Source organism: Streptococcus sanguinis, assembly GCF_019929225.1.
Taxonomy (GTDB): domain Bacteria; phylum Bacillota; class Bacilli; order Lactobacillales; family Streptococcaceae; genus Streptococcus; species Streptococcus sanguinis_J.
Genome location: NZ_JAHZPA010000001.1, coordinates 460050 through 575392, shown reverse-complemented (window position 1 = coordinate 575392; position 115343 = coordinate 460050). Strand labels below are relative to the sequence as shown.

At 41.7% G+C, this 115343-nt stretch carries 117 protein-coding genes, 4 tRNA genes, 1 pseudogene and 1 CRISPR repeat array (2 of these 123 cut by a window edge); of the genes and pseudogenes, 20 read left to right on the top strand and 102 right to left on the bottom strand.

Annotated elements, in window-relative coordinates; all coding sequences use genetic code 11:
* The 3 genes in view from K1I80_RS02925 to K1I80_RS02915 are tightly spaced (each overlapping or abutting the next) and all read right to left on the bottom strand, a layout consistent with a single transcriptional unit that may run on beyond the window.
* On the bottom strand, window positions 1–289 hold the start of the coding sequence (locus tag K1I80_RS02925; RefSeq protein ID WP_004191242.1) for an RluA family pseudouridine synthase. Its footprint begins 599 nt before the window's first position; 289 of the gene's 888 nt are visible here — the first part of the coding sequence; the start codon lies at window positions 287–289; the stop codon falls past the left edge of the window.
* Window positions 286–1104 carry an NAD kinase gene (locus tag K1I80_RS02920; protein WP_284431856.1) on the bottom strand — a complete coding sequence of 273 codons (819 nt, stop codon included), beginning with the start codon at window positions 1102–1104 and terminating at the stop codon, window positions 286–288. Before K1I80_RS02920 ends, K1I80_RS02925 begins: the two co-directional genes overlap by 4 nt.
* Window positions 1088–1759 carry a GTP pyrophosphokinase gene (locus tag K1I80_RS02915; RefSeq protein ID WP_125407102.1) on the bottom strand — a complete coding sequence of 224 codons (672 nt, stop codon included), beginning with the start codon at window positions 1757–1759 and terminating at the stop codon, window positions 1088–1090. Before K1I80_RS02915 ends, K1I80_RS02920 begins: the two co-directional genes overlap by 17 nt.
* A 95-nt stretch (window positions 1760–1854) precedes the next feature.
* Here K1I80_RS02915 and K1I80_RS02910 point away from each other — a divergent pair, with 95 nt between their 5' ends.
* The 7 genes from K1I80_RS02910 (at window position 1855) to K1I80_RS02880 (ending at window position 6810) form a co-directional block, all read left to right on the top strand.
* Window positions 1855–2418 carry a CYTH domain-containing protein gene (locus K1I80_RS02910; protein ID WP_317627761.1) on the top strand — a complete coding sequence of 188 codons (564 nt, stop codon included), beginning with the start codon at window positions 1855–1857 and terminating at the stop codon, window positions 2416–2418.
* Between the two features lie 136 nt (window positions 2419–2554).
* Window positions 2555–3511: a ribose-phosphate diphosphokinase gene (locus tag K1I80_RS02905; protein ID WP_002897526.1), complete on the top strand. Its 957-nt coding sequence runs from the start codon at window positions 2555–2557 to the stop codon at window positions 3509–3511.
* A gap of 10 nt (window positions 3512–3521) precedes the next feature.
* On the top strand, window positions 3522–4634 hold the full coding sequence (locus K1I80_RS02900) for a cysteine desulfurase family protein (RefSeq protein ID WP_317627760.1): 1113 nt from the start codon (window positions 3522–3524) through the stop codon (window positions 4632–4634).
* Window position 4635: 1 nt separating this feature from the next.
* On the top strand, window positions 4636–4983 hold the full coding sequence (locus K1I80_RS02895) for a DUF1831 domain-containing protein (RefSeq protein ID WP_111675786.1): 348 nt from the start codon (window positions 4636–4638) through the stop codon (window positions 4981–4983).
* A 118-nt stretch (window positions 4984–5101) separates the two neighbouring features.
* Window positions 5102–5323 (top strand): DUF4649 family protein, encoded by a 222-nt coding sequence (locus K1I80_RS02890; protein WP_032909716.1) that lies wholly within the window; start codon window positions 5102–5104, stop codon window positions 5321–5323.
* A 122-nt stretch (window positions 5324–5445) separates the two neighbouring features.
* The gene (locus K1I80_RS02885; protein WP_002900304.1) at window positions 5446–6093 is read left to right on the top strand and encodes a redox-sensing transcriptional repressor Rex; all 648 of its coding nucleotides are present in this window, start codon (window positions 5446–5448) and stop codon (window positions 6091–6093) included.
* Between the two features lie 24 nt (window positions 6094–6117).
* Complete coding sequence (locus K1I80_RS02880; RefSeq protein WP_223312951.1) at window positions 6118–6810, top strand: gamma-glutamyl-gamma-aminobutyrate hydrolase family protein; 693 nt, start codon at window positions 6118–6120, stop codon at window positions 6808–6810.
* Between the two features lie 69 nt (window positions 6811–6879).
* On the opposite strand, the gene radC is transcribed toward K1I80_RS02880, so the two are convergent.
* From radC to gyrA, 3 genes are all read right to left on the bottom strand, one after another.
* Window positions 6880–7563 carry a RadC family protein gene (radC, locus tag K1I80_RS02875; RefSeq protein ID WP_002900302.1) on the bottom strand — a complete coding sequence of 228 codons (684 nt, stop codon included), beginning with the start codon at window positions 7561–7563 and terminating at the stop codon, window positions 6880–6882.
* A 122-nt stretch (window positions 7564–7685) separates the two neighbouring features.
* Entirely contained in the window at window positions 7686–8441 is a 756-nt protein-coding gene (locus K1I80_RS02870) for a class A sortase (RefSeq protein ID WP_223312952.1), read from the bottom strand.
* A 14-nt stretch (window positions 8442–8455) separates the two neighbouring features.
* Window positions 8456–10915 (bottom strand): DNA gyrase subunit A, encoded by a 2460-nt coding sequence (gene gyrA / locus K1I80_RS02865; protein WP_223312953.1) that lies wholly within the window; start codon window positions 10913–10915, stop codon window positions 8456–8458.
* Window positions 10916–11109: 194 nt separating this feature from the next.
* Here gyrA and K1I80_RS02860 point away from each other — a divergent pair, with 194 nt between their 5' ends.
* The gene (locus tag K1I80_RS02860; RefSeq protein WP_002895436.1) at window positions 11110–12096 is read left to right on the top strand and encodes an L-lactate dehydrogenase; all 987 of its coding nucleotides are present in this window, start codon (window positions 11110–11112) and stop codon (window positions 12094–12096) included.
* 52 nt (window positions 12097–12148) lie between these two features.
* Here the strand turns inward: K1I80_RS02860 and K1I80_RS02855 are convergent, their stop codons facing one another.
* From K1I80_RS02855 to parE, 14 genes and pseudogenes are all read right to left on the bottom strand, one after another.
* Window positions 12149–12565, bottom strand: coding sequence for an NUDIX hydrolase (locus K1I80_RS02855; protein WP_223312954.1), 417 nt, complete (start codon window positions 12563–12565; stop codon window positions 12149–12151).
* A gap of 57 nt (window positions 12566–12622) precedes the next feature.
* Window positions 12623–12694, bottom strand: a tRNA-Arg gene (locus K1I80_RS02850).
* A gap of 87 nt (window positions 12695–12781) precedes the next feature.
* Window positions 12782–13984: a 30S ribosomal protein S1 gene (rpsA, locus tag K1I80_RS02845; RefSeq protein WP_002897515.1), complete on the bottom strand. Its 1203-nt coding sequence runs from the start codon at window positions 13982–13984 to the stop codon at window positions 12782–12784.
* Window positions 13985–14147: 163 nt separating this feature from the next.
* Window positions 14148–14219 (bottom strand) — tRNA-Gln (locus K1I80_RS02840).
* A 13-nt stretch (window positions 14220–14232) separates the two neighbouring features.
* Window positions 14233–14313 (bottom strand) — tRNA-Tyr (locus K1I80_RS02835).
* 50 nt (window positions 14314–14363) lie between these two features.
* A complete protein-coding gene (locus tag K1I80_RS02830; RefSeq protein WP_002895433.1) occupies window positions 14364–14594 on the bottom strand; it encodes a DUF2969 domain-containing protein in 231 nt (76 codons plus the stop codon).
* A 105-nt stretch (window positions 14595–14699) separates the two neighbouring features.
* Window positions 14700–15725: pseudogene (locus K1I80_RS02825) on the bottom strand (branched-chain amino acid aminotransferase); the annotation flags it as partial.
* Between the two features lie 168 nt (window positions 15726–15893).
* Window positions 15894–18344 (bottom strand): DNA topoisomerase IV subunit A, encoded by a 2451-nt coding sequence (gene parC, locus K1I80_RS02820; protein WP_223312956.1) that lies wholly within the window; start codon window positions 18342–18344, stop codon window positions 15894–15896.
* A 35-nt stretch (window positions 18345–18379) separates the two neighbouring features.
* A complete protein-coding gene (locus K1I80_RS02815; RefSeq protein WP_223312957.1) occupies window positions 18380–19195 on the bottom strand; it encodes an aminoglycoside 6-adenylyltransferase in 816 nt (271 codons plus the stop codon).
* A gap of 16 nt (window positions 19196–19211) precedes the next feature.
* Window positions 19212–19748 carry a GNAT family N-acetyltransferase gene (locus K1I80_RS02810; protein WP_223312958.1) on the bottom strand — a complete coding sequence of 179 codons (537 nt, stop codon included), beginning with the start codon at window positions 19746–19748 and terminating at the stop codon, window positions 19212–19214.
* A 29-nt stretch (window positions 19749–19777) separates the two neighbouring features.
* Window positions 19778–20383: a protein adenylyltransferase Fic gene (gene fic, locus K1I80_RS02805; RefSeq protein ID WP_223312959.1), complete on the bottom strand. Its 606-nt coding sequence runs from the start codon at window positions 20381–20383 to the stop codon at window positions 19778–19780.
* Between the two features lie 26 nt (window positions 20384–20409).
* On the bottom strand, window positions 20410–21156 hold the full coding sequence (locus K1I80_RS02800) for a DUF6261 family protein (RefSeq protein WP_223312960.1): 747 nt from the start codon (window positions 21154–21156) through the stop codon (window positions 20410–20412).
* Window positions 21157–21350: 194 nt separating this feature from the next.
* Window positions 21351–22310: an acyl-CoA synthetase family protein gene (locus K1I80_RS02795; RefSeq protein ID WP_223312961.1), complete on the bottom strand. Its 960-nt coding sequence runs from the start codon at window positions 22308–22310 to the stop codon at window positions 21351–21353.
* Window positions 22311–22327: 17 nt separating this feature from the next.
* A complete protein-coding gene (gene parE / locus K1I80_RS02790; protein ID WP_002900288.1) occupies window positions 22328–24271 on the bottom strand; it encodes a DNA topoisomerase IV subunit B in 1944 nt (647 codons plus the stop codon).
* Window positions 24272–24461: 190 nt separating this feature from the next.
* On the opposite strand from parE, the gene plsY reads away from it, so the two are divergent.
* Window positions 24462–25112 (top strand): glycerol-3-phosphate 1-O-acyltransferase PlsY, encoded by a 651-nt coding sequence (gene plsY, locus K1I80_RS02785; protein ID WP_002906497.1) that lies wholly within the window; start codon window positions 24462–24464, stop codon window positions 25110–25112.
* Between the two features lie 39 nt (window positions 25113–25151).
* On the opposite strand, the gene nt5e is transcribed toward plsY, so the two are convergent.
* The 12 genes from nt5e to K1I80_RS02725 form a co-directional block, all read right to left on the bottom strand.
* The gene (gene nt5e, locus K1I80_RS02780) at window positions 25152–27311 is read right to left on the bottom strand and encodes a cell surface ecto-5'-nucleotidase Nt5e (protein WP_223312962.1); all 2160 of its coding nucleotides are present in this window, start codon (window positions 27309–27311) and stop codon (window positions 25152–25154) included.
* Between the two features lie 163 nt (window positions 27312–27474).
* Entirely contained in the window at window positions 27475–28743 is a 1269-nt protein-coding gene (locus K1I80_RS02775; RefSeq protein WP_223312963.1) for a dihydroorotase, read from the bottom strand.
* Between the two features lie 12 nt (window positions 28744–28755).
* Window positions 28756–29220: an NUDIX hydrolase gene (locus K1I80_RS02770; RefSeq protein ID WP_002895418.1), complete on the bottom strand. Its 465-nt coding sequence runs from the start codon at window positions 29218–29220 to the stop codon at window positions 28756–28758.
* Between the two features lie 8 nt (window positions 29221–29228).
* Complete coding sequence (locus K1I80_RS02765; protein WP_223312964.1) at window positions 29229–29882, bottom strand: uracil-DNA glycosylase; 654 nt, start codon at window positions 29880–29882, stop codon at window positions 29229–29231.
* A 35-nt stretch (window positions 29883–29917) separates the two neighbouring features.
* A complete protein-coding gene (locus tag K1I80_RS02760) occupies window positions 29918–30670 on the bottom strand; it encodes a DUF4336 domain-containing protein (RefSeq protein WP_223312965.1) in 753 nt (250 codons plus the stop codon).
* Window positions 30667–32205, bottom strand: a complete 1539-nt coding sequence (locus K1I80_RS02755; protein WP_223312966.1) for a glycosyltransferase family 39 protein — start codon at window positions 32203–32205, stop codon at window positions 30667–30669. The genes K1I80_RS02760 and K1I80_RS02755 overlap by 4 nt, the downstream gene beginning before the upstream one ends.
* A 111-nt stretch (window positions 32206–32316) precedes the next feature.
* Window positions 32317–32946, bottom strand: a complete 630-nt coding sequence (pyrE, locus tag K1I80_RS02750) for an orotate phosphoribosyltransferase (RefSeq protein ID WP_223312967.1) — start codon at window positions 32944–32946, stop codon at window positions 32317–32319.
* Between the two features lie 77 nt (window positions 32947–33023).
* Window positions 33024–33716, bottom strand: a complete 693-nt coding sequence (pyrF, locus tag K1I80_RS02745; protein ID WP_049540152.1) for an orotidine-5'-phosphate decarboxylase — start codon at window positions 33714–33716, stop codon at window positions 33024–33026.
* Between the two features lie 248 nt (window positions 33717–33964).
* Window positions 33965–34903: a dihydroorotate dehydrogenase gene (locus K1I80_RS02740; RefSeq protein ID WP_223312968.1), complete on the bottom strand. Its 939-nt coding sequence runs from the start codon at window positions 34901–34903 to the stop codon at window positions 33965–33967.
* Window positions 34904–34914: 11 nt separating this feature from the next.
* A complete protein-coding gene (locus tag K1I80_RS02735) occupies window positions 34915–35721 on the bottom strand; it encodes a dihydroorotate dehydrogenase electron transfer subunit (protein WP_223312969.1) in 807 nt (268 codons plus the stop codon).
* A 208-nt stretch (window positions 35722–35929) separates the two neighbouring features.
* Window positions 35930–36907 (bottom strand): hypothetical protein, encoded by a 978-nt coding sequence (locus tag K1I80_RS02730; protein WP_002921077.1) that lies wholly within the window; start codon window positions 36905–36907, stop codon window positions 35930–35932.
* Between the two features lie 25 nt (window positions 36908–36932).
* Window positions 36933–37775 (bottom strand): hypothetical protein, encoded by an 843-nt coding sequence (locus K1I80_RS02725; RefSeq protein WP_002921075.1) that lies wholly within the window; start codon window positions 37773–37775, stop codon window positions 36933–36935.
* A gap of 234 nt (window positions 37776–38009) precedes the next feature.
* Here K1I80_RS02725 and K1I80_RS02720 point away from each other — a divergent pair, with 234 nt between their 5' ends.
* Window positions 38010–38918 (top strand): LysR family transcriptional regulator, encoded by a 909-nt coding sequence (locus K1I80_RS02720; protein ID WP_002895403.1) that lies wholly within the window; start codon window positions 38010–38012, stop codon window positions 38916–38918.
* 43 nt (window positions 38919–38961) lie between these two features.
* Here K1I80_RS02720 and K1I80_RS02715 read toward each other — a convergent pair whose 3' ends face one another.
* The 6 genes from K1I80_RS02715 to rpiA all read right to left on the bottom strand — a co-directional run bounded on the left by K1I80_RS02715 (window position 38962) and on the right by rpiA (window position 44242).
* Complete coding sequence (locus K1I80_RS02715) at window positions 38962–39693, bottom strand: NAD-dependent protein deacylase (protein WP_223312970.1); 732 nt, start codon at window positions 39691–39693, stop codon at window positions 38962–38964.
* 11 nt (window positions 39694–39704) lie between these two features.
* Complete coding sequence (locus K1I80_RS02710; RefSeq protein WP_223312971.1) at window positions 39705–40466, bottom strand: hypothetical protein; 762 nt, start codon at window positions 40464–40466, stop codon at window positions 39705–39707.
* The gene (gene deoD, locus K1I80_RS02705) at window positions 40463–41176 is read right to left on the bottom strand and encodes a purine-nucleoside phosphorylase (protein WP_002895400.1); all 714 of its coding nucleotides are present in this window, start codon (window positions 41174–41176) and stop codon (window positions 40463–40465) included. Before deoD ends, K1I80_RS02710 begins: the two co-directional genes overlap by 4 nt.
* A 335-nt stretch (window positions 41177–41511) precedes the next feature.
* On the bottom strand, window positions 41512–42324 hold the full coding sequence (locus tag K1I80_RS02700; protein WP_223312972.1) for a purine-nucleoside phosphorylase: 813 nt from the start codon (window positions 42322–42324) through the stop codon (window positions 41512–41514).
* Window positions 42325–42339: 15 nt separating this feature from the next.
* Entirely contained in the window at window positions 42340–43551 is a 1212-nt protein-coding gene (locus K1I80_RS02695) for a phosphopentomutase (protein ID WP_223312973.1), read from the bottom strand.
* Between the two features lie 13 nt (window positions 43552–43564).
* A complete protein-coding gene (gene rpiA, locus K1I80_RS02690) occupies window positions 43565–44242 on the bottom strand; it encodes a ribose-5-phosphate isomerase RpiA (RefSeq protein ID WP_223312974.1) in 678 nt (225 codons plus the stop codon).
* Window positions 44243–44418: 176 nt separating this feature from the next.
* Between rpiA and mnmE the strand changes: the two genes are divergently transcribed.
* Window positions 44419–45792 carry a tRNA uridine-5-carboxymethylaminomethyl(34) synthesis GTPase MnmE gene (gene mnmE, locus K1I80_RS02685; RefSeq protein ID WP_223312975.1) on the top strand — a complete coding sequence of 458 codons (1374 nt, stop codon included), beginning with the start codon at window positions 44419–44421 and terminating at the stop codon, window positions 45790–45792.
* A gap of 111 nt (window positions 45793–45903) precedes the next feature.
* A CRISPR array of direct repeats spans window positions 45904–47192; the repeat unit is 36 nt; unit sequence GTTGTACAGTTACTTAAATCTTGAGAGTACAAAAAC.
* Between the two features lie 64 nt (window positions 47193–47256).
* Here mnmE and csn2-St read toward each other — a convergent pair.
* The 11 genes from csn2-St to K1I80_RS02630 all read right to left on the bottom strand — a co-directional run bounded on the left by csn2-St (window position 47257) and on the right by K1I80_RS02630 (window position 57019).
* Window positions 47257–48306 (bottom strand): CRISPR-associated protein Csn2-St, encoded by a 1050-nt coding sequence (gene csn2-St / locus K1I80_RS02680; protein ID WP_223312976.1) that lies wholly within the window; start codon window positions 48304–48306, stop codon window positions 47257–47259.
* Window positions 48303–48626 (bottom strand): CRISPR-associated endonuclease Cas2, encoded by a 324-nt coding sequence (cas2, locus tag K1I80_RS02675; RefSeq protein ID WP_223312977.1) that lies wholly within the window; start codon window positions 48624–48626, stop codon window positions 48303–48305. Before cas2 ends, csn2-St begins: the two co-directional genes overlap by 4 nt.
* Window position 48627: 1 nt before the next feature.
* On the bottom strand, window positions 48628–49539 hold the full coding sequence (gene cas1, locus K1I80_RS02670) for a type II CRISPR-associated endonuclease Cas1 (RefSeq protein WP_223312978.1): 912 nt from the start codon (window positions 49537–49539) through the stop codon (window positions 48628–48630).
* Window positions 49540–49711: 172 nt separating this feature from the next.
* A complete protein-coding gene (gene cas9 / locus K1I80_RS02665; protein ID WP_223312979.1) occupies window positions 49712–53083 on the bottom strand; it encodes a type II CRISPR RNA-guided endonuclease Cas9 in 3372 nt (1123 codons plus the stop codon).
* A gap of 360 nt (window positions 53084–53443) precedes the next feature.
* Window positions 53444–53515 (bottom strand) — tRNA-Arg (locus tag K1I80_RS02660).
* Between the two features lie 40 nt (window positions 53516–53555).
* The gene (gene rplS / locus K1I80_RS02655; protein ID WP_002900259.1) at window positions 53556–53903 is read right to left on the bottom strand and encodes a 50S ribosomal protein L19; all 348 of its coding nucleotides are present in this window, start codon (window positions 53901–53903) and stop codon (window positions 53556–53558) included.
* Window positions 53904–54022: 119 nt separating this feature from the next.
* Window positions 54023–54349 carry a fluoride efflux transporter CrcB gene (gene crcB / locus K1I80_RS02650; RefSeq protein ID WP_223312980.1) on the bottom strand — a complete coding sequence of 109 codons (327 nt, stop codon included), beginning with the start codon at window positions 54347–54349 and terminating at the stop codon, window positions 54023–54025.
* Window positions 54346–54720 carry a fluoride efflux transporter CrcB gene (gene crcB / locus K1I80_RS02645; protein WP_223312981.1) on the bottom strand — a complete coding sequence of 125 codons (375 nt, stop codon included), beginning with the start codon at window positions 54718–54720 and terminating at the stop codon, window positions 54346–54348. The genes crcB (K1I80_RS02650) and crcB (K1I80_RS02645) overlap by 4 nt, the downstream gene beginning before the upstream one ends.
* Entirely contained in the window at window positions 54720–54983 is a 264-nt protein-coding gene (locus tag K1I80_RS02640) for a chorismate mutase (RefSeq protein WP_223312982.1), read from the bottom strand. The genes crcB (K1I80_RS02645) and K1I80_RS02640 overlap by 1 nt, the downstream gene beginning before the upstream one ends.
* A gap of 88 nt (window positions 54984–55071) precedes the next feature.
* On the bottom strand, window positions 55072–56454 hold the full coding sequence (sufB, locus tag K1I80_RS02635) for a Fe-S cluster assembly protein SufB (protein WP_002895377.1): 1383 nt from the start codon (window positions 56452–56454) through the stop codon (window positions 55072–55074).
* Between the two features lie 124 nt (window positions 56455–56578).
* Window positions 56579–57019, bottom strand: coding sequence for a flavodoxin (locus K1I80_RS02630; protein WP_223312983.1), 441 nt, complete (start codon window positions 57017–57019; stop codon window positions 56579–56581).
* Window positions 57020–57124: 105 nt separating this feature from the next.
* Between K1I80_RS02630 and K1I80_RS02625 the strand changes: the two genes are divergently transcribed.
* Together K1I80_RS02625 and K1I80_RS02620 are read left to right on the top strand one after the other, a co-directional pair.
* A complete protein-coding gene (locus K1I80_RS02625; protein ID WP_223312984.1) occupies window positions 57125–58060 on the top strand; it encodes a DHH family phosphoesterase in 936 nt (311 codons plus the stop codon).
* 107 nt (window positions 58061–58167) lie between these two features.
* Window positions 58168–58410: a type B 50S ribosomal protein L31 gene (locus tag K1I80_RS02620; protein ID WP_002895374.1), complete on the top strand. Its 243-nt coding sequence runs from the start codon at window positions 58168–58170 to the stop codon at window positions 58408–58410.
* Between the two features lie 207 nt (window positions 58411–58617).
* Here the strand turns inward: K1I80_RS02620 and K1I80_RS02615 are convergent, their stop codons facing one another.
* From K1I80_RS02615 to uvrC, 21 genes are all read right to left on the bottom strand, one after another.
* Window positions 58618–60555: a CAP domain-containing protein gene (locus K1I80_RS02615; protein WP_223312985.1), complete on the bottom strand. Its 1938-nt coding sequence runs from the start codon at window positions 60553–60555 to the stop codon at window positions 58618–58620.
* Window positions 60556–61256: 701 nt separating this feature from the next.
* Complete coding sequence (locus K1I80_RS02610; RefSeq protein WP_002895366.1) at window positions 61257–61547, bottom strand: cupin domain-containing protein; 291 nt, start codon at window positions 61545–61547, stop codon at window positions 61257–61259.
* A gap of 29 nt (window positions 61548–61576) precedes the next feature.
* Window positions 61577–62371, bottom strand: coding sequence for an LD-carboxypeptidase LdcB/DacB (ldcB, locus tag K1I80_RS02605; RefSeq protein ID WP_398578175.1), 795 nt, complete (start codon window positions 62369–62371; stop codon window positions 61577–61579).
* A gap of 4 nt (window positions 62372–62375) precedes the next feature.
* The gene (locus tag K1I80_RS02600; protein WP_223312987.1) at window positions 62376–64106 is read right to left on the bottom strand and encodes a TcaA second domain-containing protein; all 1731 of its coding nucleotides are present in this window, start codon (window positions 64104–64106) and stop codon (window positions 62376–62378) included.
* A 16-nt stretch (window positions 64107–64122) separates the two neighbouring features.
* Window positions 64123–65172 carry a proline-rich domain-containing protein gene (locus K1I80_RS02595; protein ID WP_223312988.1) on the bottom strand — a complete coding sequence of 350 codons (1050 nt, stop codon included), beginning with the start codon at window positions 65170–65172 and terminating at the stop codon, window positions 64123–64125.
* A 98-nt stretch (window positions 65173–65270) separates the two neighbouring features.
* Window positions 65271–65585: a rhodanese-like domain-containing protein gene (locus K1I80_RS02590; protein WP_223312989.1), complete on the bottom strand. Its 315-nt coding sequence runs from the start codon at window positions 65583–65585 to the stop codon at window positions 65271–65273.
* A complete protein-coding gene (locus tag K1I80_RS02585) occupies window positions 65578–66540 on the bottom strand; it encodes a zinc-binding dehydrogenase (RefSeq protein WP_223312990.1) in 963 nt (320 codons plus the stop codon). Before K1I80_RS02585 ends, K1I80_RS02590 begins: the two co-directional genes overlap by 8 nt.
* A 273-nt stretch (window positions 66541–66813) precedes the next feature.
* Window positions 66814–67302: a prolyl-tRNA synthetase associated domain-containing protein gene (locus K1I80_RS02580; protein WP_223312991.1), complete on the bottom strand. Its 489-nt coding sequence runs from the start codon at window positions 67300–67302 to the stop codon at window positions 66814–66816.
* Between the two features lie 11 nt (window positions 67303–67313).
* Window positions 67314–67898 (bottom strand): uracil-DNA glycosylase family protein, encoded by a 585-nt coding sequence (locus K1I80_RS02575; RefSeq protein ID WP_223312992.1) that lies wholly within the window; start codon window positions 67896–67898, stop codon window positions 67314–67316.
* A 53-nt stretch (window positions 67899–67951) separates the two neighbouring features.
* The gene (pepV, locus tag K1I80_RS02570) at window positions 67952–69358 is read right to left on the bottom strand and encodes a dipeptidase PepV (protein WP_223312993.1); all 1407 of its coding nucleotides are present in this window, start codon (window positions 69356–69358) and stop codon (window positions 67952–67954) included.
* Between the two features lie 69 nt (window positions 69359–69427).
* Window positions 69428–70033: a nitroreductase family protein gene (locus K1I80_RS02565; protein WP_223312994.1), complete on the bottom strand. Its 606-nt coding sequence runs from the start codon at window positions 70031–70033 to the stop codon at window positions 69428–69430.
* A gap of 118 nt (window positions 70034–70151) precedes the next feature.
* A complete protein-coding gene (locus K1I80_RS02560) occupies window positions 70152–70685 on the bottom strand; it encodes a T6SS immunity protein Tdi1 domain-containing protein (protein WP_223312995.1) in 534 nt (177 codons plus the stop codon).
* A 13-nt stretch (window positions 70686–70698) separates the two neighbouring features.
* Window positions 70699–71175: a hypothetical protein gene (locus tag K1I80_RS02555; RefSeq protein ID WP_223312996.1), complete on the bottom strand. Its 477-nt coding sequence runs from the start codon at window positions 71173–71175 to the stop codon at window positions 70699–70701.
* A gap of 289 nt (window positions 71176–71464) precedes the next feature.
* Window positions 71465–71950 carry an Imm6 family immunity protein gene (locus tag K1I80_RS02550; protein ID WP_223312997.1) on the bottom strand — a complete coding sequence of 162 codons (486 nt, stop codon included), beginning with the start codon at window positions 71948–71950 and terminating at the stop codon, window positions 71465–71467.
* A gap of 10 nt (window positions 71951–71960) precedes the next feature.
* Window positions 71961–72443, bottom strand: a complete 483-nt coding sequence (locus K1I80_RS02545) for an Imm6 family immunity protein (protein WP_223312998.1) — start codon at window positions 72441–72443, stop codon at window positions 71961–71963.
* A gap of 13 nt (window positions 72444–72456) precedes the next feature.
* Entirely contained in the window at window positions 72457–74604 is a 2148-nt protein-coding gene (locus K1I80_RS02540) for a hypothetical protein (protein WP_223312999.1), read from the bottom strand.
* Window positions 74601–75080, bottom strand: coding sequence for a hypothetical protein (locus tag K1I80_RS02535; protein ID WP_002895341.1), 480 nt, complete (start codon window positions 75078–75080; stop codon window positions 74601–74603). Before K1I80_RS02535 ends, K1I80_RS02540 begins: the two co-directional genes overlap by 4 nt.
* Complete coding sequence (locus tag K1I80_RS02530) at window positions 75056–75751, bottom strand: hypothetical protein (RefSeq protein WP_002897454.1); 696 nt, start codon at window positions 75749–75751, stop codon at window positions 75056–75058. Before K1I80_RS02530 ends, K1I80_RS02535 begins: the two co-directional genes overlap by 25 nt.
* Window positions 75748–76083, bottom strand: a complete 336-nt coding sequence (locus K1I80_RS02525; RefSeq protein WP_002895338.1) for a hypothetical protein — start codon at window positions 76081–76083, stop codon at window positions 75748–75750. The genes K1I80_RS02530 and K1I80_RS02525 overlap by 4 nt, the downstream gene beginning before the upstream one ends.
* On the bottom strand, window positions 76084–76515 hold the full coding sequence (locus tag K1I80_RS02520) for a hypothetical protein (RefSeq protein ID WP_002895337.1): 432 nt from the start codon (window positions 76513–76515) through the stop codon (window positions 76084–76086). It lies immediately after the preceding gene.
* Between the two features lie 127 nt (window positions 76516–76642).
* Entirely contained in the window at window positions 76643–78478 is a 1836-nt protein-coding gene (uvrC, locus tag K1I80_RS02515) for an excinuclease ABC subunit UvrC (RefSeq protein ID WP_223313000.1), read from the bottom strand.
* 364 nt (window positions 78479–78842) lie between these two features.
* Between uvrC and K1I80_RS02510 the strand changes: the two genes are divergently transcribed.
* From K1I80_RS02510 to K1I80_RS02500, 3 genes are all read left to right on the top strand, one after another.
* The gene (locus K1I80_RS02510) at window positions 78843–80099 is read left to right on the top strand and encodes an extracellular solute-binding protein (RefSeq protein WP_002895331.1); all 1257 of its coding nucleotides are present in this window, start codon (window positions 78843–78845) and stop codon (window positions 80097–80099) included.
* An 81-nt stretch (window positions 80100–80180) separates the two neighbouring features.
* Window positions 80181–81539 carry a carbohydrate ABC transporter permease gene (locus K1I80_RS02505; RefSeq protein ID WP_223313001.1) on the top strand — a complete coding sequence of 453 codons (1359 nt, stop codon included), beginning with the start codon at window positions 80181–80183 and terminating at the stop codon, window positions 81537–81539.
* Window positions 81539–82375: a sugar ABC transporter permease gene (locus K1I80_RS02500; RefSeq protein ID WP_002895328.1), complete on the top strand. Its 837-nt coding sequence runs from the start codon at window positions 81539–81541 to the stop codon at window positions 82373–82375. Before K1I80_RS02505 ends, K1I80_RS02500 begins: the two co-directional genes overlap by 1 nt.
* A 163-nt stretch (window positions 82376–82538) precedes the next feature.
* Here the strand turns inward: K1I80_RS02500 and K1I80_RS02495 are convergent, their stop codons facing one another.
* The 3 genes from K1I80_RS02495 to rimM form a co-directional block, all read right to left on the bottom strand.
* Window positions 82539–85100, bottom strand: a complete 2562-nt coding sequence (locus tag K1I80_RS02495) for a CAP domain-containing protein (RefSeq protein ID WP_223313002.1) — start codon at window positions 85098–85100, stop codon at window positions 82539–82541.
* 190 nt (window positions 85101–85290) lie between these two features.
* On the bottom strand, window positions 85291–86013 hold the full coding sequence (gene trmD / locus K1I80_RS02490; protein ID WP_223313003.1) for a tRNA (guanosine(37)-N1)-methyltransferase TrmD: 723 nt from the start codon (window positions 86011–86013) through the stop codon (window positions 85291–85293).
* Window positions 86003–86521 carry a ribosome maturation factor RimM gene (rimM, locus tag K1I80_RS02485; protein ID WP_223313004.1) on the bottom strand — a complete coding sequence of 173 codons (519 nt, stop codon included), beginning with the start codon at window positions 86519–86521 and terminating at the stop codon, window positions 86003–86005. Before rimM ends, trmD begins: the two co-directional genes overlap by 11 nt.
* 198 nt (window positions 86522–86719) lie before the next feature.
* Here rimM and K1I80_RS02480 point away from each other — a divergent pair, with 198 nt between their 5' ends.
* Together K1I80_RS02480 and K1I80_RS02475 are read left to right on the top strand one after the other, a co-directional pair.
* Entirely contained in the window at window positions 86720–87178 is a 459-nt protein-coding gene (locus K1I80_RS02480; RefSeq protein WP_002906422.1) for a hypothetical protein, read from the top strand.
* A 147-nt stretch (window positions 87179–87325) separates the two neighbouring features.
* The gene (locus K1I80_RS02475; RefSeq protein WP_223313005.1) at window positions 87326–87958 is read left to right on the top strand and encodes a VOC family protein; all 633 of its coding nucleotides are present in this window, start codon (window positions 87326–87328) and stop codon (window positions 87956–87958) included.
* Here K1I80_RS02475 and K1I80_RS02470 read toward each other — a convergent pair.
* The 12 genes from K1I80_RS02470 to lepA form a co-directional block, all read right to left on the bottom strand.
* Window positions 87942–88754, bottom strand: a complete 813-nt coding sequence (locus tag K1I80_RS02470) for an alpha/beta fold hydrolase (RefSeq protein WP_223313006.1) — start codon at window positions 88752–88754, stop codon at window positions 87942–87944. The two genes, K1I80_RS02475 and K1I80_RS02470, sit on opposite strands and share 17 nt — an antisense overlap.
* Before the next feature lie 15 nt (window positions 88755–88769).
* Window positions 88770–89318, bottom strand: coding sequence for a putative immunity protein (locus K1I80_RS02465; RefSeq protein ID WP_223311522.1), 549 nt, complete (start codon window positions 89316–89318; stop codon window positions 88770–88772).
* A gap of 324 nt (window positions 89319–89642) precedes the next feature.
* The gene (kphA, locus tag K1I80_RS02460) at window positions 89643–89882 is read right to left on the bottom strand and encodes an RNA-binding protein KphA (RefSeq protein ID WP_002895313.1); all 240 of its coding nucleotides are present in this window, start codon (window positions 89880–89882) and stop codon (window positions 89643–89645) included.
* Window positions 89883–89901: 19 nt separating this feature from the next.
* Entirely contained in the window at window positions 89902–90174 is a 273-nt protein-coding gene (gene rpsP / locus K1I80_RS02455) for a 30S ribosomal protein S16 (RefSeq protein ID WP_002895310.1), read from the bottom strand.
* A gap of 178 nt (window positions 90175–90352) precedes the next feature.
* Complete coding sequence (locus tag K1I80_RS02450; RefSeq protein WP_317627770.1) at window positions 90353–91042, bottom strand: YjjG family noncanonical pyrimidine nucleotidase; 690 nt, start codon at window positions 91040–91042, stop codon at window positions 90353–90355.
* 190 nt (window positions 91043–91232) lie between these two features.
* Window positions 91233–92159: a DNA repair protein RadC gene (locus K1I80_RS02445; protein WP_223311524.1), complete on the bottom strand. Its 927-nt coding sequence runs from the start codon at window positions 92157–92159 to the stop codon at window positions 91233–91235.
* 53 nt (window positions 92160–92212) lie between these two features.
* Window positions 92213–93046 (bottom strand): AraC family transcriptional regulator, encoded by an 834-nt coding sequence (locus K1I80_RS02440; protein ID WP_223311525.1) that lies wholly within the window; start codon window positions 93044–93046, stop codon window positions 92213–92215.
* A 197-nt stretch (window positions 93047–93243) separates the two neighbouring features.
* A complete protein-coding gene (locus K1I80_RS02435; RefSeq protein WP_002904626.1) occupies window positions 93244–93738 on the bottom strand; it encodes a YkgJ family cysteine cluster protein in 495 nt (164 codons plus the stop codon).
* Between the two features lie 167 nt (window positions 93739–93905).
* A complete protein-coding gene (locus tag K1I80_RS02430; RefSeq protein ID WP_223313007.1) occupies window positions 93906–94550 on the bottom strand; it encodes a hypothetical protein in 645 nt (214 codons plus the stop codon).
* A gap of 104 nt (window positions 94551–94654) precedes the next feature.
* On the bottom strand, window positions 94655–95446 hold the full coding sequence (gene pnuC / locus K1I80_RS02425; RefSeq protein WP_002895303.1) for a nicotinamide riboside transporter PnuC: 792 nt from the start codon (window positions 95444–95446) through the stop codon (window positions 94655–94657).
* A 327-nt stretch (window positions 95447–95773) separates the two neighbouring features.
* A complete protein-coding gene (locus K1I80_RS02420; protein ID WP_223313008.1) occupies window positions 95774–96406 on the bottom strand; it encodes a hypothetical protein in 633 nt (210 codons plus the stop codon).
* A gap of 42 nt (window positions 96407–96448) precedes the next feature.
* Window positions 96449–98272, bottom strand: coding sequence for a translation elongation factor 4 (lepA, locus tag K1I80_RS02415; protein WP_032912442.1), 1824 nt, complete (start codon window positions 98270–98272; stop codon window positions 96449–96451).
* Between the two features lie 122 nt (window positions 98273–98394).
* Here lepA and K1I80_RS02410 point away from each other — a divergent pair, with 122 nt between their 5' ends.
* A complete protein-coding gene (locus K1I80_RS02410) occupies window positions 98395–99210 on the top strand; it encodes a Cof-type HAD-IIB family hydrolase (RefSeq protein WP_223313009.1) in 816 nt (271 codons plus the stop codon).
* Between the two features lie 83 nt (window positions 99211–99293).
* Here the strand turns inward: K1I80_RS02410 and K1I80_RS02405 are convergent, their stop codons facing one another.
* The 7 genes from K1I80_RS02405 to K1I80_RS02375 form a co-directional block, all read right to left on the bottom strand.
* The gene (locus K1I80_RS02405; RefSeq protein ID WP_223313010.1) at window positions 99294–99869 is read right to left on the bottom strand and encodes an NADPH-dependent F420 reductase; all 576 of its coding nucleotides are present in this window, start codon (window positions 99867–99869) and stop codon (window positions 99294–99296) included.
* A 235-nt stretch (window positions 99870–100104) separates the two neighbouring features.
* Entirely contained in the window at window positions 100105–100470 is a 366-nt protein-coding gene (locus K1I80_RS02400; RefSeq protein WP_223313011.1) for a TIGR02328 family protein, read from the bottom strand.
* A 50-nt stretch (window positions 100471–100520) separates the two neighbouring features.
* Window positions 100521–101615, bottom strand: a complete 1095-nt coding sequence (gene hemH, locus K1I80_RS02395) for a ferrochelatase (RefSeq protein WP_223313012.1) — start codon at window positions 101613–101615, stop codon at window positions 100521–100523.
* Window positions 101616–101810: 195 nt separating this feature from the next.
* Complete coding sequence (locus K1I80_RS02390) at window positions 101811–103094, bottom strand: glycosyltransferase (protein WP_223313013.1); 1284 nt, start codon at window positions 103092–103094, stop codon at window positions 101811–101813.
* On the bottom strand, window positions 103063–103710 hold the full coding sequence (locus K1I80_RS02385; RefSeq protein ID WP_223313014.1) for a hypothetical protein: 648 nt from the start codon (window positions 103708–103710) through the stop codon (window positions 103063–103065). Before K1I80_RS02385 ends, K1I80_RS02390 begins: the two co-directional genes overlap by 32 nt.
* Window positions 103703–104845, bottom strand: coding sequence for a glycosyltransferase (locus tag K1I80_RS02380; RefSeq protein ID WP_223313015.1), 1143 nt, complete (start codon window positions 104843–104845; stop codon window positions 103703–103705). Before K1I80_RS02380 ends, K1I80_RS02385 begins: the two co-directional genes overlap by 8 nt.
* Before the next feature lie 2 nt (window positions 104846–104847).
* Window positions 104848–105618 (bottom strand): SDR family NAD(P)-dependent oxidoreductase, encoded by a 771-nt coding sequence (locus tag K1I80_RS02375; protein ID WP_223313016.1) that lies wholly within the window; start codon window positions 105616–105618, stop codon window positions 104848–104850.
* A 138-nt stretch (window positions 105619–105756) separates the two neighbouring features.
* Between K1I80_RS02375 and pepT the strand changes: the two genes are divergently transcribed.
* Window positions 105757–106980, top strand: a complete 1224-nt coding sequence (gene pepT / locus K1I80_RS02370; RefSeq protein WP_223313017.1) for a peptidase T — start codon at window positions 105757–105759, stop codon at window positions 106978–106980.
* A 45-nt stretch (window positions 106981–107025) separates the two neighbouring features.
* Here pepT and K1I80_RS02365 read toward each other — a convergent pair whose 3' ends face one another.
* The 10 genes from K1I80_RS02365 to K1I80_RS02320 all read right to left on the bottom strand — a co-directional run.
* Window positions 107026–107685, bottom strand: a complete 660-nt coding sequence (locus K1I80_RS02365; protein ID WP_223313018.1) for a DUF6572 domain-containing protein — start codon at window positions 107683–107685, stop codon at window positions 107026–107028.
* Window positions 107686–107769: 84 nt separating this feature from the next.
* Window positions 107770–108198, bottom strand: coding sequence for a hypothetical protein (locus tag K1I80_RS02360; protein WP_223313019.1), 429 nt, complete (start codon window positions 108196–108198; stop codon window positions 107770–107772).
* Window positions 108199–108245: 47 nt separating this feature from the next.
* Window positions 108246–108992, bottom strand: coding sequence for a PoNe immunity protein domain-containing protein (locus tag K1I80_RS02355; RefSeq protein WP_223313020.1), 747 nt, complete (start codon window positions 108990–108992; stop codon window positions 108246–108248).
* Window positions 108993–109034: 42 nt separating this feature from the next.
* The gene (locus tag K1I80_RS02350) at window positions 109035–109511 is read right to left on the bottom strand and encodes a hypothetical protein (protein WP_223313021.1); all 477 of its coding nucleotides are present in this window, start codon (window positions 109509–109511) and stop codon (window positions 109035–109037) included.
* A gap of 97 nt (window positions 109512–109608) precedes the next feature.
* On the bottom strand, window positions 109609–110148 hold the full coding sequence (locus K1I80_RS02345) for an ankyrin repeat domain-containing protein (RefSeq protein WP_223313022.1): 540 nt from the start codon (window positions 110146–110148) through the stop codon (window positions 109609–109611).
* On the bottom strand, window positions 110135–110680 hold the full coding sequence (locus tag K1I80_RS02340) for an ankyrin repeat domain-containing protein (protein WP_223313023.1): 546 nt from the start codon (window positions 110678–110680) through the stop codon (window positions 110135–110137). Before K1I80_RS02340 ends, K1I80_RS02345 begins: the two co-directional genes overlap by 14 nt.
* A gap of 8 nt (window positions 110681–110688) precedes the next feature.
* Window positions 110689–110811, bottom strand: coding sequence for a GH-E family nuclease (locus K1I80_RS02335; RefSeq protein WP_111680930.1), 123 nt, complete (start codon window positions 110809–110811; stop codon window positions 110689–110691).
* A gap of 234 nt (window positions 110812–111045) precedes the next feature.
* Window positions 111046–111645 (bottom strand): hypothetical protein, encoded by a 600-nt coding sequence (locus K1I80_RS02330; RefSeq protein WP_223313024.1) that lies wholly within the window; start codon window positions 111643–111645, stop codon window positions 111046–111048.
* 108 nt (window positions 111646–111753) lie between these two features.
* Window positions 111754–112281, bottom strand: a complete 528-nt coding sequence (locus K1I80_RS02325; protein WP_223313025.1) for a hypothetical protein — start codon at window positions 112279–112281, stop codon at window positions 111754–111756.
* A 151-nt stretch (window positions 112282–112432) separates the two neighbouring features.
* A protein-coding gene (locus tag K1I80_RS02320; protein ID WP_223313026.1) for a pneumococcal-type histidine triad protein crosses the window boundary here: on the bottom strand, window positions 112433–115343 show its 3' portion. Its footprint extends 635 nt past the window's final position; the window shows 2911 of its 3546 coding nt (coding positions 636–3546); the start codon falls outside the window, past its right edge; the stop codon is at window positions 112433–112435.

The following is a 115343-nucleotide window of genomic DNA, read 5'->3' as shown; positions in this document are numbered from 1 at the left end:
TGCTAGCCACCCCTGCCGGCTTATCCAAAACCAAGAAATGCTCATCCTCGTAGACGACATACAAGTCCTTATCAACAGCTTTCAGACTCTCAAATCCCTTTTCAGACGGGATGTCAATCGACACTTTATCGCCAATATCCAAGAGATAAATAGCGTTCTGAGGTTGATGGTTGACAAGAATGTTTCCGCCGGAAAATTTTATCTTAGCCAAGAGGCCTTTGGAAATTTCGTGTCGCTTCAAAAAAGTCTTTACCTTGACATGCTCATCAGCAATAAACTCAAACCTCATTCCTGGCACTCTCCAATAAAGGAGTCTCTGACACGATTCCAAAAGCTGGTATGGCTTGGTGAAGCCACAAAATGTATCTTATGATTGTCAATCTGATACTCAATACGGACAATATTTTTGAAAGAGAAAGTCTGATTATCAACCGCAATAGTGTGATAGTCACTGCGGGTCGGCACCAGCTCAATCTTATCCTTTTTGGGAACAATGACCGACGAGCCCAACGTTCGATAAACCCGATTGTTGAGACTGGCAATTTCTGTCACCTGTAAGGCTTCGATTGTCGGATGTAATACCGCTCCACCTAGAGATTTGTTATAGGCTGTACTGCCTGTCGGAGTAGAAACGGAAATCCCATCTCCTCGGAAACGCTCGAAATGAACCCGATTGATAATGACATCAGCTACCATAGTCCGATCCGAACGCTTGATTGTTGCTTCGTTCAAAGCACGAATAGTGCGTGTATCACCATTTTCAAAAGTGATTTTGACATTTAAAATTGGATAAGAAACCTGAGCACCAGTGTCCAGTTTAAGATTTTCGACAAGCTTATCTAGTTCAAAATCACGGTAGTCCGTATAGAAGCCGAGATGCCCTGTATGCACACCGACAAAGCGGACCCGATCCAGCTGTTCTTCATACATATGAAAAGCTGATAGCAGCATGCCGTCACCGCCTACTGAAATCACGATGTCGGGATTCTTAGGAGTTAAAATAAAGCCATTCTGTTTAAGCTTCTGCTTTAAATCTTGATAAACTTGTTCACTCTGTCTTTTCCGATTGCGGATAATCGCTATTTTTTTATCTGTATTCTTCATCTGTATCATCACTATTTCCCACACCGTCATTTAACTTGCGGTGAAGAGGATCAAAGAGAGCCTGCGCCTCCTGGATAGCATCACGGATTTCTCCCATCTCCTCATCCAGCTGATAGGCAAGATTAGCTGTCGTTTCCAAGCGGCATTTGATTTCCTCGGGAAATTCTCCTTTATACTTGTAATTCAAAGAATGCTCAATCGTAGCCCAAAAATTCATCGAAAGGGTGCGAATCTGAATCTCAGCCAGAATAAGCCTATGACCATTAATTGTATCGACCGGATACTCTATAATCACATGATAGCTCCGATAGCCACTGGCTTTTTTGTTTTTAATATAATCCCGCTCCTGCACAATGCGCATATCAGTCCGGTTTCGCAGGACTTCTAAAACTTCATCCACATCATCAACAAACTGGACCATGACCCGTAAGCCAGCGATATCCTGCATCTCCTGCTCGATATTTTCCTCTCGAATGCCTCGCAGAACCATCTTTTCTTTAATGCTCTCAATCGGCTTGACGCGTCCGGTCACAAACTCAATCGGAGAATGGCGTTGCTGCTTGCGGTATTGCTTTCGCACCCCACGCAACTTAATTTTCAGCTCTCCAACAGCTTGAATATAGGGGTCTAAAAACTCTTCCCATTCTATTGTCATACACTTACCTTGTCATATCATTATTTTTTGTATAAAATAAACACAACTGTTATTATAACATAAATCGCTTTCAAAAAAAAGAAAAGGATATGAAAATGAATCACTTAGAAATTGAATTCAAAACCATGCTAACTAAAGAAGAGCACGACCGTCTGCTCCAGTTATTTGCTGATATATCGCCTATTAGCCAGACCAACTACTACATCGATTCAGATCAGCAGAGTATCCGACACGCTCACATGGCTTTTCGAGTACGGACTTTTAACCATCGCGAAGCTGAGCTGACTCTCAAGATTCCTCAAGAAGTCGGATCCTTGGAACTCAATCAGAACTTAACACCAGAAGAAACTGAAAATATTTTGCAGAACAATAAATTTCCTACGGGAGAGATTTTAGAAACGCTGCTTCAGAAAGAAATTCCCATCCAAGACTTGAAGATTCTAGGCTCTCTAGAGACTATCCGCTATGAAAAAGAAGACGAAATCGGTCTGCTTGCTCTGGATGAGAGTCACTACTTGGGCAAAACAGACTTCGAACTCGAAGTTGAAGTTGAAGATTTCGAAAAAGGAAAAGAAAATTTCTTGAACTTCCTAAAACAGCACAGCATCGACTACAAACCTGGTAAGAGCAAGATGGCAAGATTTTCTGAAAACTTGTAAATCAACAACCACAAAATAGCTGAAATAATCTATTTTTTTTGGTAAAATAAAAGGTAGCAATCTAAAGACTATTGAAATATAAATTTCATGGAGCATTAGATTATAGAAATGACACAAAAAGAGGACGGTCCAACTCATGTCAGATAAAAAAAATATGAAGCTTTTTTCCCTCAACTCCAATCATTCCATAGCTGAAAAAATCGCTGAGGCTGCTGGGGTTCCTTTGGGAAAACTTTCCTCCCGCCAATTCTCGGACGGCGAGATTCAGATTAACATTGAAGAAAGCGTTCGTGGCTATGATATTTACATCATTCAGTCTACTAGCTTCCCTGTCAATAATCACTTGATGGAGCTCTTGATTATGGTGGATGCCTGCAAGCGTGCAAGTGCTAATACGATTAATGTTGTCATGCCTTATTTTGGTTATGCCCGTCAGGATCGGACTGCTGCTCCTCGCGAGCCAATCACAGCTAAACTGGTTGCCAACATGCTTGTTGGAGCTGGAGTAGATCGCGTGATTTCTCTGGATCTTCATGCCGTGCAGGTCCAAGGATTCTTTGATATCCCAGTAGATAACCTCTTCACTATCCCACTCTTTGCCAAACACTACTGCAACATGGGCCTTACTGGCGATGATGTCGTTGTCGTCAGCCCTAAAAACTCTGGTGTAAAACGCGCCCGCAATTTGGCTGAATATCTGGATGCCCCTATCGCTATCATTGATTATGGCGAAGATGAGGCGGGTCGCTCTGAGGGATATATCATTGGAGATGTCGAGGGCAAGAAAGCTATTCTGATTGACGACATTTTAAATACCGGTCGGACTTTCTCTGAAGCAGCTAAAATTGTCTGTCGTGAAGGCGCAGTCGAAATCTATGCTGTATCCAGTCATGGTCTCTTCGCGGATAAAGCTGCGGAATTGCTGGATAATTCTCCTATCAGGGAAATTCTTGTGACCGACTCTGTTGATACCAAAGAAAAAACACCTAAGAATCTCCACTACATTACAGCTAGTGAACTGATTGGTGATGCTATTGTCCGCATTCAAGAGAGAAAACCAGTCAGCCCACTCTTTGCCTATCAAAAGAAATAAGGTAACCGGAGTGATTTATTTAGATAATGCCGCTACAACTGCTTTGTCGCCTGCTGCAATCCAAGCAATGACCAAAGCTATGACCGTCTTTGGAAATCCATCCAGTACGCATAGTCATGGCCGAGAAGCTAGTAAACTCCTCAGACAGGCGCGTGAGGATATTGCTCAAGCTCTGCATACTCAAAGCAATAAGATTCTTTTTACTTCAGGTGGCACTGAAAGCAACAATACTGCTATCAAAGGCTATGCCCTTCGTCACCAGAACCGAGGAAAACATATTGTTACCACTGCTATTGAACACCATGCTGTCTTAGAAGTGGTGGAGTACTTAGTAGACAAATTCGGCTTTGAAGCTACTTTTGTTCAGCCGGTGGATGGTCAGATTCGAGCGGCGGATATTAAAAAGGCACTTAGACCTGACACTATTCTTGTATCTGTCATGGCAGTTAATAACGAAACTGGTGCTATCCTTCCCATTAAGGAAATTAGTGAATTACTGCAAGAACATCCTGCTGTTTTTCACGTTGATGCTGTCCAAGCAATTGGTAAACTTCCCATCTACCCTGAAGAGCTAGGGATTGACTTTCTATCTGCTTCAGCGCATAAATTTCATGGTCCCAAAGGCGTTGGCTTCCTTTATGCCAAGAAGATGGATTTTGACAATTTCATGCACGGTGGCGACCAGGAAGAAAAACACCGGGCCGGAACTGAAAATCTAATCTCTATCACAGGTATGGCGGCGGCTCTGTCAGATAGCACGGAATATCTTGAGGAAAAACTAGCGCATGCGCAAGACTTAAAAAACAGCTTACTTGCTGACTTATCAGACATTGACTTTTACTTAAATGAAAGTCAGCCAAGCTTGCCATACGTCATCAATTTGGGATTTCCCAATCAAAAGAATGACCTACTTCTGCTTCGAATGGATTTAAATGGCTTTTCCATTTCAACAGGCTCAGCCTGTACAGCCGGAGCTATACAACCCAGTCATGTCTTGCAGGCTATGTATGGCAAGGATTCCAACCGCTTGTATGAGTCCATTCGGATCAGCACTTCGGACCAAACGACTCTGCAAGAGATTCAATCATTTACAAAGAAATTAAAAGAAATTTTAGGAGGATAAGATGGCCTTTCAAACATCTGTTAGCTTAGCAAACTGTGAATATACCTATTCACTTCACCCAAATGTCAAGAAATTTACCTTGCGCGACAATACTTTCGCGGAAAGCAAGGTCGGAAACTATGAACTCTCTCGTCTGCTGGAAACTGTTCCCAACAGCGGAAATGGTTTTCTGCTGAAAATCATCGTCAATAAAGATTTGAATGGTTTCAAAATCAACATCACTGATAAATCAGGCCTGCGCTTGGTCAATATTTTCAAATCAGAAGACCATCACATTATCCAGCAAAAATTTTATTTCTTGATGGATAGCCTGGTTGAAAGAAATATTTTTGAAAAGACACCACAATAAGCAAGATTCTCGCAATTTTGCTTTTTTGATTTAGACTCTTAAAAAAACGAGCTTGACTTCTACTTAGAACACTTGAAGAATATCAAAATGAACATTTAAACAAATGAAAGGATTAACGATGGTTGAACTGACCTATTTGGACTCATATAAGGTGCAACGAACACTCACCTACGACGACTTTGACGAATTTCTTCTAGCCTTCTCTGGCTGCGTCACGGTTCCTGACTCGCTCAAAGTACTTTCTATCACTTATAACGGACACCAGCTGCCTTTTACAGGGCTAATTGGAGACTTGTACCGCCAGATGTACCAGTTAGACCTAAGTCCTTACCAGGACTAATCCTTCGCAGTTACAACATAACATAAACTTTCACTCTTTTCTTTTTTAATGATCAAACACTCTTAATTAGTTGATTTTTTCACAAACTTTCTATAAAATAGAATTAGAAAGGTTGTGATTTTGTGAAAACTGAAAAAAATACTACAATTCCCCGAGCTACTGCTAAAAGGCTATCGCTCTACTATCGTATTTTTAAACGTTTTAATGCTGAGAAGATTGAAAAAGCCAACTCCAAACAAATTGCAGAAGCCATTGGTATTGACTCTGCTACTGTCAGACGAGATTTTTCTTATTTCGGTGAACTCGGCCGCAGAGGATTTGGTTACGATGTCAAGAAATTAATGAACTTTTTTGCTGACCTCTTAAACGACAATGCTATTACCAATGTCATGATTGTTGGCGTTGGTAATATGGGACGTGCTCTGCTGCACTATCGTTTTCATGAGCGCAATAAAATGAAGGTTGTAATGGCTTTTGACACAGATGACCATCCAGAAGTTGGCAGCACAACCAGCGATGGGATTCCTATCTATGGAATTTCCCAAATCAAAGAAAAAATACAGTCAGGAAATGTGCAAACTGCTATCCTAACTGTACCTAGCGTAAAAGCTCAAGAAGTCGCATCTATCTTAGTTCAGGCTGGTGTAAAGGGCATTCTCTGCTTCTCACCAGTAAACCTATCCCTGCCTAAGGATGTGGTCGTCCAGTATGTTGACCTGACTAGCGAACTGCAGACTCTGCTCTACTTCATGAGAAAAAATGATTATTAATTTGAAAGAGGTATTAAACACTCGATGAGTAAACCTATTATTGGAATAACCGGAAATGAAAGAGAAATTCCAGACGATCACTTCATCCATATGAGCTATACGGCGACAGGATTCGTTGAGGGAGTTAAAGAAGTTGGCGGAATTCCAATGATTTTGCCAATTGGTGATGAAGAAATGGCTAAACAGTATGTTTCCATTGTCGATAAATTAATCATCACAGGCGGTCAGAATGTATGCCCTCAATTCTATGGAGAAGAAAAAACCATTGACAGCGATGATTATCTACTCAAACGGGACATTTTTGAATTAGCTTTAATCAGGGAAGCTCGCCGCCAAAATAAACCAATCTTCACTGTCTGTCGCGGAACCCAACTTTATAATGTAGCCCTAGGCGGTACTCTTCATCAAGATATTGAAGATCATTGGCAAGATAGCTCTGCTGAGTACACAACTCAAAGCATGGTGACCAAGAACGGCTCTATTCTGCACGAAATCTATGGCCCTGCATCTGAAATCAACTCCTTCCACCACCAAAGTATCAAGGATTTAGCGACTGGCCTAGAAGTCATCGCCTATGATCCTCGCGATAAGATTATTGAAGCCATCACTTCTACTGACGGTAGTCCTTTCCTTGGCGTCCAATGGCACCCAGAGTTCCTATTCGGCTCCAGAGAAGGAGACCTAGCTCTGTTTGATTATGTTGTCAATATTCTTTAGAAGCCTCTATTCCTAGATAAACTTCTGTTCTACACGAATAGAAGTTTTTTTATATTCAAGTAAACCAAATTATATCATATCTGTCTCCTCTCGATAGCTATAGTAGTTGGACTTGGACACAATCAAATGATCCAAAAGGACCAAGCCCATCATCTCACATGCTTCTTTCATATGCTGGGTCACTTCATCGTCGTTTCTGCTAGGAACGACTGAGCCTGATGGATGATTGTGTACCAATATGATAGATGTCGCTAGATGCTTGAGAGCGTAGTGGAGAATCTCTCTCGGCTCTGCAATGCTTCTGCTGACTGTCCCCATAAAAATAGTCTGCTGGTGCAAAATTTGATTTTGACTATTAAGATAAATAGCAACCAAGCACTCCTGCCTCATATCTCCCAATTCCTGCTGCATCTTCTGGGCTAATTTTTGACTGCCCATAATCTGCTCTTTCTGCAGAACCTCTGCTCGGTTAATCCTACGCCCCAATTCGATAATGGCCTGCAGCTCCACAGCCTTAATCGGACCGATTCCAGAAATAGTCTGCAATTCCTGCAAAGTTAAATACTTGAGATCGTTCAAACTAGAAATTGATGATAAAATTCTTTGAGAAACTTGAAAAACAGTTTCTTTTTTGTTGCCTGTCCTGAGAAAGATTGATAGGAGCTCCTGGTTACTGAGTTTTTCAGCCCCTTCTCTCATCAAACGCTCCCGTGGCATCATGCTAATATCATCTTGAAATGAAATGCTATACATAGAAACCTCCTTACCTTATTATTCGGAAAAAGAGTCAAAATCAGCAAGAATTGATATAAAAAAACTCCAAAAGTTAGAGTTCTTTCTAACCTTTGGAGTGAAATTTTTTTAGTCTCTTGCCTTTAAATCTGCATTTGATTATAGGACTTACTGAAAGATTCAAGAACATCCTTAGGAGCCTTGTCATACTCGACAGAGCCTTCTAACGTTCCCTTGACAATCGTTCGATTGGTTGCTGCAGCATCCTCACAAGTAACCAAAGTAATCTCTGTAACGCCTTCGGTATCCTCAATCAAATCCGTTCGATCTGGAGTTACCGTTTCAACACTAGTGATTACATAAGTATAGATATGCTCTTTATCAGTGATATAGATCTTCATGCCAGCCTTAGCACGATCCAGTGGGGAAAAGAGCATGTTGCTAGCCCCTGTGATGCCAAAGACATGGTGGCTAGCCAAGGCATAATTCCCCTGCCCCATCTGCTGGGTCTCTTTCATCGTACCAGCACCATAATACAATCCAGCATTATCCAGCCCTTTGAAGATCGGCAAATTCATGGATACTTCTGGAATAGAGATGCCTCCGATAACAGGCAGTTGCTGGGCTTTCCACTGAGCATTGATAACTGCTTCTGTAGAAAGCGACTCTACCTTATTAAAGTCAAAGCTAGTCTCAGCATTTTTATTTTTATTAATAGAGTCTTTGGAAACCTTGCTGACCTGATATTGGTTGGTATGCCAAACCATAATCATGTTTCGGATTTGCGCATTAAAGATCAAGCCAAGGGCCACAAAAATTAATAATGTCGCAACAATATTGATGAAAATATTTCTTTTACTTCTTTGTTTTCTTTTTCGACTTCTTTTTCCTTGTACCATATAGAGGTCCTCTTTTACGATTCGTTTTCTTCCTCTGCTACATCTTCTTTATCGTCTGCTTCGACGCTTGTAAAGGTGACAATCTGTGCATTTTGGTCCAGACGCATGACCTTAACTCCCATGGTTGAGCGGCCTGTCTGAGAAATATTCGCCACACTTGTCCGAATGATGACACCTGTATTAGTGATAATCATCAAATCTTCCTCGCCAGTAACTGTCATCAGACCAGCAAGAGGTCCATTCTTATCAGTGATATTGGCTGTTTTAATCCCTTTACCACCACGGCCCTTGGTTGGATACTCGCTGGCAAGAGTACGCTTACCATAGCCTTTTTCAGTGATGACAAGCACTTCGTCTCCCTCAGCAATCACACCAGCTCCAACGACCTGGTCACCCTCTCGAAGATTGACTCCGCGAACACCAGTTGCTATACGGCTCATGCTCCGGACAGCTGTCTCATTGAAGCGAACAGAATAACCAAACTTAGTACCAATAATAACATCTGCAGCACCGTCCGTCAGAAAGACATTGATTAACTCGTCTTCATCCTTCAAATTCAAAGCCTTGAGACCATTCTGACGAATATTAGCAAATTCTGTTACACTGGTCCGTTTGACCACCCCATGACGAGTAGTAAAGAAGAGGTAGGAATCATCACTGCGGTCTTGCCGGACGTTAATAATGGTCTGAATAGTCTCCCCTTCATCAAGCTTCAAGAGATTGACCACTGGCAAGCCCTTGGCTGTCCGGCCATACTCAGGAATTTCATATCCTTTGAGACGATAAACACGGCCTTTATTTGTAAAGAAGAGCAGTCTATCGTGAGTACTCGTTGAAACCAGCTCTTTGACGAAGTCATCATCTTTGACACCAGTTCCTTGAACACCTCGACCACCACGTTTCTGAGCGGTAAATTCAGCCTGATTCAGACGTTTGATATAGCCTTTATTAGACAGGGTAATCAAAACATCTGCTTCCTCAATCAAATCTTCATCTTCAAGAGAAAGAACTTCTCCCACCATCAGCTCAGTTCGGCGATCATCCGCAAATTTACGTTTGACCTCGTCTAACTCTTCCTTGATAATAGCGATAACGCGCTCTGGCTTAGCCAAGATATCAGCCAAGTCCGCAATCAAAGCAATCAGCTCGTCGTACTCTGACTGAATCTTATCTCGTTCCAAACCAGTCAGACGACGCAGACGCATATCAAGGATAGCCTGACTCTGGCGCTCAGACAGTTCAAACTTAGCCATCAATTCAGCTTGTGCTTCTGCGTCCGTCTCGCTATTACGGATAATGCGAATCACTTCATCAATGTGATCCAGCGCAATCAGCAAACCAGCCAAGATGTGAGCTCGAGCTTCCGCTTTTTCTTTATCAAAAGCCGTCCGTCGAGTCACCACTTCTTTTTGGTGTTCAATGTAGGCTAACAAAATCTCACGCAGAGATAGAATCTTCGGTACACCATTTTGAATAGCCAGCATATTGAAGCTGAAATTGGTCTGCATCTGAGTCAGCTTGAAAAGATTGTTTAGAATGACATGAGCAGAGGCATCACGACGTACCTCAATGACAAAACGGACTCCTTCACGATTGGACTCATCACGAACAGCTGTGATACCGTCAATACGTTTTTCCTGCACCAGACGAACAATATGCTCATGGACCTTAGTCTTATTAACCATGTAAGGGAACTCGGTTACGACAATTCGCTCTCGGCCATTTTTCATCTCTTCGATTTCAGTGCGAGAACGAAGAACAATTGAACCCTTCCCTGTTTCATAAGCCCGGTGAATACCAGACTTACCCATAACCAGTGCACCTGTAGGAAAATCTGGTCCAGGCAGGACTTCCATGATATCGCGAGTTGTTGCCTCTGGATTGTCCATGACAAGCTTAACTGCATCAATAGACTCACCAAGATTATGAGGTGGAATATTTGTCGCCATCCCAACCGCAATCCCTGTCGCACCGTTTACAAGCAAGTTAGGGAAGCGAGCAGGAAGAACTACAGGCTCTCTCTCGCTAGCATCATAGTTGTCAATATAATCAACAGTGTTTTTATTAATATCACGAAGCATCTCCAGAGCAATCTTGCTCATACGTGCTTCTGTATAACGTTGAGCAGCAGCCCCATCTCCGTCCATAGAACCGAAGTTCCCATGGCCATCTACGAGCATATAGCGATAGCTCCACCATTGAGCCATCCGCACCATCGCTTCATAAATAGAAGAGTCACCATGCGGGTGATACTTACCCATGACATCCCCTGTGATACGAGCTGATTTCTTGTGAGGCTTCTCAGGTGTCACGCCCAGCTCATTCATACCATAGAGAATCCGACGGTGAACTGGCTTTAGACCATCACGAACATCTGGAAGTGCCCGAGCCACGATAACGCTCATCGCGTAATCAATGAAACTAGTCTTCATTTCACTAGTCAGATTAACATTTACTAAGTTTCTGTCTTGCATTAAAAAATGCCTTTCTTTCATATTAAACTACCCTTTATTATACCACATTTTCTTTAATTTTTCAGTATTTTGAACCGTTTGTAAAAACGTTTACATCGCTAGATATACAAGTTGACCGTGACAAAATATGTCAAAAGTGGTAGAATGAATGTGTACGGGAAATATTCCCTAAAAAAATAAGGAGATGTTTAGAAATGACTGCTACTAAACAACATAAAAAAGTCATCCTTGTTGGTGACGGTGCTGTAGGTTCATCTTACGCATTTGCTCTTGTAAACCAAGGTATTGCTCAAGAACTTGGTATCATTGAAATTCCTCAATTATTTGAAAAGGCTGTCGGTGATGCTGAAGACCTTAGCCACGCCCTTGCCTTCACTTCACCTAAAAAAATCTATGCAGCTACTTATGCAGACTGTGCGGATGCTGACCTCGTTGTTATCACTGCAGGTGCACCTCAAAAACCAGGTGAAACTCGTCTTGACCTTGTTGGTAAAAACTTGGCTATCAACAAATCTATAGTTACTCAAGTCGTAGAATCAGGCTTCAACGGTATCTTCCTCGTTGCTGCTAACCCAGTTGACGTTTTGACTTACTCAACTTGGAAATTCTCTGGTTTCCCTAAAGAGCGCGTTATTGGTTCAGGTACTTCACTTGACTCAGCTCGCTTCCGTCAAGCTCTTGCTGAAAAGATTGGTATCGATGCTCGTTCTGTCCATGCCTACATCATGGGTGAGCACGGTGACTCTGAATTTGCGGTTTGGTCACATGCTAACGTTGCAGGTGTGAAATTGGAGCAATGGTTGCAAGCTAACCGTGACTTGAACGAACAAGACTTGGTTGATCTTTTCATCTCCGTTCGTGACGCAGCATACTCAATCATTAACAAAAAAGGCGCAACTTACTACGGAATCGCGGTTGCTTTGGCTCGTATCACAAAAGCTATCCTTGACGATGAAAATGCTGTATTGCCATTATCAGTCTTCCAAGAAGGACAATACGGTGTTGAAAATGTCTTCATTGGTCAACCAGCTATCGTTGGTGCTCACGGTATCGTGCGTCCAGTAAACATCCCATTGAACGATGCTGAAACTCAAAAAATGCAAGCTTCTGCTAAAGAATTGCAAGCAATTATTGATGAAGCATGGAAGAATCCAGAATTCCAAGAAGCATCTAAAAACTAATTTTAAAAACATCTCCTGATAAAAGGGGATGTTTTTTTATTGCTTTAAATGTTTAAATGGATTTGTTAGTAAAAATTTCAAGCAAATAAGGCACAACGAGATCACTCTCTATGTCTTCTAAAGAAGAAATCCAAACAAAGTCTGTATGCTCTTCCGAATCCAATATAATATCGCGCTGCTCCATAATCCTACCCGCATAAACTAAGCGTGTAAAAACAGTATCTTTGCTAGCATCAAACTGACTATCCTCGTGAATAATCTTATCAATCTGAAGTTTTTGATTAACCTCCTCCATAGCCTCACGTAGAGCTGCCTCTATAGGCAGTTCATTTTCTTCTACACTCCCACCAGGAATATCCCAATAGGATGGATAGACATTAGGAAGGCCACGCTTTATCTTAGATCGTTTGATAAGCAAATACTTCCCGTCTTCCTCGATTAAGGTATGTGCGATTAATTTTACTGTCATTGCATTTTCCTCCAAGAAAGAGCAAAAAAAGACTCCGAAGAGTCCGCTTTTAAGTCATCCACCCTGAGAGAATCGAACTCCCATCTCAAGAACCGGAATCTTGCGTGATATCCATTACACTAAGGGTGGCAACTAATTCATTATAACTGATTTTCTCTGAAAATACAAGTGAAAATCAGAAAAAGAAGTTGAGATTTCTCAACTTCTTTTATCTAATTACAATTCAATATCGCCAAACAAATCAGCCATTGAGAATCCAGTTTGAGTTTCTGGAAGTTCAAAGTCACGTTTTTCTTGACGTTTTGGACGACGAGGACGTGATTGACGTTTCTCATCTTTTTGTCCTTCTTCTTGAGCTGGACGTTCTTCAAGAGCCTTGATAGAAAGTGATACACGCTCATCAGCAGCATTCACTTCAAGAACCTTAACAGTCACTTCTTGACCAACTTTAAGGGCATCCTTAGGGCTTTCAACACGTTTGTGTGAAATTTGTGAAATGTGAACCAGTCCATCAATTCCTGGCAATACTTCAACGAAAGCACCGAAATCAGTCAAACGTTTTACAGTTCCTTCGATCACATCGCCTGCAGCAAGTTTTTGCTCAACGCCATCCCATGGTCCAGGTGTTGTTGCTTTAAGAGAGAGAGACACACGTCCTTCTTCTTCGTTCAAGTCAAGAACTTTCACTTCGATTTCATCACCAACTGATACAACAGACTTAGGTGATACATTGCGCTCATGTGACAATTCAGTCAAGTGAACCAATCCGTCAACTCCGCCAAGGTCAATGAAAGCACCGAAGCTAGTGATACGAGCAACTTTACCAGTTACAATATCACCAACATTCAACTTACCAAAGACTTCAGCACGTGCTGCTGCAGCTTCAGCTTCTACAACTTCACGACGTGAAAGAATGAAGCGGTTTTCTTTTGGATCTACTTCTTTGATCTTAGCATCAAACTCTTGACCTACAAAACGCTCAGTGTTGCGAACGAAACGAGTATCAAGCATTGAAGCAGGGATAAATCCACGAAGTCCTTCAAACTCAACTGAAAGTCCACCTTTAACAGCACGAGTGCCCTTAACAGTGACAACTTCTTCTTCACGACCAACCAATTTGTCCCAAGCTTTGCGAGCTTCCAAACGTTTTTTAGATACCAGGTAAGTTACTGTGTCTGTATCTTTACCTACTACTTGACGAAGAACAAGCAATTCAAGTGTTTCACCTGGTTTTACAAGGTCGTTGATATCAGCGTCGCGGTCGTTTGTCAACTCACGAAGAGTCAAAACACCTTCAACACCAGTTCCAGCGATTGCAACATTAGCTTGGTTAGCGTCAACAGTCAATACTTCAGCAGTAACGACGTCACCTGGCTCAACTTGGCTAACACTGTTTAGCAAATCTTCAAATTCATTCATCTAAAAAAATCCTCCAACAATCAAGCTTTCGCTTGACATACTACTTATTTATTTTCCTAAGCACCCGCAAATGACATTGATCTATCGTTAACGATTTCCATCCTATAAAGAAATAAAACACCAGAAGACATCTTATTATTTTATCAGATCTATTACCTAAGAACTGGGGTAGCTGGATTCGAACCAACGCATGAGGGAGTCAAAGTCCCTTGCCTTACCGCTTGGCTATACCCCATTAATATAAAGAATGGAGAGAGAGGGATTCGAACCCCCGAACCCGAAGGAGCGGATTTACAGTCCGCCGCGTTTAGCCTCTTCGCTATCTCTCCGACAATCAACGCTATCTATTATAACATTGATACAATGAAAATGCAAGCCCTTATTTGCTTAAATTATAGGTTTCAATTAAAGTTTCAACAGCTCTTTCAAGTTTTTTATAAAAACTTTCAGCATTTCCATTTTTGATGATTGCAAACTGTCCATCTAGTTCAGCAATCTCGCCAATAACCTTCTTGCCAATAGCAAGGCTATAACCGTCAAATTGGTCTGCTCCGACTTTCACTTTGCTGTCTGTGATTTGAATTTCAATCTTTTTATCTTTTTTACTCATAACTTACCTCTTTCAAATTTCTATTGTACACGAAAAAGGCTGACTTCGCAAGCTATCTTAGGGTAGAATTACAGAAAAACTGCCCAATCAAGGACAGTTTTTAGATTATACTTTCACAATCCAACCTTCTGGCGCTTCAACATCACCAAACTGGATACCAGTTAATTCATCATACAACTTGCGAGTGACTGGACCGACTTCTGTCTCGCTATAAAAGACATGAAAATCATCGCCGTGCTGGATACCTCCAATAGGAGAGATAACTGCAGCTGTTCCACAAGCTCCAGCTTCAGTAAATTTACCCAAGTCTGCCAGTGGAACATCACCCTCAATCGGTTTAAGCCCTAGTCTATGCTCCGCCAGATAAAGCAAAGAGTACTTGGTGATGGATGGCAAGATTGAGGGACTGAGCGGCGTTACAAACTCATTATTCTTGGTAATACCAAAGAAATTAGCAGAGCCCACTTCTTCAATCTTGGTATGGGTTGCTGGATCCAGATAAATCACATCTGAGAAATGCTTATCCTTAGCAATCTTTCCTGGTAATAAGCTAGCAGCGTAATTACCACCCACTTTTGCCGCACCAGTTCCGTGCGGTGCCGCGCGATCATAGTCATCTGAGACAATGAAGTTAGTCGGAGTCAGACCGCCTTTGAAGTAATTGCCGACCGGCATTACAAAGATAGTGAAAATATATTCTTCGGCCGGCTTCACTCCGATAATGTCACCGACTCCAATCAAGAGAGGCCGAATATAAAGGGTTCCCCCTGTTCCATAAGGTGGCACATATTCTTCATTAGCTCGGACAACCTGCTTGACTGCTTCCACAAACATTTCTGTAGGAACTTGCGGCATGAGCAAGCGATCAGCTGTCCGTTGCAGACGCTCCGCATTTTTATCCGGACGGAAGAGTTGAATGCTGCCGTCCTTAGTTCGATAAGCCTTCAGACCCTCAAAAGCCTGCTGACCGTAGTGAAGGCAAGGAGACGACTCAGAGATATGGAGCGTAGCGTCCTCCGTTAACGTTCCGTCTTCCCACTGGCCATTGCGATAGTATGCTATGTAGCGATAAGGCAGTTTCATATATGAGAATCCTAGATTTTCCCAGTCAAGATTTACAGTCATGGTCTTTCTCCTCTTCTTCCAAACTTCATTTTTAGATACTCCTTATTTTACACCTTTTTAAGATATTTTCAAGTATTATTTTCAATTTTCAGAAAATTTTGTTATTCAATCTTTTGTGCCACTATCAAACTTTTAGAAATTGAAAAAACCAGCTCCTGCGAACTGGTTTGATGATTATTTGATGTAAGCTGAGAAGACTTCTTCGTCTGAAATGGTATCTGAAATGAAGCTGCCATTGCTAGTTCGCTCAGACAGGCTAAGATCAGCTAGATTGATCTCATAGGCAGTTCCTTTATTAGAAAGCACCTGCAAAATCTGCTCTTCGCTAGCTTCAGCTTCTGTTGTAAAGAGGTCAAAGTCCACTGCTTCGCCATAGACTGGTCCAGCTGCAAAGACACGATGTGGCTTGGTCTTAAGCTCTCTCAAAACTTGAAGACCGCGATTTGCCCGACTGGTAACAGGAATATCTGTGACTGCCATACGCTTGAGGGAACCACGCTGAGTCAGGAGGTAAAGTGAGTCTGTATTGGCGATAAAGGCTGCCGCTAGGACATCGTCCTTCTTGAGGTTGATGGCTTTAACTCCAGCCGCCTTAGCTCCGATGACAGGAACTTCCTCAATATTGAAGCGCAGTGCATAGCCATTCTTGGTCACGAGCATAACATCATCCAGCTTAATCGGTGCCAGAGCAATGACCTGATCTTCTTCGTTTTTCAACTTGGCAAACTTGAGTGACTTAGACTTGTAGGTCCGCCAAGGACTGAACTCCTTACGCTCTACACGCTTGATTTGTCCCAGTTTGGTCGCTGCAAAGTAGGTTCCCTCCTCAAAGCTGTCCAGCAATTCTGTATAGATAACCTCTTCCTTGGTATCAAAATTACTGATGGTCTGACTTAGGTGTTCTCCGATTTCTTTCCAGCGGATGTCTGACAGCTCATGAACAGGCCGGTAAATAACATTTCCAAGACTCGTAAAGAACAGCAAATGCTGGGTCGTCTTGGCCGGGCTAACAAAAATCAGTCTGTCATCGTCACGCTTGCCCATCTCCTCTAGGGTTGAAGCAGAGAAAGAACGCGGACTGGTCCGTTTGATATAACCAGAACGTGTCACGCTGACATAGGTCTCTTCCTCAACAATCAGACTAGCTGTATCAATCTCGATGGCGTTTGCCGTATCCTGCAGCTCGCTGAGACGCGGATTGCCAAACTTCTTCTTCACGTCACGGAGCTCTCGCTTCATGAGATTATACATGGTGCGTTCATCGCCGATAATGGCTGCCAACATTGCAATCTTCTCACGCAGCTCTGCTTCTTCCTCTTCCAGAACCACTACGTCTGTATTGGTCAAACGGTAGAGTTGGAGAGTGACGATAGCCTCAGCCTGCTCCTCTGTGAAATCATAGCTGACTTTCAGATTTTCCTTGGCGTCTGCTTTGTTTTCTGAAGCACGAATCAGGGCAATCACCTCGTCCAAGATGGAAATAACCCGAATCAGTCCTTCCACGATATGAAGTCGTTTTTCAGCTTTGGCCTTGTCAAAACGGCTGCGAGCCAGAATAATCTCCTTGCGGTGAGCAATATAACTAGTCAAGATTGGTACAATCCCCACTAAACGCGGCGTGAAATTGTCAATAGCCACCATGTTGAAGTTATAATTGACTTGCAAATCAGTGTACTTGAAAAGATAGTTGAGAATCAACTCGGTATTGGCGTCTTTCTTGAGCTCGATGGCAATGCGAAGACCGTCCCGGTCGGATTCGTCCCGCACCTCAGCAATACCAGCCACCTTATTGTTGACCCGCACATCGTCAATCTTCTTGACCAAGACCGCTTTATTAATCTCGTAAGGAATCTCGGTGATGACGATTTGCTCTTTTCCGCCCTTCAGCTTTTCAATCTCAGTTCTGGAGCGCACCACGACGCGACCTTTGCCAGTCTCGTAGGCTTTCTTGATCTCATCTCGGCCTTGGACAATAGCTCCTGTCGGAAAATCTGGGCCAGGCAGAAACTCCATGAGTTTGTCCACTTTGGCAGACGGATGGTCAATCATATAGATAACCGCGTCAATGACTTCGGCTAGATTATGAGGTGGAATATCAGTCGCATAACCAGCGGAAATCCCAGTTGCTCCATTGACCAAAAGATTAGGAAAGGCTGCCGGCAGAACGGTCGGCTCCTTCTCGGTATCGTCGAAGTTCCAAGCAAAAGGAACGGTATCTTTCTCGATATCCTGCAAAAGATAGCCAGCCATCTCAGACAGCCGCGCCTCAGTATAACGCATAGCCGCCGGTGGATCACCGTCCATGGAACCGTTGTTTCCGTGCATCTCAACGAGAATCTCACGGTTTTTCCAATCCTGAGACATACGGACCATTGCATCGTAGATGGAGCTGTCACCGTGGGGGTGGAAATTCCCCATGATGTTCCCGACTGACTTGGCAGACTTGCGGTAGCCCTTGTCAAAGGTATTGCCGTCCTTATTCATGGAATAAAGAATACGGCGCTGAACAGGCTTCAAGCCATCGCGAATGTCCGGCAAGGCCCGATCTTGAATGATGTATTTGGAGTAGCGACCAAAACGCTCTCCCATGATGTCCTCAAGGGACATGTTTTGAATATTGGACATAATAATTCTCTTTTTATTTTTCTTTTTAATAATAACTAGAAGCTAAGCCTCTCTTTAGCATACTCAATCATCTTCTCTGCAGTTGCTTTGTCGTAGGGGAAGCCGGTTTTGATAGAGAAGGCTTGTGCTTCTTTGTGGAAAAAGTCCATGGTAGCTAAGAGAGACTTGGTGATTTTTTTCGGGTCAGAAAAATCAAGCAAGGCTGTAAATTCTTTCTCTTTCTCGGTAGGCAAATACTGAAAGAGGTACTTGTAGTTCTTGCCAACATCGACCGTTCCCTTACCTGCTGCCACTTGCCAAGCTAAAAGCTTGAGCAATTCTTGCTGGCAGATTCCATACAGATGATCCGTCGCATAGACAAGGTGATTTCGATGAATGCCCTTGACCACATAAGCTGAGACCCACCAGAATTCATTGCAGGATTTGTCAAAGTCAATCGCACTAGCTGGTGTCGTCCAATAGCGCTTGGGTGTCAGTGCATAGGGAGCAAACAGCCCCTGCGGGTCATCCAGCACCGTGAAATCCGCTTCGCTATCCACCCACTCTTTGATGTGCTCCTTAGAACAAAGGGTCAAATCTATCCGATTGCCATCTTCAAAAAGCATGAGATAGAGGCGGCGATGGTCTAGTAGGACATGCTGCTCGATCATGCGCTTACCAAACATTTCCAACCAAGCAAGGTCAGCTGTCAGACCATCCAAATCCTCCACAATGTAGACCACATCATAGTCTTGGAACTCGTCCTTGGGAGCATTTGGGTTTGTCCGCGAGCCGGACATAGCAACAGCCTCGACCTGTAGCGCTTTTGCGGTTTGCAAAATCACATCAAACATCTCGGTTTCAGTTCTCATGGGAATACCTACCTTTTTAGTTGAAACTCTTGATTCTGTAGAGGACGTGTCTATAAAGCGGACTGTCAGCTGGAACTTTTTCATTATCAAATTCTTTGACAAATTCCATGCCTAGCTTTTGCATGACTTTCTGAGAAGGCTGATTAAGCAAGGATGTAAAAGAGTAAACTTCTGACAAGCCAGCTTGCTGAAAAGCAAAGTCTAGACAGGCTTGGGCAGCCTCCGTCGCATAACCACGATTCCAAGACTCTTTTCGCAGACGCCAGCCGATTTCTACAGCTTCTTTTCCAGCAAAAATCCGTAAATCCGAATGGTGCAGACCTACCAAGCCGATAAACTCCTGACTGGACTTTTCTTCAACAGCCCAAAGACTGTAGCCACAAGCCTTAACTTCATCTTGAATGCCCTGATAAAGACGCAAGGACTCCGCTTGACTATATGGCTTTGGGAAATACTGCATGACATCCGAATCCTGATTCAGAGCAATCAAAGCCGGCAAATCTGATTCCTGCAAGTCCCGTAAGATGAGACGGTCAGTTTCAAGCATTGTCATCTAATCACTCCTCTGCAAACTTTCTTATCTCACAACTCCTCAGCTTTATATAGACTATAGCCTTCATAGTAGTAACTATGGTCAACGCCCTTCATGTAGAGGTTGCGGTTATGAATGTCCTTTGTGAGGGCTTGCTTGAGGACATGCTTGATTTCTGTGTCTCGAATGGGGCTGCGCTCCATAGCTAGGAGGTAATCTTCCTTGTCCACTTGAGACCAGTCCACGACTTGTCCTAGCTCAGCCTTGAGTAGGTGGTCCAGCCAAAGCCTCATGCTTCTGCCATTCCCCTCACGGAAAGGGTGGGCAATATTTAACTCGACATACTTTTCGACAATCTGATTAAAGGTCTGCTGAGGCATGCGGTCGATATTTTCCAAGGAAGCTGCCAGATACATGACAGGCGCAAAGCGAAAATTCCCTTTAGAGAGATTGACTGTCCGAATCTGGCCAGCGAAGTCATAGATTTCTTCAAACAAGAACCTATGAATAAAGGCCAGAGTGGCATAGGTGCCAGCTGCTTTATCGTCCAGAAGCTGCTCTTCAAAAAGCTCTTTAGCTCGGGTCTTACTGATTTTTTCTTCCATCTTGGCTAGTTCAAGCGAATCCGTCAGGCCCAGTTTATTGTCAAGCGTCATTGGCTGTCTCCTTTCGTCAGAAGTTGCTACTTCGCCTCCGCCACTTCTTCTTTCACCTTCTTAGCTGGTTTGCGTTTTTTATAGCGGCTGCGGATGGTATTGAGGTGGTCGCGGAGATTGACCACGTGAGTTCTTTCAGGATAAGCATAAGCAATGATTGCAGTGAAATCCACCAGAAAATCATAGATTTCTTGCAGCTTGAGGCGTACGTTCTTATTCTGGCTCGGTGTCTTGCCCTTGAGCTCAGTCAGTCGCTCCTTGTAGACCTTTTCAAAGGCCTTCTGAGCAGCTGCCAGACTGTCGACATGGGCTTCCAGATGAAGCTTAGCCAGTGCTGTCTGGTAGGCCGGCTTTTTCAGCTCCTGGAGCAGGTGGTTGATGCCCTCGGTCTCCTTCTCCAAGCTAGTTGCAGCTAGACCGGTGTAGTTTTTCAGAAGCTGAGACAGGGTCTCATAAGCTTCCTTGGTCGCTGCATCCTTGACCCGTGCAAAGGCCCGAACCAAAGACTGCAGCGTACCCAAAGCATCATCACGCTCGCGGTCAGCCTGATCCAAACTAGCCACCAGCTTGCTGGACTTGGTCTGATGAAGCCCGCCCTGCAGCTGTTCCAGAAGTTTGTCCATCTCATCCAGCTTGGTCGTGTAAATGCCATCCACCTTATTTTCCTTGATAAAAGCCGCAACCTCGCTCCGACTCTCGGACATGAGCTGGAAAAATTCGTTGTTTTCTAAATTGCGTACAGTTAAACTAGTGATTCCATATTCTTTTTTCATAAAACTCCTCTTTCTTCATGTGTTTTTTAATCTTTTACTACAAAACCGCTCGGAACACATGTAAACGTTCGGCTTTTGCTCTAAAAATGCAAATCACACATGTGTGATTTGTTTTTTGCTCTGAAACAAGCAATTCTTCATGTGTAATTTACTGTTTCAGAGGTGACGAGGATGATTCTTCGTGTGGGGTGAAGTCATTTCTTTTTCAATTCATTTAACTTAGATAAATTTTTTCCCATTTCCATACTGAGAATCACAAACAAGGTTGAAGAATAAATATTATCATACCATTGTTCCAATTCCTCATCATTCATATTTAGATGATATTGCTTATCGTTGTTATGCCTTAATCCTCCTTTGTTATACATCTCAGAGAGCCTATCAAAAGCAATAATTTTTGATTTATCCTTATTTAGCCGCAATACTTCTTTTAATTCAGTATAAATGACTTTTGATTCATCAGATAGTTTTTTAGGTCGTTCAAACTCCTTGAGATACGGCTCCAAATAGCCTGCTAAAGAAAGAAGTATCTCTTTCTTACGCTGTATATTTCCCTTATTTAAAAAATGATTATATTCTAAAACCTTTATCGCATCTTCAATACTAGTTTCAGATATAATCTGAGAAACTTCCGAGGCATAAACATTCTTTTCAACGATAATTTTGTCACCATTTTCTAAAGTAATCAGTTCATGATTTGATTCATCTAAAATTATGTTTATATTTTTTCTAATTTCACTTATTAAATCAATAAATTCTTCATAATTCCGGACTCTTATATCTAAATTCAAGCCCTCAAACACATCCAGCAAACATTCAAAAAATGTATATAGAGTATCAAAATCATTACAGTGATTAATTTCTAATTCGTCCAGTAACTGAGTAAACGAAGTTGTAGTTCTTCTTTTTTCATACCCAAAAAAATCATTGCGAATCATATTCATTAATGTCCATTCATCTGTGAAGAAATCCTCATGAGTCGAACCATCAACGTCAACAAAATCATCAACCACTGGTGTTCCATTGGGGGAAAGTTTCATTTTCGGGAAGCACATTACAACCTTATGTTCTAATAGTTGAACTATTTTTTTATATTCATTATGTGGATCCATTTCATTTTCTTTTAGTAATTCAAAATAATTCTTCCTTGTCATTTCTTATCCTTTATTCCTTAAAACACAGTCGCTTCTTCCAGCGTAAACTTGACGTTATCCTCAATCCACTTGCGGCGTGGTTCGACCTTGTCGCCCATGAGGACATTGACGCGGCGTTCGGCGCGGGCTAGGTCTTCGATGGTGACACGGATGAGGGTGCGGGTGTCGGGATTCATGGTGGTCTCCCAGAGCTGGTCGGCGTTCATTTCACCCAGCCCCTTGTAGCGCTGAAGCATAGCCCCCTTACCAAACTTGCGACGCAGGTCGTCCAGCTCGCCATCGGTCCAGGCATACTCGACGACTTCGCTCTTGCCCTTGCCCTTGGACATCTTGTAGAGAGGCGGCAGGGCGATATAGACGCGGCCAGCCTCGACTAGCGGGCGCATATAGCGATAGAAAAAGGTCAGCAGCAAGGTCTGGATATGGGCACCGTCGGTGTCCGCATCGGTCATAATGATGATCTTGTCATAGTTGGCATCCTCAAGGGTAAAGTCTGACCCAACACCCGCTCCAATCGTGTAGATCATGGTGTTGATTTCTTCGTTCTTGAGAATGTCAGCCATCTTAGCTTTGGCGGTATTGATAACCTTACCGCGCAGGGGCAGGATGGCTTGGAACTTACGGTCACGGCCTTGCTTGGCAGAGCCACCGGCAGAGTCTCCCTCGACCAGATAGAGTTCGTTCTTGGCTGGATTCTTGGACTGAGCCGGAGTCAGCTTACCAGACAGCAAGCCCTTGTCTTTCTTATTCTTCTTGCCATTTCGGCTTTCGTCACGCGCCTTGCGGGCCGCTTCCCTAGCATCTCTGGCCTTGATAGCCTTGCGGATGAGGTTAGATGCCAGCTCACCATTTTCCAAGAGGAAGAAAGTCAGCTTGTCAGAGACGATGGAGTCTACGGCCGGACGAGCCAAAGGGCTGCCCAGCTTGTCCTTGGTCTGACCTTCAAACTGCAGGTGCGCCTCAGGGACCAGGATGGACAGAACAGCAGCCAAACCTTCGCGGTAGTCCGATCCTTCCAGATTCTTGTCCTTTTCCTTGAGCAGGCCGGTCTTTCTGGCATAGTCGTTCATGGCCTTGGTAATAGCGGTCTTGAGTCCCGTCTCGTGAGTCCCGCCGTCCTTGGTGCGGACGTTATTGACAAAGGACAGGATATTATCAGCGTAGCCGTCGTTGTACTGGAGGGCCACCTGAACTTGGAAGCCGCTCTCCTCACCCTCGAAATAGAGGACAGGAGTCAGGGTTTCCTTGTCTTCGTTGAGATAGCTGACAAAGTCTTCAACCCCATTCTCATAGTGGAACTCTACTTCTTCGCCAGTCCGCGCATCGGTCAGTGACAGACGGACATTCTTGAGTAAGAAAGCTGATTCCTTAAGCCGCTCAGCAATAGTATTGTACTTGAAGTCCGTCGTTGAAAAAATCGTATCATCCGGCATGAAGGTCACTTTGGTCCCAGACTTAGACTTAGGTGCAGTGCCGATTTTCTTGAGCGTAGTGACTGGTTTCCCACCATTTTCAAAGCGCTGCTTGTAAACAGTACCATCCCGCGTGATTTCCACTTCCAGCCAGCTAGACAGGGCATTGACAACAGAGGACCCTACACCGTGGAGACCGCCCGAGGTCTTATAGCCGCCTTGGCCGAACTTACCGCCAGCGTGGAGAACGGTGAAGATGACCTCAACCGTAGGAATACCCATAGCGTGCTTGCCGACTGGCATCCCGCGTCCGTGGTCTGCGACAGTCAGACTTCCGTCTTTGTTTATCGTCACATCGATTCGGTCACCGAAGCCTGACAGGGCCTCATCGACAGCATTGTCCACAATCTCCCAGACCAGATGGTGGAGTCCCGCTCCGTCGGTCGATCCGATATACATTCCTGGACGTTTGCGGACCGCGTCCAACCCTTCTAATACCTGAATAGCATCGTCATTATAATTGTTAATATTAATTTCCTTTTTTGCCACAAGAACCTCCTAATGATTCATCTTTTCTATCTTACAAGTTTTTGGCAAATATTGCAAAGATTTTTTTGAAAAAACTGCTGATGAGAGCGGATTTTACACGAAGAACAATCCAATATCCGAGTAGACATTTCCTGCTATAAATTCTATCCTTTTCTATTGTAAGAAAGCGAAATAATGGTATAATAAAATCATGATGAACACGATAATTGGATTAATTCTAGCATACTTACTGGGCTCTATTCCGACCGGGCTTTGGATTGGGCAAATTTTCTTTAAAAAGAACCTGCGGGAATACGGCAGTGGCAATACCGGAACGACCAATACTTTCCGCATTTTGGGAAAGACCGCGGGGACGGCTACTTTTGCGATCGACTTTCTCAAAGGAACTGCAGCGACCCTGCTGCCTTTCTTTTTGCATATTGAGGGAGTTTCGCCTCTTATCTTTGGCCTCTTGGCTGTGATTGGCCATACCTTTCCTATCTTTGCTGGCTTTAAGGGTGGAAAGGCAGTGGCAACCAGTGCAGGGGTTGTTCTGGGCTTCTCACCAGCCTTCTTTGTCTATCTGATTGTCATCTTTGCCAGCATCCTGTATCTGGGAAGTATGATTTCTCTGGCAAGTGTGCTCTCGGCAGTCATCGCTATCCTTTCGGCGCTGCTCTTTCCTCTAGTTGGCTTTATACTGCCTAGCTATGATCTCTTTTTCACTCTGATTATCATTGCGCTGGCTTTGATTATTATCCTCCGACACAAGGACAATATCCAACGTATCAAACAGAAAAAAGAAAACTTAATCCCTTGGGGCTTGAATATCACCCATCAAAATCCTGAGGCTAAGAAATAAAACGGAAGTGAACAACTTCCGTTTTATTATGTCTTCTAACTAGTCTTCTTTGTGACTTTTCTTGATTCCTGCCAATCCAAAGAATCCTAAAACCATACCAACTAGGCTCAAGGCAACTGCTGATTCGCTGCCTGTCTGTGGCAGTTCTTTAGCTGCAGGGTCCTTAGTGAAGGTCTTGGCAACATGGACAGGTACTTGCTTGGTTTGTTTTGGAGTATTAACCAGTGGAGCCGCCTGTTTTGCAGGATCAGCTGCTTTGGCACCAGCTGGGTAGGAAGCCGCATTAGCTGGATCTGTTCCTTGCTTGATTTCTTCAATATCTGTATAGCCATCGCCGTCTGTATCCTTAGCGGATGAAATAGAGATGGCGCGTGAGTTTGGATTGATAACCGCATAGGCTGTCAAATCTGCTTTTGCCAGATAGTCAGCAAAGGCCACATCCATAGATGGTCCTTCTTCGCGAGGGCCACCCAGCATGGTATAGCCGTCACCACCAGCAGCCAAGAAGTCATTGGTTGTCAGATAGTAGGTCTTATTTGGATCAAGAGGCTCATAAACACCCGTTTCTTTGTTCTTAATCTCAATGTGGAGGACACGCTGATTAGCCGGCAGAGTGGTGTCGTAGTAGACTTTAGCCCCAGAGATTTGCAGATAACCACCGCTCGGTTCTAGCAAGGGTTGTCCGTTCTCATCCAGCACAGGCTTGCCATCTTTTTCCTGAAGAATAGAGCCCAGAGATTTGGCAAACATATCTGCGATGTTTTGACCAGTCACCTTGATTTGTGAAATGGTGTTTCCAAAAGGCAATACGGCGATAACATCTCCCTTGGTGATTGGCTTGTCTTTGGCAATAGTTTCGCGCAGGCCGCCTCCGTTAGTAACAGCCAAATCAGTTTTATTGGCAAAGCCAGTTTGACCATAATCGTAGAGAGCATCGGCTACGACATTGCCCAGATTGGTTTCGCGAACGCGGACATTTTCACGGTCGCCATTAAGCTCTACAGGGCTGTTTGCCACGATAACCTTAGCATTATCTGCGTCGTATCTGGCTTTAATCTTGCTGACCATGTCTGCTACAACTGGGTCTGGAGCAACTTTTTTAGCTGTTTCAGCAGGGATCTGCTGAGGATTTCCTAGAAGTTGATTGGCCTTAAAAGTTACTTTTCCGATATTGTGAAGATAACTACCGGTCTGGTTGTAAGTAACATTATCACCATAAGTCGTAGACTCTACTGTGTGGGAGTGGCCGTCAATAACGGTTACGCGCTTGCCTTTGAGCTTAGGATTTTTAGAAAGAGCTTCAGCCAAGGTTGATCCGCGCCACTCAGTCGGTGTGGTCGTGTCAACACCCAAGTGAGCTAGAACAACGTAGTTTTTGTAGTTCTTTCCTTCTGCCGCTGCGCGTGCTTCAATTTCGTCAATGACCCGGTTAACCTCTGTAATTGGATCAGTGAAAGTCACACCTTGGATGTTTTTAGGGTGAGTTTTTGTAGCAGTTTCAGGTGTTGTCACACCGATCACCACAAACTCATCCCCCTCAACCGCTGGATCCTTGTCCACAATGGTAGATGCTTGGAAAACTCGAGCATTGTTGGCATAGGTATTAGAGCTGAGAAGTGGGAATTTAAGAATTTCCTTGTATTTCTTTGCCTCATCCAGACCAAAGTCAAACTCATGGTTACCAACTGCCATAGCATCGTAGCCAATTTCATTGAGGATTTTAGCACGTTCTTCCCCTTTTGAGCTATTGGAAATTGGCAGCCCCTGGAAGGCATCACCCGCATCCACAACTAGCACTTTAGGATTTTTAGCGCGCTCTTCTTTGATGACAGTAGCCAGCTTAGCATCGCCGATAACGCCTTTTTCCTCTACAATGCGGCCGTGCACATCGTTGGTATGGAGAATCGTAGCCTCTGGCAGATTTTCAGACTGGGCTGTTGCTGCAGCGGCTTCTGTCACAGCTGGAGCAGCCGGAGCAGCTGCATTCTGACTATCTGCTGCTGGCTTTTCTTCTGCTGAAGCTGCTGGAGCAGTTGGTTGCGCTGCAGAAGCTGTCTCAGCAGCTGGCTGATTGGTCAACTCAGCCTTTGCTGGCTCTGGACTAGCCTGAGCCTCTTCTGCAGAGACTTGATGGGCCAAAAAAGCAGGTGCCAAAAGCACTGTCGATAGAACAGGTAAGATGAAAAATTTCTTCTTCATATAACGAACACTCCTCTTTAGTATTTTGTTATATTATACATCTTTTTTGCTTAAAAAGGAACTAAATCAATACTATTTCAACAAACATTCGGTTTTTCAGAAAATTACTAGAAAATTTTCTGTGTTAAAAAAGGCTCTGAAATTCATCAGAGTCTGAACTATATTATCGCTCAAAGACAACTTCCCCATCACAGATGGTAAACTTCACTTGGCCTTTAAGCTTTTCACCAACGAAAGGTGAATTTGCTGCTTTGGAGGCAAAATGGTCAGTCACAAGTCTATCTGCTTCTGGGTCAAATATTGTCAAATCAGCAGGACCATCCTGAGCGATGAAGCCAGCATCAAAACCATACAACTGAGCTGGATTGACTGTCATTTTTTCCAAAAGTTCCATCAAGCTCAGATGACCAGCTTCCACTAGGTAGGTCAATCCTAGAGAAAGCGAAGTCTCAAGACCAGTCATACCAGAAGGCGCTTTAGTGATGTCTTCAACATTTTTCTCGTCAGCATGATGTGGAGCATGATCCGTCGCAATGACAGAAATGACACCTGATTTGAGCCCCTCAATAACTGCCAGACGGTCCGATTCTAAGCGCAGAGGCGGATTCATCTTAGCATTGCTGCCCTTGGTCAATAGCAGAGCTTCTGTCTTAGAGAAATGCTGAGGTGCTGCTTCAGCGGTGACTTGAGCCCCTAGCTTCTGAGCGAATTCCACTACCTTTACACTCTCAGCCTTGGACAAATGCTGGATATGCACATGGGCCTTTGCATCATAAGCGATCATAACATCGCGTGCAATCATGCTGTATTCTGCCACACCTGTCGCGCCACAGATATGAAAATGCTCTTTTGCGATATGTTCATTAAAACCAAGTATGCCGTTGAGATTGGGATCTTCCTCGTGCAAGCTGATAAAGGTGTCATTTTTACGTGCTTCTACGAGGGCTTGGCGGACAATGCCAGCGTTGGTCAGCGGAATACCGTCATCAGAAAAACCAACCGCTCCTGCTGTCAAGAGACCTTGAAAATCTGTCAGATGCTGACCATCAAAATTCTCTGTAATCGTCGCGACCGACTTGATATGGATATTTTCACGACTAGCCGAGTCCAGCACTTCCTTCAGCGTTTCAACTGTAGAAATGGTCGGATTGGTATTGGCCATCATAACAACTGTCGTAAAGCCACCTGCTGCTGCTGCCAAGGCCCCTGTATGAATATCTTCCTTATGAGTCTGGCCCGGCTCCCGGAAATGCACATGTATATCCACCAAACCTGGAGCCACAACCAAACCACTGGCATCGATAACTTTTGCATCTTCAGCCTGCAAATCTTGACCGATTTTAACAATCTTCTTCCCCTCAACCAAGAGGTCAGCAATTTGGTCAAAACCAGTCTTAGGATCCATAACTCGTCCGTTTTTGATTAATAGCATCGTCTTATCTCCTTATTCGTAAAAGTCCACCTGCGTATCCAAGAGCTTATCCCCGTCATAAACAAACTTTGCAGAAAAGAACGGCTTGTCTTCTAAAAGCCATTCAACAAAGGTATGATCGCCTTCCCAAGTTGGTTTAGACAAAACCTGATCATAGGGCACCCATTCCAAAGTACCTTCGTTGCAGTCAATCAGTTCCCCCTCAAACTCCGTCACCTTGAAGACGTAGGTGTACCAGTCCAAGTTGGGAGTAAACTCCGGAAAAGTGATAACGCCTTTAAGAACAGGCTTGGCCTTTAGACCTGTTTCCTCTAGAATCTCACGTGCAGCGCATTCCTGCGGGGTTTCTCCTCGCTCTAGCTTGCCACCGACACCAATCCACTTCCCAGCATGGACATCATTGGGCTTTTTGTTGCGGTGCAGCATAAGAAACTCCCGGCCATTATCGATATAACAAATCGTTGCTAACTGAACCATACTACCTCCTATGCTAACCAATCGATAGGTTCCAAGCCCTTTACTACTAAGAAATCATTAGTCCGTGAAAAGGGTTTGCTACCAAAGAAACCACGATAAGCGGACAGCGGACTTGGGTGAGCTGACTCGATTATCAAATGTTGAGGATTGCTTATCAAGGCTTTTTTCTTGCGGGCGTAAGAACCCCAGAGAATAAAGACAACTGGATCAGTCTTCTCATTAACTACCTTGATAATAGCATCTGTAAAAGGCTCCCAGATTAAGCCGGCATGCGCATTGGCCTGACCAGCAGGCACTGTCAGGCCAGCATTGAGCAAGAGAACACCTTGCTGAGCCCAGGAAGTCAAATCATGCGACTCTTTCACTCCGATATCATCTGCCAGTTCTTTGAGAATATTCTGCAAAGAAGGCGGAGCTGGAATATCATCAGGTACCGAAAAACTCAAGCCCTGTGCCTGTCTCGGTCCGTGGTAGGGATCCTGCCCCAAAATAACCACCTTAACATCTGCTAAATCTGTCGTCTGAATCGCATTAAAAACCTTTTCCCGAGGTGGGTAAATGGTCCCTGAAGCATACACTTCATCTAAAAAATGATTGATTTTTGCAAAATAACCTTCCGGCAGCTGCTCCTTAATCAAAGCGTGCCAAGCTGAATGCTGCATATATATCTCCTCTCATTTCCTACGATAAAATTCTCTTATCTAATCCACCTAAGTGCTCTTCTCAGTTCTGCTGTGCCATTTTCCAGAAAACAACGACCATGGGCTAGTATTATTTTCTCCGGTTGCCAAGCCAGCATCTGCTCTAGACATTCTTTGGCTTCTTTTTGATGACCGATAAAAGTCATACGGTAGTCAATAGGTGTCTGGCCGTCCGGAGCTGCAACACGAACCAATTTATAAGCCTTGCTGCGAAGCGAACTCGGAAAACGCTCTGTTTCAAAATTCTCAATCAAATCTGTCAAAATCAAGGTTTGACTGTCCTTATGAAAAAAGACAACTTCCTCAATATAAGCACTTCCCTTGAAAATCAACTGATCTATCTGGTCTGCCCAAGCTTCAGGAGCCTCATCCATCAACTTTTCATCAAAAGAGACTGGAATTTTCTGCTTAGCTGCTCTCTCCTCAACTCCTGGACTAGACCAAGCAATTGCCTCGGGATAACGCTTCTTCCAGTCCGCTATATAAGCATAGTGAATCTTATTAGATGAAACGAGGTGTGCGACTGGTCCCAAAGCGTCCAACTGGTCAAACAAAGCTTGATTTGGCTGAATTGGTGAATGACACCAGAGCTGGCCATTTGCTAACTTGATGACAGTCATGCGGGTAGAAAAGGGCAACTTTGTAACCACTGCATCCATCTCAATCAAATCGCCGTCGGCAATCCAGATATTCTCAGCAATAGGTTTCAAGCTATAAAGCGGTTCATAGATAGGAACAGGTCTTTTCATTCTAAAGACTCCTTCTTTCTAGTCCAAAAACGAAACTTCCCTAGGGCTTGTGGGTACTGAGATAAGCCCACAGCAGACAGAATCAAAATCTGTGGCAAAAACTGAATCAGGTATCTCGTCTTTCCTCCCTCGAAAATCTGCAAAAAGAGCAGGCCGCCAAAAACAGCCAAGGTTAGAAAATTCAGTTCATCACTGGAGCGATATTTCCAAAGGGCAAAGACAAGTCCTGCCGCCATGACAATCCAGACCACCTGCTTGGACAGCGAGAAATAGACAAATTCTGACTTGTCAGTGTTCAGGAAGAAGTCACGGACAAACTGAGTTAAAGGATTATCTTTCGTATCTTGGTAAAAAGGCGATATATAAGGCGTCTTTTCATTTTCAACACTGCGGTAGAGCCAGCCCAAATCACCTTCTGCTACAGTCAGAGACTGCTTGTGGAAGAAATGATGAGCTAAAGTCAAAGGATTATATTCACTTAAACGCCGCTTGATTTCCTTGATAACATATTCCTTAGAAAACATACCGTTGTTGTAATCAGCTTGCTTGTCAGGCTCAATATACTGCAAGAGCCCTTCTTTCATATCTTCCTGATTGTGGCCATTGAAGGTCAGACCTAGATTAATAAAGAGCAAGGGGCCTTTTGCCAATCCCTCTCCCTCCATAATCGGCACTTCCGTCTGATGCTTGGACCAGTAATGCAGCGGGGCATAGCTAATCGCAAAACTGCAAGCAAAAACGACTAGTGTCAGAAAGAACTTCTTCCAGTTCTTTTTGAAAAAGAGGACTCCGAAGACAGCTATCAGTAAAATCATTACTGTTGGCCTAAAGAAGAAAGCTAGACTAGTCATTAGCCCAAGCAAGATACTTCGCCAAACCAGCTGTCGACTGGTTTCCTCTCCCTTCAGCAATCCAAGAACTAGGAAAATCTGCAAACTAATGAAAGGCAGGGGCGGAATATCCGTATACATTGAAAAGAAATAAGGAGAAAAGCCCAGTAAAAGCACATAAAGACTAAAGACAGCATCTGCAGTTTTTTGTGAAAAATACTTTTGGCAGCCCTTATAGAGAATCAAGGCCGTTACGTTAGTATAAACAATATTCAAGGCCTGCATGACCCATAGACCAGATTCCCCAAATACATTAAAGAAAAAACGCTCGTAAAGAAAGAGTGAGACATTGTTAGGGTTGCGGGTCAAATAGCTGGAAATGGAACTTTCTTTCAGAGTTTTGAAAGCCCCTGTAAAGACTACTGCTGCATCCCGCCTAATTAAAAGCTCTGCTGAAAAGAGCATAATCAGCTGAAAAATAAAGGCGGCTAGCATAATAAGAAGTTTATGCTGCATCAGCCAATGATAAGCTTTTTCTAGCAAATTCCGATAGCGATAGGCCAGATAAGCCAAGCCAGCAAAGGCAATTATAGCTATACTATTCAGCTCTGCAACATGCCAGATGGCAATCAGAAACCAGTGAACAGCCGTAACCAGCATAACTTTCTGTAATATCGAAAAGGATAGATGATAAATCTTAGACATAGCTCTATTATACCAAACGCCGAGACTTTAAGCCATTTTTAAAGGCAGTACAAGGACGTTTTACTGAAAAATGACCTGAATAAGAGTCAGATCATTTTATTTCTATTCGGTCTAGGACTGCCAATTTTCTTGGTCATGCTTAAATTTCTCAAGCAAGGCCAAGCCCTCTGGACTGACATAACCCTCTGCTTCAGCCAGAGTGATTAGCTCAGTGTAGTTAGAAAGGGTCACCAATTTGACACCCGCTTCACTGAAGTTCTTTTCTGCCTTTGGCAGCTCATAGGTAAAGATGGCCGCTGCGCCAATCACGTCCGCACCTTCACGTTTAGCGGCAGCGATAGCATCCAAGACCGAACCGCCAGTCGAGATTAAGTCTTCAATGACAACCATCTTCTGTCCAGGCACTACGCGACCTTCGATTTGATTGCCCGCTCCGTGATCTTTTGGTTTGCTGCGGATATAAGCAAATGGCAGGTTCATTTTATCTGCAATAATAGCTCCGTGAGGAATACCTGCTGTCGCAGTTCCAGCAATGACTTCTACATCTGGAAATTCCGACCGAATCTTTTCGACAAAACCATTTTCAATCAAGGTCCGAGTCTCTGGATAAGCCAAGGTCACACGGTTGTCCGTATATATAGGTGACTTGATGCCCGACGCCCATGTAAAAGGCTCTTCTGGCTTCAAATACACTGCTTTGATTTTCAATAAATCACGCGCAATCTCTTTTGCTAAAATCATTTTTTCTCCTTATAAATTTGAAATTTTATGATGCTGTTAATTTTGATAAACGATTTAATTCAAATCTCTTGTTTTGTCTAACTATTCCACTGCTTCTTAATCTCGTGGTAAGCATCCCAAGGATTTTCAGCTTGGATAATTGGACGACCTACTACAATATAGTCACTACCAATTTGATGAGCTTCCTGCGGTGTCATGACCCGTTTTTGGTCGCCGATTTCTGATCCAGCAGGCCGAATACCTGGTGTCACACAGAGGAAATCAGCTGCAGTTGCCGCCTTAATCAGTTCCACTTCTTGAGCTGAACAAACTACGCCATCCAAACCAGCTTCTTTAGCCTTCCGAGCGTAATTAACAACGGACTCCTGAACCGTGGTCTGGATATTTTGGCAATCACGCATATCTTCCTCGCTGGTCGAGGTCAGCTGGGTCACCGCAACCAATTTAGCCTTATCCCCCAAGACCTTCTTGGCTTCGCTCATCATTTCCACACCGCCTGCCGCATGAACCGTCACCATGTCGATACCAAAAGTTCCTAAGACAGACATGGCTGAGCGGACCGTGTTGGGAATGTCGTGCAGTTTCAAATCCAAGAAAATGCTGTGCCCAAGACCTTTCAGGTAATGAACGATTTCTGGACCGATGGCATAGAAGAATTCCATACCGATTTTGACATAGAGTTTTTCATCTTCCGGAAAATGCTCCAAGAAATCTTTGACATCGTCAAAAGATGGAAAATCGAGGGCGATAATAGGCCGTTCTTCACGCATGAGGGGAAAATCTCCTTTTAAATTATTATCTTCAAAAAAGTCCATTAGGCATTTATATCTCAAAACCAACCTTCAGGTTAGGCTCAGAGACATAGAAAAAACCTTGCCCGAGAGCAAGGTTACACGAAAATGTGGCAGTATCTGCCATTCAAACGTATGCACCTTAGTAGCCTCTCTGGACTTCTTTAAAGGTTATATTTAGTTCATTCTATAATTTCACAGCAGGATTGTCAAGTAAAAATGTAACTTTAAAGCAAATTCTCTCGAACTTCTTTTTGTAAGCTTTCAAGACTTTCGATACCGTATTTGTCCATAGCCTTAGGCAAATCTTCAATGATGGTCGGGCAGGCATATGGATTTGTGAAATTGGCAGTTCCCACTCCAATAGCTGAAGCACCTGCTATAAACATCTCCAGAGCAGCTTCCGCCGAATCAACTCCACCCATACCAATAATGGGGACTTTGCTTGCTTGCGCAACTTGACGGATCAGCTTGAGAGCTACTGGAAAGACAGCCGGACCCGACATACCGCCTGTGCCATTAGCGATAATAGGCTTGCGCGACTTCAAGTCAAATCTCATACCCACTAAGGTATTAATCATGGTAAAACCAGCAGCACCAGCGTCTTCAACTGCCTTAGCTACCTGAGTGATGTCTGCCACACTTGGAGTCAGTTTGACATAGACTGGTACAGCGGAAGCATCAACTGCAGCCTTGGTTGCTTCGAAGGCCAACTCTGGAACTTGACCAATCAACAGTCCAGCATTGCCATGGTCAACATTAGGGCAGGAAATATTGAGCTCGATAACCTTGACATTAGGAGCTTGGGAAATTTTACCAGCCACTGTGGCATATTCTTGATTGGAAAAGCCCGCTACATTAGCGATGATTGGAAGGTCGGGATAATGCTTTTGCAGCCAGGGCAGTTTTTCAGCTAGAACAACCTCAACACCAGGATTTTGCAGGCCAATGGCATTGAGCATACCAGCTGGCGTTTCTGCCACACGCGGAGTTGGATTGCCAAAGCGGGGGTCCAAAGTCGTAGCCTTTATCATGATAGAGCCTAGCAAGTCTAGGTCATAGTATTTGGCATATTCCTGACCGAAGCCAAAACAGCCAGATGCTGGAATAATTGGATTTTTCAGGTCCAAGCCTGGCAAGGAAACTCTTAAACGTTGGTCACTCATTCTTTCCCCTCCTAGACAATAATCGTACCTGTCTCAAAGACCGGACCGTCTTCACAAACCCGCTTATTGATCGACTCGTCCTGACCTGCCACATGAACTACGCAGGCATAGCAGGCGCCCATGCCACAAGCCATACGAGACTCCATGGAGAGATAAGCATGCGGATGGTCCTGAAACTTACGATCCACATACTGAAGCATAGCTGGCGCACCACAGGAATAAACAGCCGCATAGTCTTGAGACAACTCATCCACAACGGCTGATACATAGCCCTGGCAGCCATAAGAGCCGTTATCCGTTGTAACAATGACCTCGGCGTATTCTTTCATTTCTTCCTCTAAAATGACAGCGGATTTATCAGCAAATCCCAGAACAGCTGTCACTTGAGCACCCTTGGCATGCAATTCTTTAGCAACCTCAAGCAGAGGAGGGACACCAATCCCACCACCGATAATCAAAGCGTGGTCACCTGCTCTTACAGGGCTCAAGTCAAAACCATTTCCCTGAGGCCCCATAACATCAAGATAAGAACCAACAGGAAGTTGAGAAAAAATAGCCGTGCCGCCGCCTTCTATCCGATAGATGATGCGACAAGTCAGATTGTCTCGGTCAATCTCTGCGATTGAGATAGGCCGGCGCAAAAGCTTGCTGTCATCTGGTACTCGAATATGTAAAAACTGCCCAGCCTGCATCTGAGCGACCATTTGGCCCTTTAGAATCATGGAAAAAATATTAGGCGCAATCTCTACTTGATTCAGCAGCTCCATCTGCTCCAGCATAATCTTTCCAAATCTCTTTTTGCAACTGTCACTAACCATGACAACCTCACTTTCTACAAGAAAAAAACCTCGCCGCAGCAAGGTTTCGCAAAAAACAAGGCAGCCAACTGCCTCTTATACCGTTTTTCCTACCTTGCAGCCTCACTGGACTAGATTAAAGGTTAAATTGTAAACATTATATCGTTAGAGATGAGGAATGTCAAGGCATAAAATATCAGAATTTTCACATCTCCGACTTACCACAGCTTTACCAGTCCTTGTCAAATTCGCTACTTACATCTGCTAGACAAAAGCTTCCATCCTCCTGTCTTCTGAAAATCAAGGCTACTCTATCACTTTTTCGTTCAGTATCTGATTTTCGTATATTAATATACTGTATGCTCAATGATAAGGGGTCAAAATCCGTATCATTCCCATGAATATTACTGTAAGAGGGTAATCCAAAACGTTCAACAACTTCTTGATAAGTCATACCACCTTTACCTCGCTGCCTATCGCCCAATATCAATGTATCGATATCTTCTGGCTTCCAGTTAAAGACAAACTCCTCTTTGGCAGCCACTGGATAGCGACTATCGTCCAAGAACAATGCCGATTTAGTTATCAAATAGTACTCCTTGCCATTGGAATCGGGATCAAAAAAACCTAGTCTTATCTCCTGAGGATGATCAGATAAGCTGTTTTTTTCTATGTCCATCACCCTTGTCTTATAAGTTAGTGTCAATCCATTTTCGGTAAAACTCACATTTGAACCCTTACCGTATTTCGTAATAACTTCTTCCAAAGTCGGATTATTCTTCCACCCCCCAATTTTTGCTATTTTGAGTTCTACAAAATTGTCTAATGTCCATTTAAAAGCAAACTTTTTTTCATCTTCTACCACAAGTTTATTTTTAAGTTCCTTCTGTTTCTTGTCCATTTCTAACTCAGGTTCATCTTGCTGAGTAGTAGAGCTTTCTTTACTAACTGACGAGACTGTCTTATCTTCTTTGTGTTTAGCATTGTCTTTGTTAGGAACCTTTAGTGATAAATAATAGAAGCCAAAGAATAAAGTAAATGATATGGTTAAACAAAGAAGAATAAAGGCCAAGTTAGTCCTTTTTTTCTTCTCTTGTATGGCCATCATGCTGAGTTCTTCTCTTTTTATCTTTTGTTGTCTATAAAGTTCCTTTTTTATATCTCTAAATGAATTGGAATCATGTTTTTTCTTGCTATTCTTTCTCAAGTTTGTCTCCTCTTTCTTATTTAGTTTACTGGCTTTGTTTAGAAACTAAACGCCATGTTCCATCTTCTTGGTTGTAGAATTCTAGAATAACAGTCTGTAATTTATTACGTTCTTTCCAACCCTTTGGATTATTATAAGTAATCCTTAACTTAAGTTGATTGTTTTCTCCTGAAATTATTTGATAAAAAGGCAAACCAACATTTGAAACAATCTCATCATAAGCCGTACCTTTGTCAGTACCTTCTCTAGCACCAATAACAAGACTATCTATATATTCTTGCGTCCATAAAAAATCTCGATCAGGTTTTTTATCAACTTTAATTGCATTACTTGAAAGATTAAAGAACTTTGAGGTGAGCTTATAGACACCATCAAATTCAGCAAATATTAAAGATATATTGCCTATATTACCGTTTTTATCTTTCCAGAAAAGACTAATATAGTTTCGGACTTCATGATTTGGTAATAAGTGGATCCACGAACCAGCTTCGACAGGTTTTCCAAATTCTTTTAAAACATCTTCCAAGACGGCTCCGCCTTTATCTTTGTCCATGGGTAGAGAAACTGCCTTGTCAACCGTCCAAAGAAAGGGACCGCTTTTTTCTGGAGAAACTGTAAGACTTTCAGCGAATTTTTTTACTTCAGTCTTCTTATCCTCTAATTTTTTTGATGGTGAAATAATGTGACTTGACTGGCTCACCGGTTGCTTAGATTTAGCTTTTTCCGGTATAGAGAGCATTAAAAAAACCGCTCCAACGATAGAAAAGCCAATAATGGCTAATAGAACGAATGGTAAGAACTTTGACTTAGAAGTCTCCTTCTCTAACTCAAAAGCAATATCTTCAAAAGAATCCTCTTTTCTCTTCATAACTACTCCTTTTACAGTCTAAAAATCATCATATCACGAATAACTTGAAATTGCAAAATCCGTTTCATTACAATAGACTGAATAAAATATTTCTATGAAAAACTTCAAAAATGTCACTATATCCAATAGAATTTCTTTTACCATCTGTCCATTTTAATAAATTCAATCATAAAACCTTACTACCTTTCATTGATTTACCGGGAAAAAATCCCCAGTTTGTGATAAAATAGTCCTATGAGAATTCAACAGTTACACTATATTATCAAAATCGTCGAGACCGGCAGTATGAACGAAGCTGCCAAACAGCTTTTCATTACTCAGCCTAGTTTGTCCAATGCTGTACGGGATTTGGAAAATGAAATGGGTATCGAGATTTTCATTCGCAATCCCAAAGGAATTACCTTGACCAAAGACGGCATGGAGTTTCTTTCCTATGCCCGGCAGGTTGTTGAGCAGACGCAACTTCTAGAGGAGCGATACAAAAACCCTGTCGCCCACCGCGAGCTTTTCAGCGTGTCTGCTCAGCACTATGCTTTTGTGGTCAATGCCTTTGTCTCCCTGCTTAAAAAAAGCGATATGGAGAAATACGAGCTCTTTCTGCGGGAAACTCGGACTTGGGAAATTATTGACGACGTAAAAAACTTCCGCAGCGAAATCGGCGTCCTCTTTCTCAATAGCTACAATCGCGATGTCCTATCCAAGATGCTGGATGACAATCATCTGATTGCCACTCATCTCTTTACAGCTCAGCCCCATATCTTTGTCAGCAAGTCCAATCCGCTGGCCAAGAAAAAACTGGTCCAATTATCCGACTTAGAAAACTTCCCCTACCTCAGCTATGACCAAGGGACTCACAACTCCTTCTACTTTTCTGAGGAAATTCTCTCTCAGGAACACCATAAAAAATCTATCGTGGTCAGCGACCGTGCGACCCTCTTTAACCTTTTGATCGGTCTGGATGGCTACACGATTGCAACCGGTATCCTCAACAGCAACCTCAACGGAGATAATATCGTGTCAATCCCACTGGACATTGATGATCCGATTGAACTGGTTTACATCCAGCACGAAAAAGCTAGCCTATCCAAAATGGGAGAACGCTTCATTGAGTATCTGATTGAGGAAGTACAGTTTGATAAATAAACTGCAAAAAAACACCTGAAAAAAGCTTTTTCAGGTGTTTTTTCTATTGTTTCAACTCCCCAAACACTTTTCCAATCCTACCCTCAATTACTAGGTCTGCTTGGCTGTCTTGAGGGATGTTGGTCTTGTTGATGACGACCAGATGCTTACCTGAAAAGTACTGGATGAGGCTGGCTGCTGGATAGACGACTAAGGATGTGCCACCAATTATCAGCAGGTCTGCTTGATGGATAGCTTGGGCCGCTTGACGGAAAAGTTCCATATCTAGAGGTTCTTCATAGAGGGTCACATCTGGCTTGACAATACCGCCACAGTCAAGGCAGTGAGGAACGGTACCGTGCAGAGCCAGAAAGTCGTCTAAATCATAGAACCGTTGACAATTCAAACAGTAATTTCTATCCGCACTGCCATGTAGTTTGAGAACCTTTTTCGAACCGGCCATTTCATGCAAGCTATCGATATTTTGAGTCACTACAGCCTTGAGCTTGCCTGCTTTTTCCAAGTCTGCCAAGTAAGCATGAGCAGCATTGGGCTTAGCATCCGGATAGAGCAGGTACTTCTTGTAGAAGTCGAAAAACTCCTGTGGATAGCGCTTAAACATAGTGTGAGAAACCAGTTGCTCCGCTGTAAAATGCCGCCCCAGCTCGACACTATATATCCCATCTGAACTGCGGAAGTCCGGAATATTAGACTCCGTCGAAACACCCGCCCCACCGAAAAAGACAATATTCTGACTTTGGTCTATTAATTCTTGCAGCCTTGCAATCTTATCCATCCTGCTACTCCTTATAAGAAACTTTCTATGACCGCATTCGCTCGGTCGAAGTAAAAAGGTTCCCTCTGGTAGACAATGCCTGTCTCCTGCGCCAAATCAACCAGAAGCTCCATAAAGTGCTGAGATGAGAAACCTGTCGTCCTGTGCAATTCTTCCTCGTCGAAAGGCTTGATAAGATGAGCCAACGGATTTCGAACCGACTTTTCTAACTCTCTTAGCTGCTGTGCTGATTCTTTGACAGATTCGGGCAAATGCAACTGCAAAATCATCTCCGTCAAACTAGAAGAATTGACCGTGCTTTCCGCATGGAAATTTTGCAGGTAAGGATTATCAGAATTTCGCATCTTTTCAAACTTCCAACGGTCGTAACTGGCCCCTCGCGAATTATGAATATAGCAATCAATATCCTGTATTTGCTTACGAATCAGCCGCATAAAAATTCGATAAATAGCTGGACTGACAGCTCGGATAAAGTCAATCAGCTGCTCATTTCTCAGCTTGGCTTCCAGGTCATAAAGGTAATTGGCCAGCTGCTCGTCTGCTTCATTTTCATGGCAAAAAAGCTGAAAATCAGCTAGGGTAGACCCAGTGATTTCCAACTTTAGATTCATCATAGATTGGATGTTGAGTTCTCTTCGCTCCGCTAAAGCGCCAAGAAGACGGACCAAGTCAGACTGGACACCACTTCCTGCTCTCTCAGCTAGTTTATGAGCATAAGCATAGTCATAGCGGGAAATAGCAAAGAGAATGGCTTCTTTGACATCTACTTTCATGCTTCTGCAATCAAGGTTTCCAAACCAACCTTCATCATATCGGTGAAGGTATTTTGACGTTCTTCTGCAGTCGTGTCTTCTTCTGGATTGACTAAGCTGTCAGAAATAGTCATGATAGCAAGAGCATCCACATGGTGTTGAGCAGCCAAATAGTAAAGAGCTGCCGCTTCCATTTCAACTGCCTTAACCCCCCACTTACCAAGCTCGATATTCTTTTCAAAGTAGTTTGAGTAAAAGACATCAGACGACAAGACGTTTCCAACGTGCGTCGTCATACCGAGATCTTTGGCGATATGATAGGCCTTATCTAACAAATCAAAGCTAGCGATTTGCGGAAAATCATACTGTGGCCAGTCATTACGGATAATGTTAGAGTTAGTTGCAGCCGCCTGAGCCAGTACTAATTCACGGACATGCACATCAGCATTCAGCGAGCCAGCAGTTCCGACACGGATTAGCTTTTTCACACCGTAGTCAACAATCAACTCACGCGCATAGATAGAGATTGAGGGCATTCCCATTCCAGTCCCCATAACAGATACACGATGACCCTTGTAAGTACCAGTGTAGCCGAACATATTACGGACTTCATTGAAGCAAACAGCATCCTCAAGGAAATTCTCCGCAATAAACTTAGCCCGAAGTGGATCACCTGGAAGAAGGATTTTATCAGCAATCTCGCCTTGTTTAGCAGCAATATGAATAGACATAGTTAAGATACCAAACCCGTCAAAAGCAAAGGGAAAATAGGAGATGGTCGCAGTGAGCGATGCTCGCAAGACCATCTATCTTTTTCCCACAGCTTTTAGGGTGGGTTCAATTCCTTTCTTTCTTATTTTTAATATTTCATAGAAAGACTAACCCGAGTTCAATTCAAACTCAGACGCCCTTCCTTTCTGTGTTTATTTGAAAGATAGTTTTCCGCTTGTGTTCAAATCTGAACACCTCGCTCTACCTTTCCTTGGTTTAATGATTTTATCGGCTAGATAGAAAGGCTGTTCCGGATTTAATTACCAACCCAGACACTACGCCTTTCAACATTTTTTTACAATTCAGCAAGTGTTTCTTTAAGAAGTCGTTTGAAATCACCCTTGACACGTTCTGTTACTTCAACCACTTCCTCATGATTAAGCTCTTCTTGGAACCCAGCAGCATAGTTTGTAATGCATGAAATCCCAAGGACTTTCAAACCAGAATGTGCTGCTACAATCACTTCAGGAACAGTAGACATGCCGACTGCATCCGCCCCAAGCGTCTTATAAGCACGGATTTCTGCTGGCGTTTCATAAGTTGGTCCAGTTACACCGATATAAACACCCTCATCCAGCTTGATACCAAGCTTATCAGCAACTTTGTGAGCGACGGCACGGTATTCTGGAGTGTAAGATTTTGACATATCAGGGAAACGTGGACCAAATTCATCCAAATTTTCACCAATCAAAGGATTTTGGCCAGTCATATTGATGTGGTCCGTAATGGCCATCAGTGTACCAGGACCATAGCCGATACCACCGGCAGCATTGGTAACAATAACACCTGTAGCACCAAGAGCCTTCATCACACGCACTGGGAAAGTAACGATTTCTAAAGGATTTCCTTCATAGAAGTGGAAACGGCCTTGCAGTGCCAAGACTTTACGTCCTGCCAAGTCTCCATAGACTAATTTACCAGCGTGGCCAACAACAGTTGAGCGGCCCCAGTTGGGAATGTCTGCATAGTCCAGACTGACGGCATTTTCGATCTCAGCAGCCAATTCTCCCAGGCCAGAGCCCAAAATCAGGCCGAACTCCGGCGCCGCCATCCCTTTTTCCTGCAAAAAAGCTGCTGTTTCTTTGATTTTTTCAGATAAACTTGTCATACATTTTCCTTTCGCTTACACCAATTTGTCCAAGAAACTCTGGCCGATCATAGCCTTGTCCACTCCGAAATTGTCGGCAATCGTGGCTGAAATATCCGCAAAGTGGCCGATTGGCAGATGGCCCTGACCTTTGAGTGATTTGCCAAAGACCAAGAGCGGGATATACTCACGCGTATGGTCCGTTCCAGCATAGGTCGGATCATTGCCATGGTCGGCCGTGATCATGAGCAGATCATCCTCGCGCATGCTTTCCACGATTTCCGGCAGGCGGGCATCAAACTCCTGCAGGCAGTCGCGGTAGCCGTGAGGGTCCCGGCGATGGCCGTAGAGAGCATCAAAATCCACCAAATTAGTGAATGAAAAGCCCTGCTGGAAGTCTTGAGACTGAATGGTTTTGATCAGATTGTCAACACCATGGCTGTTAGACTGATTGTGGCCTACATCGTGATTGATACCAGCACCGTTGAAAATGTCATTGATTTTGCCCACTGCATAGGTAGCAATCCCGGCTTCATCGAGCTTATCAAGCACTGTCGGCTCAAAAGGCGAAACCGCATAGTCATGCCGATTAGCTGTACGGGTAAAGCTGCCAGGCTGTCCCACATAAGGCCGGGCAATGATACGCCCCAGAAGAGCAGGCCGGTCCAAGGTAATAGAGCGGGCGTACTCGCAGATAGAGTAGAGCTCATCCAGGGGGATGATGTCCTCATGGGCTGCAATCTGCAAGACAGGGTCAGCCGAGGTGTAGATGATCAGCTCGCCAGTTTCCATCTGACGGGGACCAAAGTCATCAATAACAGATGTCCCAGAGTAAGGTTTATTAGCCTCGCGGATAACCTTGCGGCCGGAAAATTCTTCAATCTTGGTCAGGATTTCTTCGGGGAAGCCATTCCAGAAAGTATCAAAAGGCTCAGTGATATTGAGACCCATAATCTCCCAGTGGCCGGTCATGGTGTCCTTGCCCAGGGAAACTTCCTCCAGCTTGCTATAGTAGCCGCTGGGATTTTCTTCCCTGGCTACCGTTTTGAGCGGGCTTTCTCGCTCGATATTGCCCAGCCCCATCTTGGCCATATTGGGCACATGCAGGCCGACTGTTTTGGAAATGTGGCCCAGCGTATCTGAAGCACCATCTGGTACCCCTGCATTGACAAAGTTATTGGCATCTGGTGCAGCACCGATACCAACTGAGTCCATGACTACCAAGTGAATACGATTAAATTTTGGCATAAAACACCTCTTTCTATTTATTGGCCTCTAAAATTTTAAGACCTGATCTTCCAGCAACAATGACCTTGTCTACCATTTGATTAAACAGTCCATGCTCCACTACGCCCACTACATGATCTAGCTCCTGAGCAAATGCAATAGGATCTTCAATCACGCCAAGGTCTAGGTCGATAATGAAATTCTGCATGTCCGTAACAAAACGCTGACCGTCCTTCTGACGAAAGGCAGGCTTATAGCCCGCACGCTCAAAGCGACGAAAGAGCTGCTCAGCACCATACTGAACAACTTCTACTGGTAGCTTGAAGGCACCTAGCTTCTCGACCATCTTACTTTCATCAACCACCCAGATATAGTGCTTTGTAGGCACCGCTACGACTTTCTCCATGAGAAGCGCGCCGCCACCGCCCTTGATACCGTTAAAGGCTGCATCAACCTCATCAGCACCATCAACAGTGACATCCACCTGATCCACATCGTCGATAGACTTGAGCGGAATGCCCAGCTCTTCGGCCTGTTTGCTAGTGACACTGGAAGTCGTAACAGCTGTAATCTGAAGTCCTTCCTCCTTGACACGCCGACCAATCTCTTCGACAAAATAATAAGCAGTTGAACCCGTCCCGAGACCAACAATCATCCCGCTTTGGACAAATTCAGCAGCCTTGATTCCTGCCAGTTTCTTTAGATTTTCCATAGCACCTCCTCGAATCACACTACTTTTATTATATCATGATTCTCACTAACATGAAAGTGTTTTCTTTACCGGACTTAAATTTCATTCCTTCCGTTTGATAATCGAAAGCCTTGCTCCTCCTTGATTTTTGCGTTACAATTAGATTAATTGATTTTAAACACAAGGAAAAATACAGTATGATTACCAGAGAATTTGATACAATCGCTGCGATTTCTACGCCTCTTGGCGAAGGGGCTATCGGTATCGTCAGACTAAGCGGGACTGACAGCTTTGCTATTGCCCAAAAGATCTTCAAAGGGAAAAATCTAAGCAAAGTAGAAAGTCACACACTCAACTATGGCCATATCGTTGACCCTCAAAATCAGGAAATTTTGGACGAGGTCATGGTTGGTGCTATGCGCTCTCCCAAGACCTTCACGCGCGAGGATATCATTGAGATTAACACCCACGGCGGGATTGCGGTCACGAATGAAATCCTGCAGTTGGCTATCCGCGAGGGCGCTAGAATGGCTGAACCTGGTGAGTTTACCAAGCGGGCCTTTCTCAATGGGCGCGTGGATTTGACTCAGGCTGAGGCTGTCATGGACATCATCCGCGCCAAAACTGATAAAGCTATGAATAACGCTGTCAAGCAGCTAGATGGCTCCCTCTCCAACCTTATCAACAATACTCGTCAGGAAATCCTCAACACACTGGCTCAGGTCGAGGTCAATATTGACTATCCTGAATACGATGACGTGGAAGAGATGACGACCCAGCTTATGCGAGAAAAAACAGCTGAATTCGAGACTCTGCTGAGCAATCTTCTCGATACTGCACGACGAGGTAAGATTTTACGCGAAGGTATTTCCACTGCTATCATCGGCCGGCCTAATGTTGGAAAGTCCAGTCTGCTCAACAATCTCCTGCGCGAGGACAAGGCCATTGTGACTGATATCGAGGGTACGACCCGTGATGTGATCGAGGAGTATGTCAATATCAAGGGTGTGCCGCTCAAGCTCATCGATACCGCAGGGATTCGAGAAACCGATGACCTTGTAGAACAGATTGGAGTTGAACGATCTAAAAAAGCCCTGCAGGAAGCTGACTTGGTTCTTTTAGTCCTCAATGCCAGCGAGCCTCTGACGGATCAGGACAAACAATTGCTCGAAATCAGTCAAGATAGTAATCGTATCGTCCTGCTTAACAAGACTGACCTTGAGGAAAAGATTGAGCTGGATCAGCTGCCAACTGATGTCATGAAGATTTCTGTCCTCCACAATCAAAATATCGATAAAATTGAAGAACGCATCAATCAGCTCTTCTTTGAAAATGCTGGTATCGTTGAACAAGACGCCACCTACCTGTCCAACGCTCGCCATATCTCCTTGATTGAAAAAGCCCTAGAAAGCCTGCAAGCCGTCAACCAAGGCTTGGAAATGGGTATGCCTGTAGATCTTCTCCAAGTCGATATGACCCGCACCTGGGAAATCCTCGGCGAAATCACTGGTGACGCCGCACCAGACGAACTCATCACCCAACTCTTCAGCCAATTTTGCTTGGGGAAATAGAGAACAAAAGGACTGATTTACTCAGCCCTTTTTATGATAAAACATTACAGATTCCCCTCTATCCTAAACTATAATAAAAACAGAACAACGCTATCTGGTCTATAGTAAGCTGTTGTACAGTTACTTAAATCTTGAGAGTACAAAAACTTAACGATAACGATGTTAGACAAAATTTTGTTGTACAGTTACTTAAATCTTGAGAGTACAAAAACCAATTTGTCGCAAACACCCACGCATTACCAGTTGTACAGTTACTTAAATCTTGAGAGTACAAAAACAAAGAGGAAGGCGGTAAGCTTGTACCCTCGGTTGTACAGTTACTTAAATCTTGAGAGTACAAAAACCGTAACCTAAGCAAGATTTCACATGACTGGGTTGTACAGTTACTTAAATCTTGAGAGTACAAAAACGTTTCTTGATGCAGACTAGAAAGGGAGCAGGTTGTACAGTTACTTAAATCTTGAGAGTACAAAAACGAGACTTCCAAAACCGCTTCAAGTGGGGTTGTTGTACAGTTACTTAAATCTTGAGAGTACAAAAACTGTTGCCACCTTTAAACATCGCAGTAGCCAGTTGTACAGTTACTTAAATCTTGAGAGTACAAAAACAACAGTATCGCAATTCTGCTTTGGTTTGCGGTTGTACAGTTACTTAAATCTTGAGAGTACAAAAACTACAAATTTGATACTTTATTATATAATGAAGTTGTACAGTTACTTAAATCTTGAGAGTACAAAAACTACAAATGCACCAAGCTATTATGATTATTTGTTGTACAGTTACTTAAATCTTGAGAGTACAAAAACCGTTTTCTTAGTCTTATAAGAGGCCTTTCTGTTGTACAGTTACTTAAATCTTGAGAGTACAAAAACAGAAGCTGTCATCTCATTGCCTGACAACATGTTGTACAGTTACTTAAATCTTGAGAGTACAAAAACTGGGTCAAATGATTTAATTTTGCGCATATGGTTGTACAGTTACTTAAATCTTGAGAGTACAAAAACTGTCAATCTATGACAGTTTTACTGTAAAATGTTGTACAGTTACTTAAATCTTGAGAGTACAAAAACCGTGGTCAGTCATGTCTTGCAGACCTCCAGGTTGTACAGTTACTTAAATCTTGAGAGTACAAAAACCAAGCTCTCGACTTGATATATCTATAATATGTTGTACAGTTACTTAAATCTTGAGAGTACAAAAACCCTCGGAAGTAATCTATGCTTATATGGCTAGTTGTACAGTTACTTAAATCTTGAGAGTACAAAAACTGACGAAAATGGCGAACCTACTCTTCCAAAGTTGTACAGTTACTTAAATCTTGAGAGTACAAAAACTATGGTATGTTGATGACTGGTGGATATTATGTTGTACAGTTACTTAAATCTTGAGAGTACAAAAACCTCAAATGGAAAAATTGTGATTTTTATACTCATATATTGATTATAATGCCTATTGCGATTCCTGTCAATTATAGGTATTCAAAAACTTAATTAATAGCGGATTAGACATCGTAGAACAAATTCTTGGCTTTTTATCGTATTGGTACAAATGATTTATAATTTTCAAAGTAACTATATCTGGAATAGATAAACTAATATGAGCAATATCCTTACTAAAAAGATATGATGAAACTTTTTGTAACGACTCTAAAAAAACCTTTTCATCCGGTACCTCATTAGCAGGATATTGACCAAAAAATCTTTCATACATAAATGAAAATTCGTAAAAGTGTTCTACTAAATCCGCAACAATATTAACATTCATTATATTTTCTTTATTTATATAAATATATCCCTCGCTTGATAGAAAGTTAATAACGTGAAAATTTTGTAAATCCATAGTCATCTCATTCATCTTTTTACAACAATTTATAAACTCACTATAGTTTAAATAACTATCCATGTTATGAGTGATAAGAATTATCTTACTACTGCTTTGACACGCAACTTCTGATATCATGTCTAAAAAGAAGAAAAATTTTGTTTCATTCTCTAAAAATTCAAAGGAGATGTTTTTATTACCTAGACCGAAATAAGGTAGAAAATTTTTAATAATTAGTTGCTCAGGGTTAAAATACTGGCTTTCAGTGTGATATTGAACTTCTCCAATGTGAAGATTAAGTCTTTGATTCACACTACTTGAAATGAGGTCCAATTTGTCATTAATCGCATCAATTAGTCCCATTATTTCAAAATCATTTAGCTTACTTTTTAAATAATCAAAGGAAACTGTACCTTTCTTATAAGCCATTTGTTCGATTAAATCTTGTATATCTGAAATTGAAATAATCTTATAATCTGTTCTTTTCAAAACACTTTCGTCAGAAATAATTACTGGCTCATTTTGCTCAAAAAGGCTTAGGTCTTCTATACTATATTTTTTTCCATTAAAATACCAGATTAGTATTTGCCAAATATAATATTTCAACTGTTTATTTTCTCCTATTATTTGAGTAAACTTTCCAAAGTTTATTGATAAATCTTCTCGATAAGGATGCGTGAATTTCCATTTCATATAACCACCATTTTTTTATCACTAACTACTTCTTCTTGTTTAGTTTTGCCACCAATGATTAGAACCATTTCAGAAAACTGTTTTTCTGTTACAGCTAGTAGACGAACATTACCACTAGGTAGATTACTTTGTTTTAGTTTTTTGTAAAATTTACTAGCAAAACTACGATTAGGACAAGTTCGATAATATACGGAAAACTGTAGCATTTCAAAACCATTTGCAATCAATTCTTTACGGAAATTACGGTAGCTTCGCTTTTCCTGATTAGTTTCCATAGGAAGATCAAAAAAACAAATCAATCTCATCGCTTCATACCTCATTTTATTTACTCCATTCCAAACTCGAGACAATCGGACAATAAAATTTTGTTGTATCTTTGTCCGCAATACATTTGATAAATCCTTTTACATATTTATCCATAGCTCCAGTTACAGTGCAATTTTCCTTACCATAACGAATCTTTGCATTTAATAAATCCGTTAAAGCTAATCGGAATTCATATTTTAAATAGTCTTCTTCTCTTAAATGTTGATAAACCCATACATCAATAATCTGCCTGAAAGGTTCCATCAGATCATCTACTAGATTAAATTGATTGTATTCATTTTTGTGAAAGATTCCAATCAAGGGATTTAATCCATAACCAGCCACAATCCTTGCCATTTGAGCTCTCATAATCGCATAACCATAATTTAAACCTGCATTAATAACATCAGCTTCCTGCTGGGTTACGCGAACAAATTTTTTACCAAATAATTCATTAAAATAAACTTTAGCTGCATGTCCTTCTCGATTAGTTTTATCACCTAGTTCAATATGATCTTTATAGTCAGCCAACAATTGAATACAAGCTAAATCTTTCTCAAACATGGCTAACACATCCTGCTGATTATTAATCTTGAAATAAGTGATAATTTGCCAGAGCTTGTCTTTTTGCTCCTGCGTCCAAAGCAATTGTTCTTGTAGTCTCTTATAAGCTCTGAAATGCCCATTTTGAGAATGATAGATACCAGTTGGCAGATGCTCATTGTCACAAACTACCAAAGCAATATTGTATTTACTTAGAGCACTCAGTAAACGAAGTGTAACAACTGTGTCTCCACCCTCTGCTACTATGATAGAAATATCGCTCAAAGGAATGGTATATTCTTCTCCCATCTTTTTAATTAAGAGATTATCTAGTTTTAATCTCATTTTTTCACTTTGACATACATGTACAATTCTCCAAGTCATCAATTTCCCCTTTAAAATACGAAAACACCCCGCCAAGAGACAGGGTGTTGATTTCGGCATGAAGCCTTATCTTTGTAGCTTCTGCAAGATTTAAGTAACTGTGTAAGGCGTCCCTTACGATTATTATTATAATATATTGCAGAGCTAATTGCAACTCTTTTTAAAGATTATTTTAAAATTCGAGTTTTGGAGCATCACCCTCTTTTTTGATGAAACGTTTATTCCCTAAAACATCTGTTTGAACTTTGTAAATGGAGATATCCGCTTTATTTAAACCTTTCAAGCATTGTCCTCCTTTGGCAACATTCCCAAATAAAGCCATTAGGGGCTGATTCCCCTCAAATTTAGCTTTATCATAGGGTTTCAATTCAACATAGTGTTTTTGGTTTGGCATAGTTCTAGATAAAAACCTAAACATTTGTTGTTCCTTAGTCTTTGTATCCTTAATTAAAAGCAAATCATTTTTATATAAGGTAAATTTGAATTCTGATTGTTCGCTTACTCCTTCTTTTTCTTTGATTTCGTAATATTTATCTAGAGTTATAGAATAGTTCCCACTTCCCTTTTCAAACTGTAAATCAGCATATTTCAATCCTAATAATTCATATTTTTCAGTCTCTGGATTAAAATAGACATCTGTACGCCATGGAGATAAAGATTGTAATATAACCTGATTCTCACTATTATCTGGTGTAATATCTATATGATTCCCTAATTTGTTATCATAGTATTTCAGACTCTTAATTTCTGGACCTTTTCCTTTTTTACTATATTTTCGAATAGGACCATTTTCCTGTCTATATTTCTCGAAGGGATTACAAGCAACTTCTTTTCCATTTTCATTTTGTTCCCTATCAGGATACGTTTTTAAAATCTCCTCAATGACCTTTTCAAAAGTTAGTGAATCCTTATGGTACATCAGAAATTTACTTTTATCCTTTTTATAAAGCTTTATGAAAGCATCATAACCTGTTTGAGAATATATATCCTTAATCTTACCCAATACATAAGTTTCTTCCGACTTATCTTTACCTAATTTCGCTTTTCTAGTTGCATAAATCGTTGCATCAGAAATCTTACGATTATATTTTGAATCCACTTGATAGGAAAATAAAATACTATCTTCGAATTTTTTACTGCTTAGCGTATCAACAAAATGATCATAAGGGGCTCTAAATACTAATTCTTTGTACTCATCTTCAGTGAATGTAATAATCTCTCCTGTTTCAGAATCCACAAATTGGTTATCCTTGTAAGAAAACAGAGGATTATTCCGCTTTTTCCAAAGTCTTAATTGACTGGAGGCCGCGATAATTAGTGCATCGACTGCATGATGGTGATAAGTTTCACGCGATTTGTCAATCCGCCACTTTCTTCTAAGTTGAGAAGTAAATTGTCCGCGCACCACTGAAATCTTGGTATCAAAATCATTTAATTTATAAAAATCCTGAAGAGCATTTAGAACTACTCGAGAAGAATAGCGAGTATCAACTAGATTGCGCTCAATAAATTTTTGTTTGACTTCAATTTTGTTAATGTCTTCCTCATTCAGCAAGTAATCTTTCTTTTTATTACTGAGTACTTTAGAGGCTTTGACATAAGATTTAAATTCTCTATATGACCAAGAATCATCCATACCATCCAGTGCTTGAAATGGTGTACGCTGTCCTTTCTCTTGATTGGCTGTTGCTAAAACTAGTACCTTATTTGCTAAACTATCATCAAATGAAAGAGAAAGAGGCAAAATATGATCAATCTCATATTTATACTGATTTTCAATCAAATCTGCTATCGGTATATTCTTCCCAGTATAAAGACATTTTTCTCCCTGCTGATGCCAAAGACGAATTTTCGTAGCCAATTCTTTATGCCCGTGAAAAATACTATCTGGTAGTTCCTTTTTTCCATTATATTGATGAGCAGCTTTTTCCATTGCAGCGTTTTTTTCATCTTCATTAGCTTTTTGGCGTTTTACGTAATCTTTCTTAGCTTCTTCTTCATTGTTTTCACGAGCCATTTCAATCACGATATTATCAAAGATACCATATTTCTTTGTAGCAAGATTTATGATTTTAATTGCTTGTCTGACTGACTTAGCAACTACTGGATTGTAAATTTCTTCGGTCAATTCCTTCTCATCAATATACTTAGTTCGTTTAGATTTTGCCTTTGTCTTTTGTTTACCCAATCGTGTAAGGATTGTCATCTGCTCTTCAGATGTTTCATAAAGCTCTGGAATCAACTCTATCATCAATTTGATTGAAAAATTATGCCAACCTTTTCCAAATAAGGAGCTATTAGACTTTCTAAATGAGACTAATTCACCAATCTGATCTTGTTTAAATTCTCCTTTAATAAATGACGCTTTAATCGCTTCTTCGATTCCTTCACGTTCTGTATTGAGTGTAAGAATATGAGCCAGCTCATCTAAAACTTCTCTAGATAGTTGCTTAACGTCAACCGTTTCCAATGTTTGCATTTTTCGATAAATATCAAAAGTATGCATTTCTGGTTTTTCACTTTTATCAATTCGATATCCCTTAATATCGTCCACTGACGCGTCAATCAATTTTGCTATATACTTCAATAAAGTAGCGGCACCTAAAGTTTTAGCCCCTTTTGCATACTCAATAATCTGTCTCTTCTGCTCCTCACTGAGCTTCTTAGTTTCTGTTGGAACAGTCAGATTGTTCAAATCATTGAGTAAATTAAATTCCTGTGCCGTGTAAGAAGCTTTAGCAGCTCTGTATTCCTCTGGATAAAAGGTACATTTCCCAATCAAAATACCAAAAATATTATCCAAAGTTGTTCCATCTGTTCTGAAGCGTCCATAATCCGTACGAGACTTTTCATTCCCTGGTCCATGGTAATACTTACGTTTTCCAGTTAAAATCGTTAAATAAGCCTGAATAAATTCATCAGTGATATCTTGATTATAGTCTTGCTGCTTTGTCAAGATTCGCTCTGCTTCTTTTTTATAAGCCGAGGTCGAAAACACGTTAAGCAGACGGTGTTTTTCTCCATTTTCTTCAATGGTAAAATCACCTCGAACCTGTCCGTATTTCTCAAAACGTTCCAGCTGAATCTGTCCTGGTGTTTTATCTGCGAGCAGCTTTCTATTTTCTTCAACAGCCTTGCCATATTCTGAGGAAGAAGACTCACCGTCTTCATTAGCGTCGTCAAGATAACTAATCCCTCTCCTTTTGACAATATTTTTCAACGCAATGAATAATTCTTCATTAGTTAATTTCTCAATTAGTCCCTTAACTCGTAATTCATAAGGATTTAAATTGATAGATACTTTTGAAAAATCTGTTACAAGCTCAGCATCCCTAAATAAATCAGCTAGACGAACTTTTCGATGTTTCTTTCTGCGTCCTAATCTCCGACCTTGGCGAAATCCTCGTCTCTCAACATTGCTGTCAGCAGTAGCCGCTGGGAAAATTCGTGAACTGGCATGAATAATTTCACCAGATTCTTTGTCTATAATTCCCACACCCACAGAAGCTACACCGATATCTAGCCCTAAAATTTTTCCATTCATAACTCCACCTCATTACACATTATATTAATATCATTGTAAACTTAAAAACTCAAAAATTCAATAGATAATGAGTATTTTTGTCACTTTTTACTAAAAAAACGCTACAGCTTTTGCTGTAGCGCTCATTTTTCATTCTTCAATATCTCCATATCTGCAGCTATGAAGAATGATATTACTCTCGTAACTTGGGAATGGCGACAAACCATCTGTTTTGAGTTTTCAGAAGTCTACACCCACCATTTAGAACAACAAAAAGAAAAAATCATAATCAGATAAGAAAGACTTTTGAAACTTTTGGGGCAGATTAGGGCCGACTATAACAAAAACCCCTGTAAATCAAGGGTTATTGTTAGGATTTTATGTCCCCTGCCGGAATCGAACCAGCAACTACTCCTTAGGAGGGAGTTGTTATATCCATTGAACTAAGGGGACTTAGAGAAAAACTCTGCCCAACGACAGAGTCTTTCTAAGATTAACGGCGAATTTCTTTGATACGCGCTGCCTTACCTTGCAATGCACGAAGGTAATACAATTTAGCACGACGGACTTTACCGTAACGAACGACTTCAATCTTGTCAACACGTGGAGTGTGGATTGGGAAAGTACGTTCAACACCGATACCGTTAGAGATCTTACGAACGGTGTAAGTTTCTGAGATACCAGCACCTTTACGAGCGATAACCACACCTTCAAAGATCTGGATACGTTCGCGACTTCCTTCGACAACTTTCGCGTGAACGCGGACAGTGTCACCAGGACGGAATGCAGGGATGTCAGTACGAAGTTGACCTTCAGTCAAACTTTGGATTAATGGATTCATTTTTTTCTACTCCTATCTTACTAATCTTAAGGTTCAAGACCGCAGCGGATTAGCCGTTTTTTGTGCTTCCATTAGGCACAAACTATATTATATCAAAATTTCTAAAAATGTAAAGATGTTTAAATGAAAATTCCTAAAAGAATCGCTAAAAATCCGAGGATATAGGTCAAAGCCAAATAGAGAACAAATTTCTTTCGCTCCGAAAAGAGCTCTGCCAACTCATCATTCAAGGTGGAAAAGGTCGTCAGTCCACCACAGAAGCCTGTTGCTAAAATGACATAAAGCTGCTTGTCTTCTATATGATTATAAAAATATCCAATGAAAAAAGCACCTAGCAGGTTTGCCAACAAAGTCCCAAGCGGCAGAGATGTTCTGCTATTGACCTTGGAGAAAACATAACGCACAAGAGCACCAGCGCCGCAGCAGATTAACATCGCCCATATCATGCCTTCACCTGCTTTCCAGCCCATAAGGCGATTGCAAGGCCACCACCTACACTTAAAACTAGATAGATAAGAAGCTCCGTATAACGCCCTGAATCTGCTAGTTTGATACTGTCTAGCAGAAGACCAGAAAAAGTCGTCAAACCTCCGCAAAAACCGGTCGAAAGCGCTAGAATTAGACGCTGGGACTTAACTTTACTGCTAAGATAGCCCTTGATAATATAGATTAGCAAAAAAGTTCCCAAATAATTGACCAGTAAGGTACCTAGCGGAAATGAGTCAGCAACAACTAATAAAAGAGCTATCTGATAACGCAGCCATCCGCCTACCATCGCAGATAAAGCCACAGCTATCGAATTCTGTACTTCTTTCATTAGATATTTTTATTCTGAAATTCACGCGAACGTTTTAAAATGTCAGAAAAGGTCGCAACAATAGTTTCTTTGTAGCTCTTGTTTTCTACCTTATCCGCAACTCTGGCGAAAATCGCATCTTCTCTCTTACTATCCAATACAGCCGTACCCGTTAATTTTTTTAAAGCCACGACTTGGTCGACCAGATTCATGCGTTGCTCCAGTAAGGTAACGATTGCATCATCAACTTGATCAATTTCCTGTCTGATTTCTTCTAACGTCATCTCATTCCTCCTTATATTCTATCTATCATATCAAAAAATAGTAAAATTTTCTAGTTTAATTCTAAATAAAAAGGTCCAATGGACCTTTTTAACCAACTGAGCCTTCCATACTCATGTTGATGAGTTGGTTGAGTTCGACGGCGTATTCCATTGGTAGTTCTTTGGTAATGGGTTCCATAAATCCGTTGATAATCATAGCTGTGGCTTCTTCTTCGCTTATTCCTCGGCTCATTAGGTAGTAGAGCTGGTCCTCAGATACTTTGGAAACCTTGGCTTCATGCTCTAGCGCGACATTTGAATTATGGATTTCATTAAAAGGAATGGTGTCAGAACTGGATTCACCATCCATGAGAATGGTATCGCACTCGATATGAGATTTGGAACCAGCACTATTCTTACCAAAGCGGACCTGACCACGATAGTCTGTCTTTCCACCATCCTTGGCCACTGATTTAGAAATTAAGGTACTGGATGTCTTAGGAGCATTATGAAAGACCTTACAACCCGCATCTAAGTGCTGACCATAGTTGGCAAAAGACATAGATAAAACAGAAGTCCGTGCATTGCGGCCATTAAGAATGCTACAAGGATATTTCATATTAACCTTACTGCCTAAGTTCCCATCAATCCACTCTAAGGTGCCACCCTCCTCAACAATCCCCCGCTCGGTTACGAGGTTATAGACATTGTCCGACCAGTTTTGAATGGTTGTATAGCGGAAAAAGGCATCCTTTTTGACAATGATTTCGACATTTGCAGCATGAAGACTATTGCTTGTATAGGTCGGTGCTGTACAGCCCTCGATGTACTGTATAGAACCGCCCTCCTCGATAATCATCAAGGAGCGCTCAAACTGGCCGGCATTTTCACCATTGATTCGAAAATAGGTCTGAACAGGAACTTGGCACTGGACGTTCTTGGGCACATAGATAAAGGTTCCGCCAGACCAAACTGCGCTATTAAGCGCAGAAAATTTATGCTCAGCGTTTGAAATCACAGTACCAAAATACTGCTTGACCAAGTCCGGATATTCCTGAACAGCCGTATCAGTATCGGTGAAGATAATCCCCAGCTTGGCAAACTCTTCCTTCATATTGTGGTAAACCACTTCAGATTCATACTGAGCCACAGCTCCAGATAGGAACTGCTTCTCAGCTTCTGGAATTCCCAAGCGGTCAAAGGTTTTCTTAATCTCTTCTGGGACTTCATCCCAACTGCGAGCCCGATCTCCGCTTAGCTTCTGGTAGTAGATAACATCATCAAAGCGAATCCCTGACAAATCAGGGCCAAAGTCGGGCATGGGCAGTTTATGAAAGAGTTCCAAGGAGCGCAGACGATAGTCCAGCATCCACTGGGGCTCATTCTTGATTTCTGAGATTTCTCGAACAACTTCTTCTGTCAGGCCTTTACCAGTCGAAAAGAGCGGCTTGACATCATCATGAAAGCCAAAGGCATAGTCGCGTTCTTTCATAGGAACTCCTCCTTTATCTGACGGATAGCGCTTACTTACATTATACTCCTAATCATGAGAATTGTCAGAAAATAACATTTTCGCAAAACAAAAACGGCCGCAGCCGTTTTCTCTATTTATCACTTTAAACTTTATTAACCAAGCCTTCCGCAAAAGCTTCTAAACGTGCAATATCATCATCTTCCGCAGATAGATCCACTTTAACGCTTTCTGCACCATTCGTCGCTCCTGTAGCAGCAAAGGCAGCATCAAAGTCATCGACAGCCTTGCAGAATTCGTCATAGAAAGTATCGCCCGAACCGACCACCCCATAGACCTTGCCAGACAAATCCAAACTAGACAAGTCTTCGTAGAAGTCCATCATCTCATCAGGCAACTCACCGTCACCATAGGTGTAGGTTGCTACAATCGCAATATCTGCTTCCAAGAAATCTTCTGCATCGACAGTGGTGCACTCGTCCACTTCAACTTCTACATCCAGGTCTCTTAGCTTATCCGCCACAATATCAGCAATTTCCTCGGTGTTTCCAGTCATGCTGGCAAATACAATTTTCGCTAAGGTCATATCTTCCTCCAAATTCTAATCTGCTCTCATTATATCATATCTTTTTTATTTTAAAAATAAAAACTCTTATGCTACAATGGGTAAAGAAAGTTGACGAGGTTATTTATGACTCTTTATCATGATATTTTAAGTAAGATCAAAGAATACGATACTATTATTATCCACCGCCATATGCGGCCAGATCCTGATGCTCTTGGTAGTCAGGTCGGACTGCAAAAGCTGCTTCAGTACCACTTCCCAGAAAAGACAATAAAAGTAACAGGCTACGATGAGCCCAATCTCATGTGGTTGGCACAAATGGACCAAGTTGCAGACGAAGAATACCAAGAGGCCCTAGTCATCGTCTGTGACACTGCTAATACAGCCCGCATTGATGACCAACGCTACACGACAGGCGACTTCCTCATCAAAATCGATCATCATCCTGATGATGAGGTTTACGGAGATATGTCTCTAGTTGATACAAGCTCTAGCAGTGCCAGTGAGATGATTGCTCTCTTTGCCTTTGAAAATAACTTAGACTTGAGCAAGGAAGCTGCAGAACTCCTCTATGCTGGTATCATTGGCGACACCGGCCGCTTCCTTTATCCTTCTACTAGCGCCCGCACATTCGAAGTAGCTGCCAAGCTGCGTCAATACGATTTCGACCTATCAGCCTTGTCTCGCAAAATGGACTCTATCAGCCGCCAAGTCGCTAAACTGCAGGGCTATGTATATGAGCAGTTGGAAATAGATGAAAATGGAACTGCGCGGGTCATTCTGCCTCAGGAAGTTTTACAAGCCTATCAACTGACCGATGCTGATACAGCAGCCATTGTCGGAGCACCTGGACGAATCGAAGAAGTCGGTCTGTGGGCTATCTTTGTTGAGCAGCCAGATGGTCACTACCGTGTCCGCATGCGCAGCAAGGTTATTCCTATCAACGGTATTGCTAAAAATCATCACGGCGGTGGACACCCCTTAGCCAGTGGAGCCAATGCATTTTCAAAAGAAGAAATAGAGCAAATCTACACCGAGATGAAAGAATTGGCAAAAAAGTAAGAAATTAGTCTAAAAGTCTTGTCAAATCAATCAGAATTTGATAAACTATCAAAGTAACTAATCTATGGCTCGCAAAGAGACCATGGCAGAAAGGAAATTTTTGTAAAATGAGAAAAGATATTCATCCAGAATACCGCCCAGTTGTCTTCATGGACACTTCTACTGGCTACCAGTTCCTTAGTGGTTCAACTAAGCGTTCAAACGAAACAGTTGAATTTGAAGGGGAAACTTACCCATTGATCCGTGTAGAAATTTCATCAGACTCACACCCATTCTACACTGGACGTCAAAAGTTCACTCAAGCAGATGGACGTGTGGATCGTTTCAACAAAAAATACGGTCTCAAATAATCATAAGCACCAATCGGTGCTTTTTTTGTACTCAAAATTTCTTTTCGCCTTTTTAAACTTTAAAATCTGTCCACAACCGCCACTTTTGCTTCCTAGTTAATTCAACAAAAAACTCCAAAAGTCAGACAATTAAAATCTAACTTTTGGAGTGTGGTTTATATGCAACCAAAGATTAAGAGCACAGATGTTTAAGAATACAATTCCTTATTATTTATAGCTGTAGGCCCAGTAGTAAACACCATTTCCGTCTACAACTGTCGCTACTGCCCCTTCAGTTACGTTAGGATCAAGAAGCAATTCTCTCAGACCGCTGTTAGCCCATTTCTTAACGACAACAGATGGATCTTCATCGCGACGTCCAACAAAGCCTGAGCTATCGTATTGACGTGAGATTTCATTTACTTTTGGAAGTGCTTGATTTTGATAAATATCTTCTGACCATGTCAACTCTTTCAAGCCTTGAGCTTTACGCTCTTCATTGATTTTAGCGAAAGCTTCTTTAGCTTTTGAAACATAGTCATAGTTTGTATCGTTTGTTGCTTCAACACGGTAAACAAACTTAACATAACCAAATTCTACATCACTGTATTTCTTGTCCTCAACGCCACTCTTAAGGTTTGCAATCAAGACATAATCCTTAGCATATGGGTTTTCTTTGGTTTTTTCAAAGATTTCTGGATCTTCGATTTCCCATTCAACTTTGGCATCCCATCCTGCATTATCAAGGAACTTAGGATTCATCTTTTCGATAACGTAGTTCTTGAACTCTTCAACGTTCTTGAATGGCAGCGGCTGACCAGCTTTAGCCGTTGTCACTAGGTTAGTTGAGTACAATTTCACGCTAGAGTCTTTATCACTGTACATGTATTCATCATCAGCAGTGTTTTCGTGAAGTTTTGGATCAAGAGCTGGATCGTTTGGATCAGTCATACCTTGAAGTTTCCATTTGTCACCAAACCATTTCCAATATGGAGAATAGCCATTCGCTTCTGAGTCAGATGGTATACGGTAATAATGGGTAGAACCATCAAAGTAATAGTTAGGATCTGACTCAAGAGCCTTGTCACCTGGTTTTCCACTTGGGTAGATAATTTTTGGAGCTCGTCCATTTGGTGCCCAAGTCAAGTGTTCAAGACCTTCTGCTGGTTTTTCAACATATGGCGGAATTTGATCTTCACTTGGTTTATCAGTTGTTACCAAACCAGGAGTCTCTGGTACAGCAGGTCTTGTTGGAGTTTCTGGTTTTGGTTCTGCTGGTTGCTCTGGTTTCGGAGCAAATGGATTGAGGTCGCCTTCTGCACCGTTAATTGGAGGATTTTCTGGCAAATCAACACTTGGTACCTCTGGTTTTGGTTCTGCTGGTGTAGTAGGCTCATCTGGTTTATCAGTAGGAGCTGGCGTTGGTTGTTCTGGTTCCGCTGGAGTCGGAGTTGGAACTTCTGGTTTTGGTTCTTCCGGCTGACTTGGAGTTGTTGGATTAGTAGAGTTATCAGTAGAATCCTTAACAAACACCCACTTGCCATTTTGATAGTAGTAATAGTCGCCATTATCCAGCACATAGTAATGATAACCATTTTCATAACGATAATGTGGATCGTTTTCCAGGTTGTTATTGGATGTGCTGTTATTGTTAGTATTTGTCAGTGGTTTCCACTCACCATCACGATAGATACGGTAAGAACCATCTGTCATACGGTAGTAATGGTTACCATTCCAGTAAATATAGTTCTCATCATTTGCCAGATTGTTGTAGTTATTCCAACCATTATATCCGTAGTTGTTGCTATAGTTATAATTCCAGTTGTTATAGCCTGGATAATAGTTATTATAACCATAGTTATAGTTATTATAGCCATAATTGTAGTTATTGTAACCATAGTTGTAATTGTAGTTATTGTAACCATAGTTATAATTGTTGTAACCATAGTTGTAGTTATTGTAACGGTAGTTGCGGCTGTTACGGTAATTATAGTTGTTATAACCATAGTTATAATTGTTGTAACCACCATTCCAGTAATTATAGCCTGGTTGATAGTAGTTATAGCCATAATCTTGAGCCTGAGCATTATTCGCAAGAGCAATTGCTGGAATAATAGCCGCAGCCGCTACAACAGATCTTGATAAGAGTCTGAAACGATTGTTCATATTAATTAAACCTCCAAAGTGACCAACATCACTTTATTTTTTGTGGGGGGAATTTATTTTTTGTGCACAACTTCATAAAAAAGAATTTCACGAAATACTGCCAGCTGACAGTTGACTGCTCCATCATTATCAAACGCAAAAAAACGAATCACTAGTTAGTGAATCCACCTGATTAAAGGTTGCACATAAATGTTTTTATAACATTTGATTTAGAAATAAAGAAATCAATATGCTTGAAAATACTTTTTTATGCATATCTCACCCTCAAGACGAATTATAGCACAAGAAATTTTTGAATGCAAGCATTTTAGTTAACAAGGTGTAAATTATTTTTATGGGTAATTTTTTATAGTTCGTCTTTTTGTTTATTTTTCTGTTTTTTAGCTTTAAAAATCTATAAAATATTCTTTTTAACGAACCAAAATAATAGAAAAAAGTTTATAATTTGGTTTACACTATGTAAATTATTTTTGTTGTTTATTTATAAAAACTTCTCACCCTCTCATTTCGATTTTTTGTTTAAGTTTATTTTAAGCTTATCTTAAGCCTTTTTTAAGCTTATCTTAAGTTTGTTTTAAGAATCAAAGAATCTGTTTATGCATTTCTTGCTTATGGGTTTTTATTTACAGAAATGAATAAGCGTTAAAAAGTAGTAAAAAATACTAGAAGCATTTATTCCAGCTTCTAGTATTTTGAATTTATTAATATTTTAGTTGTTTGATAACCAAGAGGTGGCTATCTTCCTCCCCGACCAAGCTGTGTGGCTCATTGGGCTCCATCGTCAAAAAGGAGCCTGCCACTAGCCGCACAGTTTGTTCTCCAGCAGAAAAGCTCACATCTCCCGACAAACAAACAACTGTTACTAGTGCATCAGCACTGTGCTCTGGTACTTCTTTTCCTTTAGCAAGATGCAGATGATGGATGATTCTGCCTTCTTCTTGCACAGGTGTTTCTGCAAAATCATTATTGGGATTGGTAACAAAAAATTTCATTTTCTTCCTCCTTCTAATGGATGATGTGACTACTGATCTTCATAGCCTCCACCAGTAATGCCGAAATATTCTTCTAAAGATTTGCCTGATTGAGCAATTTCCTTGGCTTCTTGACCAATATAGCGCAGATGCCAACTTTCAGGCATATAGCCAGTTGAACCTTCCTTACCCTCTAGATAGCGAACGATAAAACCGTATTTATAGGCGTTATCTAGAAGCCACTGACTGGCTCCAGCTTCTTGTACGAGATTGCCATTCTTGTCAATCAAGTCAAAGGCCAAACCAGTCTGGTGCTCGCTGTAGCCTGGTCGAGCCGAATAGCGGTCTGCAGCGGCTTTGCCATCTTGATTGACATAGTTTTGATAGAGCTCAGTCTGAGTGTCATAGCTACGGAAACCACTGTATTGGTCGCTAATGGCATAGCCTTGTGCCTGCATGTCTGCAATCAGTTTGAGCAATTCTGCTTTAGCAGTCGCATTCTCACCTGGGTTATAGGAAGCTGACAAAGGATAGTGTTTGTTGACAACGAGAATTTCATCATATTTCCCTTTGATACTGTAGTAGCTGCCGTTATAAGAAACATTTTGATCAAGAGTTTTGGCCTCGTGATTTTGCTCCTTTTTAGTATCAGTGCTTTCTGAAGATGTTGTCGTATCTTGGTTAGAGTTTTTATCTTTTTCCGCATCTTGTTTCTTAACTGTACTAGTTGAGCTAGCCGCTTGTTTATCAGAGCTATCTCCAGTAGTGTCTTTACCAGACGAACACGCGCCTAGAACAAGAACAGATGCTGCAAGAAGAATTAGTTTACTGTATTTCATTGTCATAATATCAACCTTCTGAAACTTCAAGATTATAGATTACAAAAGAATCCCCACTAGGTTTCAAGTAATAAGTCTTATTTTTACGATTTACACTATTTGGAGTGTTATCGACATAGTGGACTGTATAGTCCTCATATGTTGTCACGATATAGGAACCATTTTCTTCCTTGATTTCGCGGATATCCAAAGCTCCTGGCTCATAATAGTTAATTTTTGCTTTCTTAACACCACCACCAGTGGTCCACTCAACCATTTCTCGATATACTGCACTAGATGTATCGTAGTATTGAGAATAGTTGTTGCTTCTGTTAGAAACAGAGCTGAAAACAGCACTGCGGTAGTCATTAAGGAAAGTAGAGACTTTTGCCTTTTGAGCCTCAACCTTTTTCGCTTCTTCGTTCTTTTCTCTAATTTTAGAAATTACTTCCTTAGGAAGCGATAATTTCACATTCGTGGTATCATCTTCCACAACCACTGTCTCTTTATTGGTAGTAAAGGTAGTATCAGAGATAGTAAACTTGGCATAAATTTCAAGTTCTTGATAAGGAACAAGCTGCAACTCAGAGGTCAAACTGCTACCACTTTCTTTACCATTAACAACGATTTTAATATCTGTTGCTTTTGAAGTTTCAGAAGGCATCGTAATTTTTAGCTGTTTCTTTTCAGACTTGAGTTCCAGTTTGATTTCATTATCTTTAGCCGTAGCTAAATCAAGCTGAACCTTACTCTCTACATCTCCAACATCTGTCTTACCTTTGAGTGTAAAGTCTTGTTTGATAAAGTGATATTCACCCAATTCAGTGTCTGTATTTTTCTTAAGAGTAATAGTTTTCTTCTCACCAGGTTTAATGGTAGCATTATCCAAATTTGTATTGACTTTAACTTTGACTGGATAGGAAACCATCTGATATTCCTGGAAAATACCAAATTTCTTACTCTTTTCAGTAACACCTAAAATCTTATTATTGTTGTCATCAATATAAGCAGATTTGCCATTTGACTCAACAATGTTATCGAGCTCAGTTTCGAGATTAATCTCCTGGCTCTCTAGGTGCTCAACTAAAGCTCTTGCTTCAGCACGTGTCCACTTATCGGTTTGAGTAGAAAGAAGACTTGCAACCTCATCGAAGTCTTTACTAGAGACGGCTTTTGCAAAATGGTCTGTGACCACTTTTACTCCAGTTATAGAGTTTAGATAGAAGAATGCTCCAATCAAAGCGGCAACTAAAACGGTTGGAGCCCCAATCATGATTGCTTGCTTCTTTGATATTCTCTTTTTAGCCTTTTTTACCGGTTTCTGTGGTAATTGTGAGTCGAGTAGTTCAGACCGAATAGGCAAGTTAGAGAATCCTTGACTCTTAGCTTCTGTAAATTCTTCTTTGGTAGGTTTTCGACCAATATTATTTTCAAAAGCTTGCAGCCAATTCTTACGAAGTTCTTCATATTGACTAGATTCAAACGCGCCTTGCTTCTCATCTTGAGAAGAGGGTTGAACCGATTCTTCTGTGACAGAATCTTCAGAAGGTATCTCCTGAATAATATCTTGATTATCAGAAGCTTCATCAGTAGTATTTTCTACTGATGAAGTATCTGTGGTTGCTTCCCCCGCTTCACCTGCAATCTCCTTAATCTTTTTTGGATCAAAGTTAGATTGTTTGCCGGCTTGGAACTCACTTGCAGTTGGTTTTCGACCAATTACTTTTTCAAAGAGATCAACCCATTTTTCTTTTGTTGCCATAAATCTCCTCCAATTATTACATCATTATGATACTAGCTAGTAGAGAAAAAGCGATAAAAGAGAAGATAATTGTAATCACACCATTGATAATAATGGCCAATAGATATTTATAAAAAGGATCCATAGAGTTGTTTGTCTTGGAATAAATCAAAGCAAAGGTCGCTCCAACTCCAATTAACAAAATTCCAATCCATGTGAATAAAAGGGACAATTGAATGACTCCTAGTAGAGCAAATAGAGCTGAAATAGCAATAAACGGAAGAACTATAGCATACAGTCGGCCGTACCAATCAAAAGCCTTATTAAAGGTAAAACTCCCATCCTGATAGACCAAACGCTTCACAACAAAACCACCTAAAATAATAGAGAAAAGGAAGAGAGCCGCTGCTATCAGGGAAACAAAAAAGACTTTGAAATTAAGAGACGGAACAACATCATACAAACTAAGACTGTATACCCTAAACATATTGATGATACTGTAAACGTTGGAATTTGCGACAATAGCAAAAAAGAACACTGTCAAACCTAGAGATAGGTAGCCATTCACCTTACTGCTCTCAACTTCAGATGTCGGTGATTTCCAAGCTGAAACAAGCCAAGCCCAGAAACCCTTCATTGTTTTAGAAAACTCGCTGGGTTGAGGAGGTTGCTGACTGTAATAAGCCTGCGGTCCTTGTTGAGGTATTTGTGAATTGAACTGTCCTTGCTGCGGGTTGTTCTGATAAGCTTGCGGACCAGAAGACTGAGGCTGTCCAGCAAAGGGGTTCGCTTGCTGAAATCCTTGTTGCTGATAAGCTTGTCCCTGATTAGCAAATTGAATTGGATTTGCTTGTTGCTGAGGAACTTCTTGATATTGTTGAGAAGCCTGCTGAGCAAAAGGCTGTTGGAAGTTTTGCGGCTGTTCAAAGCTTGATGAAGCCGGACTAGCTTCACTAGAGGCTTGCTCCGCACTTACCTGTTCAGCTTCAACAAATTCCCCGGCAGCCAATGCTTGGGCAATTTCTTCCTCTGTAGCCGAGCGTCCATTAACGGCCTCAAAATATTCAAGCCAATCTTGTTTTGACATAAAATATCTCCTATCTATAAATTATTATACTACTATAGTATACAAAAAAAGGGCCGGAAATTCAATCTATTCCGGCATTTGCTCTTCTTAATCGCTTGTCATATCGTCAATTTAGCAGGAAAAGCTTCCACTCCTCCTTCGACATTGATTACTTGGTAACCCTTAGCTTCCAAAAATTCGCAGGCACGCGCTGAGCGTCCGCCTTTTTGACAGATGATATGGTAGGGGATTTGTTTATCTAATTGCCCATAATTCTCCGCCAAGCTGCTGAGAGGCAGATTCAGAGCTCCAGAGACATGTCCAGCTGTAAATTCGTCCACCTCGCGAACGTCAATCAACTGTAGTTCTTCTGCCTGTAATTTGTCATATAAATCTTTCGCACTAATTTTTTGCATCATTTTTCTCCTATTCATTCATAATCACGATTTTTCCAAAACCTGCCGTCCCTTCGATAAATGCATGAGCTTTGGGCACTTGCTCTAGGGAAAAGACACGCCTTGGTGTAACATTGACCTGATAGCGGTCAATGTAGTCAAATAATTCATCCATCAAATCTTGGCTCACATGAGCTGAGTGGAAACTTGTCAGAAAACTGTTGTTTTTAATTTCTTCAATTGGGTTGAAGCCTGCCAGTTCCCATTGCCCACCTAAGAGGCCGGTCACACAGATAATCCCACCCTCTGCGATATGGTCAAAAGAATCCTTGACAGTTGCTGGACCGACCAACTCCAGGATTTTATCAAACTTCTCCTCTGTTTCCAGTCGGCCATCCTGGTCTATAATGATATCGTCGTAGGCTTGGTGCTTGAGTAGAAACTGTTTGGAACCGCTATTGACCGAACCCACGATATGTGTGTCTGGAAACTGTGCCTTGACCAGACGAGCAAAGGCCAAACCGACACCGCTAGTGGCAGCCCGAACCAAAATCTTGTCATTATGCTCAATGCGCAGATTTTTCATAGAACCTAGGGCAGTATAATAGGTCTCTGGCACTGCAGCCAGCTCTGTCCAGGTCAGGTTGGTCTCGACTGTATAAATTTGGTCGTTCGGCAGGAGGACATACTCGGCATAAGAGCCGTCAAAAGCTCTCCCCATTTTTCCCATGATGGAAACCACTTTCTGATCGACCTCTAAATCTGCTCGAGTCGTCTTGGCCACTTGGCCAACACACTCAATACCTAAAATCCGAGGAAAGGCGACACTAGGCGATAAACCCTCACGAGTAAAAATCTCCGATCGGTTAATCCCAAACCCTCTGACCTTGACCAAGGTCCAGCCTTCTTGAAGTTGTGGAATCGGTCTTTCTTCCAGCAGAAGTTTTTCTGGACCACCTGCTTCGTAAATGACTATAGCTTTCATCGTTTCCATAGAATCACCTCGCTTTCTACCAAGTTTAGCATTCTAAGCTTAGACTTATCAAAAAGTCAGTCAGATACTTCTGAAAATCAAACTGAACTTTGACAAAATCATTGGCTGACTGTTTGAGAATCTCCTGAGGGAAGCACGTTGCAGGATATGCCCTTCATCCAAAATCAAGATAGAGGTACAAAGACGCTAGCAAACGAGTGATAGCAATTCGCTAGGTTTAATCACCCGAAAGAGCAGCTGGATAGTACTACTCTATCTCAGCAAAACAGTTAGTTAAAGCTCCAGCACTTGGTAAGAGTAGCCTAAATCTTTCAGAAACTTGAACAAATCCTCTGTAGAGATAAAGATAGTCTTTTCATTGGTATTAGGATGGAAAGTCATGCGTTCTTCGTCAATAATCTCTTTATCAAAATAAACTTGAATATCTCTTTCCTCATTGTTAAGCAGACCAAAAGGCGATACCGTTCCTGGTGGCAACTGCATTTTTTCAAAGAGAGAATCCGCTGAAGCCATACGAATACGGTTAGCTGAAACCAGCTCTTTAAACAAATCCATATCCAAACTCTTCTTATCATCCATAATCAGAAGGTAATACTGAGTTTTCTTCTTATTGGTCAAGAACATGGACTTGGTTCGAACACCTTCCATGCCTTCAATATAGCCATCTGCCTGCTCTGTCGTAAATGCAGGTGGGTGCTCCACCACATCAAAGGTGATCCCCAACTCTTGCAACTTGTTAGCTACTTGTTGATAAGCATCCATAGTTTTTTCCTTTATTGATGAATAATCTTTTGTACCAATGCTTGTAAGTCTGGCACCACTTCTGCCTCAAACCAAGGGTTTTTAGCCATCCAGATTTGGTTGCGAGGCGATGGGTGTACCAATGGAAAAAAATCAGGTAGATAGTCTTGATAATGCTGAACTGTCTCGGTCAGCTTGATATTTCCTTTTTGATGCAGATAGTATTTCTGTGCATACTGACCAATCAAAATGGTCAGCTCGATATCTGGCAAAAGCTCTAAAATCGGCTGATGCCATTTGTTCGCAAAGTCCTTACGAGGCGGTAAATCACCAGATTTCCCATGTCCTGGAAAATAAAAATCCATGGGCAAAACTGCAAAGTAGCCAGAATTATAAAAGGTATCTTCGTCAACTCCTAACCACTCCCGCAGACGGTCACCACTCTTATCTTTCCAGTAAAGCCCTGCCTCTTGAGTTTTCAGCCCCGGCGCTTGACCAACAATGTTAATTCGAGCATTCTTTGGTGCCGCAAAAAGCGGTTTGATTCCTTGCTCCGTAAATTCCTTATTTTCTGGGTCGGCCATGATGGCCTTAGTAATATCATCTAATGTATGCATAGCAGCTCCTTGCAAAGAAACTCATTTGGCAAGACCAAACGAGTTCTTCTTTTTTATTTGATCAATTCGTAGATAGCTTCTGCGTAAATGGCCGCAGCACGGAAAAGGTCTTCTACATCTGTAAATTCATTGGCTTGGTGCATAGTGTTGACATAGCCTGGGAACATGGCGCCAAAAGCCACACCGCGCTTCAAAAGACGGCCAAAAGTTCCGCCACCAATAACTTGCTCGTGTCCTTTGAGACCCGTTTGTTTTTCGTAAACACTCAAAAGAGTTGCTACCAACTCATCATCTGCTGGGACATAGTGCGGAGTATGTCCATGTTCAGACAAGCTCACAGACACAACACCAGTAACTTTTTCAAGACCGGCCTGAATTGTTTTCGGATCAGTACCTTGAGGGTAACGGATGTTCAGAGCAATGGTATTGTCAGCCTTGGCACTGTCAAAATGGAAAACACCAGCATTCATGCTGAGAGCACCCATTTTAGCATCTGTATAAGCAATTCCTAACTTCTCACCTGTAAAGTCCTCATGCATAACTTGAGCCGCAACTTCCAGATAAGCCTTGGCGTCACCAGCAAAGTCAAATTGGTTGAGGAAGAGAGCTAAATAAGTTGCTCCGTTGATACCATCCTCTGGTGTAGAACCATGAGCTGATTTCCCAATAACTGTCACTTCAAGAGCGTCTCCATTTTCTTTTAGACTAGCTGAAACCTTGTGGGCAGAAGCAAAGTCTTGTAATTTCTTATCCAATTCCGCTGCATCAACTGCTGCTGTAAAAATAGCTGTCGCTGATTCTGGCACCATATTCTCACGAAGTCCGCCAATGAAGCTTTTGAGTTTAAAGCTGCCATCATTACTGTTACCAAAGTGGAGATATTCTGTGATATTCCCTTTTTCACCGTTAATGATTGGGAATTCCGCATCTGGTGAGAAGCCAAAGTCTGGCTCAGGTAGGCCAACATGCTTGAAATAATAGTCCATGTCTTGCCAACCGGATTCCTCGTCTGTCCCCACCACAAAGCGAACGCGCTTAGATACTGGTAAGCCCAGGTCTTTGATGATTTTTAAACCATAGTAACAGGCCATGGTTGGACCTTTATCATCAGATGAACCACGCGCATAAAGTTTGCCATCAATAATTTCAGGTTTGTAAGGATCTGTATTCCAGCCACTCCCGGCAGGGACTACATCCATGTGGGCAAAAATCCCAAGTTCTTCCTCACCCTCACCAAAAGTAAAGTGACCAGCATAATTGTCCACATTCTTGGTTTCATAACCATCGCGTTCAGCAATTTCTAAAAACTTATGCAGAGCTTGAACAGGACCAAGTCCAAAAGGATGTTCCTTGTCTGCCTTGGAATCATTGCGTTCTGAGTTGATTTCCAAAAGACTGAACAGGTCAGCTAAGAGAGCTTCTCTTCGTTTTTCAACTTCCGCTTTAAAATCAATTGTCATTATTTCACCCCAATTTCCAATTCGATTTAAATCAATGTACATACGAATTAAATCAAAAACATAACTATATCAACGTTTCTCAATGATTTCATCAACCGGCAAACGATAACTAGGGTCTAGTTTTTCATTAGTATAACCAACCGTAATTAAGAGTTCTGGACGAAAACGCTCATCAATTTCCAAAACCTCATTAACCTTAGATTTATCGAAACCTAAGATAATGTTAGATCCGATACCTTGGTCAGTCAGAGCCAGAACAAGATTCTTAGCCACCAGACCAGCATTGAGAGCTAAATAATCACTCTTTTGCTGTTCACTATAGCGAGCAAACTCAGCAGGCAGATTCTGCATGTAAAATTGAAGCTGCTCATCAGAGAAATTCTTAACTCCAGCCACACGCGCAATCTTGCGAGCCCGCTTGGGCAAATCTGTATCCGTAAAGAGAGCAATGGTCACTGGTGCTTCCTTAATCTGGTCCACATTTCCACCGAAAGCTGTCTCTGCTAGAGCTTGATTATGCTCCCGCACCACAACAAACTTCCATGGCTGGCTATTGTGAGCACTAGGTGCCAAAGTCGCAATCTCAATCGCTGTACGAACATCCTTTGGATCCACGGGTTTGTCATTAAAATGCTTGGTTGCATGACGCTTTTTATTGAGTTCTAGAAATTTCATAAGTCGCATCCTTTTCTAAATATACTAGCTTCATTTTATCATATTTTGTAAGAGTTTGCAGAAGTTTTTCACAGAGGAGTTTTTCATTCCTTCGCAAATAAGCTCAATTTTCAAAATATCAACCAATATTACCAGCCAATTGAGCAATCAATAGAATATGTTCATAAATCTTTACCCTATTTAAATGTTTTACATCTTTAAAGCCACCTAAAGCTAATAGAGAAACAAAACCAAAACATTGGGAATAATCAAGAGGACCATATTTCTCTATCGCTTCATGATAAAGCGGTAGATCAAAATGTTTTGTAATATGATTACTATCTATAAATTTCAAAAAATGAGTAAAGTTTTTTATCATGATATTAAAACTGCCATTTTTGTATTTAATAATTCCCACATATTTGTTTTCTTCCCAAGTTATGATGTCGCCAAAACCTGTCACAAAAATTGGAATGGAAATATCCCCTCTGAAATATGTCTCCCTAACCAGTTCAAGATACTCATCTGGATTAATCACCTTTAGGAAACCGTCTAAAAAAGTCCCCAGACCATCTTCTCTCCATATTTGAACTAGTTCTGCTGGAACTTGATTCTTATACTTCTCAATGATTTCTTGGGGCATGACCGCCCCTTTAATAATATTTTTTAACATCTCTTCTAAAAAATTAATCTTCCGCAGCAATCTTCAAAAATGCTTGCTTAAAATCTTCATACATTTCAAAAGCGATTTTCATGACATCCCGAAAATCTACATAATCGGAAATAATGGGATCCATTATCTTATTTTCCGGTGAAGTTAGTAATCTTATAATTGTAAACAAATTAGTTCCTAGCAACACTTTTTGGTTTGAATCTTTTAAGTCCCAAATCAATTCAACCATTCCATATTCCAAAGAAAATTTAAAACCGAATTCATATTGACCATTTTTTTCCTTTTTTAACGAGAAAAAATACTCTTTCTTATTAAATTTCACTTCATAACCGAATGAATTGATTATTTCCATTAAAAAATCACCATCATAATAATCTAAAGCTTTCTCTTTAGGAGTTCTACCCCTACTAAATTTATTGGACAATGCTTCATATCTCTCTACAAAATTTATATTTTGCAAAGCTTGTTCAGCTCTAGTATCTAATTTCATCTATTTATTCCTCAGTAAATTGTAATTCTAGGGTGTACTTTGGACATATTATATCACAACCAGATAATTGTGTAATCAATAGAAATCTAGTATAACAAAAACTTTTGAAAAATGAGAAAACCATCCATTTGAATTGGATGGTTTCGTTTTATGTATATCAATTATATTCATCATGCTTTAAAAAAGCTATCTACCAACTCTAACTTAACAATCATTTGCTCACGACTTGCAAATTCAGCAATTTCTTCTTAACAAATTATTATCATTTCCAAAATATTTAAAAGACACATTACAATTCAATTAGTCCCAATTTCCCCAATTCGTTGAGAGCAGCAATTTTTGAAAACGAGTGATTATTCCCCACAAATTCTTTTATCTCTCCAACATATTTATATAAATTTGAGTTTATTTCTTCTAAATTTTCAATAAATATGTCTAATAAATTTGAATCTATATTTTCCAAGGCGGAAGGTAACTGTGTTTGTTGTTCAAATAAGTACGCCTCCTTAGCAGTTGCACCTATCGCATAGCTGATATTATCCCATAAAGGAATATTAGATTCATCATTATCTAACTGCATGTAGATAAAAATTCCATTAAAATCAGTTCCATCATCTAACAGAATATAAAGATCTTTACCTGACTTATTTTTGTTTTCTAAAAAACTCCAACATTCATCTAAAGCAGTTCGAATTTGAGTTTTATATTGTGTTTTTATTTGAGCAAAAATTGCCTCTGAATAAGTTAGCATAAAGCAAAGTTCAACTACTCTCATATCCTTATCTTTATCCTTCGAAAAGAAATTTAAAATAATGGGCAACAACTTTATCTTTTAAATACTTCTCATCCTGGAGTGAGTTGTTCAATTTTGATAATTCTTTATACGAATTGATTAGGTTTTTATAATTATCAAAATAATCTTCTAGTGTTTCTTCATCCACACTCTCAATGGTCTCAGGAAAATATTTTTCACCAGTAGTTTCATAAGAGTAGTAACTAACTAAAGCAAGGAAATTCGCGATGCAACTCCAAATAGCAGGATTGGTCTCTTTATCTAACTCAAAATAAGTTAAAATATCTTCCTCATCAATGTTTTCCAATCTACTATACAATAAGTCTGGATCAGACTCACTAATTCTATCAATAGATTTACTTGTGAGTTCTAATGTTTTATGTACATATTCCTTATAGTCTAGGTTTTTTATATACCTTTCTAGAGAATCCGTTAATTTTTGCATAAAATGTAAAAGATTAAGACTTAATTCCATTTCTATTTCCTTTCTAATCTACGACATACAGACCATTCTCAACTACAAATTGTAACCGTCCATTTACTTTGACTCCCTCAACTATTTCTGAAGTCACTTCAATTCTAAGCTTTGGAAACATTTCACTCAACTGTTTAATAACCCCAGAAGGTTTTGCAGGATTTCCTAGACCACTTAAACAAGTTGGGCATACACCTTTAGGGTTTGACTGGTGAATTTTAAGTGTCCCAGTTACATCTTCAGCATTTAACTCTGCTTCTTTTATAGCCTCAATAAAATTATTTGCAACATTCTCCTCAGCATGTCTAGTAGCTGAAGAAATCTTACCTGAGCTTCTCACCTCTCTATCTGGAAATGCATCATCTAAATCAGGTAAGCCAGCTTCTTTTCGAACTTTAGGAGATCCTCCCTCAAATACTCTATCCTCAAGTCCAGGTATATCTGTCTTCCCAACTGCAATTGTATCTGTCTCAGGCACATTCCATTTTTTACGTAAATCAGATAGTGCATCAGAACCCCAATTAGAGTTTTCTAAACTGCTAGCATCACTATGTGGTGTGCTAACTTTACTGCTTCCTCCAACACCCTCAAAATCCTGAATCTGTTGTCTGCGCTTGACAGAAAACTGCTGGATCTTTTGAGATAGGTTTTCCATACTTTCAGAGAAGTTAGGGTTGACTCCAATGCCAGGTGCACCTCCTGCCAACTGAAACTCAGGCGCAAGATTTCCTTGCATAGCTGCCAGATTCCTCTGGAAGTTTTGCTTTTGAGCTCCCCACGCTGCATTGAGATTATCAAGCTTTTCAGATACCTTCTCCGCTCCAGAAGCCAAGGCTCGATTTTTCGTATTATTCGCCTTCGTTTTGAAATCATCCCAACTCTGGCTAGCTTGGGCTCGGACATTTCCCGCCTTAGTCTTGACATCTGTCCAAGTATTGCTCAAGCGTTCCTGGATGCTACCTTTATAGGAAGCTGCCTTTCCACTTCCCAGATTAACATCCGCTGCTTTACTAGCTCGATAAGCCTGAAAGCGCTGGCCAAGATGCCCTACCGTTCTACCGATTAACTGACTGGTTGCTAAGTTGGTTAGAGCCATTTGCGGATCTTCGATAAAGTCATGGCCAAACTGGGCAACATCGTAGGCATTAGCTCCAAAACGGGCAACCTTATCCGCATTGAGCACACCTTGGGAGACTGTTCGCTCTGCAATACTGGCTCCCTTCAGGTAGGAACCAAGACCGCCCGATACAAGAGTAGTAACTGCTTCTGCACCAGCCCATATTCTCTGCTCATTCGTTAGGACATCGCCTGTAATGGTTTCTCCGGAGATAGCGCGATAAGCTGCTTCTCCACCTAGAAGTGTTGTCCCTAAAGCCAAAGCTACTGGAGCTAAAGTTCCACCAGATGCGAATGTTCCGACAACCAAGGCTGCTGTCCCAACGACCTTGACGCCTATATCCACCCAACCCAGCCACCATTCATTATCTTTTGACCAAGTAGATTTAAGACGTTTGTATTCACCTAGTTCTGTTGGGAAGAAGGTCTCCACTAGCTCTTTCTCAGACAGGTCTTTGATTTTATCATAGGTCTCCTTGTCTTCCGCTTCCAGCTTTGCAAGGTTTTCTTTGGCAACCTTGAGCTTATCCTGATATTTAGCTGCAGCAGATGAGATAGGGCTCTTATCGCTGTTCAAGATATCGGACAGGCTGTAATAGGCTTTACGTTTGCCTTTAGCTGTCTGTATGCCATAGCCTGTCTGATAAGTTGTCTGATAGGTGTATGTTTCCTCATAAGTTAAATGCTCAGACTTATATTTATTCTTCCCTTCATTGATCTTATTCAGAGCCTCCATTGCATCTTCCAAGCCACTTATGTACTTATTCTCAATGTTTTGGACAATCTCCCGATGCACCCGCTTCATCTCCTCCATTACATCCAAAACAGTGTGCTCGGAATCAACAAAGGTCTTCTCTGGCATGTCCTTGCCTAGGGTCGCACCTCCTTTGGCAATGTAAAGGTGGGACAGATCGTTACTCTTGACAATCTCAGCGGTCTCCGAAATATCCTTGAGCAAGTCCTTGACCTGACTGACATTATCCTCAAACCAACCAATCCGCTTCCCTTGTTCAAAGTCACTTTTATTTGTATAGTACTCTGTCATGAAGCACCTCCCTGAGAAGTCTGACCACTATAAAGTATGGCTTCCTCTGATTTAGGTCCCTTATAGTCTGGCGCTGCTTGATCTTTTTTCAAACCATCACGTGTCAACTCAAAAGCTTTCTGAGGATCCTGCTCTAAGGCTTGACGAGTTTCAGAATCTAGGTTTGGATCTACCAAGGCCGCATTGACAATATCCGCTGCTAAAAGTTTATCAGTATCGATAAAGCCACGGTAGGTTGCCTGTATATGGTGAAAAAGAAGCTCTGTTAGCGCCTGAAAAGTCTGCGCTTTTGCAGTGAAATGATTGAGAGGAAGTTCACCCAGACGAGATTGGAGAGATCCTTCTTTACATACAGCAGGAATTTTATCAATCAGACCTTGCAATTGAGTTGTTAGCTGGCTAGAGCTTGTTGCTAGTTCACGGGATGCTAAGAGTAATTCCTCCTGTTCTGTTAAGGAAATACTAATTTTTGGCATGGCTGTATCCTCACTTTCAACTGGTTGATGATTTCTTTCTTTAACTCGTCAGTACTGATAGAGCGGATTCTCTGCTCAAGAACATCATACTGATAGATAGCCGAAGGCGCATTCAGATAAAGATAATCTCTGGATTTATTTTGTCCTGAGTATGACGTAATTCTCAAAGCAGGCGCTTTACGATAGTAGATAATCAATCTCTCTTCAGAATAGGTTCTCCATTCCGCAGCTGCTGGGTTGGGATCTCGTTCTGGTATCTTCTCACTCAAGAAAAGATGCTCCTTTATAACCGTACCTAAAAATTGGAAGCTATGTATACGATCCAATCTATAGGCGTTTTTATCTACTTTTTCAATGACGATATGATACCAACGATTGGAGTCTACTAACTGAGCACAAAAATACTTATCATCTACTTCGCAGTGAGAATAAGCTTCTTGGTACTTTTGAAGATAGACAGCTTTGGCCATGCAGGCTGTTGTTGGCTCACTATTTTCATCAATAAGCCCCATAGACTGGAGGTCAGAAAACCCCTTTTCCAGTATCTGCTTGAGCTGCACAGGCTTCTCCTCATCGGTAAGTTCTGGAAGAGGAAGTAGAAACAAATCCTCAGAGTAACCATTATAATTCAGCATATGCAGTGCATATAAAGATTCAAGTGTAAATATCATTTGCTTTCAATATCCTTCAGTACTTGTGCATCTTCAATGTGATAAAAGAGAGTCTCTAACCCATCAGTAGCCTCATGAAGCTTTCCAATTGCTTCTGAAAAATCTGATTGATACTGTTCAATGAAATCCTTAAGTCCCAAATACTGCTCCTTAGTCTCACCCGACCAGAGCGAATCCTTTTGTGCCAAGGTGTTAACCTGAGAAGGAATAGTTGTATTGATTAAATCATGGAGCGTCTTAAGCTGAGAGATGATATTCCTTAGTTCTCCATCATCATAACGAATTGTATCATGAGAAAATCTATCTTGAATGCTATTGATATTTGTATCCATTTAAAAGATGCCTCCTCCAAAAAAATCAAGCGGATTCTCATCCAAACCAAGTCTATTGAAGTGCTTCTTGCCTTTATTGTACTCTGTTTTAATACTTTCTAGCTGAGATTCTAAAGAGCTAATCTTGGCTACAACATCATTATAAAGGCTTATAAAGGACGAATTAGAATTCTGCACAAAGTCTACATAATCCTGTAGGACTTGCTTATGCTCTTTTAATTTGCTCGAAGCTGACTCCAAGTAAAAATAACCACTTTCACCATCAATGGTATTAACAATACTCTCAATATAGCTGATATAATCTTCCATATCTGAAGTAGAACGTTTGTAATCTAGCCGATGACTGGAAATACCATCACGTACTCTCCGGTAACGGTCTCGATCCGCTTTGACACTGTAATACTGACTTTTTAATTCTGCATCGCTTGCCATTTTACACCTCGCATTCTTTTGCTGCCTCTAGTTTACCATAATTATTATTCCTTTTACACTTTTAACATTTTTTTATACCAGATATATTGTTTTATTTTCTAATCACTTAATGATTAACAAATCCCATCTACTCCAAACCTATTTGTGGCTCCGCCACCTCTCGCAACTGTGCCTGTTCCTGCTCCTGAGTTTTCGGATTTAACTTCTCCTGCACTGCTTCTGCCACAGCTCGTGGTACGCCGACTTCGACGATTTGGTCGACACTGGCTTCTTTAATCTTGGTTAAAGATTTGAAGTGTTTCATGAGATTTTGCTTGCGTTTTGGTCCCAAGCCTTCAATGCCATCTAGCTGTGATGAGAAGGAATTCTTAGACCGGAGCTGGCGATGGAAGGTAATAGCAAAGCGGTGGACTTCATCTTGAATACGTTGAAGCAGGAAAAATTCCTGCGAATTCCTGGATAATTCTACAACCTGCAGAGGGTCACCAAAAAGCAATTCATGAGTCTGGTGCTTGTCATTTTTTTGCAGTCCAGCGATGGGAATATCCAATCCCAACTGCTCCTGAATAACTTCTTTAGCGACATTGACTTGGCCCTGTCCACCATCAATGACAATCAGATCAGGCGGAGTCAGTCCATCCCGAATCACCCGACTATAGCGCCGCTTTATGACCTCACGCATACTGGCGTAATCATCCGGTCCTATGACAGTCTTGATCTTATATTTGCGATAATCCTTCTTGCTAGGTTTACCATTGACAAAGACTACCATAGCCGATACAGGACTGGTCCCCATGATATTGGAGTTATCAAAAGACTCGATGCGAACAGGCGTTGGAATGTTAAGGAGCTGCCCTAGATTCTCAATAGCACCTTGGGTCTTTTCAATAGATTTTTCCAAGAGATCAAATTTCTGCTGGAGGCTGACTCGGGCGTTCTTGATAGCCAGATTGACCAGCTGCTTCTTCTCGCCTCGCTGGGGCTTAAGCACCTTGGTATCCACCATGGCTCGGACAGCTTCTTCGTCAATATCTGCTGGAATCAAAATTTCATTGGGCTTGAGGTGGGATTTTTCCTGATAAAATTGTCCAATATAGGTCAAGAAATCCTCGTCCGGATCATTGTAATAGGGAAAAAGGTTGACGTCACGTTCGATTAACTTGCCCTGGCGGACAAAGAAGACCTGTACACACATCCAGCCCTTATCCACATAGTAGCCAAAGACATCACGATTTTGCAAATCCTTAGCCATAACCCGCTGCTTAGTTCGCAGCGTACCAATGGACTGAATCAAGTCGCGGTACTCAGCTGCTTTTTCAAACTCCATAGCTTGCGCTGCGCCAGCCATTTTCCCCCGTAAATCCTCAATAATCTGGTCATCCTGCCCCTTGAGAAAGGCCGCTACCTCCTGGGCCAGCTCCTTGAAATACTGGCTGTCGACTTGGCAAATAGTGTGGGCCTTGCACTGCCCCAGATGGTAGTAAAAGCAGACCTTTTCAGGTGGATTGGTACACTTGCGGAAAGGAAAGAGCCGATCTAAAAGCCGTTTGATTTCATTGGCCGCGCCGACGTCCGGATAAGGTCCGAAATAAAGCCCGCCATCCTTTTTGACTTGGCGCGTGATGATGAGACGCGGATAGGTTTCGTTGGTAATCTTGATAAATGGATAGGACTTATCGTCCTTGAGCATGATATTGTACTTGGGCTTGTTTTCCTTGATTAGATTAATCTCCAGAAGCAAAGCCTCAATGTTAGACTCGGTGACAATAAACTCAAAATCCTCAATCTCAGAAACCAGGGCCTCAGTTTTGGTGTCATGACTGCCACGGAAATAAGAACGAACCCGATTACGAAGATTCTTGGCTTTTCCGACATAGATAATGGTACCGTTTTTGTCTTTGTGAATGTAACAGCCGGGACTGGTCGGCAACAGTTCCAGCTTTGATTGGATTAGCTTATTCATAGGTCTATTATAGCAGAAAAGAATAGCATACAACAGAAAGACGTTAGAATGTTAGAAGATCAAAAGTTTTATTCCTTTCTTTGGTAATACTGAACTATAACTTGTCTTTATATCTTCTTGCATGTACCAAAAATCTATCTCAAAAGAAACATGATTTTCTTCACAATAAAGCGTTTTCTAGGTAAAAATCAAGCAAGCGATTGCACAGCCATTTTAATAGGCTTTTATTATATAAACAGAAATAAAATAGAAAAATTTTAGAAAAATTAATATATTTTTAAAAAAATTTCAAAAAAAGACTTGACAAAAATTGCAAACGGTTGCATAATAGAATTGTAAATAAAAATTCCGGGAGGAAATAGGAATGAAAACATGGAAAAAAGTGGTATTAGGCAGTGTCAGCTTGCTGGCTGCAGGAACGCTGTTAGCAGCTTGTAGCTCGAATAGCAGCAAGGAGAGCTCTTCTTCTAAAGCCGATAGCAAGACCTTGAAACTTTGGGTACCAACCGGTGCTAAAGATTCTTACTCTGATACAGTTAGCAAGTTCGAGAAAGAATCAGGCTACAAGGTTGACGTAGTCGAAATGGAAGATCCAAACGCTCAGGAAAATCTGACAAAAGATGCTAGTACTGCTGCCGATGTTTTCTCTCTGCCACATGACCAACTTGGTAAATTAGTTGAAGCTGGAGCTATCCAAGAAGTTCCTTCTAATATGGCAGAAGAAATCAAGAAGAACGATACAGAACAAGCAGCTATTGGTGCTCAGTACAAAGGTAAAACTTATGCTTTCCCATTCGGTATCGAGTCACAAGTAACCTACTATAACAAGTCAAAACTTTCTGCTGACGATGTTAAGTCTTATGAAACCATCACTTCTAAAGCTAAATTCGGCGGAAACTTGAAAGAAGTTAATGCCTACGCTACTGCTCCACTCTTCCTTTCTGTTGGCGACACTCTCTTTGGTAAAGATGGTGAGCAAGTAGACGGAACAAACTGGGGTAACGAGGCCGGTGTGAACGTTCTGAAGTTCATCGCAGCTCAAAAGAATAACAGCGGTTTTGTAAACGTAGATGCTTCTAACCTTCTTGCTAAATTTGAAGATGGTTCAGTTGACGCTTTCCAATCAGGCCCATGGGACTACGCAGCTGCTGAAAAAGCTGTCGGCAAAGATAACCTTGGTATCTCTGTTTACCCAACAGTTAACATTGGTGGACAAGACGTTCAACAAAAAGCCTTCCTCGGTGTAAAACTTTATGCAGTTAACCAAACACCATCAAACGGCGACACTGACCGTATCGCAGCAAGCTACAAACTGGCTCAAGCACTTACTAGCAAAGAAAGCCAAGAAAACCAATTTAAGTTTGAAGGACGTCACATCATCCCTGCTAACAAAGAAGTACAAGAGTCTGAAGATGTGAAGAAAGATGCCTTGGCACAAGCTGTTATTACAATGGGATCTTCTGATACCTACACAACAGTTATGCCTAAACTTAGCCAAATGTCTGTCTTCTGGACTGAAAGTGCTGCAATCCTCAGCGATGCTTACAACGGTAAATTTGGTGAAGATCAATACCTCGCAAAATTACAACAGTTTGATAAAGATTTAGCAGCAGCTAAATAATCCTCAAACGAATAAAAATAAGCATTGAAGTGAGGAGGGCAGCCTCCTCACTTCTTTCTTTGTAAATATAAGGAGAATACTATGACTCAGTCATCCTATGACAATGCATCCATGGTTCAGGTCTTTAAAGAAGGAACCTGGGATGTCAAACTCTCTTTTCTGGTAATGGGACTGAGCAACCTTGTAAACAAACAATTTATCAAGGGGCTGCTCTTCCTCTTCTCAGAAATTGCTTTCCTGATTGCTTTTGCAGTTCAAATCATACCAGCTATTGGCGGCATGATTACATTGGGGACTCAAGAGCAGGGAGAGGCTATCAAAAAAGTTAACGGTTTGGAAATCACCGTTCAAGTAGCTGGTGACAACTCTATGCTGATGCTGATTTTTGGACTTGCTTCTCTTATCTTCTGTGCAGTCTTCACCTACATCTACTGGTGTAACCTGAAAAGTGCTCGTCACTTGATGGCTCTTAAGCAGTCTGGTCAGAAGATTCCTAACTTCGTTGAGGACTTCAAGACGCTTGCTGACGGCCGCTTTCACATGGGCCTAATGAGTATTCCTCTTATCGGAGTACTGCTCTTTACCATCTTGCCTCTGATCTATATGATCTGTTTGGCCTTTACTAACTTTGACCATAAGCATCCAGCTCCTAAGTCACTCTTTGACTGGGTTGGCTTCTCTAGCTTTGGTGATGTTTTCTCAGGTCGCATGGCTAGCACCTTCTTCCCACTTTTAGGCTGGACCTTGATTTGGGCGGTTGCTGCGACAGCCACTACTTTCTTCTTCGGTATTGTTTTAGCTCTCTTGCTCAATACCAAAGGCCTCAAGTACAAGAAAGTTTGGCGGACACTCTTCGTTATCACTATTGCTGTACCGCAATTCGTATCCCTGCTCTTGATGCGTAATTTCCTGAATGACAATGGACCTTTGAACGGACTATTGCAAAGCCTCCATCTCATCCAGAATCCAATTCCATTCCTGAGTGATCCCGTTTGGGCTAAGTTCTCAATCATCCTTGTCAATATGTGGATTGGTATTCCATTTACCATGCTGGTAGCGACCGGGATTATCATGAACCTGCCTAGTGAGCAAATCGAGGCTGCTGAAATTGATGGAGCTAGCAAGCTTCAAATCTTCAAGAGCATTACTTTCCCTCAAATTCTTTTGATTATGGCGCCATCACTTATCCAGCAGTTTATCGGGAACATCAACAACTTCAACGTTATCTACTTCCTGACAGGTGGTGGCCCTACTAACTCTTCCTACTATCAGGCAGGCTCAACTGACCTCTTGGTTACCTGGCTCTATAAACTGACCGTTTCAGCCAAGGACTACAATCTGGCATCTGTTATCGGTATCCTGATCTTTGCAATCTCTGCAGCCTTCAGTCTCTTAGCCTATACTAGATCCGCATCATTCAAGGAAGGAACTGCTAAATAATGAAAAATAGAAAAAAACTCAGTTTATTAGGGATTTATGTCTTACTGGCTGTTTTAGCATTCATCTGGCTTACACCAATTATCTGGATTTTTCTGACCAGCTTCCGTGGTGAAGGATCTAATGCAGTCCCTTACTTCTTCCCTAAGACTTATACTCTTGACAACTATATTAGACTGTTTAATAACAACACTTATCCTTTTGTTCAGTGGTTTATGAATACCCTGATTGTTGCGACAGCGACCTGTATCCTGTCTACTTTGATTACCGTGGGTATGGCTTACTCACTCAGCCGTATCAAATTCAAGCATAAAAACCGTTTCCTCAAGCTGGCTCTGGTACTTAACATGTTCCCAGGCTTCATGTCTATGATTGCGGTTTACTACATCTTGAAAGCACTCAATTTGACACAAACCCTGACTTCATTGATTCTGGTTTATTCGGCTGGGGCAGCTTTAGGCTTCTATATAGCCAAAGGTTTCTTTGATACCATTCCATATTCTTTGGACGAATCCGCTATGATCGACGGAGCGACTCGCTTCCAAATTTTCCGGACTATTACATTACCGCTGTCAAAACCGATTATCGTTTATACAGCGCTAATGGCTTTCATGGGACCATGGGTCGACTTCATCTTTGCCTCTGTCATCCTAGGCGATGTCAAGGAAAAATACACAGTGGCTTTGGGACTTTTCCAAATGCTTAATAAAGATGCCATCAATAAATGGTTCTTACCTTTCACATCTGGAGCGATTATCATCGCTATCCCAATCACTCTTCTCTTCATCTTCATGCAGAAATACTACGTAGAAGGTGTTACAGGCGGAGCGGTCAAATAGACTCTAATATGTATATCAAAAACTTCCGACAATATAAATCGGAAGTTTTTATCTTTCTTAGAAAATGTGGAACTTAACTCCTCATCCCTTTCATATGAGATTGCTTATTAGCTTGGACAAAAAAATGAGTCTGGAAATTATTCCAGTCTCATTTTGTATTTCATTAATTATAATCTTCGTCTCTGCGACGGCGCTTGTTCGTTCCCAAAAAGGCTGCTGCACCAAGTGCCATACCAAAAATTGCAAGACGTTCTGCTTCTGAACCAGTATTTGGCAGAATAGCAGGAACTGTTGGAGCCTTATCAGCAGTTGTAGCCACGCTAGCAAGTTGAGCAGCAGGATTTACAACAAAATCAGTGAATACGTCACTACCTGCCGCTTGAACAGCACCTGTAGTTGCTCCTTTGACTTCACGAGTGTTCGCATGAACTTCTGCAGTCTTAGCATCTGAATCTTTCTTAGATTCATCCTCTGCACCTGGACCAGCAGCTCCGCCTTTTACAGCAGTTAGAGTCTGTTTATCTTCACCTGAGCGATAGTTACTATTCAGAGCATTTCCATACAGGAGAGCTGCTTGATTCAAGATATTCAAGAGAGTTTCATAATTCGCTTGAAGACTGTTGTAGGATTCCTCAAGAACAGCTAAAGTTGCAGTCTCTTGATTTAAGATTGCTTGTTTAGCTTCATAATCAAGCTGCGCTTCTGCCAACTCCCGCTCTGCTTCTGCAAGTAACTGAGGAGCATTCTGAAGGTCAATAACTTTCTTTTTAGCTGCTGCTAATGTCTTTTGAGCAGCCATGAAGTCCTCTTGAGCAGTTGTCAAATTAGCTTTCGCAGCTTCTTGAGCCGACTGAAGTTCTACCAACTTATCTTTAGCTGCTGCTAGAACTGCCTGAGCATTGTTCAAGTTAGTTTGGTAAGGAGCCAAGCTTGCTGCAATCTTAGCTGTCGCTCTGTCGAGAGCTTCCTGCTTAAGAGCAACATTTTGCTTGGTCAAAGCTAGATTATTTTCAGCAGTTGCTACCTTCTGACGAGCTGCTTCAACTGCTGCAATTTGAGCTGCCGCTGTCTTTTGAGCATCAGCTAATTGAGCATTTAGGATATTAATAGCTGATTCCTGACCTACTTTTTGAGCCTTGAGTTCAGCTAATTGATTCTTAAGTGCTGTAACATTTGCGTTAGAACCTGCAGAACGACCGCCACCAGCACGCAACAACTGCTCCATAGCCGCAACAGTCAGCAACGTACCGTTATTAACACGTTGGTTAAAGTTGCTAATATGATGGAAACCAACCTCGGATGTACCATGAGGAGTGCCCCATTGATTTGGATGTTTATCATAAGCTGCTGAGATAGCATTGGCTTTATTGTCCATCATCTGAACATAGTGGCCAATCTGAGCAAATACACCCGCTCCAACTCTCATATAGATAGCATTAGCATCAATCTGAGTTTCATCAGTAGGCAGTCCATATTGCGCCGCAATCTCTTGATACTTTTCTTTTTCTTTGTGCCAGAAATTGACAGCCCCTTGCGGGTCAAAACTAATCGCCACATTCTCATTACCAATCAGCTTACCCATATGCCAGTTATTGCGCTCAAAGTAGATAGTCTGAATCTGGCTAGCCACATTCGCATACGGATCAACCAACAACTCTTGTAAGCCGGCATTACGACGGTAAGCATTAATCGCCTTAACCAACTCTAAAGCTTGCAGGTTATTTTCTAGATTAGCTGGACTGGTTGGGTCAGAATTAACTGAGATACCAAATTCATTTTGTCCGCGTTGATAAACTGCAAGAGCATTATTGGCAGCATCACGAATTTCTTGATTAGCCGCATTGTTACGAACATTTTCTAAAAATTGAGAATAAGTCGTATTGCGAAGGTCAACAGGAGCTGTTGCTGCTGCTTTCTCAGCAGCCGGAATCTGTCTTTCAAGAGAGTTAATAGCTTGATTGGTTTGACCCAAAGATTCCTTTGCCTGATTGATTTTATTCTGGATTTCAGCCTGCACTTGTGGAGCAGAAGACGCTGCTTGCTCTGCCTTTGTCAGTTCAGCCTTTGCATTGTCTAAAGCAGTCTGTGCTTGACTTTGCTGACTCTTAGCAGTTGCTACAGCTTGCTCTTCTGAGTTAAGTGGTGTTTTAGCTTGTTTCAATTCAGTCTCTGCAACATCTACCAGAGATTGACTCGCCTTAACAGTATTTGCTTGATCTTTAACAGCTTGGTCTGCCTTGGTAGCTTTAGCCGCTGCTTCTCGAACAGCAACGTCTTTCGCGCTAACCTCTTGCTCTGCTGTTTTTGCTTCTGTCTCCGCCTTAGCAACATTTTCTTCTGTTGCTTCTGCCTGTATTTCTTTAGCAGTCTCAACAGCGGCTTCAGCCACTTTCACGCTAGTTTTTGCATCTTCAGCTTCTGTTTTCGCAGTATCTACTATCGATCTTTGCTCATCAAGTTTAGCTTTGGCTGCTTCAGCATTTTCTTGGGCAACAGCTACATCTGCTGCTGTCACTGGTTTCTCAGTTACTTCAGTCGCTTTTGGAGCTGTTACAGTTGATTCAACCAACTCATCCGCGTGCACTTGATGGGTCAGTCCACCAGAAATAATAGTTGTAGCCGCGATACCAGTCGCTACAACAGACTTGCCTATTTTCTTTTCCATAATCAATCTCCTTTTTATAATCTCGCATACTATAATTAACCTGGGTATAGCAGCCCACATAGTAATATACTATCACAAAACGCTAGTATTAACTAGTAGCAAACGTATAGTTTTAATAGTTTTTTTATTACATTTTAGTTACAAAAATGTTATATTAGAAAAATAAGCTGGTTTTTCCAACAAAAATGAGCATTTCTTTATCAAATAAAGCAAAAACTCCTAGATCCTTTCTAAGAGTTAACCTTGTTTGTCAGTCCGATTGAGCTTGTCGAATTTCTTCTAACATCGCTTCTTCTTCGGCCGTCATTTCATAGTGTTCCAACAAATCAGGTCGTCTTAGATAGGTCTTTTTCAGACTTTCATAGAGACGCCACTTGCGGATGTTTTCATGATGGCCACTCATGAGGACTTCCGGAACGACCATCCCCCGATATTCATAGGGCCGAGTGTACTGAGGATACTCCAAGAGCCCAGACGAAAAACTGTCATCTGTATGACTGGCTTCCTTGCCGATAACCTCTGGTATCAGGCGAACGGTCGCATCAATCATAGTCATAGCTGCTAATTCTCCTCCAGTAAGGACATAATCACCAAGTGAAATCTCGTCAGTCACTAAAGTCTTGATCCGCTCATCATAGCCTTCGTAATGGCCACAGATGAAAATGAGTTCCTCTTCCTTAGCCAGCTCCTCAGCATAGGCTTGGTCAAATGTCCGACCAGCAGGATCCAGCAAAATCACGCGCGGTTGCTTCTTTTCAATGGCATCATAGGCATCAAAAATAGGTTGAGCCCGTAGCAGCATACCCTGACCTCCGCCGTATGGCTCGTCATCTACATGACGAGATTTTTCTGCATTTTCTCGGAAATTATGATAGTTGATTTCTAAGAGGCCTTTTTCCCGAGCTTTACCGACGATAGAGTGCTCCAAGGGCGCAAACATCTCCGGAAAGAGCGTCAAAATATCAATTTTCATCGTCCAGTCCTTCCGGTATCTCTACATCAACCCGACCTTGCTCAACGTCAATCCCCAGCACCACTGGCGGAATATAAGGCAGCAGCAAGTCGCGCTTGCCTTTACGCTTGACCACCCAGACGTCATTGGCTCCTGGTTGCAGAATTTCCTTAATCCTACCAAGAAGAATATCATTTTCATAGACTTCAAGGCCGATGATTTCATGGTAGTAAAATTCCCCGTCTTCCAAGTCCGTCAAATCTTCTTCTCGGACTTTCAGAGTAAAATCACGAAACTTCTCAATGTCATTGATATGGTACATGCCCTTAAACTTGATAATATCAAAGTTCTTGACCTTACGATGACTAGCAATCTCCACATCCATGACAAACTGATCCTTCTTGTCAAACAGGGCGAGGGTATTACCTTTTTTAAAACGCTCTTCTGCAAAATCCGTCACTGACAAAACCCGCATCTCACCTTGCAAACCTTGGGTATTGACAATTTTTCCAACATTAAAATAATCCATCTCGACTCCAACATATTATACTCTGCCTAGTATTTTATCATGATATAGGGGAATGTACAAGGGAGATAAGAGGGATTTCCCTTGCCTATATTTATTTGATTAAAATTGCTGTTTAACGTATAATTATACATATAGAGCTACAACACTATAAACACTCAAGTGTGTTTACGCAAAACTAGAAAGAAGTTGGTGACGACTATGGGAAAAAAGTTAAGTAAACTCCTGCTCTCTACTGCTATTCTAGCCACAACAGCCGCCAGTCTGACTGCTTTGACACAGGTCAAAAAAGGCCAAGCAATGGAAAATGAAACGAGGGAAACTAGAAATCTCTCAGCCCTTGATGAAAAAATTGCTCAAATTGACAATCGAACCATCAAGGCTTTTCTAGAATACTATGCTAGTCAGAACATGACCTCCGCATCGTCTCTTCCAATGATAGATGATCTCGAGTCCAATACTCGCATCATAGTTATTGATACTGATGATGCGGATAAAAGTTTGCCACCAGCCATCGGAACATCTGTGGACGGATCCGAAGGGCCTGTAGGTGGAACTGTTGATGCTGATGGCAAATACATTGAGTTTGATACCAGTGACCATAGCAAATCCGCAACCGTTCAGGAAATTCGAGATGCTATTGCTGAAATACTAGGGTGATAAATTCCTAAAACAACGCTTACTCATTGGCCGAGTTTCTATCTCGGTCATTTTCTATTCCTAAAAATGTATCATATTACTGTAAATCTTGTTTTTCCTAAAAATCTATGCTAAGGTAAAGGCAGAATGCGAAAGGGAGGGGCTACTATGATGAGAAGCGGCCATCTGATTTACAAGGTAAAAAACTTACAGGAAGCGGTCAAGGAATGGGAAGCAAAGGGTCTTGTCGTCGAATACGGCAGAAGGGAAAAACCAAACAACGCCTTGATATACTTTAGTCAAGGCCCCTATATTGAGCTCCAGGAAAATACAGGTATTCCTGTAATAGCCAAAATCATAGCTAAACTATTTGGCAGACCTAAAAATCTGGAGCGCTTTTTCTACTGGGATGAATGTGAGGAAGGCTGGCAGGGACTGTGTATTGAAAAAGATTCTGGCGACTTGGATGAGGAAGTTAAATTTCTTGCTAAGAGAGGCATCAAGGGCTTGCTTCTCAACAATCTCAAACGGATAGATACTAAAAATCGCGAGCTAAGATATCGCTGCTTCTTTCCACACGGAACAAGCTTTACTTTTCTTATGACTTATTTCAGCATTGACCCCAAACCTCAGAACTTCACCCACCCAAATGGCATCAAGAGAATTAAGAAAATTGTATTTAAGATTTCCTCAGCTCAGGCTAAGATACTAAAAGAGCTGCTTCAAGACCAGACTCTTGAGATTCTTGAAGACGAAAACGAAAATGGCATCGTAGAGGTTATTTTCAATCGACAGGATTAGAGGTGTCAGGCGTTCTCTCAAAAATCTGCTCAGCAAAGTCCTCCACCAAAGCATTAAACTTGGCTGGTTGGCATAGATTCGACGGATCAAACGAATCAGCAATGACAAGATCTTGAGCATGACTAAGATGTTCCTTAGTTGTTTTCATCATTTGGACTAATTTTCCTGAAAAATCCCCCGCCAGCAAAAGTGTAGGAATCTTGCACTTATCCAAGGCGGCACGATAATCAATAGCTTCAATTGCCCTGCGCTGCAAAACAGACTCCTCAAGTCGCATCCGGTCGAATAAATCAACAAAATAGGAGCGAGCTAAAGGCCATCGTTTATAAATTGGCAAGGTTGATAGCTTCATAAACCATGAGTATTTCACCAAAGGAGCCGTAAGTTGAGCCAGAGAGTTCATCATTGGTGACAAATCCGTCGTACAAAAAGTATCGCACAAGATAGCTCCCTTAAAGATTTGCGGATTTTGAGTCATGAGGTGCATGGTTAAGATACCGCCATAGGAAGTACCTCCGATAACGGCTTCGCTGATGCTTTCTTTTTTCAAAATCGCCAGCACATCTGCAGCCTGTATATCTAGAACCTGATCCACCTGACAATTCAGCTGGCTTGATTGCCCATTTCCACGTAGGTCAGGCGCAATAACCTGATAGCGATCCTTAAAAAAATCTATCTGAGGCTGAAACATGCCCGAGTCAGCACTCAGACCATGCAGGAGCACAAGCGTTTCTTTGTGACCTCGCCCTTCTATCCGATAGGATACCCTACCATCAGTTCTTTCGATATGATCCATCCTATTACCTCCATTCTACAGCTCATTTATACTTTTCTGCCATTCTTTGGCTAATTCTATCTGTTGCTTTCTTTCTCTGACAACCGCTTGCATATCATCTGGACTCTGCAGATTTATTACTTTCACTGCATAATCAGCCGAGACAATGGCATGACCTCGCATGTGGGCTGTTGCGACCGCTTGGGCAAAGACACGCGCAGCATACTTACTGACTGGTGATTTGGCTTGCTGCGACAGCTGCTGAGCTAAGAAACCAGCCTTTCTCAGCTCATAGGCAGAAACTTTACCCTCAAGTCGCGCCTCAAACACTTCCTGAACTTGAGTCAAGATTTGCTGTTCTTTAAGATCGTCACCAATATTTATCAAAGCTATAAAGCGAGTAGCATGTTCCATTGCCCATTGGGCAAGCTGCTTCTGAGGAAGCTGGACCAAGATTTGTTCCAGTTCCAATCTTTTCTGACCATAATCAAGAATCTTAATCTTGTAAGGGCTGGGCAGACTCACTTGTCCATTCTCATAACACTCTCGTTCATGGGCGTTCCAAGCATAATCTTCTGACTTCATATTTTCTCCGTTTCCACGCTTCTCGATTTCCTCGTTGAAGAAGCTAAGCTAGATAGTTCTCGCATACGCTCGCACTGCATCAATGCCCCTAAATTCAACTGCGCCTAACGGCTTGTTTCATTAAGGGCCTTGTACCCACGCTTAGCTGGGCATCAATTTCCCTAAATCCGACTGTTTTCATCGCGCTTGCCTCGTTATAGAATCCAAGGTACGTAGTTCTCGCATACGCTCGAACTGCATCTATGCCCCTAAATTCAACTGCGCCTAACGGCTTGTTTCATTAAGGGGCATAGAAAAAAACGAGACACACTGGTCCCGTTCTTCTTATTTCTCATCAATAACGATGCGAACTTTTTTGTATTCAGTTGGGACAGAGTAAACAATCGTCCTTATAGCGGAAATAGTACGACCTTTACGACCGATTACACGTCCAACATCACTCTGATCAAGATCTAGGTGATATTCTAAAAATTCAGGTGTATCCTCAATCTTTATAGTTAAGGCATCTGGCTGTGAAATCAAAGGTTTCACTATCGCAATAATTAGATTTTCAATCGTGTCCATATGTCAACCTACGCTTCTATTATTTAGAGTATTTTGAATCGTGGAATTTCTTCAATACGCCTTCTTTTGAAAGGATGTTGCGTACAGTATCAGAAGGTTGTGCACCATTACCCAACCACTCAAGGATACGGTCTTCCTTCAAAGTTACTTGGTTTTCAGCTACAAGTGGGTTGTAAGTACCAACTGTTTCGATGAAACGTCCATCACGAGGTGAACGTGAATCTGCAACATTGATACGGTAGAAAGGTTTTTTCTTAGAACCCATACGAGTCAAACGGATTTTTACTGCCATTATTAAGGTCTCTTTTCTTTATTTTTTTCTTTTGGTGAAATAGCAGAGCTATTAAGCACATGTTCTATTATAGCAGATTAAAAATAGCTGTCAAGTTTTTTTCTTGACAGAGTTAAAAAATTTTTTTAGATTAGTCTTTCTTGTTTAAAAGAACAATAGTTTTTCATTTACAATCTCCTTATGGAAGCAAGAGTCTGATAATGTCGTCATAAGAATAGGCGGTATAGGTCGGCTGAAAAAGACTTTTATTTTCTAGCTGCTTGGGATTGTACCAGATAGAGTCCAATCCTGCATTATTACCGCCTGCAATGTCAGCAGTCAAAGAATCCCCAATCATCAAGGTCTGGCTCTTGTCAAAGCTCGGTATCTGCTCTGCTATTTTTTCATAAAACAAGGCTTCGGGCTTCTGAGTCCCCATCTGCTCCGAGATGAAAATATGGTTAAAATAGGGCGCAATGTCGGAATGGGCCATACGGCCGGTCTGAATAGCCGTGATGCCATTGGTCGCTCCGTAAATCTCATAATCAGCTGCTGTCAGACTGTCCAAAAGCTCACTAGCACCAGCGTAGGTTTGTCCTTGCTGAGCAATATGCTGCTGATAGAGAAGGGCTAACTCGGCGCCATCCTTCTCAATGCCAAAATGAGCAAAAAGACGAGAAAAGCGAGTATTGACTAGCTCAGGCTTGGTGATTTTCCCCTGCTCTAGTTCCCGCCAAAGCCCCTTGTTCATGGGAATATAATAGTCTTTGTAGGTCTGAATCTCCGTCACGCCCTGCTCCTCCAAAAAATGAGTCAAGGCAATATCTTCAGCCGTATCAAAATCCAGCAAGGTATGGTCAAGGTCGAAAAGTAGAAATTTGTATGACAAGGTTGAAATCCTTTCTGTAACTGTAGTAGCTTCATTATACCACAAGCTACAAAAACCAGCCGCTCAAAAACGAACGGCTGATTTCTAATCTATTTCACTACTGGAATCCAGACTTTCATTTGATAATTTGGTTGCTCTTATTTTGATTCTGCTGCATTTCCAAACAGCATCTTCGTTTTTCTCACTTCTTCTACTCTTCCTTATAGTGAAGGCACAAATCTCTAAACTTATTATCTAGCGCTGCAATATCAAACAATACTTCTGACAGTTTTTGGTAATCTTCCTTGATACAAAATAGATGAGCTTGACCAAACAATTTTGCTAAATTTTCTTTTAGTTCAGATCTGACCGTATCGTGGTCTTTTAAGAAGTTGCTCATGTATAGATTTCTGATAGAAGCTAATTTGAAACTAAAGTATTGATGAAGATGTTTTTGTTCCTCATTCAAGCCATTGTCTGCTACCGACTTAGCATATCTTATTATCACGTTCTCCTCGCCACGTTCGTATTGTTGTTTCATCAGCATAGATGTTTTCTGGTAAATCTCTTTGGAAGTAGGAGATTTGATTTTTTTGAAGTTTCCCCACATGGAGAAAGAACCTCTTTTATAGTCGATATTTTTAGCTTCCCAGGCTTTCGAAAATTCTGAGAAAGTCATTTTCATACAAGCAAAACCTGCTGGATCATGGAAATAGATAAACTCATCATCTAGATCATAAACTGAAACAAAATGGTCCACCCCATACAAATGGATATGATTGGGATTATAAGTCAGATAACCCATGTCCAAAGGGCCAAGAACAACTGGTCCGCTGAGCAAAAACTTACTTAAGATTTCTCTGATAGAGAGAAGATTCGCCGCATTTGAATCCTTTATATAGTATTCATCATAGGTAAAACCCAGAATGTCTAAAGAATGGCTGATAGAACTATCTGGCATCCCATTATCAAAGAAAACTAAGGGGTGTTTTTCATCTTCCTTTACAATACTGGCGCCATTTCCCATCACCATAATGGCTTCCAAAAACTCAGGGCGAACATCATAACCATACGAATGCAGCGCCATCGCAAGTGAATATGTATAACAAAGAGAAACGTCCCCAAAATACATCTGCATAGCATCATCCTCCTCTGTAATCAACGCCTAAAAAATGACTTGCAATCACCATTTTATTTCACTACTGGTATCCAAAGTTCCATTTGATAGTCTGGAGAAGACATGTCTCCCTCGGTGTAAACTTCAAAATCTGGTGCTCCTGAGTGGCGATAGCCAGTTTCTGGGAAAAAGACTTCCAAGACATATTTCCAAGCATGGTGGATACTGGCGGGGATTGCCCCTTTGACTGGTACGATGGCATATTCCGCTTCTGAGATTTCCTTGATTGACAGACCTAGTTCTTCTGCTTTCGCTTTATCCGTCACATCATAAGCGGCCATATAGTTGATGATTTCGCCTTCTTTGACATCCGAGCAGACGCCAAAGGATTGGCCACTGCCCAAACTTTCTAGGCTTTCAAAGCTGTGATTTTCATAGAGCTGATCCCAGGCAGACGGGCACTGGCTATTGTCAATAGCTTCCAATAGGACTCCTGCCACAGTAAATGCAGGTTTCTTTTGAATCTTGATATCCATGTTCTTTCCTCCTGTAATCTTTAAGGATAATTGAAGTCTAGGAAAGACCCGATAAGGTTTTCCATTTCGAACTTCTGAGGGAGTCGCACCATGGAATTTCTTAAAGGCTGCGCTAAAGGCATCGGCAGACTCATAGCCGTATTTCATCGCTATGTCAATAACCTTATCAGAGCTTTCCCGCAAGTCCGTCACAGCTTCTGACAGCCTGCGATTGCGTAAGTATTCTGCTAGAGTCATATCTGCCAGGATGGAAAAAAGCCTGCTGAAGAGAGCATAAGAATAGCCCGAAAGTTGCTGAAATTGCTGTAAATCCACTTCTGCGTCCAACTTACTTTCTAGATATTCCATGGTTCGATTGAATTGATGCATCATATTCTTTTTCACCTCATAAAAGATACTAAGGCCGTTAAAAGCAAAGTGGAAATAGGAAAATTGGCGGAGGGGCTCCTGCTCCGAGGAAATTTTATCTTTTTCACATAGCTTCTAGGCCGTATTCAATTCTAACTATAGTCTAACAGATCTAAGATACTCCCGCCCTAGAATTTTTGTACAAGATTTAGAGGGGGATTCTACAACCTATCCCGTAGCTTCTCCACAAAAAGATAAGCCGCTGGGCAAGTCAGGGTGTTTTTGATTGTTAGATGATTAATCTGATGAATCTTCTTGCGGTCTGTATGAGGGAACTCTCGACAAGCCTTTGGACGGACATCGTAGATCGAGCAGAGATTGTCTCCACCTAAAAAAGGACAAGGCATGGCTTTGAAGACCTTGTCACCGTCTTCGTCTACCTGCAGAAATTCCTCTTCAAAAGCCGGCAGCTTCATCTTGAAATACTTGGCAATACGGACAATGTCTGCTTCCTTAAAGTCTGGTCCCAGAGTCTTACAGCAATTAGCGCAGGCTGTACAGTCAATCTCCTCAAAGACCTCATCATGGATTTGCTGGGCAATCTTATCTAGGTTTTTTGGTGGCTTTTTCTTGAGACTGGCTAAAAATTTTCGATGCTCTTTCTGCTTCTGCAAAGCTAGCTGATGGTACTTTTCAAGGTCGATTTCTTGGGTCATATATTTTTCTTTCTGTATTCAAATTGCTTTTATTATATCATAAAATGAGCCCTCTTAAATCTTATCAAACTCAAAGAATATTAGATATCCCATCTAACAAAAAAATCTGAGAACGAGTCCCAGATTTGCTTTTTATGAACTTAGAGAGCACTCATCAAATGCTGTCGCTAAATGCTTTTTCCACCGTCCTTGCTGACGCTCCAAGTTTCTTCGATATAGGGGATAAATTCATACAGAGTGTCTTCATCGCCTTCAAAGGACATCATATAGACCTTATCGCCTTGTTTGAAGACCCAAACCGTTAGGTTTTGAGTGGATTTTAAAACAACATTAATCTGAAAGGCTTCATTTCCAGCTACGGTACTCTTTGCTCCCCAAAAATCATCGACTTCCTTATTATCCTTCCAGTGATAAGCAATACGTTGGGCAATGGTTTCAGCGTTGAATTCTTCACCTTCTCCGATATTGGCTTTTTCTTTTGTATAAGCGTTCATCGTGACAATATTATAGCCACTTCCATCCGTATACTGGACGCTATCGCCACCATCTACGTCTGTAAACTTAATCCAATTATCAGGAATACTGATATAGCCATAATCATCAGAGCCAACCCGCTGCGTACCAGTAGTCTTTGACGAATCTTTTTCTTTACGACTGCTACTACTTGTATCGCTGTCATCTCTCAGGGAAACTCGACTGGAAGAATCAGATGCTTTCCGACTGCTATAACTCTTAATAAGGCTACAAGAGGACAGGGAGAGGCCGGCTAAGATTATCAGGGAGAGCAGAAAGTACTTCTTTTTCATGGTCATTCCTTCCTAAATCTAATAAATTTTACTAATACTAGTTTACCATATTTTTAGGACGAAAGGAAAGAGAGACATTGTCGCATCCGATTTCTTTTCCGTTTATAGGACTATGCTTTTTTAGCAGCCTTATTCCACTGGTACCATCCGACTAAGCTGTTGATTAAATAGATCAAATATTTCCCTTGAATCTGAAGACTCTCACCCCACCAGAGGTAAATAGAAAAAATATTGGTCGCTGCCCAGAAAATCCACTGTTCACGATAAACAGCCGTCATCAAGATTTGCCCTACACCATTTGTCGCATCTGTGATTGAATCACGATAAGGACGATTAGCCCCCACAGATTGGTAAATCAAGCCAAAGACCAACCACCAAAGCACACTAAGCGATAGATATTTTGTCCATCCTTTGGCATCTAGCTTACGAGCAACAAACTCTTGCTTTTCTTTTTTGAACTGGCCTTGGTAAATCCACACCAATAGCCCAATCGGCTGCATGATGGTAAAGTAAAGAGTCGTCAGGACCTCTCCATAAAAGCCTTTCTGCAAAGCCAAAATCAAGTAAATCACAGAATTAATCAAACCAAAGAGGTAATTGCTAGCCCGTCCTTCAGAAACGAAGATTACACAGATAATCCCAGTCAGACTGCAAATCATCCCCGTCCAATCCACGATGCGATGTTCATATATCAGCTCCAACCAAAGCGGAAAACTCCCTAGAATCAAGAGATAAACCCATTGACCTAGACTGCGATGAGCAAACAAATCGTCCCAGATAAGTTTCAAGGTACCAGAAAAGCCGAGCTTCTTCATACTAGTCACCATTCGTTTATAGCCACCAGACATTTCAGAAAGCGTCAGCTTCATGTTTGCGATTTTCTTTTGGATATAAGTATTCATTCTTTCTCCTTTTGTTTTTTAAGAGCCGTGTCAAATTGACTTACGGATGCAACGCTCTATTATTTTCGAACACGCACAAATTTTACTTATACATTGTTCACACTTTATCATATTCCTATTTCAGAAAATGTCAAGTAAAATCAAAAAAAGATTTTCTAACGTTCGGATTTCAAGAAAAGACCTACAAATTTTTGTAAGTCTTTTTGATTGGATTTGATAGTAGTCGAACGTTTTTTGATTAGTTACAATCTTTTTGTGAAGCATAATTAGCTTCTACACTGAAAAAACAAGAGTCTTAATAAATAGGCCTCTTGTTTTTTTAAACTATTATTCGCTGACTGCTCCCTTGCTATCAAGACTCCAAGTATCTTTCATGTTTGTAATGAAATCATCAAGAGTTTCTTCGTCGCCTTCAAAGGATAGTATATAGACTTTGTCATCTTTTTGGAAAACCAATGTATTAGCAAGTTGTCCTGATTTCAGAATGATGTTTATTTGAAAGGCTTCTATTCCTGAGACAGTACTTTTAGAGCCCCACATCTTCTCAATATTATCTTTTTGACTCCAATTATAGGCTACATGTTGAGCAATTGTTTCTGCATTGAAAGTCTCACCATCTGCTACTTCAGCTTCTGCCTTAGAAACAGCATTCATGGTAACGATATTATAAGCAGAGCCGTCGGTATATTGGATAAGTCCCTCAACCTCTGCATCAAAAAATTTAATCCATTTACTTGGGATATCGATATAACCAAACTCTGGAGAACCAACACGTTTTGTTTCTTGATTGGTTTTGCTCTTGCTTTTTTTAGAAGAAGAATTTGAAGAATTCTTTTTCACTTGTGCACTGGAACTAGTCGAAGAACTAGATTGACCAGGCTTTTGTCCAGAATTGGCACACGATGCAAGAGTAAGTGAAGTTAATACCAGAACTGCTCCAAGCAGATACGATCGTTTCATGATTTTCTCCTTTTGGGATATATTACCTAGAGATATAAAGCTTTATTCCTCATCCATACTCAGGACACTGAGGAAGGCTTCTTGTGGGACTTCGACAGATCCGATAGCTTTCATCCGTTTTTTACCGGCTTTTTGTTTTTCAAGGAGTTTCCGCTTCCGAGAAACATCACCACCGTAACACTTGGCTAAGACATTCTTACGCAAGGCCTTGATGTCTGTCCGAGCCACGATTTTCTGTCCGATAGCGGCTTGAATAGGTACTTCAAACTGCTGACGAGGAATGATTTTCTTGAGCTTGTCCACAATCAGCTTACCACGCTCATAGGCAAATTCCTTGTGAACGATAAAGCTGAGAGCATCAACCTTGTCGCCATTAAGGAGAATATCCATCTTCACCAGCTTGGACGAGCGATACTCGGAGATTTCGTAGTCAAAGCTAGCATAGCCACGAGTAGAGGACTTGAGCTTATCAAAGAAGTCAAAGACGATTTCAGCAAGCGGGATCTGATAGATGACATTGACCCGATTATCATCGATATAGTCCATGGTCACAAAGTCACCACGCTTGCGCTGAGCCAACTCCATCACCGCTCCGACAAATTCCTGGGGCACCATAATCTGCGCCTTGACATAAGGCTCCTCAATGGAATCAATCTTGGTTGGGTCTGGAAACTCGCTCGGATTGGACACATCAAGGGAAGCACCATCCGTCATATTGACCTTATAGATAACGGACGGCGCCGTCATGATCAGATCAATATTAAACTCACGCTCCAAACGCTCCTGAATGACGTCCATGTGCAGCAAGCCCAGGAAACCACAACGGAAACCAAATCCTAGCGCCTGCGATGTTTCTGGCTCAAACTGCAGACTGGCGTCGTTTAACTGGAGCTTTTCAAGCGCCTCACGCAGGTCATTGTATTTATTGGACTCAATCGGATAGAGACCAGCGAAGACCATCGGGTTCATCTGCTTGTAGCCAGCTAGTGGCTCTGCAGCTGGATTATCCGCCAAGGTCACTGTATCCCCGACCCGGGTATCCTGTACCGTCTTGATAGAGGCTGCGATATATCCAACATCCCCTGTCGCTAGGAAATCGCGTCCAATGGCCTTGGGAGTAAAGATGCCAACCTCTGTTACATCAAAGGTCTTGCCATTGCTCATGAGCTGAATGGTATCTCCCGGCTTGACCACACCGTCCATCACCCGCACTTGCAGGATTACCCCACGATAGGCATCATAGACTGAGTCAAAAATCAAGGCTTTGAGTGGTGCTTCAACATTTCCAGTAGGTGCTGGAACTTTTTCCACAATCTGCTCTAAAATTTCCTCAATTCCGATGCCAGCCTTGGCAGAAGCCAACACGGCTTCGCTTGCATCCAACCCAATCACGTCTTCAATCTCTGCCCGCACCCGCTCTGGATCCGCGGCTGGCAGGTCAATTTTATTAATGACTGGCAGGATTTCCAAGTCATTGTCCAGCGCTAGATAAACATTAGCTAAGGTCTGAGCCTCAATCCCCTGAGCCGCATCTACGACCAAAATAGCCCCTTCACAGGCAGCTAACGACCGCGATACCTCATAGGTAAAGTCCACGTGTCCTGGCGTGTCAATCAAGTGGAAGATATAGGTTTCGCCGTCCTTGGCAGTATAATTAAGCTCGATAGCATTGAGCTTAATGGTGATACCGCGCTCCCGCTCCAAGTCCATGCTGTCTAAAAGTTGGGCCTGCATTTCCCGGCTGGAAACCGTCTCCGTCGCCTCCAAAATCCGGTCAGCTAAGGTTGATTTTCCGTGGTCAATGTGGGCAATGATGGAGAAATTGCGGATCTTCTCCTGACGTTTTTTCAAATCTTCTAAATTCATTTTTCTCATCCTTTTAGGGTATTCTATTTATTATAACACAAGACCAGTGATTTTTCCTATAGACTCGGACTTTCTCTATAAATTATGCTATACTAGTCAGAGAATAATTTTGGAGACACTTTATGATTAAAATTCTTGCACTTGATATGGACGGCACCTTGCTCAATAGCAAAAAAGAAATTCCCCAGGCTCACATCGAAGCTCTGCACCGAGCAATTGAGAAAGGTGTCAAATTGGTTCTCTGCACAGGCCGTCCCTTGATTGGCGTCAAGCCTTATTATGACAAGCTGGGCCTTGCACAAGAAAACGAATATGTCATCGTGGACAATGGCTGCGCTACACATCAGACCAGCGACTGGAGTTTGGTGGACTGGCAAGAGCTGAGCGGTCAGGATATTCGCTATCTCTACAGCCTGTCTGAAAATAGCCCTGTCCAGCTGACTCTCTTTGATGAGGAGCATTATTTCGTCGTCGGAGAAAAAGCCAGTTCCTATGTCGTGAATGATGCTAGCCTAGTATTCACCACTCCAACCGAGATTAGTCTGGAAGAGGCTTGCAGCGGTAAACACAGAATGTTTCAAGCTATGTTTTTAGGCAGCCAAGAGCAGGTAGATGCTTTTGAAGCCGACTTTGGCCAAGAAATCTGCCAGCGTTTCAGCGGTGTTCGCTCCCAGCCAGTCATTTACGAGGCCATGCCGTCCGGTGTGACAAAAGCCTTTGCCCTAGAGCGATTGGCTAAACAATTGGACGTCAATCCTCAGGAAATCATGGCAATCGGAGATGCTAACAACGACATCGAAATGCTGGAATATGCTGGCCTCGGTGTTGCCATGGGCAATGCTTCAGACCATGTCAAAAGCCTAGCCGATGCCGTCACAGACAGCTGCGAGGAAAATGGGGTCGCTACAGCTATCGAGAAGTATATTTTGAATTCGTAAAAGTATAAATCCCCAGAAGTGAAACTTCTGAGGATTTTGTTTTCAGTCTAAGAATTAGCCTGCTTTGAGGCTGATTTTTTTCTTTATTTAATAACAGCAAAACCAGCCGTCCAGTTGATTTTCTCACGTACGGCAAGTGTTATTTGCAAGAAACCCATTGCCTCTAATTCACGGGCACGTTTGAGGCCACCCGCATCAATCGTATCTAAGCCACCTTCTTGGATATATCCAGCAAGAATTTTCTTTGCTTCTTGGTCATCCGATGCCAATTGAACAGTTGTTTTTTCTTTACCAGCGACTTGTTTCGAAGCAATTGTCGTCGCAAAATTTGTGTTAAAAGCTTTGACCACTCGAGCTTCAGGAATTAATTTAGCAATTTCTTCTGCTGCTGAACTCCCAGCCGGTGTAAGCAATTCATCCATATTCTCAAAGTTTACAGGGTTAGAAATATCTACTAAGATTTTTCCAGCGAGCGCTGCTTTATTAGCTTCAAGAATGCTTGCAATTGCGGCGTATGGAACAGCCAATACAACAATATCACCCGCACGTTTTGTAAGACCTTCTTTACCTACAAAATCAACTTCATGTCCACCTGAAGTGAACACACTTGCGATTGCTTGTCCCATATTTCCTTGTCCAAAAATTGTAATGTTTGCCATATTATATTCCTCCTTTTAAGTTACAAATTTATATTGTAACATTTTTTGTTACATCTAGAATTATAACACATGGTATTGTAATGTCAATAATTACAACTCAGAAATTTAAAAAAATTTCTAGTTCCTAAAAGTCACTGGTATTTTATCACAAAAAACATATAAAAAAGGAAGAGCACTATATCTTCCTTTTTGTTGTTATATAACCTTAACACTATGCCGTCTTGGCTCTTGGAAATCAGACAATATCTATCCCCTTCTCTTTGAGATTTTCCAGGCATTCTTGCAGATAGGATGCGTCATGCTCCGGATAAATGGGATGTTCGAGCTCCTCAGCTTGCAACTCCTGGTAGGGTGGGCAGGTCTTGCCACGGTAATCCTTGTCCAGCCAAAGGCTGTCTGGCTGATAGCCCCGCTTCTGCATCTCCTCCATAATCAAGAGATGATAAGCATAGAGACAATAAGGACTGTGCTCAAAAACATAGTTGACCGTCGCATGCGGCTTACCCCACCCTCGTCCACGTAAGGCTGCGCACTCTCGGTGCTGGCCTAAAAGCTGCTGGCGCGGAAGTCTTTCAATCAAATCTTGGTGCCAAAGTCTCACATTTTCTCCTTCTAGAATAATCTTATAAAGTCATCAACGAATATGAACAATCAACTCTTGGGCAGTTTTCCAGCTTTCTCCAGCATTTTCTTGACAAAATACGGCATCTTAACATTCTCGCGCCCCTTTTTCTCAATCAGCTTCTTGACGAAATCTGGCATTTTCAGCTCTGCATCCTCTGCAAGAATCTGGCTGCTCTCCTCCGACGGCTGTAATTCATCGAAGGTCTCTTCTTCTGGAAAACATTCTTTGAAGGGTTCATGCTCATGGCGGCGGATAGTTAGAATCAGGGCGTCAATTAAACGGTCGTCTGCATTGGGCATAGGCGGTCTATGATAAGCAACACCCAAATCTTCGCAAAGTTCCTTACACTCCACGTCATTGTCAAAAAGGACCTCTATATGCTCACTGATAAAACTAATCGGCACAAAAATATAATGCTGCGGATGTGTTTCTTGCTGGCGCATGTAGTCCAGCACGTCAGGCTTGATCCAAGGGAGTCCAATGTCACTCTCACTTTGCCAAACATTGAGATAATCCTCTTCTGTCAGACCTAATCTTTCAGCAATCAAGCGGGCATTGTCATAAATCTGATCAATGTAAGGATCTCCGAAATCCAAGGCCAGAATAGGCACACTGTGGGCTGAAAAGAAAATCTTGAAGGTCTCTTCTCCAACCTCTTCTGTAAGAATCTTTCTCAGCTCCTCTGCCCAATAACCAAGAATAGCTTCTTCCTGATACCATTCCTTAATGATATTAAAGCGGATGGAGTCACTCTGGATAAACTTCTCATAACCCATGACAGAATAGTAAGAAAAATGAGGCTCTAGAATCAAACAGATACATTCCTCAATACCATCCTCTTCCATCTGCTTAATCACATCAGGGATAAAAGGACGTGAGAATTTATTGGCAAAATAAACCGCATACTCGCCAGAGAAACGCTGACGAACCTTTTCCACCTCTTCTAGACTGATACGCTGCAGAGGCGTTCCGCCAATGAGGACATAGTTATCATAGAGGGTCTGAATCTCATGGTCTTGCGGCCGGACACCGCGGCGAATATTGGTAAAAAATTCAGCCACTCCCTCAAAGCTAATCTCCTCTGGCGAGCCAAAAGTCATCATTAGAATTGCTTTCTTCATTATCTTTCCTCTTCAGTCACTCAGAGAAAGCCAAGCTGACTTTCCGATGACTTTTTTGTAATCACTTTCATTTTAACATCTTAAAAAAGACTTGAATAGACCAAAAAACCTATTCCTTAAAAAGAATAGGGAAATTTAATAATTCAGATATTTTAATGTTGGAGATATGCTTTAATAGTTTGTTGAATTCTCCAGTTATAAATCAAGCTTGAGCAGGCGCCCCAGCTCCTGATAGAGAATCTCTGTAGGCTGATATTCTTTACTTTTCTGGGCAAGGATTTTCAACTGAGACCAGTCCGTGCGATTCGTCAATTCCTTAAAAATGCGCAGCACTTCTGCATCGGTCTTTCTGCGAGCTACCAGCCCTACTTGGGCTAGCTCAGCACGAACGGCATTGTCAAATTGGTCATAATCCTGCGGCAAAATGAGACTGGGAATCTCCTGCTCAATACAGGCCATCATGATACCTGTCCCTGCATGGTGAATTGCAAAATCTATCTTATCCAGAATATCTGTATAGGGCAGATAGTCAAAGAGCAGCAGGTTTTCCGCCAGTCTGTGCGGAGGATTCTCCAAGCCACTAGCTTCTCCCAAGGTGACGTAAAAGAGGTAATCTGGGTAGAGCTGACTCAGCTTTTTCGCTCTTTCCACCATTCGCTCCTTCTCCCATTTCAAATGCGTACCGCAAGTCACTAAAACCCGCTTCTTATCAGTCTCAAAATAAGACTCATGATCTGTAGGCAGACGATCAAAGGACAGGCATTTGTAGCCAACCCAGCGAAGATGCTTAGGAAAATCATCTCGAAACTCCAGCTCTTTCATGCCCAAAGCCAAGATAGAGTAAGGCGAGTAAATAGCTTCTGTGCCGTCTTCCCTATAGAGTTTAAAATCTTGATAGTCTCCCAAACTCTTCCGAACTAAAGCAAAGGCCATTTTCTTTCCACAGCGAATAACTTGCCTGCCTAAAGCATCTCTGAATTTGTACAAGACACCCTGATGAGGTTTCCAGCCCCCTAAATAGGTCGGAGTTGTCGTCCGGCACTCAATAGCAACCGGACTCGGAATCGTGGTTACCCATGGGATACCAAAGCGATCAGAAATCAGACCTGCTGGTGAAGCAACAAAATCCGCTATGACCAAATCCGGTTTACCGCCCTCTTGCCAAATTCGATTTAATTCGTTTATAACCTCTGGAATTAGTCTAGAATTGGCTCGAAACTGCTGATAGGTAATTAGAGGATTGCTTTGCTGCGGAGTATTGGCGATGTCTTCCATCACTGTCGGTCTTTCTGGAAAGAGGGCCAGACAATCAAAACCAATTTCCTCTACTAGCTCTTTCTTTTGGCAGCCAGTGATGACCCGAATCCGAAAACGCGGATCCGTCAGCAGAGGCTTAACTAAGGTCAAAGTAGGCAGTAGGTGGCCACTAAATGGCACACTAATCACATCAATCTTTATCACTTTTTCTAATCCAGTCATGAACTAATCCTTTCACATCTTCCCAGTATTCATAATCAAAATGGTTGCTATCCACCATCACATCAGCTGGATGGCTATCTAGAAATCTGCTGTAAATATCCTTCTTTCCCTTAATGACCAGCAAGTCAATATCCTTACGATTTAGGAGTCTCCGCGAAACAGGCCCCAGCGCAATCACTCTCAGTCTGATTGGCAGATTTTCCTCACCCAAGCCCTCCAGCCACTGGGTCAGCATATTGAGCCCCGAGCTCTTGCAGATAATGACAGCCTCCTCAGCATCTAGTAAAGGAGACAAATGTCGCTGCAAAGCCTCCTGAAAGCGAGAATTGTAGAGAGTATGCCAATAGTAACGGATATTGGAAATGGAAGCTGTCAACAAAGAAACTTGGGTTTGTCGCTCATGTTCAAATCTCTGATTAAACGGAAAATTACTGGGCACTACTGAAAAATCCGATGGACAAATCTGCTCAAGAAACTCAAGCTGGCCTGCAGTCAGACTAGCGCATTCCAAATGACTGCTGCCACTGAGAAAAAGCAAGACCTTGCTAGATTTCAACATGGTTTGGTCTGGCGACAGAGCATCCAACTTATCCAAGTACTGCTTCATCTTACTCATAGCGGATTTTCCCATCCGTCACTCGAATCTTCCTTCCCCGCCAGTTAATCACCCGCGGACTGAGCAAGACATAGAGGAAAAGCCAAGGCAAGAGTAAATCATTCAGGACTTCGTAAAAGACCTCATCAGGATGCGGCCGACCGGATAGAATGTGACGACGATAAGCCAGCATCCAAACCGCCTTGATCAAGAGTAAAAGCAAAGCCAGCAGCATAAAAGGCCAGCCAAGAAAGAAACTAATGAGCAAGGCAGGAAGGGGCAGGAAACTAGGAAGAACAATTAAAATAATAACCTTCCAGTCCAAGTGCTTCTTCAGATAGATAGAGCTAAAAAGCAGCCAACGCTTCATCTGCAGCAGATATTGCTTGGCATCTTTGATAGTAGTCCGAACATTACAGGTCACCCGCGTCTGGATAATCTCCACTCCCTTGCTGCGCAGAAAATCCGCTACAGCCAAATCATCACACAAATAATCTTTTATAGCACTGAAGAGCTTCTGCTCCCTAGCCAGTTCAAGTGGCAGGATGTAGAACATTCCATTAATCGAGTGATTTGCTTTGACTTCTGCCATGGTAAAATAGGTAATGAAAGAATTTCCATTGACAAAAGCTGCCACTAGCTTGGACCAGAAATTACTTCGCTCCTGATTATAGGGAATACCGGTCAAAATAACATTCTCACCTAGATGAGCTGTCAATTCTCCCATTTTTGAAAAATCAATGACGCTGTCGTCGTCGAGAACAATCAAATAAGGTCGAGTCAGCTCATCTATAATCTGCTCAATCTTATAACTCTTAGGATTAATCCCCTGGGGGACATCCTCCATGAGAAAAATGCGAATGCGCTGGGCATAAGAAGGATTTTGACAAATCTTGTCAGCCACTCGCTGCGCCTCTGGGTCAGACTGATCAATTAGCCAGTAAAACTCAACTGCTTCAGTCTGTTGGAGATTGGCTAATAAATCATTTTCCAAACGAGGATCACCAGATAGGATGGGCTGGACCACCGTATAAAGCTCCTCTTGAAAGTCCGATGAAGAGCTCTGCCCTTTTTTCAAATAAGCCAAAGACAAGAGCCAACGCAAGATAAAGAGAAGCAAATAGGCAGCAGCCAGCAGGGAAAAAATATGTTTCATGATTAAAGCCCCTTTCGTAGATAAGCGCCAATCAAACGGATAATCCATCTTTGTGGAAGTAGCTTCATGAGCCAAGCCAGTAGTCGATATCTCTTGCCCGCTATAGCATAGGAACGGCCTTGCTGGAGCAGTCCGATGATGCGTCGTGCTGCTATCTCCGGGCTCATCTGCAACTGACGACCACCTAAAGCATACTGCAGCTCTGGAGGAAAGATGGCAGTCCGAACCGGTCCCAGTATATAAAGACAAACTGTCATTTGAGAGCCTTTGAGGCGCAGCTCTTCTTGCAAGGCTAGACAGTAGGTCTGCAAAGCGGCCTTACTGGAGCTGTAAGCTGCCAAATAAGGATGGGGACAAAGCGCTGCCAGAGAGGAAAGTTGGACAAGTCTTATCTTGCGATTGCGCTCCGCAACTTGCTTGATCAGTCGAATCGGCGCTTGGTAATTGACCTGCCAGAGGGCCTTTTCATCTGCTTCCGAAAGAGATAGTGCTTGACCAAAACTAGCAAGACCGCAGCAATTAATCAGTAGATCTGCCTCTAGCTGCTGAGCAAAATCGTCCACAGCAGCCGCATCCAGCAAATCCAAAACTCTGCAGGAAAGCTTGGCCTGAACCCCAGACAAGTCCTCTTGCAACTGAGTGAGCTTAGCTTCATCTCTGCCAACCAAGACCAGCTGGTCTGTCCTTTGAGCCAGTTCTCTAGCCAACTGACGACCTATACCTCCCGAAGCCCCCAAAATCACAGCTTTGCTGATTGTTTTTTCCATTTGCATAGATATAGTTTACCAGATTTTGACAAGATATAAAACTAATTGCTAGATTTTGCCTTTGCCCTCAAGAAACGAAAAACATTTCTCACTCTCCCCTGAATATGCTAAAATAGATTTAAATGAAATGAAAAAGGAGCATTTATGAAATATCCTAATCTTTTAGAGCGTTTCCTGACATATGTCAAGGTCAACACGCGCTCAGACGAGACATCTACTACTACACCCAGCACCCAGAGTCAGGTGGACTTTGCCAACAATGTCCTCATCCCTGAGATGAAGAGGGTTGGCTTGGAAAATGTCTACTACCTGCCCAACGGATTTGCGATTGGAACTCTGCCAGCCAACGACCCTAGCTTTACCCGCAAGATTGGCTTTATTTCCCATATGGATACGGCAGACTTCAACGCAGAGAACATCCAGCCACAGGTCATTGAAAATTATGACGGCGGTGTGATTCCGCTAGGGCAATCCGGCTTTAACCTAGATCCTGCGGACTTTTCCAGTCTCCATAAATACAAGGGTCAAACCTTAATTACGACTGACGGAACAACTCTTTTGGGAGCAGATGACAAGTCAGGTATTGCTGAAATCATGACTGCTATTGAATATCTGTCTGCCCATCCAGAAATCAAGCATGGAGAAATTCGAGTTGGCTTTGGACCAGATGAGGAAATCGGCGTCGGTGCTGATAAGTTTGACGCTGAGGACTTCGATGTGGACTTTGCCTACACAGTGGACGGCGGACCACTAGGGGAACTCCAGTACGAAACCTTTAGCGCTGCTGGAGCAGAACTGACCTTCCAAGGCCGCAATGTCCATCCGGGAACTGCTAAAGACCAGATGGTCAATGCTCTCCAGCTGGCTATTGACTTCCACAATCAGCTGCCAGAAGCCGACCGACCAGAGAAGACCGAGGGCTACCAAGGCTTCTACCACCTGATGAACCTGACTGGTACAGTCGAAGAGGCTCAAGCTAGCTACATTATCCGCGACTTTGAGACAGAGGCTTTTGAAAATCGCAAAGCTGCTATGCAGGCTATTTCTGAAAAGATGAACCAAGAGCTAGGCAGCGAGCGCGTCATCTTGACCCTCAAAGACCAGTATTACAACATGAAGCAGGTCATTGAAAAAGACATGACACCTATCCATATCGCCAAGGCAGTCATGGAAAGTCTGGACATCCAGCCTATTATTGAGCCTATCCGTGGAGGAACAGACGGCTCTAAAATTTCCTTTATGGGCATCCCGACACCTAACCTCTTTGCCGGTGGCGAGAACATGCACGGCCGCTTCGAATATGTCAGCCTAGAAACCATGGAACGCGCTGTCGATACCATCATCGGCATTGTTTCCTATCAAGAGTAAAAAACAAAACCACAGAAGTTCGCGAAGAATTTCTGTGGTTTTTTCTCACTCCGGCAATTCTACCTTCAAACTCATATCTGTGGGTTGCAATACTTTCTGAACAGCAGCGAGAAAGGCCAAACCGTTGTCAGATGGAGAATACTGGAATGTGATATGGATGACTTTTTTGTCAAACTTATCACTATATCGCTCCACATACTGCTTGCTTTCAAGGAAGTAGATATAGTTATTGAGTTTTTCCTGCAGAATTTCCAGATGGACTGCCTCTATTTCTTCCTGCCAGTCAACTGGATCCACTAGAAGAAGCTCCAAATGATTATCAACTGTACCAATAGCGTCAAGTTCAGTTGGCTTGAGTTCTGAAGAGATGGCTTGAGTGGCGAGTTGTCTAAATTCTTCAGGAGAAAATATTTTTTTATTATCAGATAAATCATTAAAAATTAAATCGGGATTATTTCGTATAAAGATTTTGTCCGACTCTTCTTGTGTAAATTGCTTTTTAGATTTCCAAAAACCATACTGCGTATAATTCATCAACTCTTTGCCAGTATGTTCTCCCGACATGTAACTATCTGCAGCTTCTTTGGGAATTTCTCTAATCACTTCTGGATAAGTAATATTAAAAGTTGGGTAACGCAAGAAATACTTATCACCATCTTGACAGATTTCCAACATGTCTTTTTGACTTACATAAATTGATTCCACTCTTATCTCCTTTGTCGTTTACCAAATATCTACTAATTGTTTATTCCCTATTTATTGGCTGTTCTTATGATGTAGTCCAGCTTACTATAAAGGCCAGTGCCCTGTTTCAGCATAAATCATAACTTCATATGCTCCTCTAGAGGATTCAAATGCTTTATCCATCAGTTCTTTAGTAATAGGATAGCGAACTTCTGGACCCATAGCCCCGCCAATTTCTTTAAAGAAGCTAATTTCGTAATAGCCGTCTGTCTCATATACAATAAATCCGTTACCTCTATGTACAATCGTATCCGATTGATTATAGTCTTCTAACTCATCTGCTTTAGGCCAGCGATGATGTTCACAATAAAACATTACTTCTAAAGAATCTTTTTCTGATTTTGAAACACATTCTGCTAATTCTTGACTAATGGGAAAGTTAAGCACTTCTTTCCCTCTACTCCACAAAATCTGATAATCATTGTTGTTTTTTAATATCGTACAATTTTTGTATTGTTGAATTTCTGTTGTCATATAAACACCTATTCAAATACCTTTATTATTAGTTAAATTAAAATACTCTAAACTTCAGCCCTTTCCGCAATCAAATCGTAAGGGAAATAGTGAATACCTTCCAACTCCTTGTAATCCAATCCCTTGATTTTGCAGATAGCACCTGATTCAAAAGACCAATAACCTACATGATTTTTGACATTCTGCTTATGCAAATCATACCATCCTGTATCTCTGCTCCCTTGATACCATTTCTTAGTCAAATATTCTTGCAACAGTTTAAGTGTCTGTTCAGAATTCTCTTCTTCAATAATTTTCCTAGTAAAGCCATAGGGTCTTGGAAAATTATAATTAATCCGAATCTTCCAAGCTGGATGACGATATTGAATCAGGTAGTCAATCAAATAATCCTCTGGATCATCCTTTTTTACCAAATCAACTAACTGGTTAAAAATCTCTTCATCAACCTCTAACAAGATACCAATAGAAAGCGCCCATACCATTTGTTCATATCCACATTCCTTATGCCAAACTGGAACTAAACAAGCCACAAATGAGATATATTCCTCTTTAAAATCTGACAAAGAAGCCCCACTAGAATAAGTTGCAAATAAAATATCTCTCTGATAAGACAATATAGTCGCTAAAGTTGAATGATACACTTCTATTGTTGGCTTCTTATAGTTTTCGATTCCATTATCTAAATCAATTTGAAGTTTTATTAATTTCTCTTGAAAATACTGCAATGCCTCTTTATTTGACATTAGGCCATCTTTATAATTCTTTTCTGTACTTAAAGTATCTCGTATTGCCATTTTATATCTCCTTTATTAAGGCCAAACAACCTTTATTTCATTTTACCCCTCTTCTGTCGGAAGATGATCTAGATTTATTGGTTTAGGATTTAAACGTTTCAATACTAATTCATAGAAAAAATTATTATTTAACCTATCAGGTGAACTTAAAGTAAAGCTATTCATAATTAATAAGGGAATAAATTCTGAACCAATTGTATTATAACCCGTCAAATACTCTAACCCATAATTTAAGTTTTTCGGATTTTCAGCACCAACTGTCCAGTAGGCTCCTTTGGCTTGTAAGCGAAAAACCTCACCAAGGTAAACCCAGCTATTAAAGAAATCGTCAATATTTTCAGGATCATTTTTGACATCGTTCTCTCGAACGAATTGAGCCAAATCCTTCAAGCTTTCTATACTCATATCTAGATGATAACCTTGCTTACTAGCTTTTTGCTTTATTGAATCCAAGGTATCATCAATGTAAAACATAAATTCCTCAAAATTTTCCTGAATTTTTTCTTTATTTAATACCATGTGGCCTACCTTTTTTACTTTCGATTTAATTGTGATATAGCGAATAACTTTATCAAAAAGAATATTATTTAAAGTAGTAAAATCGTTTCAATCATTCTTATTTCCCCTGAAAATCTTCCAACAAGGGAAGTAATTCTGCTCTCCAAGGAAAAATTTTTGTCAACTCTAAACAAGAAGGTACACCAGAGCGTTCATCTACATATGCTCCAGCGTTTAAAAGAACTTTGTATAAAGGAAGTAACTCCTCAGATGAAGCTTTTAATGTCGCAATTGCATATGATAGAGGCGTTCCACCGTGAGAATCCTTCAAATTCACATCTGCTCCATTCTTTATAAATAATTCTGCTTCCTGTAAGAGGTATTGGGGATCAGCAGACCAATTTGCTTTTGCAGATCCTAATAGTAAATGAAGGGCGGTGCTCTTAGTTTTTGATTGATGGTTCACATCAATTCCTTGATGAATCAGATGTTCTGCGATTTGCATTCTATTGCCACAATTACTAGATTCCGTAAATAGTAACTCTAGCATGGAAAGATTATCATTTGTAAATTCTTGATGTATTTCTCCATTATAGTATTTCTGAAACGATTTTAAATCTGCATTTCTAATAGACGACTCTAAATCATAAACTCTCATTATTCCTACCTTCTTCATAGTCATTGATAATATCAAGCAGACTACTTCTCCAAGAATATTCTTCCGTATAGTCTAGGCACGATTTACCAGATTTGTTTTTTAACTTATAATCCGAACCAGCCTCTAGTAAAAGCTTATATAGAGGTTCTAACTCTTCCGTTGCTAATTTTAATAATGTTACTGAGTAAGCCATCGGAATAGAACCAAATTTGTCAACTGCATTTACATCAATTCCCGCCTCAATGAGTAATTTCACTACTTCGTATGCATACGCTATTTTAGGCCGCCAATTAGCTTGGAAGAAATAATGAAGAGCATTTCTGTTTTCTTTTTTTGACAAAAAATTTACCTCTACCTTCTCAGACAGCAGATATTTAATAATTTTCAATTTCTCTTCCGGTAAATTATCGTTAAGCATAGCCGTACATAACAAATTAAGTTTTGTATATTTATCAATTTGTGTTATGTCTCCATTGTAACTTTCTATAAACTCATTATATGTCCCATCTTGAACAATATCGAAAATATCCATCTTATCTCCTATTCAAACTTATGACTTCTATTAGCAGAAAGTGTTTCTAATCTAAAATGATTTGGATTACATTGGAAGTCCTTTAATCCCTGCAAAGTAATTTCACGATTTTTGTATCTAACAAATCTCATTTAAATCTCAGTCCTAGTATTGTCAAATCTCATTATACCATACAAGAGATGAAGGCCCAAAGAGCATAAAAAGAAAGCAAGAATTCGCTTTCCTTAAATCACTCTGATAAGCATGCACTCATCTTTCTTTATATCCAAAAGAGAGAACCGATTTCATTAAATTTAATTAGTTCATTAATTTTTTCTTCTATAAATATATTATCTCTTCTCATATTCATTTTATATCCTTATTGATTATTTATTCTGATTTTCTTCCTCACGCTGTTTATGTAAATCCTCGAGAAATTCCTTCTGAACTTGCTTTAACATACTACTATTCGGAATTTTACTATTAGTAGAGCTGTCTGCTTTCGAGGAAGATTTATCTTCTGTATTTTGCAGTTCAGACGATTCTTCTAATATCTCTGTTGAGGATTGGGCTGGCTCCTGATTCTCAATGCTATCATATACTTTAGGATCAATGATAATAAATGGCTTTGTCACAACTGGCCTATAAAGCGAAAAGAAAGAAACAATGAGAACAAGCCCCGTGCCAAGAAATATCGAAACAGATTTTAAAAGATTTTCGCCTAAAATCTTTATGTCTTTTCCCTTAATTTTCTTCCAATCAGGATGCTCAGCTTCGATTGCTTTTTTGCGTTGCCAACAAGGAAATAGAAACCCAAAATTAAGTCCAAACATCGTAATTGTAAAAATAGACATAAAACTATGATATGGAGAATGATTTGCAATCATAACAAGCGATAAAACAGCTCCTAAAATCACAAGCAGTATAATGAAGAGCAAGCGAATCTTCGCTTCTTTCTTTAAAATCAAATATTCTTCTTTGTTCATTTTTCTCTCGTTTCTTTTTTATGATTCAAATTTCACTATTTAAATATTTTTAAATTTTTTAGTAATCAATACCTTGACCCAACTTTCAAATTATAAGTTTATATATGTCTACTCTCCACTTTCGTCTTGTCTGACCGACGAAGCATCTGATTGATTGTCTCCTTGACTGTCTCCAGTGCTGGCTGAACTATCTGATTTTGGAAAATCCAAACTATACTCAGTTTCTGTACTAATTGCCGGAAGATCAATATCTACTATTTCCTGATTTTGAACAGGATGATAATAAGCGAAAAAGGCCCAAACCATATAAACAAGAATGGCTGGATATACAATCAGATGTTTTCCCAAAAAATTCCCAGAAGCTTCAGCACCTCTTGTAGGCATTCCTTTCAATTCTGGATACTGATTCTCGTATTGTTTCTTTTTTGTCCAATACGGCCTTGATATAAAAATACCTGCAAACACAACTAAGCCAATTGAAATATTTTCAAAGATTAGATTCCTAGATCCTGAATGAATTAAAATAAAGGATAGAATAGCTCCTATAACGGCCGTTAGCAAAAATATAACGCGGCTATAAATAGCTTCTTTTTTTGCTCTAAGATATTTTTTGATGAGTAAGTCTTTGTCTGTCATGATAATCCTTTCATCTATCAGTCTCTGTTTATTTTAACACAATATCAATCAAATAAGTATAGGGTTGTGAAAATCAAAAACGAATGATGGTTTTTAACTTGGCTTAGTCTTCATCATTCGTTTTATTGTTGTTTTACATCAAAATGTAAGCTTAGCTAATCTGAACAGTTTTCAGCTGGCCGTCAGCTCCTGTAAAGCTGATGCTTCTGGTTGCTGGATTATAGCTGAAAGTCTCTGGGCCGACACCGTAGAGCTGAGAAAGCTCCTGCAATTTCTGGTTGAATGCTTCCTCTGTCATTCCAAAACTCGCTGCTAAGCTTGATTGACCAGTTGGGTTTGCAGCTGTCGAAGCTTCTGCTGGTTTGTCAGATTGGTTTTGAGCTGCTTCTCTAGTGGCAGATTCGGAAGGTAGATTGCCAGTTTGCGCAGTTTCTGGAGCACTGCTGCTTGCTGGCTGACCAGAAGTAGGCTGTTCAGCCTGTGCTTTCAGGAAGCCTTTTTGCACCGCATGGGCATCTGCTGCTTGACGTTCAGCTTCTGACAAGTCTTTCTTGTAGATATAATGCTCGTGATCCAGATGGGCTACCCGATAGCCTTGCTCATCCGCTCCGACCATATCCTGCAGATTAAAGTGATAGTCATCATCTTCCCTATGCTGAGAATCAGACTCGTTTGCCCCCTCAGGATGGACGAGTGACTGCTGGAAGGCCAGGATTTCCTTAAGCAGCTCTTTCTTGTCAGTAGCTCTCTGTCCAAGCTTATCAAAAAGCTGGTCCAGCTGCTGGTATTGCTGCTCACTTCCTTGATTCTTTTCCAAATACTGATGAATAGACATGAGCAGATTATAAAGCTGTTGATAAACTTCCTGATTTTCCGTATTAGCTGGCTCTTCCTTTTGTCCGGCAATGGTCCGGCTCATCTGATCCAAAAGCTTCTGACTGGCTGCCAGCAGAGCTTGCTTATCTGAGCTGCTGCTCTTTAACTCCTTACCTAATTCCAAGATTCTAGCTGCATAGTCTGCCCGGCTGTTTTGGTCCTTTACTTCTCCAAGCAGTTCCTGAGCTTTTCCAAGGAAGACAAGGGCTTGAGCACTCTTCTCACTCTCATCCGAGGTGCCAAAATCATCATAAATACCCTTCAAAAAGTCATAAATCATGGCCTTATAGGTTGGCTGATCGGGCTCTCCCTGATCCAACTCTGTCTTTTCAGAGGACGGAGAAGGCTGACCGCTAGCAAGGGCCGATGCAATCTCTTTCTTAGTCTGATAGAGGGCGGGGAAAAGCTGCTGGAGATTGGTCGCTTCTATAAAAGCTTGAGACTTATAGAGAGTCAAGGTCAGCCCAGCTGCTTTTCTGCGCAGCTCAGGGCTCAAGCGCCCATCCTCTAATGCTTGGTAGAAATAGCGAATATAATCAACCGCTGTGACGCCTGTCCGATCATGATAATCTTCTAAAGCTGATAGTAATTGTCCTAGCTCTGCCATTTCAGCTTGATTCTGGCCGGCATAAGCATTTTGCAGACGCTGCAGCAAGTCAGCTTTCTTCAGCCCATAGCTATCCGTATCAAGCCGGTTCATTCTCTCCAAAAGCCCTTGATAGGTCTTGTCTAGCTCGGTCTCTTGGATTGGCTTGACCGTCTGATCCACATGGATAAACTGCTTATCAAAGTTATCCAGACTGTTCAGATAACCAGCTGTTGAGTTGCTTGGCAGCTTCTTCATGGTTTCCACGAACTGCCCCAAAGCAAGCTCAATCCGCCGCTGCATAAGAGGATCATTAGCATAGAGACGCTGACTGTCCGCTTTTAGCCTTTCTACTTTTTGCAAAATAGCGGCCTCATCATAATCGCCCTGCTCATACTTAGATTGAATCTGAGGCAGACGATTTTTCAAGGCTTCTGCTGCGCCCTTGGACTGGATCTTGATATAGTGATTGTGGTCGCCATGAGGAATGACAAACTGACCATCTTCTACCTGCAGACTGTAAGGCGAAAGACCTGAGCGCAAGGCTGTTGTGTAGAGCTCATTCATGAAGTCCAGCTCTGCATTTCCCGTTACCAGAGGAATGCGGACATGCTCCTTGCGGACAGCATAGGGGTGGATATGAGTCGGATCGTAGGCTTGGTCAGGGTTATTAAAGACAAAGAAGCCATTTGAGATGCGAACCGCTTCCTTGGGCACGCCATAGGTCTGGCAGATATAAGCAATCTTTTCCTCATCGCTGGCATCGCGTGAATAGCGTTCAGCGTCATTGACTGCTGCAGAAGGTTTTGCTGGCTGCTGCTTGGCCAAGACCTGCTCCGCTGCTTGAATCTGTTCAGCAGTCAAGTCTTTCTTGTAAAAATAATGAGCATGGTCTCCGTGCGATACCATGTAGCCTTGTTCGTCCTTACCAATGACAGCCTCCGCATGAAAACCATGGTCGTGTTCAGGCTGTGACGGTAGCTGAGGCTTCAAAGCTTGCAGAGGATTTCCTAGCGGCTCGTAAGTATAGCCAATAGGAATCAAGCGGGCAATCTTCGCTTCTAAGTCCGACAGCTTGTCATAAGGAATGAAATGATGGTGGTCTCCGTGGGGTATAACAACCCCTTTGTCTGTCCGACGGCTGATTTTCAGCGGGTCAAACACCACGCCGTCCCCTTCATGGTAGCGCTGAGACTGAGACAGGGCATAGAGTTGCTGCAGCAGACTTGATATGGATGGCTGAGATGGTTGAGACGGCTGAAGCGGATTGGATGGACTCGGCTGAGTAACCGCTAAGCCAGGACTTGGCTGCTCAATCTTTGAATGATTTGGTAGTTGTGGAGACGGATTTGAGACTGGCCCACCCTGATTGATAGCACTATTTTGATTCCATGTGTTGGAAGAAGTTATTGCCCTGCCGTAGTCAGGCGTATTCACCCTTCCGCCAGCCTGCCTGCTATTCCAGTAGCTCTGAGCCGCAGCCAATTCTGCTGGCGACAAGTCGCTCTTGGGAATATAGTGAAAATGCCCGCCATGTGGCACGATAAATGCATCGCCAGTATCCTCGATGACGTCAGAGGGACTGAACGTATAACCATCA

Coding starts and splice junctions, on each gene's coding strand:
- K1I80_RS02920 (WP_284431856.1), bottom strand. CDS start 1,104: ATGAAGAATACAGATAAAAAAATAGCGATTATCCGCAATCGGAAAAGA.
- K1I80_RS02915 (WP_125407102.1), bottom strand. CDS start 1,759: ATGACAATAGAATGGGAAGAGTTTTTAGACCCCTATATTCAAGCTGTT.
- K1I80_RS02910 (WP_317627761.1), top strand. CDS start 1,855: ATGAATCACTTAGAAATTGAATTCAAAACCATGCTAACTAAAGAAGAG.
- K1I80_RS02905 (WP_002897526.1), top strand. CDS start 2,555: ATGTCAGATAAAAAAAATATGAAGCTTTTTTCCCTCAACTCCAATCAT.
- K1I80_RS02895 (WP_111675786.1), top strand. CDS start 4,636: ATGGCCTTTCAAACATCTGTTAGCTTAGCAAACTGTGAATATACCTAT.
- K1I80_RS02890 (WP_032909716.1), top strand. CDS start 5,102: ATGGTTGAACTGACCTATTTGGACTCATATAAGGTGCAACGAACACTC.
- K1I80_RS02880 (WP_223312951.1), top strand. CDS start 6,118: ATGAGTAAACCTATTATTGGAATAACCGGAAATGAAAGAGAAATTCCA.
- radC (WP_002900302.1), bottom strand. CDS start 7,563: ATGTATAGCATTTCATTTCAAGATGATATTAGCATGATGCCACGGGAG.
- K1I80_RS02870 (WP_223312952.1), bottom strand. CDS start 8,441: ATGGTACAAGGAAAAAGAAGTCGAAAAAGAAAACAAAGAAGTAAAAGA.
- gyrA (WP_223312953.1), bottom strand. CDS start 10,915: ATGCAAGACAGAAACTTAGTAAATGTTAATCTGACTAGTGAAATGAAG.
- K1I80_RS02860 (WP_002895436.1), top strand. CDS start 11,110: ATGACTGCTACTAAACAACATAAAAAAGTCATCCTTGTTGGTGACGGT.
- K1I80_RS02855 (WP_223312954.1), bottom strand. CDS start 12,565: ATGACAGTAAAATTAATCGCACATACCTTAATCGAGGAAGACGGGAAG.
- rpsA (WP_002897515.1), bottom strand. CDS start 13,984: ATGAATGAATTTGAAGATTTGCTAAACAGTGTTAGCCAAGTTGAGCCA.
- K1I80_RS02830 (WP_002895433.1), bottom strand. CDS start 14,594: ATGAGTAAAAAAGATAAAAAGATTGAAATTCAAATCACAGACAGCAAA.
- parC (WP_223312956.1), bottom strand. CDS start 18,344: ATGTCCAATATTCAAAACATGTCCCTTGAGGACATCATGGGAGAGCGT.
- K1I80_RS02815 (WP_223312957.1), bottom strand. CDS start 19,195: ATGAGAACTGAAACCGAGATGTTTGATGTGATTTTGCAAACCGCAAAA.
- K1I80_RS02810 (WP_223312958.1), bottom strand. CDS start 19,748: ATGACAATGCTTGAAACTGACCGTCTCATCTTACGGGACTTGCAGGAA.
- fic (WP_223312959.1), bottom strand. CDS start 20,383: ATGACGCTTGACAATAAACTGGGCCTGACGGATTCGCTTGAACTAGCC.
- K1I80_RS02800 (WP_223312960.1), bottom strand. CDS start 21,156: ATGAAAAAAGAATATGGAATCACTAGTTTAACTGTACGCAATTTAGAA.
- K1I80_RS02795 (WP_223312961.1), bottom strand. CDS start 22,310: ATGACAAGGAAGAATTATTTTGAATTACTAAAAGAAAATGAAATGGAT.
- plsY (WP_002906497.1), top strand. CDS start 24,462: ATGATGAACACGATAATTGGATTAATTCTAGCATACTTACTGGGCTCT.
- nt5e (WP_223312962.1), bottom strand. CDS start 27,311: ATGAAGAAGAAATTTTTCATCTTACCTGTTCTATCGACAGTGCTTTTG.
- K1I80_RS02775 (WP_223312963.1), bottom strand. CDS start 28,743: ATGCTATTAATCAAAAACGGACGAGTTATGGATCCTAAGACTGGTTTT.
- K1I80_RS02770 (WP_002895418.1), bottom strand. CDS start 29,220: ATGGTTCAGTTAGCAACGATTTGTTATATCGATAATGGCCGGGAGTTT.
- K1I80_RS02765 (WP_223312964.1), bottom strand. CDS start 29,882: ATGCAGCATTCAGCTTGGCACGCTTTGATTAAGGAGCAGCTGCCGGAA.
- K1I80_RS02760 (WP_223312965.1), bottom strand. CDS start 30,670: ATGAAAAGACCTGTTCCTATCTATGAACCGCTTTATAGCTTGAAACCT.
- K1I80_RS02755 (WP_223312966.1), bottom strand. CDS start 32,205: ATGTCTAAGATTTATCATCTATCCTTTTCGATATTACAGAAAGTTATG.
- pyrE (WP_223312967.1), bottom strand. CDS start 32,946: ATGATTTTAGCAAAAGAGATTGCGCGTGATTTATTGAAAATCAAAGCA.
- pyrF (WP_049540152.1), bottom strand. CDS start 33,716: ATGCGTGAAGAACGGCCTATTATCGCCCTCGATTTTCCATCTTTTGAC.
- K1I80_RS02740 (WP_223312968.1), bottom strand. CDS start 34,903: ATGAGTGACCAACGTTTAAGAGTTTCCTTGCCAGGCTTGGACCTGAAA.
- K1I80_RS02735 (WP_223312969.1), bottom strand. CDS start 35,721: ATGGTTAGTGACAGTTGCAAAAAGAGATTTGGAAAGATTATGCTGGAG.
- K1I80_RS02725 (WP_002921075.1), bottom strand. CDS start 37,775: ATGAAGAGAAAAGAGGATTCTTTTGAAGATATTGCTTTTGAGTTAGAG.
- K1I80_RS02720 (WP_002895403.1), top strand. CDS start 38,010: ATGAGAATTCAACAGTTACACTATATTATCAAAATCGTCGAGACCGGC.
- K1I80_RS02715 (WP_223312970.1), bottom strand. CDS start 39,693: ATGGATAAGATTGCAAGGCTGCAAGAATTAATAGACCAAAGTCAGAAT.
- K1I80_RS02710 (WP_223312971.1), bottom strand. CDS start 40,466: ATGAAAGTAGATGTCAAAGAAGCCATTCTCTTTGCTATTTCCCGCTAT.
- deoD (WP_002895400.1), bottom strand. CDS start 41,176: ATGTCTATTCATATTGCTGCTAAACAAGGCGAGATTGCTGATAAAATC.
- K1I80_RS02700 (WP_223312972.1), bottom strand. CDS start 42,324: ATGACAAGTTTATCTGAAAAAATCAAAGAAACAGCAGCTTTTTTGCAG.
- K1I80_RS02695 (WP_223312973.1), bottom strand. CDS start 43,551: ATGCCAAAATTTAATCGTATTCACTTGGTAGTCATGGACTCAGTTGGT.
- rpiA (WP_223312974.1), bottom strand. CDS start 44,242: ATGGAAAATCTAAAGAAACTGGCAGGAATCAAGGCTGCTGAATTTGTC.
- mnmE (WP_223312975.1), top strand. CDS start 44,419: ATGATTACCAGAGAATTTGATACAATCGCTGCGATTTCTACGCCTCTT.
- csn2-St (WP_223312976.1), bottom strand. CDS start 48,306: ATGAAATGGAAATTCACGCATCCTTATCGAGAAGATTTATCAATAAAC.
- cas2 (WP_223312977.1), bottom strand. CDS start 48,626: ATGAGGTATGAAGCGATGAGATTGATTTGTTTTTTTGATCTTCCTATG.
- cas1 (WP_223312978.1), bottom strand. CDS start 49,539: ATGACTTGGAGAATTGTACATGTATGTCAAAGTGAAAAAATGAGATTA.
- cas9 (WP_223312979.1), bottom strand. CDS start 53,083: ATGAATGGAAAAATTTTAGGGCTAGATATCGGTGTAGCTTCTGTGGGT.
- rplS (WP_002900259.1), bottom strand. CDS start 53,903: ATGAATCCATTAATCCAAAGTTTGACTGAAGGTCAACTTCGTACTGAC.
- crcB (WP_223312980.1), bottom strand. CDS start 54,349: ATGATATGGGCGATGTTAATCTGCTGCGGCGCTGGTGCTCTTGTGCGT.
- crcB (WP_223312981.1), bottom strand. CDS start 54,720: ATGAAAGAAGTACAGAATTCGATAGCTGTGGCTTTATCTGCGATGGTA.
- K1I80_RS02640 (WP_223312982.1), bottom strand. CDS start 54,983: ATGACGTTAGAAGAAATCAGACAGGAAATTGATCAAGTTGATGATGCA.
- sufB (WP_002895377.1), bottom strand. CDS start 56,454: ATGAAAGAACGCGACTATGCCTTTGGCTTTCATGATGATGTCAAGCCG.
- K1I80_RS02630 (WP_223312983.1), bottom strand. CDS start 57,019: ATGACCTTAGCGAAAATTGTATTTGCCAGCATGACTGGAAACACCGAG.
- K1I80_RS02625 (WP_223312984.1), top strand. CDS start 57,125: ATGACTCTTTATCATGATATTTTAAGTAAGATCAAAGAATACGATACT.
- K1I80_RS02620 (WP_002895374.1), top strand. CDS start 58,168: ATGAGAAAAGATATTCATCCAGAATACCGCCCAGTTGTCTTCATGGAC.
- K1I80_RS02615 (WP_223312985.1), bottom strand. CDS start 60,555: ATGAACAATCGTTTCAGACTCTTATCAAGATCTGTTGTAGCGGCTGCG.
- K1I80_RS02610 (WP_002895366.1), bottom strand. CDS start 61,547: ATGAAATTTTTTGTTACCAATCCCAATAATGATTTTGCAGAAACACCT.
- ldcB (WP_398578175.1), bottom strand. CDS start 62,371: ATGACAATGAAATACAGTAAACTAATTCTTCTTGCAGCATCTGTTCTT.
- K1I80_RS02600 (WP_223312987.1), bottom strand. CDS start 64,106: ATGGCAACAAAAGAAAAATGGGTTGATCTCTTTGAAAAAGTAATTGGT.
- K1I80_RS02595 (WP_223312988.1), bottom strand. CDS start 65,172: ATGTCAAAACAAGATTGGCTTGAATATTTTGAGGCCGTTAATGGACGC.
- K1I80_RS02590 (WP_223312989.1), bottom strand. CDS start 65,585: ATGAATAGGAGAAAAATGATGCAAAAAATTAGTGCGAAAGATTTATAT.
- K1I80_RS02585 (WP_223312990.1), bottom strand. CDS start 66,540: ATGGAAACGATGAAAGCTATAGTCATTTACGAAGCAGGTGGTCCAGAA.
- K1I80_RS02580 (WP_223312991.1), bottom strand. CDS start 67,302: ATGGATGCTTATCAACAAGTAGCTAACAAGTTGCAAGAGTTGGGGATC.
- K1I80_RS02575 (WP_223312992.1), bottom strand. CDS start 67,898: ATGCATACATTAGATGATATTACTAAGGCCATCATGGCCGACCCAGAA.
- pepV (WP_223312993.1), bottom strand. CDS start 69,358: ATGACAATTGATTTTAAAGCGGAAGTTGAAAAACGAAGAGAAGCTCTC.
- K1I80_RS02565 (WP_223312994.1), bottom strand. CDS start 70,033: ATGAAATTTCTAGAACTCAATAAAAAGCGTCATGCAACCAAGCATTTT.
- K1I80_RS02560 (WP_223312995.1), bottom strand. CDS start 70,685: ATGTTAAAAAATATTATTAAAGGGGCGGTCATGCCCCAAGAAATCATT.
- K1I80_RS02555 (WP_223312996.1), bottom strand. CDS start 71,175: ATGAAATTAGATACTAGAGCTGAACAAGCTTTGCAAAATATAAATTTT.
- K1I80_RS02550 (WP_223312997.1), bottom strand. CDS start 71,950: ATGAGAGTAGTTGAACTTTGCTTTATGCTAACTTATTCAGAGGCAATT.
- K1I80_RS02545 (WP_223312998.1), bottom strand. CDS start 72,443: ATGGAATTAAGTCTTAATCTTTTACATTTTATGCAAAAATTAACGGAT.
- K1I80_RS02540 (WP_223312999.1), bottom strand. CDS start 74,604: ATGACAGAGTACTATACAAATAAAAGTGACTTTGAACAAGGGAAGCGG.
- K1I80_RS02535 (WP_002895341.1), bottom strand. CDS start 75,080: ATGCCAAAAATTAGTATTTCCTTAACAGAACAGGAGGAATTACTCTTA.
- K1I80_RS02530 (WP_002897454.1), bottom strand. CDS start 75,751: ATGATATTTACACTTGAATCTTTATATGCACTGCATATGCTGAATTAT.
- K1I80_RS02525 (WP_002895338.1), bottom strand. CDS start 76,083: ATGGATACAAATATCAATAGCATTCAAGATAGATTTTCTCATGATACA.
- K1I80_RS02520 (WP_002895337.1), bottom strand. CDS start 76,515: ATGGCAAGCGATGCAGAATTAAAAAGTCAGTATTACAGTGTCAAAGCG.
- uvrC (WP_223313000.1), bottom strand. CDS start 78,478: ATGAATAAGCTAATCCAATCAAAGCTGGAACTGTTGCCGACCAGTCCC.
- K1I80_RS02510 (WP_002895331.1), top strand. CDS start 78,843: ATGAAAACATGGAAAAAAGTGGTATTAGGCAGTGTCAGCTTGCTGGCT.
- K1I80_RS02505 (WP_223313001.1), top strand. CDS start 80,181: ATGACTCAGTCATCCTATGACAATGCATCCATGGTTCAGGTCTTTAAA.
- K1I80_RS02500 (WP_002895328.1), top strand. CDS start 81,539: ATGAAAAATAGAAAAAAACTCAGTTTATTAGGGATTTATGTCTTACTG.
- K1I80_RS02495 (WP_223313002.1), bottom strand. CDS start 85,100: ATGTGGGCTGCTATACCCAGGTTAATTATAGTATGCGAGATTATAAAA.
- trmD (WP_223313003.1), bottom strand. CDS start 86,013: ATGAAAATTGATATTTTGACGCTCTTTCCGGAGATGTTTGCGCCCTTG.
- rimM (WP_223313004.1), bottom strand. CDS start 86,521: ATGGATTATTTTAATGTTGGAAAAATTGTCAATACCCAAGGTTTGCAA.
- K1I80_RS02480 (WP_002906422.1), top strand. CDS start 86,720: ATGGGAAAAAAGTTAAGTAAACTCCTGCTCTCTACTGCTATTCTAGCC.
- K1I80_RS02475 (WP_223313005.1), top strand. CDS start 87,326: ATGATGAGAAGCGGCCATCTGATTTACAAGGTAAAAAACTTACAGGAA.
- K1I80_RS02470 (WP_223313006.1), bottom strand. CDS start 88,754: ATGGATCATATCGAAAGAACTGATGGTAGGGTATCCTATCGGATAGAA.
- K1I80_RS02465 (WP_223311522.1), bottom strand. CDS start 89,318: ATGAAGTCAGAAGATTATGCTTGGAACGCCCATGAACGAGAGTGTTAT.
- kphA (WP_002895313.1), bottom strand. CDS start 89,882: ATGGACACGATTGAAAATCTAATTATTGCGATAGTGAAACCTTTGATT.
- rpsP (WP_002895310.1), bottom strand. CDS start 90,174: ATGGCAGTAAAAATCCGTTTGACTCGTATGGGTTCTAAGAAAAAACCT.
- K1I80_RS02445 (WP_223311524.1), bottom strand. CDS start 92,159: ATGCAGATGTATTTTGGGGACGTTTCTCTTTGTTATACATATTCACTT.
- K1I80_RS02440 (WP_223311525.1), bottom strand. CDS start 93,046: ATGATGCATCAATTCAATCGAACCATGGAATATCTAGAAAGTAAGTTG.
- K1I80_RS02435 (WP_002904626.1), bottom strand. CDS start 93,738: ATGACCCAAGAAATCGACCTTGAAAAGTACCATCAGCTAGCTTTGCAG.
- K1I80_RS02430 (WP_223313007.1), bottom strand. CDS start 94,550: ATGACCATGAAAAAGAAGTACTTTCTGCTCTCCCTGATAATCTTAGCC.
- pnuC (WP_002895303.1), bottom strand. CDS start 95,446: ATGAATACTTATATCCAAAAGAAAATCGCAAACATGAAGCTGACGCTT.
- K1I80_RS02420 (WP_223313008.1), bottom strand. CDS start 96,406: ATGAAACGATCGTATCTGCTTGGAGCAGTTCTGGTATTAACTTCACTT.
- lepA (WP_032912442.1), bottom strand. CDS start 98,272: ATGAATTTAGAAGATTTGAAAAAACGTCAGGAGAAGATCCGCAATTTC.
- K1I80_RS02410 (WP_223313009.1), top strand. CDS start 98,395: ATGATTAAAATTCTTGCACTTGATATGGACGGCACCTTGCTCAATAGC.
- K1I80_RS02405 (WP_223313010.1), bottom strand. CDS start 99,869: ATGGCAAACATTACAATTTTTGGACAAGGAAATATGGGACAAGCAATC.
- hemH (WP_223313012.1), bottom strand. CDS start 101,615: ATGAAGAAAGCAATTCTAATGATGACTTTTGGCTCGCCAGAGGAGATT.
- K1I80_RS02390 (WP_223313013.1), bottom strand. CDS start 103,094: ATGACTGGATTAGAAAAAGTGATAAAGATTGATGTGATTAGTGTGCCA.
- K1I80_RS02385 (WP_223313014.1), bottom strand. CDS start 103,710: ATGAGTAAGATGAAGCAGTACTTGGATAAGTTGGATGCTCTGTCGCCA.
- K1I80_RS02380 (WP_223313015.1), bottom strand. CDS start 104,845: ATGAAACATATTTTTTCCCTGCTGGCTGCTGCCTATTTGCTTCTCTTT.
- K1I80_RS02375 (WP_223313016.1), bottom strand. CDS start 105,618: ATGCAAATGGAAAAAACAATCAGCAAAGCTGTGATTTTGGGGGCTTCG.
- pepT (WP_223313017.1), top strand. CDS start 105,757: ATGAAATATCCTAATCTTTTAGAGCGTTTCCTGACATATGTCAAGGTC.
- K1I80_RS02360 (WP_223313019.1), bottom strand. CDS start 108,198: ATGACAACAGAAATTCAACAATACAAAAATTGTACGATATTAAAAAAC.
- K1I80_RS02355 (WP_223313020.1), bottom strand. CDS start 108,992: ATGGCAATACGAGATACTTTAAGTACAGAAAAGAATTATAAAGATGGC.
- K1I80_RS02350 (WP_223313021.1), bottom strand. CDS start 109,511: ATGGTATTAAATAAAGAAAAAATTCAGGAAAATTTTGAGGAATTTATG.
- K1I80_RS02345 (WP_223313022.1), bottom strand. CDS start 110,148: ATGAGAGTTTATGATTTAGAGTCGTCTATTAGAAATGCAGATTTAAAA.
- K1I80_RS02340 (WP_223313023.1), bottom strand. CDS start 110,680: ATGGATATTTTCGATATTGTTCAAGATGGGACATATAATGAGTTTATA.
- K1I80_RS02335 (WP_111680930.1), bottom strand. CDS start 110,811: ATGAGATTTGTTAGATACAAAAATCGTGAAATTACTTTGCAGGGATTA.
- K1I80_RS02330 (WP_223313024.1), bottom strand. CDS start 111,645: ATGAACAAAGAAGAATATTTGATTTTAAAGAAAGAAGCGAAGATTCGC.
- K1I80_RS02325 (WP_223313025.1), bottom strand. CDS start 112,281: ATGACAGACAAAGACTTACTCATCAAAAAATATCTTAGAGCAAAAAAA.